Source organism: Ruegeria sp. AO1 (assembly GCF_056535985.1).
Genome location: NZ_JBQFJC010000001.1, coordinates 2313442 through 2424590, shown reverse-complemented (window position 1 = coordinate 2424590; position 111149 = coordinate 2313442). Strand labels below are relative to the sequence as shown.

The following is a 111149-nucleotide window of genomic DNA, read 5'->3' as shown; positions in this document are numbered from 1 at the left end:
TGTATATACATTGCATCGCGGAGAGAATCAAGTAGTTTGCGGGATTAAGGCGCGTGGCGAAGAAAGACGGTAAGGGTTCTACCAAGAAAAACAGTCAGTTGGTGTTGCGTCTGGACAAGGACGAACGTGATGCCTTTGTCGAATTGTGCAAAGAGCTGGACACGTCAGCCGCACGCGAAATCCGCCGCTTTATCCGCGGATTCATGAAGGAACACGCAGACGATTAGGCGGGTCGCCGCAGAACAGCCGTTGCCACTCCCATACCGATCAGAGCCAGACCTCCGAACCGTGTCATTGCGTTGATCACACCAGCGCGCCCGATCATGAGCCGCAGTCGATCAGCCAAAAGCGCATAAGCGAGAGCGTTCAGCCAAGCAAGACCCACGAAGGTCGCGATGAGGATCGTGAATTGAGGGCCCAAGGGCTCGGCTGGGCGCAGGAACTGCGGGACGAAGGCGATGAAAAAGGCGATTGATTTCGGGTTCAGGGCGGTAACCGCCGCTGCATGCCCGAAAACTCCACGCGCAGTGACGTCTCGCCCTGTATCGACTGGGTTCAAACCGCCCGATGGTGCGCTGCGCAACAGTTTGATGCCCAGCCAGACCAGATAGGCGGCCCCGATCCATTTTAACACGGAAAACAACGTGGCAGAGGCCAGAACCAAAGCGCCCAGCCCCATCAGAGACGCTGTCATCGCGACAAGATCACCAACGGCGACTCCGGTGGCCGAGGCAACCGCCACGCTGCGCCCTTTTGATAGCGCATAGCTGAGAACCAACAGCACGGTCGGTCCGGGGATCAGAAGCAACGCAGTCGATGCGGCTACAAAAGCCAGCCAGAGTTCTAAAGACATGGGTCATCCTGCTCCTGTTCGCCTCGCAGCAAGCCCTCACACAGGGCAGGCGTCAAGCGGTTTCAGCCTCGCCCAGAAATTCTAAAGGTCGGATTAAGCCTGATACATCTCTCTTGAAACCCCCGCATTGATGCCCAGACTGAAAAGACGGTTGAACGGAGGCCCCGATGGAGCAGACTCAGAAAATGACGCAGGACCACACAGCGCGGCTGAGAAAAGGCGCGTTTGTCCTGATTGCGGTGATCGCGGCGCTCTACGTGTTGGCCGTGGCTTATATGTATGTGAATCAGCGCGCTCTGCTTTTCAAACCATCAGGCGTGTTGCCTGAACCTAGCGCGGTCGGTTTGGCGGACGTCGAGGTCCTATCGCTGCCCATGTCGGATGGCACTGACCTGATGGTCTGGTCCGCGCCTGCAGTGGTTGAGGGTTCACCGACCGTTCTGTTTTTCCACGGGCAAAGCGGCAATCTGGGAGACCGCGCCGACCGGCTGCGTGAAATACTGAACAGCGGCTTCGGTCTGCTCGCGCCAAGTTATCGAGGGTTCCCCGGCAGCGATGGCACTCCGTCCGAGGCCGCTTTCGTCGCTGACGGTCTGGCCCTTTATGACCAGTTAATCGCACAGGGCCAATCGGTTGTGCTCCACGGTCAGAGCCTTGGAACCGGCGTCGCGGCCGCTGTTGCTGCGCAGCGCCCAGATGCGGAACTTCTGGTCTTGGAAGCACCCTTTACCGCAACCGTTGATGTCGCGGCCGAGCGCTACCCTTGGCTGCCCGTCTCACTTCTCATGCACGACAAGTTCGCCACACGCGACATTATCGGCCAGATCGAGGTGCCGACGCTGATCTTCCACGGCACCGAGGACATCGTGGTCCCGCCACATCACGGAACAGCGCTTGCCGAAGGAAGCGAAGCGGAATTGTTCATGATCGAGGGCGGCACCCACAATGATCTCTGGTCGCATGGCTTGTGGCAGACCGTACAGGACAATCTGTTGCCACGGTAAGGCTACAGAACCCGGCCCGCCACCGCGTCCAGCTTAGCCAGCACGGTCAGGTCGCGATCTTCCGGGGCCGTCAGGATCGCGTGGTCCAGGGCTCGGTCGCAGCCATGCGGGCACGGCGTACGGATCGGGCCCAGCAACGCCGGTAGCCCTTTGACCAAGGCCCGGCCCTTTTCTGCATTCCCGGTGAGGGTTGCGATGATCGAGGTCACGTCGACCTCGCCATGATCGGGGTGCCAGCTGTCATAGTCGGTGACCATCGCGACCGAGGCATAGCAAAGCTCAGCTTCGCGTGCGAGTTTCGCTTCTGGCATATTGGTCATGCCGATCACATCGCAGCCCCACTGTTCGCGGTACATCTTGGACTCGGCCAGGGTCGAAAACTGCGGCCCCTCCATCGCCAAATAGGTGCCGCCGTGATGCACGGTTATGCCTGCAGCTATTCCAGCTTCTTCGCAGGCATTCGACAGGCGCGGGCAGGTCGGATGCGCCACGCTGACATGGGCCACGCAGCCGGTTCCGAAGAAGCTTTTCTCGCGTGCGAAGGTCCGGTCGATGAACTGATCCACAATCACGAAATCTCCCGGTGCCATATGCTCGCGGAACGATCCGCAGGCCGAGACCGAGATCACGTCCGTCACACCCAGCCTCTTTAACGCGTCGATATTGGCGCGATAGGGCACTTCGGTCGGTGAATGGATGTGTCCACGCCCATGGCGCGGCAGGAACACCATGTCGACCCCGTCTAATGAGCCAGTCAGAACCTCGTCGGAGGGCGCCCCCCATGGCGTATCGACCCGGACCCACTCCGCATTTTCCAGCCCGTCGATGTCGTAAATGCCTGATCCGCCGATGACGGCGATTTTTGTTTGGGTCACATTGGGTCTCCACTGCTCAATCCATGCGGGAAAACTCTGCGGGTCGCAGGCGAAATTGGCAAGTGGTCTCAGCCATTTGCACCATTTCGTAGCGAGTTGTGTTGTCAAGCTATGCGGTTGACGCATATCAGGGTCCCGCTGGTCGCGGTATCTCTTGGGTGCTTTGACAGGTAAAAGGCCCTCTTTCGCGCGAACATAAAGACCCACAGGACCGTCCCATGCCCCGAGCCATGCTGGCAAGCTTTGCCAACCGTATTGCCAAGCCCGATCTCCGTTGGGTGCCCGATGAGGGCCTGACCGTGTCGCGCCTGCGGATTGAGCTGCTGTCAGGTCTGACCGTCGCTCTGGCTCTGGTGCCCGAGGCCGTTGCCTTTGCCTTTGTCGCGGGCGTACATCCTCTGGTCGGTCTCTACGCGGCCTTCATGGTCGGCCTGATCACTGCGCTGATCGGAGGTCGCCCCGGCATGATTTCGGGCGCAACGGGCGCGTTGGCGGTCGTGATGGTGGCGCTGGTCGCGCAGCACGGGGTCGAGTACTTGTTCGCAACCGTGGTTTTGATGGGAATTTTGCAGGTGATTGCCGGTGCGATGCATTGGGGGCGTTTCATTCGCCTTGTGCCGCATCCGGTGATGCTGGGGTTTGTGAACGGACTGGCGATTGTTATCTTCCTGGCGCAGATGGGCCAGTTCAAAGTCCCCGGAACCATGGAAAACACCGGCCACGGGATGAGCGGGGGCGAGTGGCTCTCGGGCGTACAGCTCTATACCATGTTGGGCCTCGTCGCGCTGACCATGGCGGTTATTTGGGTCATGCCGCGGATCACGCGTATCATTCCGGCCCCTCTGGCGGGTATTCTGGTCGTTGCAGCGCTGGTGATCGGCTTTGGTCTGGATGTGCCGCGTGTCGGTGATCTGGCCTCGATCGAGGGCGGCTTGCCTGCGTTCCACATCCCGATGGTGCCGCTGAACTTCGAAACGCTTGAGATCATCTTGCCCTACGCGGTCATTCTGGCCGCCATTGGCCTGATTGAGTCCCTGCTGACTCTGAACCTCGTGGGTGAGATCACCAACAAACGCGGCGGAGCCTCGCAGGAATGCATCGCGCAGGGTGTCGCGAACGCCGCCACCGGCTTCTTCGGAGGCATGGGTGGCTGCGCCATGATCGGCCAGTCGATGATCAACGTGAAATCTGGCGGTCGTACCCGGATCGCGGGTATCGCGGCTGCCTTGTTCCTGCTGATCTTCATCCTGTTCGCCTCGCCGCTGATCGAGCAAATCCCGCTGGCTGCGCTGGTTGGCGTGATGTTCATGGTGGTGATTGGGACCTTCGCCTGGAACTCATTCAAGATCATGCGCAAGGTGCCTTTGATGGACGCCTTCGTGATTGTTCTGGTGACTGTCGTTACTGTGATGGAAGACCTTGCGGTTGCAGTTGTCGTCGGCGTGATCGTTTCGGCCCTGGCCTACGCCTGGAACAACGCCAAACGTATCCATGCTGTCACCCGCGACTCTGAGACGGAAAAGGGCGCGAAAGTCTATGAAATTCAGGGGCCGTTGTTCTTTGGCTCGTCAGACGGATTTGTCGAACTGTTCGACGTTCCGAACGATCCCGACGTGGTCATTGTGGATTTCGCCGAAAGCCGCGTGGTCGATCAATCCGCCCTGCAGGCCATCGAAAACGTCGCCGCAAAATACGAGGCTGCGGGCAAACGTGTGATGCTGCGCCATCTTAGCCACGACTGCCACAAGCTGCTGAACAAAGCGGGCCACTTGATGGTCGATAGCGACGATGACCCGGATTACGGCTTGGCTGTGGACTACTCGGTCCGTACCGGCATCCTGGGCGGCCACTGAATCATTTGCGAGGCTCTGCCTCGCGCTCCGAGGTATTCTTTGGCCAGATGAATGAAGGATCCCTCTGCTTCATCTGGCTAGAAATATCTCGGGGGAGTCGCCCGCAGGGCGGTGGGGGCAGCGCCCCCTAAGGACAGGCCTCAATCATCAGGCCTATTCAATGAGAACAACTCGGTGACAACTGCATAGTCTCGGTAGCCAAGCCGCGCCAAAGGCTGGAAGGTTGTCACGTCGAATTTGCCATCCTTCAGGCAATCGTCACGCAGATGGACCCCGGTCACTTCGCCAAAGACAACGCGGTTTGCCTCACCGGGTAGGGTCGTGATCTCGGTCAGCTTGCACTCCAGCGCAGCAGGCGCATCTGCAACGCGTGAGCAAGCGATGGTTTCGCACTCGACCGCCGTCAGGCCGGCATGGGCAAATTCGTCGGTTTCCTTTGGCAGTCCGGCTGAACTGGCGTTCATCGCATCCCGGTGGGCAAAGGCTACGATGTTCACGCAGAATACGCCCGTTGCCTCAATATTGGCGATGCTGTCCTTGCCGCCGTCCTGGTCGTGCTTGGTTCCGGTTGTGGCAAACATCACCTGTGGCGGGGTGTAGGCAACCCCGTTGAAGAATGAGTAGGGGGCCAGGTTGTTGATCCCATTTGCGTCGCGCGACGAAATCCATCCGATGGGGCGCGGGGTGATGATGGCGTTGAACGGGTTGTGCGGCAGGCCGTGGCCGTCTTCGGGGCGATAGAACATATGGTCTCCAAGCGTTTGCCCAAGGCGTAACGAAGTGCTAGGGCGATTGCCAGCTAGGAAAAGAGGGCAGGCGTGCAGCACTTCGCGATCAGGCCGGAAGAGCCGCAGGATTGGTGGGAGGTCGAAGCCCTCTATGATCTGTGCTTTGCGCCGGGGCGCGAGGCGCTTTCCTCTTACCGTTTGCGCGATGATGTGCCGCCAGTGGCGGGTTTGTCTTTGGTTGCACGCGATGGGCAGGAAATTCTGGCCGGAGCGATCCGGTTCTGGCCGATCCACGTTGGCGATCATGACGCCTTGCTGTTGGGACCTGTCGCGGTTCATCCAACGCATCAAGGCGAGGGGCTTGGCGGTTACCTCATCCATTCCGGCGTTGAAACGGGGCGGGAAATGGGTTGGGATCGTGTCATGCTGGTCGGCGACGCGCCATATTACGCCCGGTTCGGTTTCACGCCATTGACGGGGGTTGAGATGCCTCCGCCAACCAACCCAGAGCGTGTTTTGGGCATGGCTCTGAGCCCCGGAAAGTGGGACAATATTACCGGAGCCGTAACCCGCTGGACGCGCTGAGCTATTGAAACACCGCGCTGAAATACCGATCTTTTGAGGAACGGAGGGTTCGGATGCAGGATGTTATACTGATCGACAGTGTCGACGCGGACGCGGAATTGGATCGCTTGGCGAAACACTACCGCTCGGCCGGTGGGGCGGGTGTCAAACTGCTCAACGCTTTGGGCGGGTCGGCGGAATCCGTGCTGGACCAACTGCCCGAACCCCTGCGCGACGGCTTGACCGGAGCAACCGAAAAAGCCCTTTGGATGGCGATGCAGGCAGCACAAGGATCACGGCAGGTCATGCCGGACCAGGCTCCTTGGGTGAACACTGCCGTGACAACGGCGATGGGCGCTGCGGGCGGATTGGGTGGCCTGTCTACCGCCTTGGTCGAGTTGCCGGCGACCACGGCCATGCTGTTGCGCTCAATCCAGGGCGCGGCAGCACGCGAAGGCTTTGATCCGGCTGAAGAAAACGTGAAATTCGACTGTGTTCGGGTGTTGGCTGCTGCGGGTCCCTTGTCACACGATGACGGAGCGGACTTGGGGTTCTTTTCCGTGCGACTGACGCTGACAGGCCCTGCGATGCACAAACTGATTGCGGCTGTGGCGCCAAAGCTCTCGGTTGTGTTGGGGCAGAAACTGGCGGCGCAATCCGTACCGGTTCTGGGAGCGCTTGCGGGGGGTGGGACGAACTACATCTACACCCGGTATTACCAGCAGATCGCGCATGTTCACTTTGGTTTGCGCCGGTTGGCGATGGACGCGGATATCTCGCACGATGTTCTGGTTCGCAGGCTCAGCGCGCGTATGTAGCGGTTAAATTTGGTCGCTGCCGCATCATGTGGTATACTAAGTTTAACAGGCCGCGATATAAAGGCTTAACAGAAGACGCGGTATACAGGCACTGATCTGATGCGAAAGTGAGTGCGGCGCGATGAAAGTTTCTCGGGCGTCCAGTCTAGACCTCGATGTGGGGCAGGTGCCGGTCCTGCCTCAGGCAGCCGCGTTGTGCTATCGGCTGGCGCGGGGTCGTCCTGAGGTTCTGTTGATCACCTCCCGTAGGGCGCAGCGCTGGATCATCCCGAAAGGGTGGCTGATTGATGGGTTAAGCGCCTCGGAAACCGCGGCTCAGGAGGCGTGGGAAGAGGCGGGCGTGATTGGCACATGTGTGCCGGTCAAGTTTGGCGAGTTCTCGATGGCCAAAACCTGCGCCAAGCGTGGACCGGTTCTTTGCGTGGTGGACGTCTACCCGCTGCACGTGGATCAGGTTCAGAATCAGTTTCCCGAGACAGGGCAGCGGAAACGCAAATGGTGTACGCTTCAAAAGGCCGCATCGAAAGTCAACTCGCCCGATCTTGCCGCTATTTTGCGCAAGTTTGCGGCCCGGATACACTAAACTTAATACTGAGAGACTTGATATTGGAGTTTCGGTCGGTATCTATTCTCCAACCGACATTTTGGAAGGACCATGATTCAATACGCGTTGAAGTGCAGCAAGGGCCATAGTTTCGACAGCTGGTTCCAATCTGCCGAAGCCTACGACAAGCTGGCAGCCTCGGGCATGGTGACATGCGCGGTATGTGGATGTGCGCATGTTGAAAAGGCAATCATGACTCCGCGTGTCCGGCCTGCGCGGGATGCTCAGAAGACGGCGCAAATGCCAAAACCGTCGTCGGATGATATCAACGTGACCAGCACCCCTACTGAAGTTGAACGTGTCTTGGCCGAACTGCGCCGCAAGGTCGAAGAAAACTCGGACTATGTGGGCCATGACTTCGCCTCGGAGGCGCGCAAGATGCATCTGGGCGAGGCACCCGAGCGCTCGATCTATGGCGAAGTGAAACCGGATGAGGCGAAATCCCTGATCGAAGACGGGGTGCCGGTTGCGCCACTGCCCTTTATTCCCAGCAGAAAGACAAACTGACCTATGCATATCGTGATTACCGGAGCCAATCGGGGAATTGGATGGGCTCTGGCGGAGCGATATCGCGCGCAGGGTCATGGCGTCACGGGAACTGCGCGTGATGGCAGCGCCGAGGTTCAGTTGGACGTAGCCGATCCGGCGCATCAAGCGGCCATGGCTGACCAGCTAAAAGGGCAGCCCGTCGACCTATTGATTTGCAATGCAGGCGTTTATTTGGACAAAGGTCACAGCATTGATGACTACCCCGCCGAGATGTGGGCGCAGAGTTTTGCGGCCAATGTAACTGGCGTTTTCCTGACTGTGCAGTCATTGCTGCCCAATCTGCGCGCGGCTGGCGGACGGATTGCGATCATGTCGTCTCAGATGGCCTCGCACACCCGCGCGCCGGGCGGCAGCTACATCTACCGCGCCTCCAAGGCGGCGGCGTTGAATTTGGGGCGTAATCTGGCGGCCGACTTAAAGGCGGATGGGATTGCAGTGGGCATTTATCACCCCGGTTGGGTGAAGACCGACATGGGTGGCTCAGCGGCTGACATCCATGTGGATCAGGCAGTCGCCGGCCTGATGGAGCGTTTCGATGCGCTGTCGCTGGACAACACAGGTTGTTTCGAAACCTACGACGGGAAGCCTCACGCCTACTGAGTGTTCAGCGCGGCCTTGGGCAGTTCATACACTTCGCCGGGTTCGATGAAAATCACCATGATGTCGCCCCGAACTTCATGGTTGATCGGTGAGGGCGAGCTGCTGGAATCCGGAATGCCATCGGTAAAATAGATGCGTCTAACGTCACCGCCCGGCAGCATCACGGCCAGTGTTGCGGTGCCATCATCGCGGCGACGCAGCTCGGCGTTGCAGCTTTGCAGCGGATCACCGGCTTTGCCGGCGCAGGGAACAGTACCCAGCGCGTTCTGTCCATCGGTGCCAGCCACGCTGGCCTGCTGGGACAGAGCTGGGGATGCGATCACGGCAAGGACGGTTGCGAAACGAAGCATGAATAACCTCTTGGAATTGCTTTAGCGCTAGGCTGACATTGCGTTTTCGGAAAGTAAAGCGGCCCCTTGACGCAATATCTGTTATGCAGCGCCCCTTGCTCTTGGTGTCCCCCTCGCATATGAGGCTCGGGACTTTAAATCCAAGGCGCGGAGACACTTGCCCCCATGCCCGTACTCGTGATGAAATTCGGTGGCACATCGGTTGCCAATCTTGACCGCATCCGCCGCGCGGCGAAACGTATCGGCGTTGAGGTGGCAAAGGGCTATGACGTCATCGTCATCGTTTCGGCCATGTCCGGCAAAACCAACGAATTGGTGGGGTGGGTGAACGAGACCTCGCCACTGTTCGACGCCCGCGAATACGATGCTGTGGTGTCATCGGGCGAAAACGTCACCGCAGGTCTGATGGCGCTGACGTTGCAGGAGATGGAAATTCCGGCGCGCAGCTGGCAGGGCTGGCAAGTGCCTCTACTGACCAATGGTGCACATTCCTCGGCCCGGATCGAGGAAATTCCGACGGACAACCTGAACCAAAAGTTCGGCGAAGGCATGAGAGTGGCCGTGGTTGCCGGTTTCCAGGGCATCAGCCCCGAAGGCCGGATCACGACGCTGGGCCGTGGCGGTTCGGACACGACTGCTGTGGCCTTTGCTGCCGCGTTCGAGGCCGAGCGCTGTGATATCTACACTGATGTCGATGGCGTCTACACGACCGACCCGCGTATCTGCGAAAAGGCACGCAAGCTGGATCGGATTTCGTTCGAGGAAATGCTCGAACTGGCGTCGCTAGGCGCGAAAGTGCTGCAAACCCGCTCGGTCGAGCTGGCGATGCGCTATAAGGTGAAACTGCGCGTTCTTTCAAGTTTCGAAGAACAATCCGACGAGGCCGGTACGCTGGTCTGCGACGAGGAGGATATCATGGAATCCAATGTTGTGGCCGGTGTGGCCTATTCCCGTGACGAAGCCAAGATGACCGTCGTTTCCGTGGCCGACCGCCCCGGCATCGCCTCGATCATCTTCACCGCGCTCAGCGATGAGGGCGTGAATGTGGATATGATCGTCCAGAACATCTCGGATGAGGGGCGCACGGATATGACCTTCTCGTGCCCAACCGATCAGGTTGCGCGCGCCGAAAAAGCGCTGCTGGCGATCAAGGATGCGGGTGAGCTGAACTATGCCGAGCTGGTGGCCGACGAAGACGTCTGCAAGGTTTCGGTTGTGGGCATCGGCATGCGCTCGCAATCGGGTGTTGCGGCCAAGATGTTCAAGGTTCTCTCGGATGAGGGGATCAACATCAAGGTCATTACAACCTCCGAGATCAAAATTTCCGTCCTTGTCGACAGGAAATACATGGAACTTGCTGTTCAGGCACTGCATGATGCCTTTGAACTGGACAAGGCGGCCTAAGCTCATCGGCCAAAGGTTTCGCCTGACGCACTAATTGGGTTGGGCCATGGCGGACGGTACGGAAACAGAATCCCGCAAGCTGCTGGTTCGGCTGCGCGAGGAAATGGCGAGCGAGGCGGCCGGTCAGGAGCGTCTCGACCGCATCACGCAGCTGATTGCGGACAGCATTCGCTGCGAGGTCTGCTCGATCTATCTGTTCCGTGACGAAGAAACCCTTGAGCTTTGCGCGACTGAAGGTCTCTCGCCCGAGGCGGTTCACCAGACCCGGATGCGTCTGGGCGAAGGTCTTGTGGGCCGCGTGGCCAAATCTGGCAAGGTCGTGAATACGGCGGATGCGCCCGCAGCCAAAGGGTTCCGGTTCATGCCGGAAACGGGCGAAGAGCGTTTTTCCTCATTCCTCGGCGTGCCGGTACAGCGGCTCGGTCAGAAACTGGGCGTTCTGGTGGTGCAGTCCCGTGACGCGCGTGAATTCTCCGCCGATGAGATCTATGCGCTGGAAGTGGTGGCGATGGTTCTGGCTGAGATGGCCGAACTGGGTGCCTTTGTCGGTGAAGGCGCGGCCCTGTCTCCCTTGCACCAGCAATCTGTGCAATTGACCGGCGGTCCGGCGCAGGAAGGGTCTGCCGAAGGGCATGTCTGGCTGCACGAGCCGCGCGTTGTCGTGACCAACCCGATTGCCGAAGACCCGCACCGCGAAAGCGAGCGGTTGAATGAGGCGGTCGAGGAGCTGCGTGTCGGCGTCGACAAGATGCTCGAAATCTCACAGAACGGTGACAAAGAGCAACTAAAAGTTCTGGAAGCTTACCGTATGTTCGCCAATTCCAAGGGCTGGATGCGGAGGATGGAGGAAGACATCGCCCTCGGTCTCAGCGCCGAGGCCGCGGTGGAGAAAGAGCAGTCGCAAGCACGCGCCCGTATGGGGCAGGTGACCGATCCCTATTTGCGGGAACGGCTAGCGGATCTGGATGACCTCAGCAATCGCTTGCTGCGTATCCTGACGGGTCAGGGCAAGACCGACAGTGCCGATCTACCACCTGATCCGATCCTCATCGCCCGCAACATCGGCCCCGGAGACCTTTTGGAATATGGCCGGTCCCTGAAGGGGATCGTGCTCGAGGAGGGCTCGGTCGGCAGCCACGCCACGATTGTTGCCCGCGCATTGGCGATCCCTTTGGTCGTGCATGTCGGGCGGATCACGACCGAGGCTCTGAATGGCGACCACATTCTGGTCGATGGGGATAACGGCGTTGTCCATCTGCGTCCCGAAGACTCGGTGGTCAGCGCGTTTCGCGACAAGATCGCGATGCAGGCCAAGGCGCAGGAACGCTATGCCTCGATCCGGGAGACGCCAACGGTTACGCAGGATGGCGCGCGGATCAACATGGCGATGAACGCAGGCCTGATGGCCGATCTGCCCTCGCTCGGGAACTCGGGCGCGGAAGGGGTTGGTTTGTTCCGGACCGAGCTGCAATTCCTGATCCGTAACCAGATGCCGAAACGGTCTGAGCTGGTGACCCAATACCAGCGGGTTCTGGACGCGGCCGGAGAAAAACGCGTTGTGTTCCGGACCCTCGATATCGGGTCGGACAAGGTTCTGCCCTACATGAAGCACGTGGCCGAACCGAACCCTGCGCTGGGCTGGCGTGCGATCCGTGTTGGTCTGGACAAGCGCGGCGTAATGCGGATGCAGCTGCAGGCCCTGTTGCGCGCCGCCAATGGCCGCCCACTGACCATCATGTTCCCCTTCGTTGCGCAGGCCGAGGAGTTCCGCGAGGCCCGATGGGAGGTCAACAAAACCATCGAGCGTGAAAAGCGTCTTGGCCATATCCTGCCGGAAACGCTCGAAGTGGGGGCGATGCTGGAAACGCCGTCGCTGGCGTTCTCACCGCAAAAGTTCTTTGACGAGGTGGATTTCATCTCGATCGGTGGCAACGACCTGAAACAGTTCTTCTTTGCCGCCGACCGTGAAAACGAGCTGGTGCGCCGCCGATATGACACGTTGAACGTCAGTTTCCTCAGCTTCATTGAGCGGATCGTGGAACGCTGCAGTATCTCGGATACACCGCTGAGTTTCTGTGGCGAAGATGCCGGTCGCCCGGTTGAGGCGCTGTGTCTTGCGGCGATGGGTATCCGCACCTTGTCCATGCGTCCGGCTTCGATCGGACCGGTCAAAAGCCTTTTGCTGAGATCGAACCTGCAGGAAGTCCGCAAGATCATCGCGGATGCGCGTCATCGTGGTGAGCAATCCGTGCGCCCGGCGGTAATGGAGTGGTTGCGGTCGCAATCGTGACCCATCAGTCGGCCTATTGGGGATTCCGGGCTTGATTTTTATTTCAAGGTTCCGTATCCAACCGTGGAAATGTTAGCGATAACATTCAGGGCCGCACCAGCGACCCCCATCGCGACTGAGGTTCTGCTTCTTGAGGCAGGAAGCATAAAAGGAAGCTGATCATGGTTTCACGCGTCATCCCGGTAGACCCGTTCGACCTCGTGCTGTTTGGCGCGACGGGCGATCTGGCACAGCGCAAGATCTTGCCGGGGCTGTATCACCGGTTTGAAATGGGTCAGATGCCGGAAGGCGCGCGGATCATCGGGACCGCCCGATCCGACATGGAAAGTGACGGGTTTCGTGACCAGTTGCGCGCGTCGATGGACAAGTTCGCGCCGAGCTACGACAAGGACACTCTGGATCGCTTCCTGACCCACGTTGACTATGTGCCGGTGGATGCGCTGGGCGATGCGGGCTGGTCCGATCTGGCCAAAGCCTTGCGCTCGGATGTGGTGCGGGCTTTCTATCTATCTGTCGGGCCCAGCTTGTTCTCGGGGATTGCGCAGCGTCTGAATGATCACGGGCTTGCCACACCCGAAAGCCGGATCGTGGTAGAAAAACCCTTCGGCCACGATCTGGCCTCGGCCAAGGCGCTAAACGAGGGGCTACGCGCCTGTTTCGAAGAGCATCAAATCTACCGGATCGACCATTATCTGGGCAAGGAAACCGTGCAGAACCTGATGGCGCTGCGCTTTGCCAATTCCCTTTTCGAGCCGCTGTGGAACGCGACCCATGTCGATCACGTGCAAATCACCGTGGCCGAGACTGTCGGTGTCGAGGGGCGCGGTGCTTACTACGACCAATCCGGCGCGATGCGGGATATGATCCAGAACCATCTGGTGCAGCTTCTCTGTCTGACCGCGATGGAGCCGCCCTCGAAATTCGCGCCTAACGCGGTGCGCGATGAAAAGGTTAAGGTGATCGAAGCGCTCGAACCTGTCGAGCCGAAGGATATCGCGCGTGGTCAGTATCGCACAGATAAGGGCGGCGACGGTTATCTCGATCATGTCGGCGATCCCGCCAGCCGCACCGAAAGTTTCATAGCTTTGAAGGCGCATATCGGTAACTGGCGCTGGGCGGGTGTGCCCTTCTACCTGCGCACCGGCAAACGCCTAAGGGCGCGCGAGTCCGAAATTGCGGTGTTCTTCCGCGACCCGCCGCATACGATTTTTCCCAATGTGGGGCCTCTGCACGGCAATGTGCTGGTGATCCGTCTGCAGCCGGACGAGGGCATCACTCTGCGCACTACGATCAAGGAACCGGGGCAGGGCGGGTTCCGTCTGTCCGACGTCGCGCTCGATATGAGCTTTGCCGATGCGCTGGGCGATGCCGCGCAATCGCCCGACGCCTATGAACGCCTCATCATGGATGTGATCCGCGGCGACCAAACCCTGTTCATGCGCGGCGATGAAGCCGAGGCCGCCTGGGCCTGGGTTGATCCCATCATTCGTGGCTGGGAAGAGCGTGGCGACAAGCCCGCAAAATACGATCAGGGCAGTTCAGGGCCCGAAGAAGCATTGATGCTGATGCATCGCGATGGACGCCGCTGGCGTCAGATCGGAGGGTAATCATGGTCAATACAGTTATTTCGGACGTCACTAAACGCATCATTGAACGCAGCGCCGACCTGCGCGGCCCGCATCTTGAGCGGATGGAACAGGCCAAATCCAAAGGCCCCGCCCGTGCGCATCTGTCCTGTAGCGGTCAGGCGCATGCCTATGCCGGTGCGGGCGAGGATCAGAACTCGATGGCAACCGGGACGGCTGGAAACCTTGGTATCGTCACCGCCTATAACGATATGCTCTCGGCCCACCAACCGTTCGAGCGGTATCCCGAGTTGATCCGCCAAGCGATCCGCGCGGCAGGCGGCACAGCGCAGGTCGCAGGCGGGGTTCCCGCCATGTGCGACGGCGTAACCCAAGGTGAGGCGGGGATGGAATTGTCTCTGTTTTCGCGCGATGTCATTGCACTGGCGACGGGCGTGGCTCTCAGCCACAACACCTATGACGCGGCGGTGTTTCTGGGGGTCTGCGACAAGATCGTGCCCGGCCTGGTCATCGGCGCGCAGGCCTTTGGCCATCTGCCGGCTGTCTTCCTGCCGGCTGGTCCGATGACCAGCGGTTTGCCCAACGATGAAAAAGCCAAGGTCCGCCAGCAATTCGCTGCCGGAGAAGTAGGTCGCGACGCCTTGATGAAGGCTGAAATGGCCGCCTATCACGGCCCCGGTACCTGTACCTTCTACGGCACCGCGAACACCAACCAAATGCTGATGGAGTTCATGGGCCTGCACCTGCCGGGCTCCAGCTTCGTCAATCCCAACACGCCTCTGCGCGATGCGTTGACCGAGGAAGGCGCGCGCCGCGCCCTGTCTCTCAGCGCGTTGGGCAATCACTACACGCCGGTTTGTCAGATCCTTGATGAACGCGCCTTCGTCAATGGTATCGTTGGCCTGATGGCCACAGGCGGCTCGACCAACCTGCTGATCCACCTGATCGCCATGGCGCGCGCGGGTGGTATCGTTCTGGATTGGGAGGATTTTTCCGACATCTCCGCCGTGGTTCCTCTGGTCGCGCGGGTCTATCCAAACGGCCTGGCCGATGTGAACCACTTCCACGCCGCCGGGGGCTTGGGCTTTACCATCAGCACACTATTGGACGACGGGCTGTTACACCCCGACACGCTAACTGTCGCGGGGCAGGGGCTTCACAACTATACCAAGGAACCCAAGCTGAAAGAAGGCGAGTTGGTCTGGGAAGATGGTGCGGGTCACAGCCTGAATGAAAAGATCGTACGTCCGGCCAAGGACCCGTTCCAGCCCACCGGTGGCCTCTCGCGCCTGACCGGAAATCTGGGCACGGGCGTCATGAAGGTCTCGGCCGTGGCCCCCGAACACCAAGTGGTCGAAGCGCCCGTCCGTGTGTTTCACGACCAGAACGATGTCAAAGCCGCCTTCAAGGCCGGAGAATTCACCGATGATGTCATCGTCGTTGTTCGGTTCCAGGGTCCGAAGGCTAACGGTATGCCCGAACTGCATTCGCTGACGCCAATACTATCGATCCTTCAGGGCAGAGGCCAAAAAGTCGCTCTGGTCACCGATGGCCGCATGTCTGGTGCGTCGGGCAAGGTTCCCGCCGCCATCCATGTCTGCCCCGAGGCGCTGGACGGTGGTGCCATCGGCTATCTGCAAGACGGTGATCTGCTGCGCGTCGATGCCGTAAAGGGTGAGCTGGAAATCCTCACCCCTGGCGTCCTCGACCGCAGCCCAGCGACTGCTGATCTGTCTGCCAACCAGCACGGCGTTGGTCGCGACCTCTTCGGCTCGTTCCGCCAGAATGTCGGGTCCGCCGACACAGGTGCCAGTATTTTCGGAGTTTAACCCATGTCCAAAACCCAACGCACCCGCGAGATCTGCGCGCTGGCCCCAATCGTTCCGGTACTGGTCGTGGATGACGCCGCCCACGCCCGCCCCTTGGCCGAGGCGCTGGTCGCAGGTGGTCTTCCTGCGCTCGAAGTCACCCTGCGCACCCCTGCCGCGCTGGACGTGATCCGCGCCATGGCCGCTGTGCCCGGAGGCGTCGTGGGCGCAGGCACGCTGGTCACCCCCGAAGACGTCCGCGCCGCCAAGGAAGCTGGCGCGCAGTTTGGCGTCTCACCCGGCGCAACCGATACCCTGATCGCCGCCTGTGAAGCTGAAGGCCTGCCCCTTCTACCTGGCGCGGCTACCGCGAGTGAGGCCATGGCCCTGCTAGAAAAGGGCTATGACATGCTGAAATTTTTCCCTGCCGAGGCCTCGGGCGGTGCGCCGGCCCTCAAAGCGATAGGGGCACCTCTGCCGCAGATCACCTTCTGCCCCACAGGCGGAGTATCGCCCTCAAATGCCCGCGACTACCTTTCGCTGTCCAACGTGGTCTGCGCCGGTGGAAGCTGGGTCGCGCCAAAGCAGATGGTTCAAGAGGGCGACTGGTCCGGGATCGAAGCGCTTGCGCGTGAGGCGACCCACCTGACGGATTGACGCCGCAAGGCGAAACGCTAGGGTAGGCCACAAGTTAAGCAGGTTACCCTCATGACAAACCAAACCTCCCTCGTGCATGGGCGCGAGTATCTGGCCATTCCGGGCCCTTCGGTTATGCCCGACGCGGTGTTGCAGGCCATGCATCGCCCTTCGCCCAATATCTACGATGGCGCGTTGATCGAGATGATGCCCGCGCTGACGCAGGACCTGAAGCGCGTGGCCGGAACCCAGCACAACGTCGCCATCTATATCGCCAACGGCCACGGCACGTGGGAGGCCGCGCTTTCGAATGTGATCGCCCCCGGAGAAACCGTTCTGGCCCCAGCCTCGGGTCGTTTTACCCATGGCTGGGCCGAGATGGCTGAGGGGATCGGCGCAAAGATCGACCTGATAGACTTCGGCTTGTCTTCACCCTGGGATCTCGACCGTATCGCCGAGGCTCTGAACGCCGACAATGAGCACAAAATCAAAGCTGTGCTTGCCGTCCACGTGGATACCTCCACCTCGATCCGAAATGACATTCCAGCCCTGCGCGCCCTGCTGGATGACTTGAACCACCCAGCGTTGCTAATGGCCGACTGTATCGCCTCAATGGGTTGCGACCGGTTCGAGATGGACGCTTGGGGAGTCGATGTCACCGTGACAGCCTGCCAGAAGGGCCTGATGACCCCGGCGGGCACCGGCTTTGTCTTCTTCAACGACAAATCGCAGGCGAAACGCGCTGCAATGCCCCGTGTTTCGCAATATTGGGACTGGCAACCGCGCGCCAACCCCGAGCTGTTCTATCAGTATTTCAACGGCACCGCGCCCACCCATCACCTCTACGGCCTGCGAGCTGCGCTGGACTTGATCCATGGCGAGGGTCTTGAAAACGTCTGGGCCCGGCACGAACGCCTCGCCAAGGCTATCTGGGCCGCCTGTGATGTCTGGGCGCAAGGCGGAGCGCTTCATTTCAACGTCACCGACCCGACCCATCGCAGCCACGCGGTCACCGCCCTACGCCTGACCGAGGGGCGCGGCACACCGCTGCGCAACTACACCGAAAACCAGCTTGGCCTGACGCTCGGCATCGGCTTGGGGATGGAGGACTGGGACGGTTGCTTCCGTCTGGGCCATATGGGGCACGTCAACGCGCAGATGATCATGGCGATGCTGGGTGGCATGGAAACCGCCATGGCGGCACTTGATATCCCCCGCGGCCAAGGCGCGCTGGAAGCAGCCGCCGCGACATTGGCCATATAGCGCCAATCCGCCCCTTCATCTGGCCGAAAATATCCTCGGGGGGAATCGCGCCTTGGCGCGATGGGGGGCAGACAGCCCCCCTATACCGCGCGAGCTTGCGCCAAGGCCAAAGGCAGGGCCGCTTCAAAAGCCGCCATCTCTGCCTCTGCACCACAACTCACCCGGATGCAGCGGTTCTGCGGCGCCGCAAATGGCATCCGCACAAACACACCCTGTTCGACCAGCGAGTCCAGAACAGCCTTCGCAAACACCCCGTCACGCCCGCAGTCAATCGCAACGAAATTCGTGGCCGAAGGCAACGGGATCAAACCGTTGGCCTGCGCAATGCGTCCGATACGATCCCGAGCTTCAGTGATCCGGGCCTGCACCTCTGACAGCCAGTCGCCATCCTCAAGTGCCGCCAGCGCGCCGGCTTGCGCAGCCCGGTTCATGCCGAAATGGTTGCGTACCTTGTTGAACGCCGCAATCAATTCGGGGGCACCGATGGCATAGCCCACCCGCGCGCCTGCCATCCCGTACACCTTGGAGAACGTCCGCATCCGGATCACACGGGGATCATCGGCGACAACAGGCGCAGCAGTGCCGTCAGGCGCACATTCGACATAGGCCTCGTCCAGAACCAGCAGGCATCCTGAGGGCAGAGCCTCCATCGCGACCACGATATCGGCGCCCGAACGCCAGCTTCCCATCGGATTGTCGGGGTTTGCCAGATAGACCAGCTTGGCATCCACCTCTGCGGCCTTGGCAAACAAAGCGGCAGGGTCTTCGTGATCGTCGCGATAGGGAACCTTGTGCAAAACGCCTCCAAAGCCCGCCACATGGTAGTTGAATGTGGGATAGGCCCCGTCTGAAGTCACCACCGCATCGCCCGGCCCGATCAATAGTCGCACCAAGTAGCCCAACAGCCCGTCAATGCCTTCGCCCACCACGATATTTTCGGGGGTAACTCTGTGATGCGCAGCCAACGCATGGCGCAGATCGTGATTCTCGGGATCACCATACATCCAGATCTCACTGGCGGCCCGTTGCATCGCTTCAATTGCTCGAGGCGAGGGGCCAAACACGCTTTCATTCGCACCAAGCCGTGCCTTGAAGGGGGCACCGCGTTGGCGCTCCTGCGTTTCCGGCCCCACAAACGGGACGGTTGCGGGCAGGGATTGGGCGAGCGATGTGTAGCGAGGTTTGGTCATAGGCGCAGATAAGCCCACCGTGCGGGTTGCTGCAAGCCCGAGCCTCGACATGCCTCAACGTCGCGGTGGAACTGCACTCGCATTCGGGGCAGTCTTACTAAGACTGCAAAACAAGGAGGTCCGGAATGGCGCGCGTATCTGTCGAGTACAAGGATCACATCGCTCATGTCACGCTGACGCGCGGCGACAAGATGAATGCTCTGGACGAGGCGATGATCAAGGCGCTGCTGGCCGCTGGGCAAGAGGTTGCGGCCTCAGACGCCCGCGCCGTGGTCCTCTCGGGTGAGGGCAAAAGCTTCTGCGCCGGTCTCGACATGGCGAGTTTCGCGAAAATGGCCCATATGGACCCGACCGAATGGCTGATGACCCGCAGCCATGAAGACGCCAACGAGATGCAGGAACTGGCCCTGATCTGGCGGCGCATCCCCGTTCCTGTCATCTGCGCTATCCAAGGAGCGGCTTATGGGGGCGGCCTGCAGATCGCTCTGGGCGCGGATATCCGCATCGCCCACCCCGAGGCGAAGCTAGCGGTGATGGAGATGAAATGGGGTATCATTCCCGATATGGGGGGCATGGTTCTGCTTCCGAAATTGGTCCGCTCGGATGTTTTGAGGCTGCTGACCTATACCGCGCGTCCCATTGGGGCTGCACAGGCGGCCGAGTGGGGCCTGGTCACCAAGCTGTCCGATGATCCACAGACCGAAGCACTTGCATTGGCTGAAAACATCGCCTCGCAAAGCCCCTCAGCCATCCGCGCCGCTAAGCGCCTCATAGACTTTGCCGAAACCAATCCGCGCGCCGATGTGTTGCTGGCCGAGTCCTCGGAACAGGTGGATCTGATTGGAAAGCCTGACCAGATGGAGGTTGTGATGGCACAGATGCAGGGCCGAAAGCCCGAGTTCAAGTGATCACCGCATGAAGGCACGCCGCGCGTCTCGGGCCATGTTGTAGCGCATTTCGAGATCGGCGATCTTAGACATCGTGGCTTTGCGGGCCTCGGGATCGGTCAGTCCGGCATATTCCTTGCGGGCCTCGTCCAACTGTTTTTTGATGCCGAACTCCTCGGGCAGTACCCCGGCTTGCGCCATGATCCGATGACCGGCCGAAATGGCGGGATCGCTTTGCGCTTCGCCAGAGCGATCAGGCAGAGGCGCACCTTCGCCCTCAAGACCCTGCAATTGACCTTCAGCCTGGGCCTTCTTGATCTGGCGTTCAACCAGTTTTCCAAGTGATCCGAACATGGGCGCAGGATAACTTTTTCAGGCGTGGGGAGAAAGGGATCATCGCAGTTTGGTGGTCAAGATGTAGGCGACGCCCCCAGCCATCAAGCCCCAGACCGCAGCGCCCAGACCGAACACCGTGATCCCAGAGGCGGTGATGGCGAAGGTCAGGATCGCGGCTTCGCGTTCAGCGGGTAATTCCAGTGCTGCGAAGGTGGCGTTGGCCATAACGCCAATCAGGGCCACGCCAGTCAGCGTACCCATCAGAAGCGGGTCGGCATGGGCGGCAAAGCCGGTGATCGCCACGGCGAAGATACCGAAGACGCAGTAGAAAACGCCCGCCATGACTGCCGACCAATAGCGCAAACTACGGTCCGGGTGGCTGTCTTCGTTCGAACACATCGCGGCAGTGATGGCCGCCAGACAGGTGGCGGGAGCTCCAAATGGGGCCGACAACATACTTGCCCCGCCGACGGAGGAGAACAGCTTGCCAGGTGCGGGTGTGTAGCCAAAGCTGCGCATCACGGCGATGCCGGGGATGTTTTGGGTTGCCATTGTGACGACGAACAGCGGCAGGCCGATGCCGATAGCTGACGCAAGTGAGAATGAGGGCATCGTCCAGACAGGCGCGGCCAGATAAGCCTCGGGCCGGACGGATGCACCATCGGCGCTGAACACAACCACCAGCGCTGCTGCGACGACGGCTGCCGGAACAGCAAACAGCCGGTTAAGACGTCCAGCGATGAACCATGTCAGGATCACGGGCAGGGCCTGCCAGGGTAGCTCAACAGCTGCTTTGAACGGCACAATGCACAGTGGCAACAGCACTCCGCCGAGCATTGCCTGTGCCAGAGTGGTCGGGATCGCAGCGGCCAGACGTCCCAGGGGTTTCCAAAGCCCGGCCAAAATCGTCAAGGCTCCGGCGCAGAGGAAGGCTCCAATTGCGCCTGAGAAGCCTGCGACTGGGGTGGCTGAAACCGCCAGCAACGCCGCTCCGGGGGTAGACCAGGCCACGCTGATTGGTTGCCGGTAACGCAGGCTGAGAACAATCGCCGCCAGCCCCATTGCAATTGCAGCACTCATCAGGCCTGAGGCTGCTTGGGCAGCTGTTGCGCCCATTGCAGCCAGCCCTTGCAGCACGATGGGAAACGAACTGAAGAACCCGACAATGGCGACTACCAGTCCGGTTGAGACGGTCTGCATCGGAGGGAAAGGTCGTGCCATAGGGGCCTCGGAGGGTTGTTGCTCCGAAGTGCTAACAAGCGCAGGCTGGCGCGAACAAGGGGAAAGCTCTGAAGGTAAAGAAAAAACCTCACCACCGGCTCGGGTGGTGAGGTTTAGATATCCCTATTTGGAACGAAAAGGAGATCAGGCGAGTTCGGCCAGACGAGCGAGAGCTTCGTTCAGCTTGGCCTCTTCTTCTTCGCGCGCAGTGAGGTTTGCTTTGGCTTCCTCAACCACCTCCTCCGGGGCCGAGGCCACGAATTTGGGGTTGTTCAGGCGTCCGCGCAGACCGCCGAGTTCCTTGGCCAGTTTGCCCTTGGCTTTCTCCAACCGTTCCTTTTCGGCGCCGATGTCGATGATATCGGCCAGCGGCAGGCCGAAGCTCGCGCCCGGAGCGGCAATCGAGATCGTGCCTTTTGGCAGCTCGTCGGCCTTGGTCAGACTATCGATCCGCGCCAGGCGCTTGATCAAGGCTTCGTTGCGGTCCCATGCGGCTTGGCCGTGATTGTCGATCTCGGTCACCAGCATCGGCACGTAGAGACCAGCAGGAACTCGCATCTGCGCGCGGGCCGAGCGGGTGTTTTCGATCACCGAGATCACCCAGTTCATTTCGCGATCCGCGTCGGCGTCGATCAAGTCGGCAGCGGCGTAGGTCGGCCAGTTGGCGTGGACAACCATCTTGGGCCGCGTGCCGGTCAGCGCCCAAAGCTCTTCGGTGATGAAGGGCATGATCGGGTGCAGCAGGACCATGCACTGATCCAAAACCCAGCGCATGGTGGCGCGGGTCTCGGCCTGGGCCTCGGTGTCGCCTTGCAGCAGCGGTTTTGACAGCTCCACATACCAATCGCAGACTTTGCCCCAGACAAAGGCATAAAGCCCATTCGCAGCATCGTTGAAACGATAGCTTTCTAGCGCAGCGTCGACCTCTTCCCGCACGCGGGCGGTTTCGCCGATGATCCAGCGGTTCACGGCCGCCTTGGGCTTCAGTTCGGCCACGTCCAGTTGCGGGACGGCGTCTGTGAAGACCTCGTTCATCTCAGCAAAGCGGACGGCGTTCCACAGCTTGGTGCCAAAGTTCCGGTAGCCGGTGATGCGTTCGCGGGAAAGTTTCAGCACGCCGCCAATCGCCGCCATCGAGGCGTTGGTAAAGCGCAGCGCGTCGGCGCCGAATTCGTCCACGATCTCCAGCGGGTCAATGACGTTGCCGGTGGTCTTGGACATCTTCTTGCCCTTCTCGTCACGGACGAGCTGGTGCAGGTAGACGGTGTGGAACGGGATCTGATCGACGACGGCCAGTTGCATCATCATCATCCGGGCGACCCAGAAGAACAGGATGTCGAAACCGGTAACCAGAACGTCCGTCGGGAAGTAGCGCTCCAGTTCTTCGGTCTGTTCAGGCCAGCCTAGCGTACCGATGGGCCAGAGGCCGGAGGAGAACCAAGTGTCGAGCACGTCCGGATCGCGCCAAACCGGGTAGACCAGCTTGGTCGGGTCTTGATCGACCGCGTATTGAGCAAGGCTTTCAGCGAACTGATGGATCGCTTCCTGCTTGTCGGCGACTTCGACAACCGTCGCATGGCTCAGCGGGCTGGGGATGTTTGCGTTGTCATCGAGGAATTTCTCGGTGACAGCTTCAAGGCTCGCAGCACATTCCATGACATTGCCACGGTGCAACATGCCGCCTTCGTTCAGCAAACGGCCCAATTCGACCAGATCAAGGTCGCCGTCGTTTTCGTCGTCCTTGAAGTTCTCAGCCGAGAGATCGAGGCCATACCAAACCGGAATCTGATGCCCCCACCACAGCTGGCGCGAAATGCACCAGGGCTCGATGTTTTCCAGCCAGTGGTAATAGGTTTTCTCGCCCGACTCGGGGATGATCTTGACTGTACCGTCCTTGACCGCATCCAGCGCGGGGCCGACGACTTTGGCCGCGTCGACAAACCACTGGTCAGTAAACATCGGCTCGATGACGACTTTAGAGCGGTCGCCAAACGGTTGCATGATCGGTTTGTTCTCGACCAGCGGGACCAGTTTGTCCGCGCCTTCATGATCGGGCTTCAGAGCGGTTGAACCCAGACGCGGATCATCCGCGCGGGTCATTACGGCTAGACCGTCGGCTGTGATCTCTTCAACCACCTTCGCGCGCGCTTCGAACCGGTCGAGGCCGCGCAGGTGGTCGGGGATCAGGTTGATCGCGTCGATTTCGTTCTCGGTGAACTCACGTCCGCGCGCGTATTCCTGCGCCTTGTCCGCTTCTTCCGCGTAAGGCGCACCATCGGCCCGCATCGCGCCTTTGGTGTCCATCAGGCGGTACATCGGGATGCCGCCGCGCTTGGCGACCATATTGTCGTTGAAGTCATGCGCGCCAGTGATCTTCACCGCGCCCGAGCCGAAATCGGGGTCCGGATACTCATCGGTGATGATCGGGATCTGACGGCGATGTTCTTTCGGACCAACCGGGATTTCGCAGAGCTTGCCGACGATGGGCGCATAGCGCTCATCCGAGGGATGAACTGCAACCGCGCCGTCGCCCAGCATGGTCTCGGGTCGGGTCGTGGCGATTGAGATATAGTCGCGCTCTTCCTCGAGCACGATATTCCCGTCCTCGTCTTTCTCGACATAGGTGTAGGTCTCGCCCCCGGCCAGCGGGTATTTGAAGTGCCACATGTGGCCCGCGACTTCGATATTCTCGACTTCGAGGTCCGAGATCGCGGTTTCAAAATGCGGGTCCCAGTTGACTAAGCGCTTGCCGCGATAGATCAGGCCCTTTTCGTACATGTCGACGAAAACCTTGATCACGGCATCGTGGAAATTGGCCGAGTTCTCATGGCCAGTGCGCGGATCGCCTGCCGCACCCGCCATAGTAAACGCGTTGCGCGACCAGTCGCAGGAGGAGCCGAGGCGCTTCAGTTGCTCGATGATCGTGCCACCGTATTCGCCTTTCCACTCCCAAACTTTCTCAAGGAATTTCTCGCGACCCAGTTCGCGCCGACCCGGCTGCTGCGTGGCGGCAAGCATCTTTTCAACCTGCATCTGCGTGGCGATGCCCGCGTGGTCCTGGCCGGGTTGCCAGAGAGTGTCGAAGCCACGCATCCGGTGCCAACGGATAAGGATGTCCTGCAGCGTGTTGTTGAACGCGTGGCCCACGTGCAAAGCACCTGTCACGTTGGGCGGCGGGATCATGATGGTAAAGCTCTCGTCACGCGATTTGTTCGCGCCTGCCTTGAAGGCTCCGGCCTGTTCCCAGGCCTCGTAGATGCGGGCCTCGGCCTCGGCCGCGTTGAATGTCTTTTCCATCGCCATGGGGTGCGTCCTGCGTCATCAATCTTGGGTTAGTGCGTGCAATAGCGAATGGATGGCAAAAGGGGAAGGCTTTGCGCTCAAATCCACAAGGCATTCGGCCCGCCGGGATAGTGAACCACGCCACAGACGGCCGCTGGGTTGTTCAGCTACACTTGTAATGGGCAGTCACGAGACGGTGCGACCCGGTAAGTTGCGGCTTCACTGCTCATTTCGTGATCTGTCGTCAGACGGTTTCGGGAATTTTGCAATGCGTTTGAGCTTTCGAAATATATTCAGACATATGGTGGCTGTAACGATGAGGTCACGCATGCTGAACGCGTTAGTCATGATGATGCCCAAGTGCCCGCTTAGGCTTGCGACTATACTTCAAGGTCTCACGGTTTCGTTGGATCTCTTGTCCGGCATGCGGATGATACCCATCCTTGAGTGTATCTCGCCTCTACCGACACGCGGGCAAGTGATGGGCTGGCGGTTGAGCGGTGGCGGGATATGGGCGCATAGGCGTCAGTTGCCGATGCACCTTGAAGGCCAGGGCGGCGCGATGTTGAGACGCACCCTCGCAGAGTACAGGAGTGGCTGAGATATGATTCTGTCACGGTTAAGCAGAAAGCTACTTGGATGGCTCGGGCGGCCCTTACGCTCAGAGCATTCCGCCGAGGCGCTGCACCGTGAGCCGATCAGCCATGTTGTCATTCTGGACGGAACAATGTCGACGCTGGAACCCGGCTTTGAGACCCATGCCGGGCAGACGTTTCGCCTGTGTCAGGAAATGGGGCCTCAGGTTTCCGTGTTTTATGAGGCGGGCGTCCAGTGGGAAAGCTGGAAGTCTTCACTGGACGTGATGATGGGGCGGGGGATCAATCGGCAGATCCGTCGGGCCTATGGCTATCTGGCCTCGCGTTACAAACCCGGAGACCGGATTTACTTCATAGGGTATTCGCGTGGGGCCTACGGTGTTCGTAGCCTTGCGGGCGTGATCGACATGATCGGCCTGCTGAAGGCGGAACACGCGACCGAGCGGAACATCAAACAGGCCTACCGCCACTATGAATGCAACCCGAGTGGCACGGCGGCCCGCGATTTCCGCCGCAAATTTTGCCATGAGGGTGTGGCGATTGAGATGGTCGGGGTGTGGGACACGGTCAAAGCGCTGGGTCTGCGCCTGCCGCTGCTTTGGCGTTGGGCCGAGGAAAAGCACGCGTTCCACAATCATCAACTGGGCCGGGCGATCCGCCACGGATATCACGCGATGGCCCTGAACGAGACCCGCGAGGTCTATGAGCCTGTCTTGTGGAAATGCACGCCCGAGTTCAAAGGTCATGTCGAACAGGTTTGGTTTCGGGGCACCCATGGCGATGTGGGTGGTCAGTTGAACGGCTATGAAGAAGCACGCGCCCTCAGCAACATCTCTCTCATCTGGATGCTGGACAAGGCCGAGCGGCATGGGCTGCCGCTGCCGGAGGGATGGCGCGCGCGTTTTCCGACCAATGTTCAGGGGGCTTCGGTTGGGACGTGGCGCGGGTGGGGCAAGATTTTTCTTCTGCGCAAAAGACGGATAGTGGGCAAGGACCAGTCCGAACACCTCCACGCCTCGGTCGCGCCGGAGGATGTGCCTGGGTGGCAACCTGAACCAGACCTACCATCCCATCCGGCGCAGTAAAATGCCGATCATGTGCCCGCGGCTCCAAGATCACCGCCATCTCAATGTCAGGTTCGAGCCCAATGCAGCAACCGAAATTTAATGAAAGCCCTACCCTAAATCCGCCGATTTCTTGAAGCCTTGCCAGACGCATTCAAAATCTGCAATCTTATTATGAGTCGGCTTCAAACTATTGAAAATTCCCGGTGGTCCTAATCGGAGGCAATTGCAATGGCTTTTTCCGCCCAAAACAGAAACTGTATTTTGGCGTTAATATCTTAGTTTTTTTTGGCCTCGGCGAATACTTTAGGCGCGCAAAGTAATGATCCAACCGAGTGGTCTAGGACGGAACCGTTTCCTAACCAAACTGTTTATTATCCAGGAACCGAGGCTCTGGGTCCTGACGAAATGCGAGTTGTCGCCTGTGGCACCGGTATGCCTCAGCCGCGTCTGAAACAAGCTGCGGCATGTTTCTTAGTTGAATTGGGAAATGGCGAAAAGTTTATCTTCGATATGGGAGAGGGATCCTATGAAAGGATCATGGCGCTTGGGATTCCACTGGATCAGCTGGATAAAGTCTTCTTGGGTCACCTGCACCTAGATCATGCTGGCGATTTTCCAGCCTTTTACTTCACCGGTCCCGTAAACAACCGTCTAACGCCTGTTCGCCTTTGGGGGCCCGAAGGCATCAAGCCTGAGTGGGGAACAAAGTCTTGGGCAGATCACATGAAGAAAATGTGGGCATGGGAAGAAGCGACTCGTGGGGCGGCGGTCGACCCCAGAGGGCTGCAACTTGAGGTTAACGAATTCGATTGGAAAATCGTAAATAACGTCATTTTTGACGAAAACGGCGTTCAGGTCAGAACCCTGCCAGCCATACATGGTGAACAATCAGTTAGTTTTCTACTTGAATGGAACGGTCTGAAGTTTGCTTTTTCATCCGACACGCTACCTACGCGATGGTGGAGAGAGCATGCGGTAGGTGCGGACCTTGCAATTCATGAATGCTTTACCCCTCCAGATTTCATGATCGAGAAATATGGTTTTGCCCCTTCCGAAGCAATTTTTGTTGGTTCTCAAGGGCACACTTCCGCGCAAGCATTCGGCAAGATTATGTCCGAAACGGAACCAAGATTGGCGGTTTGCTACCACTTCCAAAATGATCATGACATTGCGCTGGCCGTCTATTCAGCAATCCGAGAAACATATGATGGGCCATTGGACTTGGCGGCTGATTTCATGACCTGGAATGTAACCAAAGATAGTATTCGTACTCGTCAAGGAGTGCCCAATGAAGAGTCTTTCCCGGCACCAGTACAAATGCCCAAGCAACCGCCTGACTCAGCTGCAGAGTTCCCGTTCTCCGAATTTGATCTCGAGAGCATGGATATCGGAGCAGCTGAAGCTACAAACGAAATGATCAGGGCATTCAACGAACGCACAGGAAATGACGAAGTCGGAGCTTATACAAGCATTCCCTTCCAAGAGTGAAAAAGGCGTCGGAGCACCCCATAGAATTGGAAGTTCTGAGGTCGGCTTTGTCCGCACATCCGACGCCCCAATCTAAAACACCTTTGCAGAAAGTTGCGAGGGTGTTTTTGAAAGCGCCTGATACGCATAGGGTTGTTTTGACTTCGCAACACTTCCGAAACGAGGCTCGGAGAAACTCCGCACCCTTTCCACATCCTAGAATAGAATTATGGTTCTGGCGTTCCAAATCACCGACGGCGGTCGCGGCGCGAGCTCATGGGTTGGAATGCCACGCCGACATGCGCCTCGCAGTAGGGCTTGCCCGCTTCAACCGGCAGGCCGCAGAACCAGAAATCCTCGGTCGCGGGGTCGCCGACGGGCCATTTGCAGGTCTTTTCGGTCAGCTCCATCAGCGTCAGCTTTTTGGCTTTCTTCTCAACCTCGTTGACCTTGGCCAACGCCTCGGGGCTGATCTCATTCGCCGAAGGTTGCGGCGGCAGAGGTTGACCCGCCGGGATAATCTGACGACGGGCGGGAACCGCGGGCTTCGTCTCCGCTGCCGGGGCAGGGGCCGGACGCGCGGGTTCGGTCTTGGGGGCGGGCTTTGGTTTCGCCTCGGCCTTGGGCGCGGGTGCCGGTTTTTCTTTTGGCTCAGCCTTGGGGGGCGTTGCTCCGGTTGCGCGGTTGGACAGGCCCAGACGGTGGACCTTGCCGATCACCGCGTTGCGGGTCACGCCGCCCAGTTCCTTGGCGATCTGGCTGGCCGACTGGCCCTCGCCCCACATTTTCTTCAGCAGTTCTACGCGCTCGTCAGTCCAGGACATCGGTTGCCTTTCAAAAGCGGAAAGCGGCCCCGGATTCGGGCCGCCTTGGGAATTCATTTCAGCGCCCTATTCTAATCACTGCGGGCCGAGTTACAAGCGGTCTTCGAATCAGCTAAGAGGCTCTCATGCAGAATCTTATGGATCAGGACGCGCGCCGGTTTGGCGCGGTCAATTGGATGGGCCTCTACACGCTGGCCAAACGCGAAACCCTGCGCTTTATGGCGGTGTGGACCCAGACCTTACTGGCCCCGCTGGTGACGGCTGGATTGTTCCTGTTGATCTTCACCATAGCCATCGGCCCAAGCCGGCCTGACGTGATGGGTGTTCCGTTCCTGATCTTTTTGGCGCCTGGTATCATGATGATGACGGTGATCCAGAATGCTTTCGCCAATACCTCGTCTTCGATGGTGATCTCGAAAGTGCAGGGGAACATCGTGGATACCCTGATGCCGCCGCTGTCCCCTCTGGAGATCTTACTGGGCTATCTTGCAGGCGGCATCGCGCGCGGCGTTCTGATCGCCTGTGTCGTGGCCCTCGCGTTTCTGGTGTTTCTATCGATTGCGCCGCAGAACCTGTTCATCACCCTGATATTCGTCATCTTGGGCGGTGCTTTCATGGGCGCCTTGGGCCTATTCGCCGGTATTTTTGCCAATAAATTCGACCAGATGGCCGCGATCACCAACTTCATCGTCACGCCTTTGGCCTTCCTGTCGGGGACCTTCTACTCGGTCGAGGCGCTGCCACCTGTGCTGAACAAGCTCAGCCACTTGAACCCGGTTTTCTATCTGATCGATGGTCTGCGCTATGGGATGATCGGAGTGTCCGACAGCTCACCTTGGCTTGGGATGGCAGTGTGCACCGGGGCGACGCTGTTCGTTGGTGCCGTGACCTGGCAGATGTTGCGCACAGGCTACCGGCTCAAGGCCTGACGGTGAATGGTTTCGCGCCAGACCAGAATCAGCGCGCCTGTCAGAATGATGGATGAGCCGATGATGCTGATCCGATCCGGGATCACGTTAAAGATCACAAAGTCGTAGAACGCCGCGAAGATCAATGTGGCATAGCTGATGGGCGCAACGAACGAGGCATCGGCGCGGGCCATTCCGTTGACGAAACAGGCCTGCGCGCAGGCCATCAACCCCCCGATTCCGGCCAAAGCTGCCCATTGTGCAGGGGTCGGCGCCTGCCATACTGCAATCACCGCGACCGAGGCGATGGATAGACCCAATCCGTTGTTCACCAACAGAATCTGGATCGGCATCTCGCGACCTGAGAGTTTTTTGATGAAAATCAGCTCCATCCCGATCACCGCGGCCGCCGTCAGGGCCAATAAGGCGGCTGGTTGGAAACTGGCAGGCGTCGGGCGCAAGAGAATCAGTGCCCCGGTCAAAGCCACCGCTGCGGCCAGCCAACGCCAAGGGCCGACACCTTCTTTTAGCAGCGGGATGGCCAGAACCATCGCAAAAACCGGGTTCAGGAAGGAAATCGCCGTGGCGTCCGCGATCGGGATATAAGCGACGGATGCAAACATCAGCGTGATCCCCAGCCATCCGAAACTGGTGCGGCCGATATGCAGCCCCCAATGAGGGCGCCTCAGCGCCGGGCGCAGAACAACTGTGGCGGTCACGATCACCACAAAGGCAAACAGAAACCGCCCGTGGCTGATCTGCATCGGATGCAGCGCAGGGCCAAGCGTGTCTGTCCCCAACGCTTTGGCCAGCAATGTTGTACCTGCCAGCAGGGCGCTGGCGGCAAAGATCAAAAGGGCCGCAAGGGGCGGATTCTGAGGTGTAGGCGTCATGGCCAAGCGGTGCGCCACCCGAATTGAAATAGCAAGCGTGAAATGGCGGCTTCTCATCTCATTATGAAAATTCAGGGCTTTCCAATTATTGGTCTTCCCAGACAGATCGAACCTCGCTATACGAGCCGCCATGATCAAAACCGCACATATCCTGCGCCTCCGACGCCGACGCCTGACCGCGTAACCGGCCCGTTTGATCTATTTGCGCTGTCCAAATCCGCGCATTCTCCACCAAATCAGTTGACGACCATGGCCCCGGTGTATCACTCACAGGGCTTAAGCTATCTTAAAAGGATGATCCGATGATCCCGTCCGTTCTGCCGACCTATAACCGTGCGCCCCTGACTTTCGTGAAGGGCGAAGGCGCCTGGCTGACCGAGGCGGATGGCCGACGTTTTCTGGACCTCGGAGCGGGCATCGCGGTGAACGCGCTGGGCCACGCGCATCCAGCGCTTGTGAACGCGCTGACCGAGCAGGCGCATGCGCTGTGGCATGTCTCGAACCTTTACCACATTCCGCAGCAGCAGGCGCTGGCCGACAAGCTGGTGGAGCATACCTTCGCCGACACGGTGTTTTTCACCAACTCGGGCACCGAGTCCTGCGAACTGGCTGTGAAAATGGCCCGCAAGTATTTTTATGACAAAGGTCAACCCGAGAAGGTCGAGATCATCACCTTCGATGGCTCATTCCACGGCCGCTCCTCGGCTGGTATCGCTGCCGCCGGGTCGGAGAAGATGACCAAAGGCTTCGGCCCCTTGCTGCCGGGCTTCGTGCATCTCACGTTCGGAGATCTCGATGGCGTCACAAACGCGATTTCCGAAAAAACAGCGGCAATCATGATCGAGCCGGTTCAAGGCGAAGGCGGCATCCGCCCCGTTCACGACGCCGAACTCAAAGCCCTGCGTCAGATCTGTGACGAAAACGGCCTTCTGCTGATCCTCGATGAAGTCCAGTGTGGCGTGGGCCGGACCGGTAAGCTCTTTGCCCACGAATGGGCGGGTATCACGCCCGATATCATGATGGTCGCCAAAGGCATCGGCGGAGGCTTCCCTCTGGGCGCGGTGCTGGCCACGGAAGAGGCCGCCAGCGGCATGACCGCAGGCACCCATGGCTCGACCTACGGGGGGAACCCGCTAGGCTGCGCGGTGGGCTGCGCCGTGATCGACCAGGTCGCCACGCCTGCCTTTCTCGAAGGTGTCAACCGTAAGGCTGGCTTGCTGCGCCAGAAACTCGAAGGCCTAGTCGCCGATCACCCTGAGGTTTTCGAAGAGGTGCGCGGCGCCGGCCTAATGCTGGGCCTGAAGTGCAAAGCAACCAATATCGACGTCGTCAATGCGGGCTATGACAACGAGGTCATCACGGTTCCCGCAGCTGACAACGTCATTCGCCTGCTGCCGCCACTGACCCTGACCGAGGACGATATTGCCCAGGCGATGATCCGCCTCGACAAGGCCGCAGCGCAAATCGAAGCCAACCTGGCCACCGCCTGATCCTTCTTCTGTTCACAAATACCTCGGGGGTGTGGGGGCTGGCCCCCACGCACTACAGCCAAAAGCGAAACGATATGAACCATTTCCTTGATATCCACAAAACCGGCGCAGCCGACCTGCGCAACATGATTGATCAAGCGGGTGCGATGAAAAAGGCCCGCCTTGGACGGCCAAAAGCCGCGCTGGATGATGAACAGCCGCTCAAAGACCATATGGTCGCGCTGATCTTCGAAAAACCCTCGACCCGGACGCGCGTGTCCTTTGATGTCGGCGTACGTCAGATGGGCGGTCAGACCATGGTCCTGTCCGGCAAGGACATGCAACTTGGCCATGGCGAAACCATCGCCGACACGGCCCGTGTCCTGTCACGCTATGTGGACATGATCATGATCCGCACCTTTGACGAGACCGTCTTGACCGAGATGGCCGAATACTCGGACGTGCCCGTGATTAACGGCCTGACCGACCGCACCCATCCCTGTCAGATCATGGCCGATATCCTGACCTACGAAGAACACCGTGGCCCTATTGCGGGTAAAAAAGTGGTCTGGACCGGCGACGGCAACAACGTTTGCGCCTCGTTCCTTCACGCGGCAGGGCAGTTCGGCTTTGACCTGACGTTCACCGGCCCGGCACAGTTTGACCCCGAGGAAGAGTTCATGGGTTTTGCCCGTCAGAAGGGCTCGCAAATCGTCGTTGAACGTGATCCTTACAAGGCCGTTGAGGGCGCAGATCTGGTGGTTGCCGACACCTGGGTCTCGATGCATGACAGCCAATCCGCGAAAGAGCGTCGCCACAACATGCTGCGCCCGTATCAGGTCAATACCGAGTTGATGTCCCATGCCAAGCCGGACGCGCTGTTCATGCATTGCCTGCCCGCCCACCGCGAGGAAGAGGCGACCTCCGAGGTGATGGACGGCCCGAACTCGGTCATCTTTGATGAGGCCGAGAACCGCCTTCACGCCCAGAAAGCAGTGATGCGGTGGTGTCTGGGCGTCTAAGCCCGCTTCCTCACGTCCCAAACACGCAGCTTGGCGAGCGCCCGCCCGCTCGCCAATAGCACCAAAACGCAGAGGGCAGTCTTGGTCATGATCTCCATCGTGCCCTCGATCAGCATAGCGTGCACAACGCTTCCGATGATCGTCACAGAAGCCAGCGTCGTATGCGTTAGCCGCCAGACGCGAAACCGCAAGGCCAAGCGCTGTCGGTAAATACCGAGAAACGCCGCAAAAAAAGCCGCCCACATCGCGATCACTCCCCAAGCGGAAAATGGGGTCGCTGAGACGAAGAGCAACGCATCCACCACATCCGGAGGGCTGGTAATCCAAAGGCCGCCAACATGGACAAAGATCGCCACGATCAACGCAATACCAACCCATCTGTGCGCGCGACGGCTGGTCATTGGGGCAAGTCCCGGCAAGATTCTGGCCGCCAATAGAGGTTGCAGCAATAGCAACCCCAGGCTCAGAACCCCGGCAAACCCTGCTAGGATGTAGATGGGGTCACGCCAAGCCAGATATGGGCTGGTCGCAGCCGCGATCAATGGAGCAAGCAACGCCGCCCCAATCCCCAGCCAAATCAGAGCGCTGCGGATCACGTGGCTCAGGCAGGTTGCAGCACGAAATGTGCGGCAAGCGTTTTGTCTTTCGCGCTGGACATCACAGGCCGCAAGAACACCGTCTGAAACTCACCGCTGTCATAGGCCAAATGGCCATGCGGTTGCCCGAAGGCAGGCACGATCTGCGGCATCTCCAGCCGAAACTCGCCATTGGCGTCGGTCAAGGTCGCTCCGTGACTGTGAGGATCGCGCTCGTGCCCTTCGGTCGTGTGCGCCCAGATCTGGATGCGTTGACCGGGCAGGGGCGCTCCGTCCCCGGCGCGCCGCACGGTGCCTGTCATCCAGAACCCTCCGCCACCGATCCTGTCGACGATCGGCGCGCCGGGGCGATAGTTGTTGGACCCACCGCGCATCGAAGGGGTCGCAGCGAGCCCGCTGGCATGCGCTCCCCCGGATAAACCCGTAGCGAGGGTGCCAATGCCGGCAACTAGAAGAGACCGGCGGGTTATCTGAAGGCGCGTCATGGAAACTCTCCTGTCATGTGGCCCACATTCTAGCCCGACCTGACTGGCCGGGTTCGCCTATCCCAAAATATAGCACGCTTGATTGGAAAACCGAGCGCGCGCCGTCCAAGCGTGGACGATTTAATGTTCACGGCTATGTGAGGGCGCATGGTCCACCGAGCTTCAACGAACCAGACGCCGCACCAAGTATGTGCATGGTTGCGCGATACATGTCGTGAAATCTGCGCTACAGTGCATTCAGGAACGTTAGAAAGTTAGCCCGTCCGACCAAAGGAGATCAGGCATGAGCTGGAACCCGACTCACACCCCCGACTGCGTCACGGAAAACCCGGCGCTTGAGACGTTGATCATCCCGCGTGCCCGCGATCTGGGCGGGTTCGAAGTGCGCCGGGCGCTGCCATCGGTCGAACGCCAACTGGTCGGGCCGTTCATCTTCTTCGATCAGATGGGTCCAGCCGAGTTCATCACCGAAGGCGGCATCGACGTCCGCCCGCATCCTCATATCGGGCTGGGGACGGTGACCTATCTGTATCAGGGCGAGTTCGAACATCGGGATAGTCTGGGCACCCACCAAATGATCTATCCCGGTGAGGTCAACTGGATGGTCGCCGGTCGCGGCGTGACCCACTCTGAACGCACAAGTGCCGAGACGCGCGCCCGCGAAAACAAGCTATTCGGGATCCAGACCTGGATCGCCTTGCCTGAAGCGCATGAGGATATGGCACCGGATTTTGAGCATCACAAACAAGGCGCGCTGCCCCATATCCAGGACAAAGGCGTCAGCGCCCGCCTGATCCTCGGCTCGGCCTATGGTGAGACAAGCCCGGTTACTATGCTGTCCGAGACCTTCTATCTGGATGTCCAACTGGACTCTGGTGCCTCGTTCCCGCTGCCGGACGATCATGAGGATCGGGGCGTCTATGTCACCGAAGGCTCGGTCGAGATTGCGGGCGACAAATTCGAGGCAGGGCGCATGATGGTTTTCCGTCCGGGCGACAAGCTCTCGGTCACGGCCGGGCCGATGGGCGCGCGGCTTATGTTGCTCGGCGGCGCGACCCTCAACGAAGAGCGCTATATCTGGTGGAATTTCGTATCCTCGTCGAAGGAAAAGATCGAACACGCAACACGCGAATGGAAGAACGCGGACTGGGCGAACGGAGCTTTCCACCTACCCCCCGGCGATGATAAAGAGTTCATTCCAATCTCGCCGGAACTGGAGAGCACCAAACCCAGACTGGCCCGCTGAACGCCACGTTACCCCGCTCTGGGCTTGCCCCGACACGCCAACCCGGTGATCCTTCCCGCAACGGAGGGATCGCCATGAATATCGTCATTGCAGGAGCGGGCAGTATCGGTTGCTATTGCGGCGCGTTGCTGGCTGATGCCGGGCATACGGTCACTCTGCTCGGCCGCACCCGCGTCTTGGACCCGATCCGAGAGCAGGGGCTGACGGTCACCGATTTCTCGGGTCTTAACCGCACGGTTCCGGCGACGTTGCTTAAGCTCAGCACAGATCCCACCTGTCTGGCCAAAGCCGATCTGATCATCGTCACAGTGAAATCCGGCGCGACTGAGGACATGGCGGCGCTGATTGCTTCGCATGCGCCGCAGTCGACCCCGGTCCTTTCCTGGCAAAACGGGATGGAGAACGCCCGAACCCTGCGCGCCGCATTGCCTAAACACGATGTTCGCGCGGGGATGGTGCCTTTCAACGTGGTTCCAAACCGACCGGCCACCTATCACCGCGCCACGTCCGGGCATATCGTCATCCAAGCGGGCCCCGGGTCCGTGGCAGAACACCTGACCAGCGCCCGGCTTCCAATCACCGAGAGCGACCAGATCGAGGCCGTTCAATGGGGCAAGCTTGTCATCAACCTCAACAACGCGCTGAACGCGTTATCGGGTCTCACGCTGGTCGATCAACTGACGGACCGCGATTGGCGTCGCCTAATGGCAGATCAGATGGCCGAGGCGCTTTCGATTCTGAAAGCTGCCGGTCACCCTGTCGCCTCGACCACGCCGCTGCCTGCATGGATGACGCCGCATATCCTGCGCCTGCCAACACCTCTGTTCAAACGCATCGCCGCAAAAATGCTGACCATCGACCCCAGCGCACGAACCTCGATGGCCTATGATCTCAGCGCTGGCCGCTCTACGGAAATCGACAGCCTGCAAGGCGAGATCATCTGCCTAGGCGAGTCCCTAAACAGACCAACCCCAATTAACAGCCGGGTTGCCGAATTGATCCGCGCAACCCCAACAGAACCCATGCGACCTGCCCAGATCAGACCCTGATCCGCTCTTCATCTGGCTAAATATACCTCGGAGCGCGAGGCAGAGCCTCGCAAATCCCCAGCTTATCCAAATGCAGTCAGCATCCAGAAAATCACAGCGGACAACACAGCCGCTGCCGGAACGGTCACCACCCAAGCGGCCACGATCGTCATGAAATGCGACCGACGAACCAGCTTGCGCCGCTGATGCTCTTCCCGCGCCAGTCGCTGCTCGGGAGGGCGTTGGCGGTTAGATTGCGCCCAGCGTCGATCAGAATGCCATTCACGGTAGAAACCCACGCCAAAAACGGCGCCCACGGTAATGTGGGTCGAACTGACCGGTAGTCCCAACCAACTGGCCAGGATCACGGTGATGGCCGCAGACAGCGCGACGCAAAAGGCGCGCATCGGGTTCAGCTTGGTGATCTGACTGCCCACCATTCGGATCAGTTTCGGCCCGAACAGGAACAGACCGAACGAAATCCCAAAGGCTCCGATCACCATGACCCATGTGGGAATAGTGACTTTGGCGGCAAAATCTCCGAACTCGGCTGCGTGCACGATAGCGGCGAGCGGTCCGACCGCATTCGCCACGTCATTGGCCCCATGCGCAAAGCTGAGGAAGGTCGCAGAAATCACCAGAGGCAGCCCGAAAAGGGTTTTCAACGACCGCGTGCGGTTCTCTAGCCCTTGTGAGCGGCGGCGCACCCAAGGCACCGTCACGGCCCATGCCAGCAGACCAGCACCCAGACCGATGAGAACAGCTGTGTTCAGATCAATCGCAACGATTTTCTTCAGCCCCTTCACCGCCAGATAGGTGGCGAACGCACCGGCCATCAGCCCCACGAGGATGGGCACCCAGCGCTGCGCGGCTGCAATCTTGTCGTCCTGATACTGGATTTTGGCCTTGATAAGCGCCAGAAACACAGCTGCAATCACGCCTCCCAGAACCGGCGAGATCACCCAGCTGGCCGCGATCGCCCCCATGGTGCCCCAACTGACCGCACTCAGCCCTGCCGCGGCAACGCCAGCACCCATGACTCCGCCCACGACGGAATGCGTGGTCGAAACAGGCGCGCCCAGCCAGGTCGCAAGGTTGACCCACATGGCCGAGGAGATCAGCGCCGCCATCATCGCCCAGATGAACACATTGCTGTTCTGGACCGAGGCCGGATCAATGATCCCCTTGGAGATGGTTGAGACCACATCTCCACCCGCCAGCAACGCGCCTGCGCTTTCGGCAATGGCCGCGATGGCAATCGCGCCGCCCATGGTCAGGGCATTTGCACCCACGGCCGGGCCCATGTTGTTGGCCACGTCATTGGCGCCGATATTGATTGCCATATAGGCCCCGAACGCAGCCGCTGCGACGACGATCACGCCACCATCCGCCTGCCCAAACAGAACCGCCGCCGTCAACCCGGCCAGTGCCATGAAGGCCAGCGCGATGCCCGGCGCCAGCAAGGGGCGGGCGACATGTGCATTTGCCGTCTCGACCCGAGAGATCCGATGCAGGTCGCTATCCAGCGCCTTCCAGCGCGGTTTGGAGTTCGTGCTCGACATGGGTGTGATAAGGTCCAAAAAGATTGACGCCGGTCCCTACAGGTTTCACGACCTGAGGGCAACCATGACGCCACTTGACCTTTAGAGATGCCTGAGCAGGGCCTTGAGTTCAGGCTCATCCACACGTTCAGCTGCTATCTTCGGTGTTACCCAGCTCCGCTGCCGCTGATCAACTTCGGGGTAGTCATCCAGCAGTTTCGTCACGCGCAGATGGTAGACGCTGGTCAACACTGCCTCGACCGAGCCGTCTTTGAGAACCTTGTCATAGGTGAAGTGACCCACCGGCTCTTTTTTGGCTTTGGCCTCGCGAACGCCAGCCTCTTCCCAAGCTTCTTGCAGGGCAGTTCCGGCGCCGTCCAGTCCGTCGATCGGCCAGCCTTTGGGAATGATCCAGCGCCCGGTATCGCGGCTGGTCACCAAAAGAACCTCGTGGCCGGATTTGGTCTGACGCGTACAAAGGGCGGCCACCTGCACGCGCTTGGGTCGCTGTATCATAGGTCGTCCGACCTCATCCCAGATTCTCTGCAACTGCGCTTTCATTCTTCTGCCGCTCGGAAAACATCTTACCTCAATGCATGTTCAGATAGTCGTCGGAATTGATGAATGCAACGTAACCTCGGAAAAACGGCTTTTCTTGGGGGTTTGGCGGCAATTTTGTCGCAATTTGGGGGGAATTCGGCAAAATTCGGTGCTTGGTGATGCCTCAGCCGGGCCTTCGTTTGGCCCGCAATGTCGGATCGGCCTGCGTTGGATCTTCGGGCCAAGGGTGTTTGGGGTATTGCGCGCGCATGTCCTTGCGTACATCCGCGTAAGAGCCAGCCCAGAACCCCGGCAGGTCGCGGGTGATCTGGATCGGGCGTTGTGCGGGAGACAGCAGGGTGATCTTCAGCGGTGTGCCTCCGACCACCGGATGGCGCGTGACACCGAATAGCTCTTGCAGACGCACCGAGATTTCGGGCGCGTCGCCGCCATAGTCGATGGGAACCTTGCGGCCCAGTGGGGTAACGAAGGATCCCGGAGCACAGCGGTCCAGCTCTTGCGTCTGCGCCCAGTCCAGACGGGCCCGCAGTGCGGGCAGCAGGTCAAAGCGCTTCCAGTCCTCTGCGCTGCGCACGCCCGAGAGCATGGGAAGCAGCCAATCTTCCACCGTGTCGATCAGCCCTTGGCCCGAGAAGTCGGGCAGGTCGACCCCATCGGCGCGCACCAGTTCGACCCGTGCGGCCAGCCGGGCGGCTGCGCCCTCCAACCGCAGCCCCAGATCGCGAACCCCATCCAACATGGCACGGGCGATCGCGTCTTCGGGGACGTCTTTCCAGATCCGGTCCTCTAACGTGATTGCGCCGAGGCGTTCTTGTCGCCGTGCTATGACCCGTCGGTCGCGTTTTGACCAGACGCAGCTGGTCTCCCATCCGATCTGATCTGCAAACAGGTCTCGGATTTCGCCGTCGCTGATTCGTACAGCCATGCGCGCCTTTGCCTCGCGCGGATTGCCGTCCGTATCTATGACCACCAAATAGGGCGCGCCAGCCAGCGTATCGCCATTGTCCAGAACAACGCCCTTGCCGCCGGACAGCACATAGCGCGGTGCCTCGCCCTTGCGCCTTTGGCCAATGCGGTCTGGGTAGGCCAGTGCCGCCATTGACGCGGGGCTAAGGTTTTCAGCCTCGGATCCGGCCTGTGCCCGCAGCCGTTTGGCCTCGGTCTTGACCCGGTCCAACAAGCCCATATTGACCTGCCAGACGCGATTGCGCTGAAACGCACGGGCGTCGCGCAGTGCCTCAAGCCGCAAGGACAGGTCAACCGGAGCGCCCTTCAGCGGATCACGTTCCGCCATCAGCGCGGCCAGAGGGGCTGCCTGCGCCCCCGCCGTAACCAGCATATGACCCAAGCGGGGATGTAGGGGCAGGGCAGCCAGCGCGCGTCCATGATCCGTGATCCGCCCCTTGCCATCCAGAGCGCCCAATAGGGTCAGCAGCGCCTGCGCCTCGGCCAGAGCGCCCTCGGGCGGAGCCGTCAGAAATGCCAGATCGCTGGCCTCAGCGCCCCATAGCGCCAGCTCCAGCGCAAGCCCGGTTAGGTCGGCGGCCTCGATCTCGGCAGGCGGGTAGGCGGCCAATGCCCCCTCTTCGCCTTTCGACCACAGCCGATAGCACAGCCCGTCTGAAACCCGGCCCGCCCGGCCTGCGCGCTGGGTTGCCTCGGCCCGCGTCACCCGTTCCGTCACCAGCCGCGACATGCCCGAGCCGGGATCGAACCGCGCCCGCCGTGCCTGTCCCATATCAACTACGACGCGTATATCGGGGATCGTCAGCGAGGTTTCGGCAATCGAGGTTGCCAGCACCACCTTCCGTCCGCTCTCAACCGGCGCAATGGCCGCGCGCTGGGCGGCAAAGGGCATGGCCCCAAAGAGAGGGCGCACAACGCAATCCTGTGGCAGTCGCCCGGACAGTGCGCTTTCTGCGCGGCGGATCTCACCCTCGCCCGGGAGGAACACGAGGATACCGCCACCGATGGCGCGGCTGTCCCGCTCGGCCTTTACGACGAGATCAATCAATGCATCCAACCGCCGGGCCTGCGCACCCAGTGGTTTCTCCAACCATGGCGTTTCAACCGGATAGCTGCGGCCTTCCGAGGTCACCAGCGGCGCCTCCATCAACCTCCCAACAGGGTCTGCATCCAGCGTTGCCGACATGGCCAGAAGGATCAGATCATCGCGCAGGGCTCCGATTACCTCAAGACACAGGGCCAGCCCCAGATCGGCGTTTAGAGAGCGTTCGTGGAACTCATCGAAAATCACCGCACCGACCCCGGGCAGGTCCGGCTCAGATTGCAGCATGCGGGTCAGGATGCCTTCGGTGACCACCTCGATCCGGGTGGATTTCGACACTTTGGCATCGCCCCGGACGCGGTATCCGACCGTTTGCCCGGCGCGTTCACCCAGCGTCTCGGCCATCCGTTCGGCTGCGGCGTGGGCAGCCAGCCGCCGGGGCTCCAACATCACAATCCGACCGGCGCATAATCCGGCCTCTAGCATGGCCAAGGGCACGCGCGTCGTCTTGCCCGCACCCGGCGGAGCCTGCAACACGGCACGGCCATGGGTTCTCAGGGCCTCCAGCAAGTCCGGAAGGGCGTCATCTATCGGCAAACGGCTCATGCGGCCTTATCGCCAAAGCGGGACCCGACGTCCAGAAGCAGCGCAGTTAATCCCGCTGGGCCTCTGGACAAACCACGCGTCGCACATTCATCTAGGGCGGATTCTAAAGGGACCGGACGGATGGACATAGCTGACTTGGGCGACAGGATATTGCAGGGTGAGCGTCGGGCCTTGGCGCGTGCGATTACCTTGGTCGAAAGCCAGCGCGAAGATCACCGGGCGCAAGCGACTGAGTTGCTTTCCCATTTAGCGCAGTCCGGGCGGCAATCCCTGCGGATCGGCCTGTCAGGAACGCCGGGTGTCGGCAAGTCTACATTTATCGAAAGCTTTGGTATGATGCTGATCGGGCAGGGGCTGCGCGTTGCGGTTCTGGCTGTTGATCCAAGTTCGGCCCGCTCGGGTGGGTCCATTCTGGGTGACAAAACCCGGATGGAGCGTTTGAGCCGCGAGAAAAACGCCTTTATCCGGCCATCTCCCAGCCAGAGCCACCTTGGCGGCGTAGCCCGCCGCACCCGCGAGGCCATCGCCCTGTGCGAGGCAGCGGGCTACGACGTCGTCCTGATCGAAACCGTGGGCGTCGGTCAGTCCGAAACCGTGGTTTCGGAGTTGTCGGACCTGTTCCTGCTGCTGCTGGCCCCGGCAGGTGGGGATGAGTTGCAAGGCGTGAAGCGCGGTATCATGGAGATGGCCGACATCATCCTGATCAACAAGGCCGACGGAGACCTGAAAGCGACCGCAACCCGCACTTGCGCCGACTACGCCGGTGCCCTGCGCCTGTTGCGCAAGCGGCCTCAGGACCCCGAAGGTTTCCCGAAGGCCATGGCTGTCTCAGCGGTTGAGGAACATGGGCTGGACAAAGCATGGGCTGAAATTCAGAGCCTGACCGATTGGCGGCGCGAAGCAGGGCACTGGCAATCCAACCGTGCCGCACAAGCCCGCTATTGGTTCGATCAGGAGGTGCGGCATTCGCTGCTTGCGCGCCTCGAAACAGCCCAAGCGAAGGCGCAGATGGCGCAGCTTGATGCGGAAGTGTCTCAAGGTCGCCTCAGCCCCGCCGCTGCCGCCGAGAAAATGCTGGCGAGTCTGGTCTGATGGTGCTTTCACCTTATCCACAATACGCGCGTCGCAGGTGTGGCTCGGGGGCCCTTTCCCTAGCAAACGGTTTTGGAAAAGAATCCGTCCGCCGTGTCTTGACCCTTCCAGCGATTCCCACTACACGCATCCAACCAGTTTTCGGGCGCGACTTCGGGTTGTGCCCCTTGTGATTTGGCCGCAGGCGTTTTGCCGGGCCTCCAGAAACAAAGGAAGAAACCATGTCGCGCCGTTGCGAACTGACCGGAAAAGGCCCGATGACTGGCAACAATGTCAGCCACGCCAAAAACAGAACTCGTCGTCGTTTTCTGCCGAATCTGAACGACGTTACCCTGCAGTCCGAGACCCTGGGTCGCGGCGTTAAGCTGCGCATCTCGGCAGCTGCCCTGCGCTCGGTCGACCACCGTGGTGGTCTGGACGCGTTCCTGGCGAAAGCCAAGGACGAAGAGCTGTCGGCAAACGCTCTGAAAGTGAAAAAGGAAATCGCCAAGGCACAAGCCGCGGCCTAAGTCCTTACACTTACTAAAATTTCAAAGCCTCGAACCTTAGTGGTTCGGGGCTTTTTGTTTGGAAACGATTGGTGGGAACTGGGAAGATTTAGGAAACAAAGTCCTCTTGAGTGATCTTGTTCACAGACTAGGTCGCCCTATTTTTGACATTATTGGTTCATCAACAACGAGTGTTGTCCAATGTCATTTAAGAGTTTTTATTTCTTTCTTTTGCTGAGTAAGCTGGCAAGTAAGACAATTTCCGCATGTTCCCGGATGCAACGCCGGGTGAACCGGTCCCATACCAGCCTCACAAAGGGAACCGTAAAGCGGCGCGGCCTGGAATACTGAAGCGATTTCGGGCGCGACGGTTTGGCGCTTGAAGCCTGTTTGCTCAGCGGCCTATATCGAGGCCGAATGAAACGTTTCGTGCCTCGAATCCTCCCTGTTGTGATGTGCCTGTTGGTTGTTCTGACAGGGCAGGGGTTGGCCGTTTCGCGCGGAGTTGACCGCGCCGTCGGGCAGATGGTGCTGTGTACGGGCACAGGACCCGTTGTCGTCTATATGGATGCGGATGGGCAGCCGACAGCGCCTCCGCACTATTGTCCTGACTATGCTTTGGCTCTGCTGGGGGCGGTTCATCCGTATCCTCCGGTCGTACCGGATGCTCCGCTGATGGGTGGTGTTCAGCCGCTCAGCCGCGATGAAAGCCTGATCGCGCTGCCGTTGCCACGGAAACCGGCGCGGGCCCCTCCGGTGAAGGTCTGATTCCCTTTCGATACAAATCAGACCAAAAGAAATAGGAGAGGCGCGATGTCCCTCAAATCCACTCTGTTCGCAACACTGGCCGGTTGTGTGTTGGCCGTTCCAGCCTTTGCCGCCGATATCATCGTTGTAGACGACGCATACGCTCGGTCGTCTGGTAAGGCAGCCAAGGCGGGTGCGGCCTTTATGGTGATACAGAACACCAGTGATACCGATGATCGCCTGATCAGCGCGGCTTCGGACGTATCGGCCCGGGTCGAGCTGCACACCCATATGATTGACGATGCGGGCGTGGCCAAGATGGTTCATGTCGAGGAAGGCTTTGTGATTCCAGCGGGTGAGAGCTTTGCGCTCAAGCGCGGGGGCGCCCATGTGATGTTCATGGGTCTGAAGGACCCGTTTGAACAAGGCGAGATGCTGCCGGTTACGCTGGTTTTTGAGAATGCAGGTGAGGTCGTGATTGAGATTCCGGTTGATCTGGAACGTCAGGACAAGCACGGTCATGATAACCACGGGTCGCACTCGAACTAGGTGAACGCCTGTCTTCGGGCCGCGTTGAGGCCGTCATCCATGCGCAAGGTCGGGCACAGAGCCCGGCCTTTTGCGTCCCTAGGCTGGTGTTGGCACTTTAGCGATTGATGGTTTTCATGCCGACCCGGTCGCTCGCGTTGTGCAGACGGGTGGCCAGCCAGAACATCACGGCTGCGATCGCGAGGGCTGAAAAGGCGATGGCCCAACCAAGTGCGATCAATGCAACGGCTGGCCATATCATCAACACCAGCCCGATGATCAATGCTGCGATCCCCGATCCACGCATCGAGCCGCGTTGAGGGTCGCGTTCATTCATTTGTTGTGAAGCTGCGAGTGAGCCGATGCCGATGATCAATGCCCAGGCGCCGAGCAGGAAGAAGGCCAGCTTGACGGTGCCTTCCGGCCAAATAAGCAGGACCAGGCCGATAAGAACAGCGCCGATGGCCGCCCCGCCCAACAGCCCGCGACGACCAACCCCCAACAGGGTCAACCCGCCGTCGATGATCAACAGTGCCCCAACCAGCCGTAGCAACAGCGCGATGCTGCCCGAGGGCCAGAACAGCGCAGCGATACCAACCGCACCCGCCAGCACCCCACGTATCAGGAACGTCCACCACAGGCTTGAGAGTTGCGCGCTCAGTCTGTCACGCTCGGTCATGCTGTCATCGTCCAGGATCTCACCGGATTGGGGGTTTGGGTCGGTCATTTTGTGGCCTCTTGAAAAACCTTGTTGAAATAGAGCGGGATAGTCCCGCTATGTCGTTCGCACTAGGTTTGGATCTGTAGTAAGCGATCAACCCATTTTGGCACAGTTTCGGACGCTTTGCCCAGAAGATGGTCGTCGAAGCCACCGCCTGTCGGCTCCAGATTGATTTCAACTGTCCGCGCCCCAACCGCTTGAGCTTCGTGGACAAAAGCTGCCGCCGGATAGACCTGGCCTGATGTGCCTATCGCAGCGAAGATCGTGGCAAAGGCAAGTTGATCGAAAATCTCCTCCATATGATAGGGCATTTCTCCGAACCAGACCACGTCAGGGCGTGCGGTGGGGGCGTTGCAGGCCGGGCAGGGCTCGCCCACCTCCATCTCAGGCGGTGCTGTCCAGCGGTGGCCACAGGATGCGCAGAGCGCGCCGGATAGTTTCCCGTGCATGTGGATCACATCCTGCGCGCCGCCGGCCTCGTGCAGCCCGTCTACATTCTGCGTGACGATCACAACGTCCCCCGGAAAGTCCCGTTGCAGCTTGGCCAGCGCCTTATGCGCCGCGTTGGGTTCCACCTTGGCGGCCTGCACGCGGCGGGCGTTGTAGAACCCCTGAACCAAGGCGGGGTCGCGGGCGAAACCATCGGGCGTTGCCACATCCTCGATCCGGTGTTGCGCCCATAGGCCGCCCTCATCGCGAAAGGTGCTGAGGCCGCTTTCGGCGGAAATCCCGGCCCCGGTCAGAATGACGATCTTTTCCATATGCCCCTCACGCGCTACAGATTGGCCCATGACACATCGTATCCTCTTTGTTTGCCTGGGCAATATCTGTCGGTCTCCTGCGGCCGAGGGTGCCTTTCGCGCTCGTGCGCCCCATCACGCAACCGACAGCGCCGGGACGGCAGGCTGGCATATCGGCAAGCCGCCTTATGGCCCGATGCAATCCGCGGCAAAAGCGCGGGATATCAAGCTGGACGATCTGCGGGCCCGGCAATTCGTGGTTGAGGATTTCGAGCGGTTCGACCTGATTGTTGGAATGGACGCCGAGAACATCGCGAATATTGAGGCCCTGCGCCCGGTCGGCAATCAGACCCAAGTGCGTCTATTGACTGATTTTGCGCCTCATGCCGGCGCGGATCACGTACCTGACCCGTACTTCACGCGGGATTTCGACGGCGCGCTGGATCTGATCGAAACCGCAGTTGAAGGGCTTGCCTTGCATCTTGAGGGCTAGCTGTCCATCACCTTCAATTGCCCGCTGAGCCAGGGCAGCTTGGCAATGGCTGGATCGATCATCTGGCTTTGCATCAGCCGTCGCATCATGCCCGAAACCTCTTGCGGAACCTGATCGGACCAGTCGGTGCGGGTGAACAGCGATATCGTGCGCGAAAACGCGCCAAGCGGGCAGGGATGGGCCTGCAGGTCCTCGTGGAATCTGGCCGCACGCATGTATCCCAGCGGTGTGGTGATCGCCCAGCCCAAGCCCCGCGCCACCATCGCCATCAGGGCCAGGTGTGAGCCGATCTCGAACCGCTCTTCGAACTCGATCTGTTGTCGGGCGATATGGGCTTCGATCTGACGGCTGATCAGCTGCTCGCGCGCATATCTCAGGAAGGGCAGTTTCTCGACGGCCTCGGTTCCATTGCTGACGCTGCTCGGCGCGACTAAAATGAAGGGGTCCTGCACCAGAGGGTACTCGACAACCCCCTCCAGCACCTCGCCGCTATGGGCCGAAACGGCCATGTGAAGGCGCTGTGCTTCAAGCTCGCTGAACAGGTCAAGGCTGGGTAGGGTGATCAACTTGAATTTCGAGCGCGTCAGGCTGTCGGCCAGAAGGGTCGCAAGCCGCGGCGTCAGATCGTTGTCGAAATCGTCGATCAACCCGATGGACAGAGTGGTGAGATGGCCAAGATCCATCACAGTCAGCTCGCTCTGGGCCATCTGTAGCTCGGAAAGAACCGCCTGCGCGCGGGTCAGAAAACTACGCCCGGCCTGCGTCAGCCGCATCGGCCTGCGCCCGTGGTCCACCAGATCGGTGCCGATGGCCTTTTCCAGATTGCGCAATTGCTGAGAAACCGAGGGCTGGCTGAGCCCGGTGATCTCGGCCGCTTGCGCCACCGATCCTGTCCGGGCCAGCGCCTCAAACACCTCAAGGCCCCGCAGGGTCAGCCCTTTCATCACCATAAGATACACCTTTCGCTGCGCCTTTTCTGAGGCGCAGCGGGCATCAGGTCAAGGTTTTAGAACGGCTTAGCTGCAGATCGCCTGCGCCATCTGGCCAAAGTTCTGATACCGATCCCACAGTGCGTCATCGCGCGCCGTCTGAGACATCTTCAATTGTTGCGCCTGATGGGGGTCCGTGAACCATTTCGAGACGGTCTTCTGATCACTGCGCGTCAACGCTTGATCTGCCACGCGCTGGATACAAGAACACCGCGCCCGCGTCGCTGCCTGACGGTCCGACGCCAAACACGCCCGCTTGATCTGCGATGCGTCCGCAATTGGAGCCACTGTCGTCAGCGACGCCGCACAAAATGCGATTAGGAGGAACTGTTTCATGCTCATGCCTCGTTTTTGCCTGCTTGGAGGGATCTTGCGCCCCTCTCAATCTGCGCGGGAGTATGAATCAAACATGGCTTGGGATCAATACGTAGGACTTCACAAAGCAAGACCGTGGCTTCACGACGTCTTAGTGGCATTCGCGCGATCTGCATCGGCCCGGCCATTAGGGGCGTGATATTCTGAAAAAACAAAGCGTCTGGCTCTGCGTCCCGAGGCGCTTTCGCAACAAACATGCTTTCTGACTCAATCCCGTTGGCTTTTAGGATGCTATGCCGATCAAGCAAGATGTGATGATAGCAGACGGCGCGTGCATTGGCGAAGTGGGCAAAGCCAACATCAACAAGGCTGATTGCAGGAACAAACACTTCCGGCGACCCAAACATTAGCTCAGCCGCAGGATGCGTGATCAGCAGGCGATGTTGCTGTGAAATGCTGAGTGCAATTGGATTTTGCAATGGGCCGGGGGGAATTTCGACAGGTCTAAAACTCCCGCTCGCGATCACATCTTGTGATCCGACCCAAGTGATTGGCAGGTGCCCGTCATCTTTCGTCCAGACCAAGTCGCCCACCTGAAGCTTCTCAATCGGGGTATCACCCTCTGGGGTCTCTATGAGTGTTCCACGGCAATAGCAGATTGGGCTCACATAATCTGAGGATTCAAAGCTCGGACCCTCTTGTGTGCTGACGATGGTCAGTGGGACACCTGACGGAGGAAACTCGCCCGGGCCGCCGATGAAAGCTATCCCTTCAACTGTACCAAAGGCGGGGGAGGAGTTATTCACATTGAAGGCAACAGCCTGGTAGGTATTGGTTCCATCCGTCAGGGTAATTCCATATTCGGCCTCAACCCGCGTACCACTGGAAAACAGGGTCCCATCAATTGTTTGGTCTCCGTCCAAGCGCTGATTGCCATCATTGTCTGCAAAGCTCGTGTCTGAACCTGCGTCCGTGATGAAGACTTCTGTAACAGCTAGAGTGTCGAACGTAATTGTTTCACCAATCAGATGGATGCCGGTACCCTGGGTGAGGCCGTCCAGCCCTTGCGCGACCGAAATCGTTAGCTGGCTTTCGCCTAAAACGAAGATAGAGTAATCGGCCACCTGATAGCTGCTTTCTGGTTCTTATTCGGCTCAGTCGCTTTAAGCATTCTACCCATTGGCTAGAATCCAGTAAATGCTACTGCTCAGAAAGCTGCGAGAATGGCCTTTTTTGCAACGCTTCAGCGCTTGACGAGACCACAAACTCCGGACATATCCCAATTCATGACAGACCTCGCTCATATCCGCAATTTCTCCATCGTCGCGCATATCGACCATGGCAAATCCACCCTTGCTGACCGGCTCATTCAAGAGACCGGAACGGTCAAGGATCGCGACATGAAGGAACAGCTGCTCGACAGCATGGATATCGAGCGGGAACGTGGTATCACCATCAAGGCCAACACGGTCCGCATCGACTATACCGCCGATAATGGCGAGGCATATGTGCTGAACCTGATCGACACCCCCGGCCACGTGGACTTTGCCTATGAGGTAAGCCGGTCCATGCGCGCGGTTGAGGGCTCTCTGCTGGTTGTGGACTCGACCCAAGGGGTTGAAGCGCAGACGCTGGCGAATGTCTATCAGGCCATCGACGCCGATCACGAGATCGTGCCGGTGCTGAACAAGATCGACCTGCCCGCCTCCGACTGTGACCGCGTGGCCGAACAGATCGAGGATGTGATCGGCATCGACGCGACAGACGCCATTCAGGTCAGCGCCAAGACGGGGCAGGGCATCCATGAGACACTGGAAGCCATCGTGCAGCAACTGCCCGCACCGCAGGGCAATCTGGACGCGCCGCTCAAGGCGATGCTGGTGGATTCGTGGTACGACGCCTATCTCGGCGTCATCGTTCTGGTCCGCATCATGGACGGTACGCTGAAAAAGGGGATGCGGGTCAAGTTCATGTCGAACAACACTCTGCACCATGTCGACCGCGTCGGCGTCTTCCGTCCCGAGATGGAGATGGTCGATAGCCTTGGCCCCGGTGAGATCGGCTTCCTGACCGCCTCGATCAAACAGGTCCGCGACACCCGCGTCGGTGACACCATCACCAATGACCGCAACGGCACCGAAGAGGCTCTGACAGGCTTCAAACCCGCGCAACCGGTGGTGTTCTGTGGCCTCTTCCCCGTCGACAGTTCCGAATTCGAAGACCTGCGGGATGCGATCGACAAACTGGCATTGAACGACGCCTCGTTTAGCTTTGAAATGGAAACCTCGGCAGCCCTTGGCTTTGGCTTCCGCTGCGGCTTCCTCGGCCTTTTGCACCTTGAGGTCATCCGCGACCGGATCGAACGCGAATATGATATCGAGCTCATCACCACCGCGCCGTCGGTGATCTATCACGTCTATATGAAAGACGGTGAGATGATCGAGCTACACAACCCCGCTGATATGCCGGACCCCTCCAAGGTCGACCATATCGAGGAGCCGCGCATCAAGGCGACCATTCTGGTGCCCGACGAATACCTCGGCGACGTGTTGAAACTCTGCCAGGACCGCCGCGGCATCCAGCTGGACCTGACCTATGCGGGCACCCGCGCCATGGTCGTCTATGACCTGCCGCTGAACGAGGTCGTCTTTGACTTCTACGACCGCCTGAAATCGGTGACCAAGGGCTATGCCTCGTTCGACTATCAGATGACCGGCTATACTGAGGATAATCTGGTCAAGATGTCGGTGCTGGTGAATGATGAACCGGTTGATGCGCTGTCGACCATGGTTCACCGCGACCGGGCCGAGATGCGGGGCCGGGCGATGTGCGAAAAGCTCAAGGACCTGATCCCGCGCCACATGTTCAAAATCCCGATCCAGGCCGCCATCGGAGGCAAGGTCATCGCCCGCGAGACCCTCTCGGCCCTGCGCAAGGACGTGACCGCCAAATGCTACGGAGGCGACGCCACGCGGAAGCGCAAACTGCTGGACAAGCAGAAGGCGGGTAAGAAAAAGATGCGCCAGTTCGGGAAGGTTGATATACCTCAAGAGGCATTCATCTCTGCGTTGAAGATGGACTCATAGCCTAGTACTGTCCAGAAACTGTTCCGAAGCTCGGTTGCTTCAAAGACTGGAATTCTTGGATGTACCCTGATGAAGCGGACTAAGACGTTTATTGTTGGCGCGGGCGCGAGCGCAGAGTTTGGCCTACCAACAGGAAGCGAGCTTGTTAAAAAGATTGAGCAGGTCTGTAGAGTAGAAGTTGATAGCTTCGATGAGTTGAGATCGGGTGACAAGACATTTTGTCATGGTTTCAGTTACTTGCCGAGGACAAGAGAACAACGTTGGAACAGACAGTTTTTTGCATCCATTGCGAAGAATATTCGTCAAATTATGGGGCTCGCTCCATCGATCGATAATTTCCTTGATACTCATCAGGCGAAAGACGGATGGGTGGAGGTTGGAAAACTGGCCATCGCCAGAACTGTTCTGGAAGCAGAAGCGCGTTCCAAGCTTTGGTTCGATATCGGGAATACATACAATCAACCTTCATTTGCACAACTACCAAACAATTGGCTTTCGGAGTTGTTCAGAATACTGGTCACTCAAAAAGGAGAAAGCGAGTTTTGCGCGGCACTTTCTTCATGTCGGTTTATTACCTTCAATTATGATCGTGTTATCGAACAGTTTTTTCATCAAGCAATTAAGTCTTACTTTGATGTGAGCAATGAAACTGCGAATACCATTTGTGCCAATTCACTCAATATCGTGCATGTCTACGGTAGCTTAGGAAAGGTCAATTGTTCCTTTCCCAATTCATTCGGCAACTGGAAAGACCCTAGATATCTCGCCGAAGCTGCGATGGGTTTGAGGACTTTTACGGAAGGCGCGTCCGAACTAAGTGAAATTGAGCGTGCTAAAAGCTGGTTGGACTCTTCAGATCTAGTCTGTTTTTTGGGTTTTGGGTTTCTTCCGCTCAATCTCCGAGCTTTGGCAACACGAGAGCATGGTCGATATCTGCACAGTGTGCGTTTAGGAACGGTCAAGGGCATCCCACCGTCAAACTTGGAGATCGCCTTAAACGTACTGAGAAAGCAATGGTATGATAAGCGCGATTACGCAATGCCGTTCGAAGACGTTAGTGCCAACGAACTGATTTGGAGGAATTCACTTCTGCTCTCAGAGGAAGACTTGTAAATCGGATTTTGCAAAATCTCTTTTGCTTGCGGCTAAGTAGTATTTTTTTGCCGTCACCTACCCACCCGCCCGGCGGCACCGCCGGGCCGCGCCGACCCGCCCCCATGGGGCGGCGCGTTTGCGCCTCCCCTCGGGCCGGCGCTGCCCTCCGTTCTACTGATCAACCGTTGCGAGCGCTTTAGCGCTCTGGGGCTCAGCGTTTGCGGCTGAGTTCGTCCACTGGACGGCTTCCGGGACGCCGCTCATCCGTTTGGATTGGTCGCGGTTCTTGCCGCTTCCAGTCAGCCGCTCCACGCGTTTCCTCGAACGGATACCCACTGGGCGTCGCAAGTGGTCTGTGACCCCCAAAACCTCTGACCCAGATCAAGGATCGAATTCGATCAAAGCGCTAGTGTTCGCGAACAGGTAAATACTTGAATGAGGTCGCAATGCTCCCCCTGATGTTGATCGTTCATATCTTCCTTGGATCTACCCTCGCAGGTACAGCGGTTATTGCTGTTCTGGTGATGGGATACACCGCAGTCCTCCCAATCGTGCTGGCGGCGGCGGTGGGGTTTGTGGCGGCCTTTCCGGCTTCATATCTGGTGGCGCGCAAGCTGGAGGGGTGACGCTCGGCCATCGCCTGCGCGTTGCAGGGGCCGCCCCGCATATTTCGGAAACAAAAAAAACCTGCCAAGATCGGGTCTTGGCAGGTTTGAATCGTTTCTGCAGTGGGGGAGAGGTTTACTCTCGGTTCCCCAGCAGCTGCAGCAGGAACATGAACATGTTGATGAAGTCCAGGTACAGGCTCAGCGCGCCCATGATGGCAGCTTTGCCCAGCCACTCCTGATCACCGGCATGTGCCATCTGCAGGTAGGTATTCTTGATCTGCTGCGTGTCATAGGCGGTCAGGCCGGCGAAGATCAGAACGCCGATGACCGAGATCGCGAAGGCCATGGCCGACGAGGCCAGGAAGATGTTGACCACCATTGCGACGATCAGGCCGATAACGCCCATGATCAGGAAGGTTCCCATACCCGACAGGTCTTTCTTGGTCGTGTAGCCGTAGAGCGACAGACCCGCGAAGGCGATCGAGGTGATCAGGAAGACCTGAATGATCGACTGACCGGTGAACGCGATGAAGATCCAGCTGATCGACAGGCCCATCACGGCGGCGAACGAGTAGAACACCAGCTGTGCAGCCGCAGCCGACATGCGGTTGATCATGGCGCTGAAGCCGAACACAAAGGCCAGCGGTGCGAACATGATCACCCATTTCAGCGGCGAGACATAGATCGAATGACCCAGCGCGGTCAGGTAAGTGTTCGCGTTCAGCTGCGCCACGGCCGCCGACGGATCGGTGGTGATCGACAGACCCGAGATCGCCCAGGCTGCGAGGAATGTAATGAACATACCCACGGACATCGTGCCGTAGACTTTGTTCATGTGGGCGCGAAGGCCCTCATCAATCTCGGCGGCGCGTGCGCCTGCGGCCGTCCGAATCGTATCGAATTGTGCCATTTACAAAGGTCTCCCTAAACGTATCTGTGTGCGGCCCGTACGTAGTGGCCACTTTCCTGCTGAATATCGGCAACTAAAGGCTGTGTTTCAAGAGTTTCTGCGGTATTTCCGCCTAAAATACGCAACAAAAACGGCGACCTGCTGTCGCAGATCGCCTATCGCTGAAAAAACATGAGTATCAAAGACAGCTTTTCCAGAACTGCGGGGCATCCCAGATGGGGCGGCGGGCCTCGGCGTCGGCCTCGGCTCGGGTGATGCCGATGTCGTTCAGGGCGCGGGCATCCAGCTGAGCCAGTTGTTGACGTTGACGTCTTACGGACAGGACGGACCGTATGCGCGCAAACAGGGATTGTTTGTGTTGGGGGCAGGGTCGGTTCAGGGCGATCGAGTTCATGGTCTATCCTTTCGTTTTTCAGATGGTTTAAATCGGTCTCATCAACTTCCTTGATTTATATGGCGAGTTAGGGCACATTTTAAAAACGAATATTTTTGATTGGATGCATAAGGATTCGTGAACATGAGAAATCTGGACATCACCACATTGCGATCCTTTGTGGCCGTGGCCGATCAGGGTGGCGTCACACGCGCGGCGGGTTTTCTGCATCTGACGCAATCAGCCGTCTCCATGCAGCTGAAACGCCTGGAAGAGCTTTTGGATCTGGAGCTTCTGGACAGAAGTGGTCGGACCATAGCGCTGACCGCCTCGGGCGAGCAGTTGCTTGCCTATGCGCGTCGCATGATCGCTTTGAATGATGAGGTGATCTCGAAACTCACGGATCAGGCCTTTGAAGGAGAGGTGGTTCTGGGTGTCCCTCATGACATTGTCTATCCGGCGATCCCGCGTGTTCTTCAGCGGTTCAACGCCGATTTCCCACGTGTGCGCGTGCAGTTGATCTCGTCCTATTCGCTGCAGCTTAAGGATATGTTCAAGCGCGGGGAATGTGATCTGATCCTGACGACCGAACCCTCGTCATCCGACGGGTCTGAGACCATTGCAGAACTCCCGCTGCGCTGGATCGGGGCACCGGGTGGGTCCGCCTGGCGCAAGAATCCGTTGCCGATTGCGCTGGGGCGGCGCTGCATGTTCCGTCCACAGGTTATCGCGGCGCTGGATGCCGCGGGTATTCCGTGGGAGCTTTCCGTCGAAACCGAGAATGACCGCACCATCGAAGCCACGGTCAGCGCCGATCTGGCGATTCACGCGATGCTGGACGGCACCGAGGCTGCACACCTTGAACAGATCGACTCGGGTGGTGTTTTGCCCGAGCTGCCAGCGCATATGATCAATCTCTACGGAGGAGAGCCGGGGCGCGATGCAATCATCGAAGCATTGGCGCAACTCGTGCGCCAAAACTTCCGCATGTTGGGCGGCACACCCCTTCGGGCAGTGGTGGGCTAGGGCGTAATCACGATCTTGCCGGTGGATTTGCGCTCTTTCAACAGGCGGAGGCCGTGTTCGACTTCGTTCAACGGCAGGGTGTGGCTGATATGAGGCGTGATCTTCCCTTCGGCATGCCACTGGAGCAACGTCTGAAAACTGTTTCGCACGATGTCGGGGCGGAACCTCAGATAGCCGCCGATATAGAACCCAATCACCGTCAGGTTCTTGACCAGAAGGTGATTGGCCGGGATGTGAGGGACATCGCCACCGGCGAAGCCGATGGGCAGTAGACGACCTTCGGGGTTGGTGGCACGGAAGGCGGCTTTGAACACGTCGCCGCCAATAGCGTCATAGACGACATCAGCGCCTCCCAACTCTTTTACGCGGGCGCGCAGGTCTTCGGAGGCGTCGATCAGGTGATCCGCCCCGGCGGCCTGTGCAACGGCCAGCTTTTCCGCACCGCGCGCTTGGGCAATCACGGTCGCGCCCATAAGTTTGCCGATTTCCACCGCGGTCAGTCCGACGCCACCTGCAGCTCCGGTAACGAGCAGGGTTTCACCTGGCTGCAACCGGGCGCGATGGTCCAGGGCTAGGTGACTGGTCCCGTAGGCGATCTGAATGGCGGCAGCCTCTTCAAAACTAGTCTCATTCGGGATGGGGATGGCTCGATCCGCGTCGAACACGCCGTACTCGGCCAACCCGTCCTGACCCGAGTACACGGCGACACGGTCTCCAATCTCCAAGCCAGAGACTGCTGGCCCCAGTTCGACGACAACGCCGGCGATTTCCATACCTAAAGTGAACGGAGGGTTAGGCGTATCCTGATATGTGCCCTTCTGCATCAGCAAATCAGCGAAATTCAGGCCGCATGCTTTGATGGCGATTCTGACCTGTCCCTCGGCAGGTGTCGGCGTGGGTACTTCGACAATTAGCGCGTCGGCGCCTTTGGATTCAATGCGATATGCAAGCATGATGGTCTATCTCGGTTTTCAGGGAATAGGTCGCAGTAAGAGCGAAATTGTCAATGCGTTCAGCTTATTGAGCGCGCTAACGAAGACAGTTTGGTCCGGCCGCGACGCCAAAATCACAGAGATGCACAACCATAAACCAATGTACAGAGATTCCAATTCAACCAACTTGAAAAAAAAGTCAAAAGCGGCAATATTGGACGGCAGTGCTGTATCGGGGGATCGCACATGTCTGGTTGGGGGATGCTTATGGGGACTTCTCTAACTTCTGTTTATGTGAACGGCGCGAAGTCCCGCAACAGATGTGTGTGTAGTAGAGGAGAATACCAATGACTCATCACGTCGATGTCCATGTGGGCAAGCGTGTCCGACATCGCCGCTGGCTGATTGGCATGACCCAACAGCAGTTGGCGCAGCAGGTTGGTATCAAGTTTCAGCAAATTCAGAAATACGAAACCGGCGCGAACCGAATCAGTGCCTCCCGCCTGTGGGACATTGCAGATGCGCTGGACGTACCGGTCAGCTTTTTCTTTGAAGGTCTTGAAGAAGGCCAAAAAGAGAAATCCGACAAGAGCGCGCTTCCTGCTGACCTGATGGGGGACAAGGAAGCCTTGGATCTGGTGCGCTCTTACTACGCGATTCCGGAAAACCAGCGTCGCCGTCTGTTTGAACTGGCACGCGTTCTTAGCGACGTTGCCTGATCACCACGGCTTGACACCGGCCTGTGTTCGCAGCACCTGTGCTGCATGAGCCAGACCGACCTAACCGACCTTGAAGTTGCCGAAGAAATGGCTGACGCCGCGCGCGCAGCCATCCTTCCGTATTTCAGACAGACCAATCTCGAAACCGATAACAAGCTGGCTGGCGGGTATGACCCCGTCACTGTTGCTGATCGCGCGGCGGAACAAGCCATGCGAGCGGTTCTGGCACAGCGTCGACCAGATGACGGTATTCTAGGTGAAGAATTCGGTCAGGTTGAGGGCTCCTCGGGCCGGATCTGGGTGCTTGATCCGATCGACGGCACCCGAGGGTTCGTCAGCGGTACACCGACCTGGGGCGTTCTCATCGCTCTGTCAACGCAGGACGGCCCAATCATGGGCGTGGTGGATCAGCCCTATATCGGTGAGCGTTTTGTTGGCGGATCAGGCATCGCTCAACTGACTGGGCCTTTGGGCACAAGTCCGTTGAAAACGCGTGACACACAGGTGTTGGAGCAGGCAACCCTGTTCACGACTTTCCCTGAGGTTGGCACGTCCGAGGATCGTGCAGGTTTTCAAGCCGTAGCTGAGCAAGTTCAACTGACCCGCTATGGCATGGATTGCTATGCCTACGCCCTGCTTTCTGCCGGTCAGGCAGATCTGGTGATCGAGGCCGGGTTGAACGCCTATGACATTCAGGCGCCGATTGCAGTGATTGAAGCCGCAGGCGGTATCGTCACCGATTGGCAGGGTGGCCCGGCCCACAAAGGCGGAAGGGCATTGGCAGCCGCCAACGCTGAAATTCACGCCGCGGCGTTGGAAATTCTGCGTAACTATTGAATGCCATTGCCGCAATGGCCGCGCGTGAGTAAACTGGACTCAGCCGGTTCTTGCGCCCGTTTTCCGCTGGCTGATGCACTCCTTGCTTGAGACGGGCAGAAGCAGGAGCGTGAAATGCCCGAAATACTGATCAAAAACGCCGACACCATCCTGACAATGGATGATGATCGCCAAGAGCTGAACGGCGCGGATATCCTGATCCGGGACGGCCAGATTGCCGAAATTGGCCAGGATCTGACCACAAACGGAGAGGTCCACGATTCCTCGGGCTGCGTCATCACACCCGGGTTGGTGAATACGCATCACCACCTTTACCAAACGCTGACACGGGCGGTTCCGGGCGGGCAGGACGCTTTGCTGTTCGGCTGGCTGCAGACGCTCTACCCGATCTGGGCGCGGTTCGGACCGGATGAGATGTTCACTTCGGCGCAGATCGGTCTGGCCGAACTTGCCTTGTCGGGCTGCACACTCAGTTCCGATCACCTGTATCTCTATCCGAATGGGGCTAGGCTTGAGGACACGATTGCCGCCGCTTCAGAATTGGGGATTCGCTTTCATCCCACGCGCGGGGCGATGAGTATCGGTGAAAGTGACGGAGGCCTGCCGCCCGACAGTCTGGTCGAGCGTGAGCAGGACATTCTCAACGACATGATCCGCGTGGTGGATACGTTTCACGATCCTTCCGAGGGCTCTATGTGCCGGGTGGGCCTTGCCCCCTGTTCGCCCTTTTCCGTCAGCCGCGACCTGATGCGAGACGCAGCACTACTGGCGCGCGACAAGGGGGTGATGCTGCATACGCATCTGGCCGAGAATGACGAAGATATCGCCTATTCCGAAGCCCAATTCGGCTGTCGTCCCGGCCAATACGCCGAGGAGCTGGGCTGGACCGGTGCGGATGTCTGGCATGCCCATTGCGTGAAACTGGATGGGGTCGAGATCGACCTGTTCGCAAGGACGGGAACCGGCGTGGCCCATTGCCCTTGCTCGAACTGTCGTCTTGGGTCTGGCATCGCACCAGTAAGGACCATGCGGGATCAGGGTGTGAAGGTGGGGTTGGGCGCGGACGGGTCGGCCAGCAATGACAACGGCAACCTGATGCTCGAGGCGCGGCAAGCGATGTTGCTGCAACGCGTGGTGAATGGCGCAGACGCAATGTCCGCTCGCGAAGCGCTTGAGATCGCGACACGGGGCGGAGCCGACGTGCTTGGGCGCCCCGATTGCGGCCGACTGATGCCGGGCAAACGGGCCGATATTGCCGTCTGGGATACTCGTACAAACCTCGAAAGCGCGGGCAGTTGGGACCCGGCGGCCTTGCTTCTGGCGGGTCCAATGCAGGTCAAACATTTGTTTGTTGAAGGCCGCCAGATCGTTCGCGACGGTCAGATCACGACGATCGACCTGCCGCGCGTCATCGAGACCCAAAACCGTCTGGCCCGCGCGCTTGCCCAATAGCGGGATCCGCGCTTCATCTGGCTAAAAATATCCCCGCCGGAGGCATGCGCCGAAGGCGCATTCAAAGGGCGACCTGCGCCCCTCCGATCCAGACATCGGCAATAGCGCGGTCGTCACCCATCATGATGGTGGGGAACACGGCTTCCCACAGATCATCGGCATGGGCCTCGCGCTGGGCGATAGCTGGGGTCGAGGCGAGGTCAATCACCACCAGATCGGCCTCCATCCCCGGAGCGACATTCCCGATACAATCGTCCATCCGCAGCGTTCGAGCCGACCCGACTGTACCCAGCCACAGCAATTGCGCCGGGTGCAGGGGGCGGCCACGCAGCTGGCCGATCTCATACGCGGCAGCCATCGTGCGCAGCATCGAAAAGCTGGACCCGCCACCGGTATCGGTGGCCAGGCCAACGCGGTGGCCATCTCGGATCAACCCATTCATGTCGAACAGGCCCGACCCGATGAAGGTGTTCGAGGTCGGGCAATGCACCAAGCCGGCGTCCACCTCGCGCAGCCGATCCCGCTCACGGTCTTCCAGATGGATGACATGACCATAGAGGCCGTTCTGACCCAGCAGGCCGAACTTCTCATAGGTATCCAGATAGTCGCGCGCGTCCGGGAACAGGGACCGGACCCATTCGATCTCATCAGTTTGCTCGCTCAGATGGGTTTGCATCAGACAATGCGGATGCTCTGCCCAGAGCGCGCCCAAAGCCTCAAGCTGTTCGGGCGTCGAGGTGGGCGAGAACCGTGGGGTGATCGCATAAGACAGACGATCCACGCGGTGCCATTTCTCCAGCAGGGCCTGAGACTGATCATAGGCCGTTTGCGCCGTATCCCGCAGCCCTTCGGGTGCGTTGCGGTCCATGCAGGTCTTGCCTGCAACAACCCGCTGGCCGCGCTGTTGCGCAGCCGAGAAAAAGGCATCGACGCTTTCGGGATGGATTGTGCAGAAACTGCACATGGTCGTCGTTCCATGCGCGGTTGTCAGGTCGAGGTACCGGTTGGCGATCTCGGTGGCGTAGTCGATGTCGCCGAACTTCATCTCTTCGGGGAAGGTATAGGTGTTCAGCCAGTCGATCAGCCGCTTGCCCCAGCTCGCGATCATGGCGGTCTGAGGGAAATGCACATGCGGGTCGACGAACCCGGCCATGATCAGGTGCTTGCCGTAGTCCGTAACCTCAGCATCCGGATGAGCGGCACGCAAGCGATCCAGCGCACCAACGGCCTGAACACGCCCATCCTCGATCACGACCGCTTCATCGAGTTTGGTGCAATCCGTTGGCTCTCCCTCAAAAGGGGAGCCGTCAAAACTCAGAACGCGCCCTTTCAAAAGCGTCTTTTGCGCCATTCGCCTTGTTCCTTAGCTGTTTGAGCCCGTTCATCAGCATATGCGTGCGAAAGATGAGGGTAAATCGGCGCATTGTCATTGTTTTCCGGTAGCTGCTTCTTCTAATTAGGGGCCAATGGCATGACTAAGAACGGGAGCAGCACATGACCACAGGCATTGATGATCCCGTAGCCGAGTCCGCTGACGAAGACGTCTACGCGCTGGACCGCCGCACCGTTGCAGCGATCCTGTTTGCCGTTGACGTGGACGATCGCGACAAGCTGGTCGAGTTGATGGAGCCGCTGCATGCAGCCGACATCGCCGACCTTCTGGAACAGATCAATCCCTATGACCGTGCGCGCCTGATCCGTCTCTATGACAAAGAGTTCGATGGCGACATCCTTTCGGAGCTGGACGAGGCCGTCCGGGAAGAGGTTATCGGTGTCCTGAAACCCGACGTTCTGGCCGAAGCCGTGCGGGACATGGACAGCGACGATGTCGTTGATCTACTGGAGGATCTGGAAGAGCCGCAACAGGAGACGATCCTGGACGCGCTTGAGGATTCCGAGCGGGTCGCGGCAGAGCAGGCGCTGTCCTACCCCGAAAACTCGGCTGGTCGTTTGATGCAGCGCGAGGTCGTCATGGCGCCCGAGCATTGGACGGTGGGGCAGGCCATTGATTTCATGCGCGCCAATGATGATCTGCCGGAACAGTTCTATCACGTCGTGCTCGTTGATCCGCGTCTGAAACCGGTGGCGCAGATCACCTTGGGTAAGCTGATGGCCGCGCGGCGCGAAGTACCGCTGCGGGATCTGGCGGAAGAGGAATTCCACATCATCCCCGTCGATCAGGACGAAGAGGATGTGGCCTATGCTTTCAACCAGTACCACCTGATCTCGGCGCCAGTGGTCGATGCCGATGGCCGTTTGGTCGGTGTCATCACCATCGATGACGCCATGGTGGTGCTTGATGAAGAACATGAGGAAGACATTCTGCGCTTGGCGGGGGTGAGCGACGAAAGCTCGATCTCGGACAGTGTCGCCGCAACAAGCCGTCGGCGTTTACCTTGGCTTGCAGTGAACTTGTGTACGGCGATTTGTGCCTCTCTGGTGATTTCGCAATTCGAGGCTGCGATTGATCAGCTGGTGGCGCTGGCGATCCTGATGCCGATTGTCGCCTCGATGGGTGGCAATGCGGGAACGCAGTCGCTGACGGTCGCGGTGCGGGCATTGGCCACGCGCGACCTGACTGCCTCGAACGTCATGCGCGTGATCCGACGAGAGCTGTTGGTCGGCATGCTGAACGGCCTGTGTTTTGCGATCGTTCTGGGCACGGTGGGGATGCTTTGGTTCGATTCGCCTCTGCTCGGGGTCGTGATCGGGTCTGCTTTGGTCGTGAACATGATCATCGCGGGCTTTGCAGGTACGGTAGTACCGGTCTTGCTGGACCGAATGGGCATTGACCCGGCGCTGGCATCTGGGACGTTTGTGACAACCACAACGGATGTCATGGGCTTCTTCATCTTCTTGGGACTTGCCAGCGTGGTGCTTCTGTGACCGATCTGACTGAAATCAAAGCGATGGCGCGCAAGGCCGCGTTTGCCCGTCGCAAAGCGGCGTTTGACGCCTCTGTGCCGGGCGCTGCGGGCCGTTTGTCCGAGATATTGGCAGGCCATCGAGGCGTGCCCATGTCGGGCTACATGCCAATCCGGACAGAGATCGACCCGCTGCCCGCAATGGCCGAGGCTACGGCCTACGGCCCCGTCGGCGTGCCGGTGATTCAGGCCGCGGGGCAGCCGCTGAAATTTTCGCGTTGGACGCCTGAGGGCGCTTTGAAGGATGGACCGTTCGGGGCGAAAGTGCCCGAGATCGACGATTACTTCGACCCCGAAATCCTGATTGTTCCGTTGGTGGCTTTTGACGCCAAGGGCGGCCGTCTGGGCTATGGCGGCGGGTTCTACGACCGCACCCTGGAAGGGCTACGCGCCAAACGCCCAACCCTGGCGATCGGCTTTGCCTTCGATGGGCAAGAGGCCGAAGGGCTGCCGTTGGAGCCAACCGATCAGCCGTTGGATATGGTTGTCACGGAAAGCCGTGTTTTGACGTTCTAAGACTGCCTCGTTAGATCGAGTGGTTCTCACGGAAGTATTCCCAAGCGTCTACCTCGCGGCCGCTGGCCAATATGCAAACGCCGGTTTGCCCGTCGGCACCGTCGCGGATTTCATATTTGCCACCGCTTTCCACGCAGAATGTAGCCGCAGGGTTGGCAATCTGGGTGTTGGAAACGCTCGTTCCCGCCTGGTCACAAGCGGCTAGCGCAGTGAGGCCAAGGGCAGACAATAAGATACGCGACATCAAGTTTCTCCGATCTAAAGGGCTTTGACGGTTTATTACGGCAGCATAACCACTTGTGCTTCGCGTTGACCAGACTTACGACCGATGGGATGAGGATACTTTTTCTGGGTGACGTCATGGGCCGCGCGGGACGCACGGCCATCCAACAGCATCTGCCGCGTCTGCGCGACGAATGGCGGTTGGATTTTGTTGTGGTCAATGGCGAGAACGCCTCGAACGGGATGGGGCTGTCTGGGGACCATGCCAAGCTGCTGCTCGATGCGGGCGCGGATTGCGTGACGCTGGGCGATCATGCCTTCGACCAGAAAGACATGCTGCAACACATCGAGAAAGAGGCGCGCATCGTGCGCCCGGTGAACTTTGCCAAAGGCGCGCCAGGGCGCGGCCACCGCCTTTTCAACGCACCTGGAGGGCGCAAGGTTTTGGTGGTTCAGGTTCTGGGCCAGGTTTTCATGAAGCGGCCTTTTGATGATCCGTTCTCGGCGGTCGAGCCGATCCTGAAGTCCCATCCACGCGGTGGACAGGCAAATGCCATCATCGTCGATATGCATTGCGAGGCGACATCCGAGAAAATGGCGATGGGCCACTATTGTGACAAGCGTGCGAGCCTTGTTGTGGGCACGCATACGCACGTTCCTACGGCGGATTCGCAGATTCTGCCCGGCGGCACCGCATATCTGACGGATGCGGGGATGTGCGGTGACTATGACTCGGTCATCGGTATGGACAAGGTCGAGCCGATGCGGCGGTTCATCACTGGTATGCCCAAGGCACGCTTTTCTCCGGCCAATGGCGAAGCAACCCTCAGCGGAGTGTTCGTCGAGACCAATGATCAGGATGGCAGCGCAAAATCAGTGCGCATGGTGCGCGTGGGCGGTCGGTTGGAGCAGGCCGGGCCGTAAATGCTTGCCCTGATCCGCGCAATGCGGGAAACTGGAAGTCAGGCGCTTGGGCCTAGGGTTCGGACTGAAAACCACGAATGCAATTCCTCTCACTGACAGACACGGGCAGCGCGATACTGGCGCTTTTGGTGGTCGCAGGCATGTTTGTGATGTTCCTACGCGAGGTCTACCCGACTGAGGTCGTGGCCATTGGTGGCGTCGCATTGATGCTGGTGACGGGCATTCTGCCCTATCAAAGCGCGCTGGCCGTACTGTCGAACCCCGCGCCTTGGACGATTGCCGCGATGTTCATCATCATGGGGGCGTTGGTGCGGACCGGAGCGCTGGATGCGTTCACCTCAACGGCCCAAAAGCAGGCGCAAGTGAACCCGCGTATAGCGATTGCCTTGCTGATGGGGTTTGTGGTGGTGGCGTCCGCGGTGGTGTCGAACACTCCGGTGGTCGTCGTGATGATCCCGGTCTTTGTTCAGATTGCGCGAACGCTGAACGTACCTGCCTCGAAGCTACTGATCCCGCTCAGCTATGCGGCCATCCTCGGCGGAACGCTGACCCTGATCGGAACCTCGACCAACCTGCTGGTGGACGGTGTGGCCAGGGCGCAGGGCATGCAAGCGTTCACGATTTTCGAAGTCACGCCGCTGGGTATCGTGCTGGTGATCTATGGCATGGTCTACCTGCGCTTCATCGCGCCGCGCCTTTTGCCGGAACGGGACAGCATGGCCTCGATGCTGAGCGACCGGTCTAAGATGAAATTCTTTACCGAGGCCGTCATTCCCCCGGAAAGTAACCTGATCGGGCGTGAGGTTACCGGCGTGCAGCTGTTCAAGCGCCCCGGTGTGCGCCTGATCGACGTGCTGCGCGGCGACGACTCGTTGCGGCGCAACCTCAAAGGGGTGACGTTGAATGTCGGCGACCGAGTGGTTCTGCGCACCGAAATGACCGAGCTTTTGAGCCTGCAGAGCAACAAGGAGCTCAAGCGGGTTGATCAGCTTTCGGCTGTTGAGACCAAAACGGTCGAGGTTCTGATCACTCCGGGCTGTCGTATGGTGGGGCGTGCGCTGGGAACAATGCGTCTGCGCCGCCGCTATGGTGTCTATGTTCTGGCAGTGCATCGGCGGAACCAGAATATCGGATTGCAGCTCGATGAACTTGTGGTGCGGGTGGGGGATACTCTGCTGCTCGAAGGGTCGCCGGCTGACATTCAGAAGCTGGCCGCCGATATGGACATGGTCGATGTCACCCAACCGTCAGCGCGGGCCTTCCGACGAAGTCATGCGCCGATTGCGATTGGTTCTCTGGTCGGGATCGTGGTTCTGGCGGCTCTCGGCATTGCGCCGATCTTGCTGCTGTCCATCCTAGCTGTCGCTGCAGTCCTTCTGGCGCGCTGCATCGACGCGGATGAAGCGTTTTCCTTTGTCGAGGGTCGCCTGCTGGCGCTGATCTTTGCCATGCTGGCCATCGGGGCCGCCTTGGACGCGTCGGGTGCGGTGTCCCTGATTGTCGAAGCGGTCGCGCCGTCGCTGAGTGTTTTGCCTCCGTTCCTGATCATCTGGGCGGTGTACCTGCTGACCTCGGTTCTGACCGAGCTGGTCTCAAACAACGCGGTCGCCGTAGTTGTCACGCCGATTGCAATTGGTCTGGCGCAAGCCGTTGGGATAGACCCGCGTCCACTTGTGGTTGCTGTCATGGTTGCGGCTTCGGCTTCTTTCGCGACGCCGATCGGGTATCAGACAAACATGATGGTATATGGCCCCGGCGGCTATCGGTTCACTGATTTCATGAAGGTGGGTATTCCGTTGAACCTGACCGTTGGGCTGTTGGCATCACTTCTCATTCCGCTGTTCTGGCCACTGTAGGATCGGCTCTGACCCGCCGTCATTTTGCGGTGCCTCTTGCAAATCTTGGCCGATACACAAAGCTCTATGAATGTATTTTGCGACAAGAGGATTGGATCATGCCTGCAAAAGGAACCGCAATTGCCGCGATTGCCTGTGCGATGATGGCGAGCACTGGCTTTGCCGGAACAGTCGAAGGCTCGGCCAGTTATCGCGAAAGGATCGCCGTTCCGCCGGATGCGACCCTGTTTGTTGAGCTTCAGGATGTCTCGCTTGCCGACGCGCCGGCCGTGACGCTGGCGGCGCAGCGCTACGCTCTGTCTGCCGTTCCGGCCTCGTTTCAGCTGAGCTATGACGACGCCCTGATCAAGGATGGGCACCGCTATTCTGTGAGGGCGACGATTACTCAAGGGCAAAAGCTGCTGTTCACCACTGACACGGTCTATCCGGTAATTTCTGATGAGGCGGGCAATTCCGTCGATCTGATGCTCGTGCAAGTTCAGGCGCAGGGGGCGACAATGCTGGAGAATTCGGACTGGATCGCCGCATCGCTAAACGGTGAGCCCATCGAAACGGAAAGACGACCGGAGCTGATCTTTGGCCAAGGCGGCGCGTTCTCGGGCACCGGCGGGTGCAATCGGTTCACTGGTCAGGCCGAGATATCAGGCAACCGCATCGAGTTTCCTGATAATATGGCGGCCACCCTCATGGCTTGCCCGCCACCCTTGGATGAGATCGAACGCGCCTTCCTGAAAACAATGCAGAGCGTCACAACCTTCGCTGTGCAGGGCGACGCGTTGGCCCTTTTGGATGAGGCGGGCGAACCCGTCATCAAACTGGTCCGCAAGCAGTGACGCGTCAGGCCACAGCGCGGGATCGCCCTGCGTTGCGGCCTGAGAAGATGCAGCCGCCAAGGAAGGTGCCCTCAAGCGCGTTGTAGCCATGATAGCCTCCGCCGCCGAAACCGGCGACCTCGCCGGCAGCAAACAGGCCGGGCACCACTTGCCCGTCCGCTCCGATCATCTGACTGTCCAGATTGGTCTGCAGCCCGCCAAGTGTCTTGCGGGTCAGCACGTGCAGTTTGACCGCAATCAACGGGCCGTTTGAGGGATCTAGGAACTTGTGCGGCTTGGCCGTCCGTATCAGCTTGTCACCGCGATAGTTGCGTGCCGCCAGAATCGCCATCATCTGAGCGTCTTTCGAGAACGGATTGTCGACCTGGGAATCCCGCGCCTCGATCTGCGCCCTCAGATGGGCCTCATCAATAAGACCTCCGCCCAACTGGTTCATGCCGCTGACCAGCTCGGTCAGAGTGTTCGCGACGATGAAATCCTCGCCCTTTTCCTTGAACGCCTCAACCGGGGCTGTGGCTTTGCTGCCCGACAGGATGCGCTGGCGGATCACCTCTTTCCAACTGCCCGAGGTGAAATCGGGGTTCTGTTCCGACCCCGACAGGGCGAATTCCTTTTTGATGATCTTCTGGGTCAGAACGAACCAGCTGTATTCGTGTCCTGTTTTCAGAATTTCGCTTAGCGTCCCCAGCGTGTCGAACCCCGGCAGGCAGGGCGGTTGCAGCCGATTACCCTTGGCATCGAACCACATCGAGCTTGGACCGGGCAGAATGCGAATTCCGTGTGCGGGCCAGATCGGATCCCAGTTTCGGACGCCTTCCGTATAATGCCACATGCGGTCGCCATTGATCACATGGCCGCCCGCCTTTTCGCTGATCGCGATCATGCGCCCATCGACGTGAAACGGGACACCTGCAACCATGTCTTGCGGAGGCTCGCCCAGACGGTCGCGGGGCCAGTTCTTTCGAACCATCTCAAAATTCCCGCCGATCCCGCCCGAGGTGACGATGACCGAAGGAGCGTAATATTCGAACTCGCCCAGCTCTTCGCGGTTGGTTTTGGCTCCGCGCTGGGCTGTATCCTCGGCCAGAACTTCGCCCGAGACACCTTTGGCGCAGCCGTTTTGCATGATGATGTGGCTGACCTGATGGCGAAACTTCAGCTGGATCAACCCGGCGTTAACATGTTCTTTCACGCGGCGGATGAAATGCTCCAGCACGCCGGGGCCGGTGCCCCAAGTGATGTGAAACCGCGGCACCGAGTTGCCATGCCCGCTCGCATAGGAGCCTCCACGCTCGGCCCAACCGACCACCGGGAACCAGCGCAGACCCATGTCATGCAGCCATGGGCGCATTTCCCCTGCGGCGAACTCGACATAGGCCTCGGCCCATTTACGAGGCCACAGATCGTCGTCGCGATCAAACTGCGCGCTGCCCATCCAATCCCGCAGGGCCAGGTCGTGGCTGTCCTTGATGCCCATCCGGCGTTGCTCGGGCGTGTCGATCATGAACAGGCCGCCGAGGCTCCAGAACGCTTGTCCGCCCAGGAAGCTCTCGGGTTCCTGATCCACAACGATCACTGTCTTGCCCCGGTCACCCAGCTCGGCCGCAGCCGCCAGCCCGGCCAGTCCGCCTCCGACAACGATCGCATCTGCCGTGTTGTTGGCCATGTCAGGTCCTTTCAGCGTTTGCGAAACCAAAGGAGGAAGGGGAACACAACGACATACATAGTGACGCCATAAACCGCCGAGGGCAAAGCCAGAGTGCTGAACCCGGTCTCGGTTCCTGTGATCAATGCCGCCAAGGTCAGCCCAAGGGTTGAGTTCTGGATGCCGGTGTCAATCGAGATGCTTTTGCACTCGGCCCAGGACAGGTTCGCGGCGCGCGAGACACTCAGACCGATCAGAAGCAGGGCGATATTCAAAGACACCAACCCGGTGCCCATGATGCCAAGGTTCTCAATAAAGAGCTGCCAGTTCCCGGCCACGGCGGCGATGACGATCAGCAGGAACAGAGCGCCAGCCAGTTTGGACAACCCGCCCTCGATACGGTTTGCAAACCCCGTTGCAAACCTGCGAACCGTTATACCAATGGCGACGGGCAGGGTCGTGATCAGGAACATGGCGATCGCCAGCCCGGTGATCGACACCTCGGGCGCGTTCTCGCCCATGAAATGCGCGATGGTCCAGGCCGCCAGGATCGGCACAGTCAGGATCGAAAGGATGCTGATCACCGCCGTCAGGCTGACCGAAAGCGCCACATCACCCTTGGCAAATTTCGTCAGAATGTTGCTGGTCACCCCACCCGGACAAAAGCTGAGGAGCATGAAACCGACGGCAATCTCGGGCGGCAGACCTAGCAGTTTGACGGTTGCAAACGCGGTGATTGGCAGCAGCACGACCTGACACAGCGCACCGATTGCAAACGGGTATTTGCGGGTCAGGACGCGTCGGAAATCGGCGATCTCAAGCCCGATACCCAAAGACAGCATGATGATAGCCAGCGAAACAGGCAGGCCGACATTGATTAGAAAATCCAAGAACAACTCCTCCCAAAGTCGTTTCAATGCAGACTAAGCGAGGGGGAAACCGTCAGGCAACCGCGTCGTTAGGTCATCTATAGCGTTCTACAAACCGGCGCAGGATTTCGCCCGGCTGTGTGACGTCTGCCGCGTTGCAGATATCGATCAGGCGCTGGGCGTCCTCGGGAGGGAAATATCCGTGGTGTTTGTAAATGTTGATGCGTTGCTCAAAGTCTTTGGCATCGGCTTCCGGATGGAACTGAGTGGCATAGACGTTCTGCCCCCAGCGGATCATCTGAAACGGGCAGGGGTCCGAGGCGACAAGATGCACGCATCCTTCGGGCAGGGTCTGGACGGCCTCTTTGTGGCCGACGAAGGCATCGAAGTTGGGCGAAAGGCCCGCAGTCAAGGGATCAGCGGCGCCGTCTTCGGTCAGACGGCAGGCTGAGGGGCCGACCGGTTCGCCGAAATGGGCTTTGCTGACGTCGCCACCTAAATGCGCGGCAAGAACGCCTAACCCATAGCAGCAACCCATGAAGGGATGATCCTGCGCGGTGATCTGCGGCATCAGCCCCATGACCGCGTTTTCGATCTTTGCGTCCAAATCGGATTTCGTTGCTGGATCGTCGCTGACGCAGCCCGGACCTCCACCAACGATCACGCCCGCATAGTCGGCGACATTCATGCCTTTGGGCAGGTCCTCGCAATCCAGCCTGATGCGGTGGATTTGCTCGGGCGTCAGGCCGGTTTTGTCGAGGATGGAGGCATATTCGGCGTCCGATGCATCAGCCTCGGGGCGCAATTGGAGGATCAGAAAGCGTTTCATAGTCGGGCTTTACCTATCAAAGCGGCCAGAAGACAAGGATCGCCGGGATCGAAACTGCGATGATCAGGATCTCAAGCGGCAGACCCATTCGCCAATAGTCACCGAACCGATAGCCTCCGGGGCCCAAAACCAGCGTGTTGTTTTTGTGCCCGATTGGCGTGAGGAACGCGGCCGAGGCCGCAACGGCAACCGTCATCAGGAACGGATCGGGCGAGACCTCGAGCGTGCGGGCCATCTGGATGCCTACCGGAGCGGCAACAATAGCCGTGGCCGTGTTGTTCAAGACGTCCGACAGCGTCATCGTCACGACCATGAGTACGGTCAGGATGGCCCAGGCGGGCAGTCCATTGGTCAACTGGATCAGGGCATTGGCGATCAATTCGGTGCCGCCTGAGGTCTCTAGCGCGCTGCCCAGTGGAATCATCGAGCCGAGCAGCACCACAACGGGCCATTCGATATGATTGTAGATGTCACTGATCGGCATGATCTTGGTGAGAACGTAGGCTACGACAACAAAACCCAGCGCGATGGGCAGGTAGATCAACCCTATGCTGGCCGCCAGAACCGCAGCGGCGAAGAGGCCGATGGCGAGCCACGCCTTTTCGTTCGCCGTCACGTTCAGCCCCCGCTGCGCCAGTGGCAGACAGCCCAGCCATTCTGTCACGTCGGCACCCCGGTCGCGGGGGCAGAGCAGCAGCAGGATATCGCCGGCCTCGACCTCGGTCTTGCGGACCTGTTCAGTGATGCGGCGACCCTGGCGCGAGATGCCCATCAGAACCGTGCTTTGCCGCCACGCCAGACCCAACCCCTGCGCGGTACGGCCGGTAATGCGCGCGCTTTCAGTGGCGACAACTTCGATCACCTCGAGCCCGTCGCCTTCTGCCGTCAGCACCTCTTGTCGGCGGGTGTCCGAGAAATCCAGCTTGAGCGCCGCGCGGAACTCATCCAGCGCTTCGGGCCGTGCCTCCAGCACCAGCGCGTCGCCTTCTTTCAGCGTGGCGTGGGCGGACCGACCATAGCGCCGTTTGCCGTCTCGGATCAGGCCGATGATCGCTACGTCGGACTTTTCGGCATCCTCGTACAGCTCGCTAACACGCTTGCCGATATGAGGCGACTCGGGGGGTAGGGTGAGTTCGGCGATGTATTCGGCCAGCGCTTCGGTTGCTTCTTCCTGCGCGCCTCGGTTCGGGATCAGCCGCCAGCCGATGAGGGATACAAAAGCCAATCCGGCGATGGCCGCAATCCCGCCAACGGGCGCGAAGTCGAACATCTTGAACGGCTCGCCCAAGGTCTCGGCCCGGATCGAGGCGATGATGATGTTTGGCGGTGTCCCGATCAGGGTCGCCATGCCACCCAGGATCGTCGCAAAGCTGAGCGGCATGAGCGTCAGTCCCACCGCGCGCCCCGCTTTGCGCGCGGTTTGTATGTCTACCGGCATCAGAAGGGCCAGCGCGGCCACGTTGTTCATGAAGGCTGACAGAACTGCGCCGATCCCACCCATCAGTGCGATATGGGCGCCAAGCCCGCGCGAGGCATCCACGAGGGTGCGCGTGATCAGGAACACGGCCCCGGATCGGACAAGCCCGGCCGAGACCACCAGCACCAAGGCGACGATGATCGTTGCGGGATGTCCGAAACCAGCAAAGGCGTTGTCGACTGGCACAACACCCAGAGTCACCCCGATCATCAGGGCGGTGAAGGCCACAAGGTCATACCGGAAACGGCCCCAAAGGAGCATTCCAAAGACTGTAATGAAAAGCGCAAACAGAATGATTTGATCGGTCGTCATGCGGCCACCTTACCCTCAGATGGGCGTCCCGCAAGCCGCTCTCTTGATCCTTTGCCCTGCAAACGTCTATATGAGCGCCGAATACGCTAACATGATGACGAGGACGCACCATGGCAGGCCACTCCAAATGGGCCAATATCCAGCACCGCAAGGGACGTCAGGACGCCGCGCGGTCCAAACTGTTTTCCAAACTGTCGAAAGAGATCACCGTGGCCGCCAAGATGGGCGACCCCGATCCCGACAAGAACCCGCGCCTGCGTCTGGCGGTGAAAGAGGCCAAGTCAAACTCGGTCCCCAAGGACGTGATCGACCGCGCGATCAAGAAATCGGTTGCAGGCGAAGGCGACGAATACGAAGAAATCCGGTACGAGGGCTACGGCCCCAACGGTGTGGCCGTGATTGTCGAGACCATGACGGATAACCGCAACCGGACGGCCTCGACCGTGCGTTCGACCTTTTCCAAGAATGGTGGAAATCTGGGCGAAACCGGCTCGGTCGGGTTCATGTTCGACCGCAAGGGTGAGGTGGTCTATCAGGCGGATGCAGGTGACGCGGATACTATCTTTGAAGCCGCGATCGAGGCAGGGGCCGAGGATGTCGAAAGCTCGGAAGATGGTCACATCATCTGGTGCGCCGATACCGATCTGAACGATGTATCGAATGCGCTGGAAGAGGCGTTGGGCGAATCCGAATCCACCAAGCTCGTCTGGAAGCCCACCACGACCACTGAGCTGGGTCTGGAAGACATGCAGAAGCTGATGAAGCTGGTCGATGCGCTGGAAGATGACGATGACGTTCAGCGTGTGACAACCAATTTCGAAGCGACTGATGAGGTCATGGCGCAGCTCTGATCGCACTCGACAACTGGTACCTGAAAGCCCGGCCCGTTTGGTCGGGCTTTTGGTTTTGCAGCTTCCGAAGTGTTGCTTGGCTGATCAGGCTCAAGCGACTACTCTTTGAAATGTGGGCGAGAAAACAAAAGGGCTGGCTTCGCTGCCAGAGTGATACATGGCGCGTGACCCGTCAGATCTGGCAAAACGCAATGTCCCGGTTCTCGCCGGGCAGAGCATTCTGTCTCAGGTCGCTTGGACGCTAGGAAGCCCGTCGGTGGTTTTGCCGTTTCTGGCAGTCTCATTCGAGTTGCCGATGTTCATCGCGGGGGCGTTGGTCTCGGTACGCATGGTCGGCAGCATGATCGCAGATTTCTTTCTGGCGCGTTCGATTGCCGCGCGGCCCGAGAAGAAACGCGGGATTGCGATGACCGAGATTGCAATCGGAACCTGCCTTTTGGTCGCCATGGGGGTAGCCGCCACAGGCATCGTGCCGCTGATCGCCATTGCCTTCATCGCAGTCTTTTTCCTGATCGGGCTTATCGATGAGGTGCAGAACCTCATGTTAACCGATCTACTGGGCGATCATGTGCATTCGAAATCCCGAATGATGATGCAATATTTGCAACTGGGGGCCGGAGGGCTGGGTGCCATAGGGTTGGCGCTTTTGTTGCATGAGTTGACCAAGGACAATCCGCCATTTTCGCGCCACTCGGTCGTCATCGCGGTGTCCGCCACGTTCTTTCTACTATCTGCCCTGTCGATCCTTGCGATGTTTGAGATCCGCAAGACCAACAGTTCAGAATCCAATGAAGCCAAACACTTGGGCCTGTCTTTGAAAGCCAATATCAAGTCCATCTTCAGCATGTTCGAACGTGCTTGGTTTCGCCGCTACCTGGTCATGCGCATGCCGCTTGTCGTGGTGTCCTTGTCCGTGCCGTTTTTCGCTCTGATTGCGGCCGAGGCGCATCACAGCTCGGCCAAGGGACTGACCGCGATGATTGTGTCTTCGGCGTCTGGCTATCTTGTCTCGGCCCCGCTTTGGCAGCTGTTGAACATGAAATCCCATCGTACCGTCATGGTCGCAGGGACTTTGATGGTGGCGATCACTGGGATCGTCCTTTTGGCGTTTCACTATCTGGGCATCGACCACGAAGTGCACCTGCATGCGATTGCCCTGTTCATCGCAACGGTTGCCGTCACGGGGATCAGCAGCGCGCGCAAACTCTACTTTCTGGACGTCGCCCCCAAAGAGCAGCGGGTTCAGGCCTCTGCCGCGATCAAAAGCATCGCACGCCTGACCGCCGTTGCCATGTCAGCCGCTTTGGCAGCGGTCGCGCATATGCATGAGGTTTCGCTGGCGGTTGCGTTTATCGTCCTGTGCAGTCTGGTCGCAGCCGCCGCCTGTTATCTGGTCGTCTTACCCAAGCCTGCGACACCTGATCTGCAGGGCGGCTAACGTCGTTAGAGTTCCAATCAGAAGAACGACGAAATCTTGTCCAGAGGTTTCTTCATCTTGGCAACGGAGGGGACAGTCGCGGCCTCTGATGGGTGACCAACGGCGATAATCATTGTGGGCTTTTCCGATGCCGGCCGTCCCAGCGCGTCATTCAGGAACTTCATCGGGTTCGGCGTGTGTGTCAGTGTCGAAAGCCCGGCGTGATGAAGGGCAGCCAAAAGAAAGCCCGTTGCGATGTTGACGCTTTCGGGGACGTAGTAGTTTTTGTACCGCGTGCCATCTTCGAACTCACCCCAGCGCTGGGCGAAAACCACGATCAGCCAAGGGGCAATGGTCAGGTGTTCTTTGACTGCGTTGGTTCCGATGGGCTCAAGCGCTTTGATCCACTCGTCCCCTGCGCCGCCAGCATAGAAGCGACGCTCTTCTTCCTCGGCCTCTTCCCGGATGCGCTGTTTCAAAGCCGGGTCAGCGATGGCGGCAAAATGCCATGGCTGGTGGTTGGCCCCGGATGGCGCGGTGCCTGCGGTCCGCAAGCAGGCCTCAATCACTTGGCGATCAACGGGGCGGTCGATGAAATCTCGGACGGTATGGCGCTGGCGCATCTTGTCGTAGAATGCCTGAGCGGCCTGCTGCATCTCGGCATCGCTCATCTCGCTTCGATGGGGCAGGGGTATCGGATCATAGCTGAGCGCATCGCGTGAGAGCATTGTCTTACTCCGGATTTTTATTCTTTATCTGGTGGTCGGCATCCGGGATCAAGGCCTTTGCAGCGCCCCGTTTTACGGCTTTGGTCAAGGGGGTCAGAGCCGAGGCCAACACGCGACCAACCTGCCAATTGAGGGGCACGTCCAAAGGCGCATCGGGCGCGACTTCGCAAAGCCTTCCGTCCCGCAACGCTTCGCGCACCAAGGGCTCGGGATTCATGCCCCAACCCAATCCTGCAATAGCGGCGTCGACAAACCCATGGGAAGAAGGGATGAAATGCGAAGGTGGCGACAGTCGCTGCCTGGTTTGATTGGATATCCAGACCCGCTGAAGGCTGTCCTTGCGGTTGAATACAAGGCAGGGCGCTTTTGCCAGCGTCCGTGCGGTCAATCCCTCACTGAACCAGCGCTTGGTGAATTCCGGGCTTGCCGTCGCGAGATACCGCATCGCGCCAAGGGCATGCGTATCACATCCGGTGACCGGTTGCCCTCCGACGGTGATTGCGGCGCTGACCTCGCCCCGGCGCAGCCAGTCTGCCGAATGCTCCTGATCGTCGATCACCAGATCGAACAACAGGTCCGGCACCTGCGTCATCACATCGATGAACCACGCGGCCAGAACATCGGCCGGAAGGGCGATGCGCACCCGCGCCGGACCGGGGCCGTTCTCCAAGGTCAGTTCGCGGGCAAGTTGGGACTCCAGCAGCCCGATATCCTCGGCATGTTTGGCAATCCGCAGCCCTGCAGGCGTGGCGGTGCAGGGGGAGCCGCGATTGATCAGGCTGGTGCCGATGCGATCCTCCAACGCTTTGATCCGCTGGGATATTGCCGAGGGCGTGACGGACAGCTCGGAGGCCGCCGCGTCAAAGCTGCCGTGCCGCAGAATCGCGGCCAGCGCGTTCAAGTGATGTGGATCTATCAGCATTAGCCAGACTTAATCCTAATCAGTATCTTTAATTTGATAGGCCGAGATGAAGTCGGTAGTCAAACCTTCAAACGACAGGAGGTTTCATGTCCGCCCCCCTCATCGCTGGTTTTGTCCTGAGCTTCAGTCTGATTCTGGCCATTGGTGCACAGAACGCGTTCATCCTACGGCAGGGTCTGCGGCGCGAGCATGTGTTTATCTTGTGCCTGACCTGCGCTGTTTCGGATGCGATCCTAATTACCGCCGGGATCGCCGGGTTTGGCACTCTGGCACAGGCCGCGCCATGGTTCGAGACGGTGATGCGCTTTGGCGGCGCCGCGTTTCTAACATGGTACGGGCTGCGCAGCCTGCGGTCGGCCTGGCAGGGCGGGGCGGCAATGGAACTGGGCGAGAGCCAACGCACGAGCCTGCGGTCGGCGATGCTGACGGTACTGGCCTTTACCTGGCTGAACCCACATGTCTATCTGGATACCGTGGTGCTAATCGGCTCGATCTCGGCCCAGTATGACGACCGGTTCAGCTTTGCCATTGGGGCCGTGACCTCAAGCTTTGTTTTCTTCTTCACGCTGGGCTACGGAGCCAGGATACTATCGCCGTTTTTCGCGCGCCCACGCGCATGGCAGGTGCTGGACGCTTTGATCGGGATTGTGATGCTGGGAATTGCGTGGAAGTTACTTGTCATGTGAAGGGTTGTTCTGCCGGTGAATTCGGTGTTCAACCGGGAACATGACAATAGCTTCCGCCCCTTCGCGCCCCGTATTGGGAATGTTCTGGATGTTCGCTGCGGGTCTGGCCTTTGTGGTGATGACGGCGCTGGTGAAATCGCTGGGCTCGACCATGGACCCGATTCAGGCCGCGTTTTTGCGCTACGTCCTTGGGTTGGTGTTTCTGTTGCCTGCTCTGCGGTCGATCCTGGCAACGCGGTTGAGCAAGCGCGATCTCTCACTATTCGGGCTAAGAGGGGTCATTCACGGGGTGGCGGTCATGCTGTGGTTTTACGCGATGACTCGCATTCCTTTGGCCGAGGTGACGGCCATGAACTACATGACCCCGGTTTACGTCACACTTGGCGCGGCCCTGTTTCTGGGTGAGAAGCTGGCCTTTCGCCGATTGGCCGCCATTCTGGTCGCCCTGATCGGCGTGCTGATCATTCTGCGCCCCGGCTTTCGCGAAGTCTCTAGCGGGCATCTCGCCATGTTGGGAACGGCGCTGACGCTGGGTGGCTCCTACCTGCTGGCCAAACTGCTGGTGCGGGATATCCCGCCCTCGGTCGTGGTGGCCCATCTTTCGATCTGGGTGACATTAGCATTGATCCCCTTTGCAATCGCTGTCTGGTCGCCGCCCACTCTGCGGGACATCGGGGTGCTGTTTCTGGTCGCAAGTTTTGCAACGGCAGGGCATTATTTCATGACATTGGCGCTGCAGGCCGCGCCGGTTGCGGTGACGCAGCCGGTCACCTTCTTGCAGCTTATCTGGGCGACGATTGTCGGTGCCTTGGTGTTTCACGAAAGCGTTGACATCTGGGTCGTGGCTGGCGGTACGCTGATCCTGACCGCCGTCAGCTTTATTTCCTGGCGCGAAGCCATGCTGAACAAGCGCGATGTGACACCATCGGCTTTTGCGCCCAAAGCATGAAAACACCCGTCCGAAAACGAGATTGATTGACGAGTCAATAAAAAGCGCCTAGCGTCGTCGGGAAATCCTGTTGCCCAGGGGGACGCGATGCCAAAAGTCGGAATGGAGCCTATACGCCGTGATGCGATCGTACGTGCGACGATTGCCGAATTGGGCGTGCAGAAATCTCTGGACGTGACCGTCAGCCAGATTGCCAAACGCGCAGGCATGTCCAGCGCGCTGGCGCACCATTATTTTGGCGGCAAGGATCAGATCTTTCTGGCCGCCATGCGGCAAATCCTGACGGATTTCGGAAAGGAAGCCCGGACCGAGCTGGCCGCCGCAGCCCCGGACCAACGGGCGCAGGCCATCATCCGCGCCTGTTTCGCGCATTCGTGTTTCACCCCGGACGTGATTGCGGCGTGGATGACCTTCTATGTCCTTGCGCAAACCAATGATGACGCGCTGCGGCTGTGGAAGGTCTATCAGGCGCGCATCCGCTCGAACCTGATCCATGCGCTGCGCCCCCAAATTGCCGAACCGGTCAACGCGGCCGAGACCATGATTGCCTTGATCGACGGGCTGTATATCCACTCCGCGCTGAGCGCCCCTGAAGAGCCTCAGCTGGCTGCCAATCACGCCTTGCGCGTCCTGAATACTCTGCTCGAGGGCGAAAAATGACAAAACCTAACATTCTGATCCTGATGGTGGATCAGCTGAACGGCACCTTGTTTCCCGATGGTCCGGCCGACTGGTTGCACGCGCCGAACCTGAAGAAACTGGCCGAACGCTCGACCCGTTTTGCCAATACTTACACGGCCTCACCGCTTTGCGCGCCGGGACGGGCGAGCTTCATGTCGGGTCAGTTACCCTCACGCACGGGCGTTTACGACAACGCAGCCGAGTTCCGCAGCGACATCCCGACCTATGCCCACCACCTGCGCCGCGCGGGGTACTACACCTGTCTGTCGGGCAAGATGCATTTTGTTGGTCCCGACCAGTTGCACGGGTTCGAGGACCGCCTGACCACCGATATCTACCCCGCTGATTTCGGTTGGACCCCGGATTACCGCAAACCGGGTGAGCGGATCGACTGGTGGTATCACAACATGGGCTCGGTCACCGGCGCGGGTGTGGCCGAAATCTCGAACCAAATGGAGTATGACGACGAGGTCGCTTACCACGCCAAGGCCAAGCTCTATGATCTGGCGCGCGGTAAGGACGACCGTCCGTGGGCTATGACCGTCAGCTTCACGCACCCTCATGACCCCTATGTTGCGCGCCGCAAGTATTGGGATCTTTATGAGGATTGCGAGCATCTGCTGCCTGAGGTCTCTGACCTTGGCTATGACAACCAGGACCCGCATTCCAAGCGTATTTTCGACGCCAACGACTGGCGCAGCTTCGACATCACCGAGGAAGATATCCGCAAGTCACGCCGCGCGTATTTCGCCAATATCTCATACCTTGATGACAAGATTGGCGAGATCCTCGAAGTGCTTGAGACGACGCGCCAAGAGGCGATCATCATGTTTGTCTCGGATCATGGCGACATGCTGGGCGAACGCGGGTTGTGGTTCAAGATGACGTTCTTCGAGGGCTCGTCGCGAGTGCCACTGATGATCTCGGCACCGGATTTACCTGCCGGACTGATTGAAACGCCTGTGTCCACCATCGACGTGACCCCGACTCTGGGCGCGCTAGCCGGTGTTGATATGGCCGAGATTGCCCCATGGACGGATGGCGAAGACCTCCTGCCTCTGGCCAAAGGGCAGGAGCGGACAGCCCCTGTGGCGATGGAATACGCGGCCGAGGCCTCCTATGCGCCACTGGTCTCGTTGCGCTACGGCAAGTGGAAATACAATCGTTGCGCTCTGGACCCCGATCAGCTGTTTGATCTTGAGGCCGACCCGCATGAACAGAACAACCTCGCCGATGATCCCGTGCATGCCGGAACCTTGCAAATCCTGCGCGCCAAGTCCGAGGCGCGCTGGGACCTGGACCGGTTTGATGCGGATGTCCGCGCCAGCCAGGCGCGCCGCTGGGTTGTCTACGAGGCGTTGCGGCAGGGTGGGTACTACCCGTGGGACTACCAGCCGCTGCAAAAGGCATCCGAGCGCTACATGCGCAACCACATGGACCTGAATATCGTCGAGGAAAGCCAGCGGTTCCCGCGCGGCGAGTGACCTCTTCTTCTTTTTGAAAATACGCCCGCCGGAGGCAGAGCAGGTTTCGAAACCTCTCACGGCGGATCTATGGAGACGTGAAATGGAAGCAGATTTTGTCATTGTGGGTGCTGGCTCTGCCGGCTGTGCGATGGCCTATCGCCTGAGTGAGGCCGGGGCCTCGGTTCTGGTGATCGAACATGGGGGCACGGATGCCGGGCCATTTATTCAGATGCCCGCGGCGCTGAGTTACCCGATGAACATGTCGCTTTATGACTGGGGATTCAGCTCGGAACCCGAACCCAACATGAACAACCGCCGGATGGCCTGTCCGCGTGGCAAGGTGATCGGTGGGTCTTCCTCGATCAATGGGATGGTTTATGTGCGCGGCCACGCGCGGGATTTTGACACTTGGGCGGATATGGGGGCGGATGGCTGGTCCTATGCGGATGTGCTGCCTTACTACAAACGCATGGAAAACTGGCATGATGGCGGCCATGGCGGTGACCCGGAATGGCGGGGCAAGGATGGTCCACTGCATGTGTCACGCGGTCCGCGCAAAAACCCGTTGTTCCAAGCCTTCGTCGATGCTGGTCAGCAAGCGGGCTATGAAGTCACGGGCGACTATAACGGCGAAAAGCAGGAAGGCTTCGGCCCGATGGAACAGACCGTCTGGAAAGGACGGCGCTGGTCGGCTGCAAATGCTTATCTGCGACCTGCTCTGAAACGTCCCAACTGCGACCTCGTCAAGGGTTTGGCATCGCGCGTTGTGATGGAAGAGGGTCGCGCAGTCGGCGTCGAACTGGTGCGTGGCGGCAAGAAAGAGGTCATTCGTGCCCGGCGTGAGGTTATTCTGGCGGCCTCGTCGATCAACTCGCCCAAACTGCTGATGCTCTCGGGTATTGGGTCGGCGTCGCATCTGGCGGAGCATGGCATCGACGTGATCGCCGACCGCCCCGGCGTGGGCGCAAACCTGCAGGACCATCTGGAGCTGTATATCCAGCAAGCCTCGTTGCAGCCGATCACGCTGTACAAGCATTGGAACCTGTTCAGCAAAGGTCTGATCGGCGCGCAGTGGCTGTTCACCAAAACCGGTCTTGGGGCCTCGAACCAGTTCGAGAGCGCGGCGTTCATCCGGTCGAACCCGGGCGTGGAATACCCCGACATCCAGTACCACTTCCTGCCGATTGCAGTGCGCTACGACGGTCAGGCCGCCGCCGAGGGGCACGGGTTCCAGGCACATGTGGGGCCGATGCGGTCTCCGTCGCGTGGGGCTGTGACTTTGCGGTCGAACAAGGCTGAAGACGCGCCGGTGATCCGGTTCAACTACATGAGCCACGAAAAAGACTGGGAAGACTTCCGCAAATGTATCCGCCTCACCCGTGAGATCTTTGGTCAGGACGCCTTCAAATCCTATGCAGGCAAGGAGATTCAGCCTGGCGCCTCGGTGCAGACGGATGAGGAGTTGAATGCCTTCATCGCTGAGCATGCCGAGAGCGCCTATCACCCCTGTGGCACCTGCCGGATGGGGCGCGCGGATGACAAAAATGCCGTGGTCGACCCCGAAGGTCGTGTCATCGGTGTGGATGGTTTGCGCGTGGCTGACAGCTCAATCTTCCCGCAGATCACCAATGGCAACCTCAACGCGCCGTCGATCATGGTGGGTGAGAAGATGTCGGACCACCTGCTGGGCAAGGATGCGCTGCCGAAGGCCAATGACCGACCGTGGATTCACCCGCAATGGGAGGTGGCGCAGCGCTGATTTGATCCGCGTCAAAGTGGGGTGAGGCGACATCCGATAAACCTGAATCGCAACGACATTTATTCAGGAGCCAACAGGAATGTCCCACACCCCGCATGAACTGGCCGAAGAGTTTCCGGACAAGGTTGAGGTGATGAGCCAGCTCAAGCAGACGGACGCTCATTTTGCGCGGCTGGCTGACGAGTATCACGAAATCAACCGCCGTGTTCACCGTGCAGAAACCAATATCGAGCCGGTAGAAGAGCTGGCCGAGGGCGAGATGCGCAAGAAACGCGCCGCGCTTAAGGATGAGATCTGGGCGATCGTGTCCAAGGCTTAATGCCAACAGCGGGGGGCTCTGCCCCCGCACCCCCGGGATATTTTTGGCCAGATGAAGATTAAGTGACCTCGTATGGCAATGTGCCTCGGGTATGAGTGTCGATAGCCAAGCGCCGTTCCAGTGGCGGAACCGAGCGTTGGTGGCAATTTGCGCGCTCACAGATGCGGCAGGATATGCCGATCGGTTCGTAGGCGCTGGCGTTGTTGATATCCAGATTGTCTGCATAGACCAATGCTTCGGCGTGGCGGGTTTCGCAGCCCAATGCGATGGCATAGCGGCGCACCGGCGCACCGAATGAGCCACCGGGTTTCGAAACATCCCTAGCCAGCGAGATATAGCGGACACCATCGGGTGTTTCCGCCAGCTGCCTTAGGAAATGCCCCGGTGTTTCGAACGCGCGGTGGACGTTCCACAAGGGGCAGGCGCCGCCGAAGCGGGCAAATTGCAGCCGCGTGGCCGAGTGGCGCTTGGTAATCGTTCCGGCCTGATCCACGCGGACGAAGAAAAACGGGATGCCTTTTGCGCCGGGACGCTGCAATGTGGACAGGCGGTGCGCGACCTGTTCGATCGAGGCACCAAAACGGTTGCTGAGCATTTCCAGATCATGCCGATCCTCTTGCGCGGCGGCCAGAAACGCGCTGTAGGGCATCAGGGACGCGCCGGCGAAGTAGTTGGCAAGGCCGATTTTGGCGATGGCGCGAGCCTCTTCGCTCTGGAATTTTGCGAAATCGAGCGTGGCCTCTAGCAGCTTGTCCTGGCTGATCAGGGCAACCTGAAGCAGCAGCTGAAAGACCTGCGTTTGCGGTGCAGCACGTGAGGACAGGCGCAGGGTTCTGCTTTCCTTGTCGTAGCTGCGCAGCGGGTTGATGTCTGAGAAGATCACTTGAATGCCGCGCTCTTCCAGGCTTTGCAGGGCGGCCTGACGGATACCGCCCGGGCCGTCGGCGCGTTTGGCGAACAGTTCGGCTGCGCGGTCAACCGCGTCGATATAGTTGTCGCAATAGTGGAAGAAGTCGCGAACTTCCTCCCATGGGCTGGCTTGGGTGCGGGAGTCTTCGCGGCCTAGCGCTTCGTCTAGCGAGGCGAGGCGTTCGTGGGTTTGGCGATAGCTTCGGTGCAACTCGATAAAAGCACGGGCAAGAGCTGGGGCGTTTGAGGCGGTCAGGCGCAGATCAGCTAGTGGGGGGATATCGTCGGCAAAGACCGGATCGGCCAGCGCCTCACGCATATCCGAGACCAGTCGCTCACTGTCGCCCGTGCTCAGCTCGGTCACGTCCATGCCGAACTCCTGCGCCAACGCCAGAACAACGGTGGTCGAGATCGGCCGGTTGTTGTTTTCCATCTGGTTCAGGTAGGGCAGGGAAACACCCAGTTTTGTGGCAAATTCCTTCTGGGTCAGCGTCAAGCGCGTGCGCATTTCGCGCAGTTTGGCGCCGGCATAGAGTTTTTGGGTGGCCATGGGCGTGCCTTTGCAACTTTTCTATTCCGGCACGTTAACTTTGCAAACCCTCTTGGGCAAGGCGTCTTAGAGGCCCAATTGCCGTTCGCGCCAAATGACCGAGCAGATCGCTGCGATGGCAAGGATCGCCGTGACCAGCATGAGCCAGAGCAGGGGCATTGCGCCTGTTTCGACGGTCAGTAGCGCCCCTGCCAGTGCGCTCAGGCCTGCTCCTCCGCCCAGCATGATTGCGCCGCTGAGGCCCGAGGCGGTGGCGGCCAGATGCGGACGCACAGACAGGGCACCGGATGTTGCGTTTGGGATCGTCATCCCATTGCCCAATCCGACGAACGTCATGAAGCCGAAAAAGCTGAGCGCTGTTCCGAAGCCTGTCAGGAACAAAGCGGCAGACAGGGCGACGCCGGCGGCGTTCAGCCAGGTTCCCCAAAGTACCATGCGGTTGATGCCGAACCTGACCGAATACCGCCCGCTGAAGAAGTTGCCCAGAAAATAGCCCAATGCAGGCGCGCCAAAATAAATCCCGACTTCGGCGGCGCTCATCCCGAAGACTTCGGTTCCGATGAAGGGCGCTCCGCCCAGATAGGCAAAGAACGCGCCCGACGAGCAGGCCGAGGACAGCGAATAGCCCCAGAACCGAGGAGACATCAGCAGCTCGGGGTATTCCCGAAATTGCTGTAGCAGGGTTTTGCCGCTTTTGGCTGAAGTTTCCCCGAAATCGACATAGGTCAGGGCAAGGGTTAGGGCGCCCAAAGCGAAGGGCAGCCAGAAATTCGCTTTCCAGCCAAAGCTCTCTTCCAGCAACCCGCCTATGGCCGGGCCAATCATCGGGACAACAGCCATTCCCATGGTGACATAGCCGATCATCGAGGCCGCCTGATCCTGATCATACATGTCCCGAACCGCGGCCCGACTGAGGACCATCCCGACCACCACGACCGCCTGACACATGCGGAAAAGTAGGAACACCTCGGCCGTCGGTGCGTAGATGCAGCCGAGTGTCGCCAGTAGAAAGAGTGCCAGTCCCCAAAGCAGAACCGGGCGTCGTCCCGCCTTGTCTGCAATTGGTCCGATGATGATCTGCAGGACCGCGTTTACCAGCAGGTAAAGGGCGATCGACAGTTGCATGACCTTGTAATGCGTGTCGAAATGCAGGGCCATATTCGGCAGGCTTGGCAGAAATAGATTCATGCTCAGCGCCGACAGTCCCGAGAGAAGAACCAAAGTGCCGATTGTGGGTGGTGTGCGAAAAGCCGACGACGTTCTGAACTGCATGGTTCGCTTGTATAGCTGTTGAGTGGGCAAAGGCCAGACGCTTGATGCTGCTGGTAAAAATTCGCAAATTTACAGTTTGAGCAAATGTGATTTTCAAAACTTTGCAAATTTGCCGAAAATATCTTTGGCTGAAGGGTAGCTCACTGTAGGGTCCGGTCAGATTTCACAGGGGACTATCGCCATGAAAGACATCCTTTCCGAGCTTGAAGAACGCCGCAACGCGGCCCGTCTGGGTGGTGGGCAAAAACGGATCGACGCGCAGCATGGGCGGGGCAAGCTGACCGCGCGCGAGCGGATCGAGCTGCTGCTGGACGAAGGCAGTTTTGAAGAATTCGACATGTTTGTCAGCCACCGTTGCACCGAATTCGGGATGGAAAAACAAAAGCCTGCCGGGGATGGTGTGGTCACCGGCTGGGGCACGATCAATGGCCGTATGGTCTATGTGTTCAGCCAGGATTTCACCGTGTTTGGTGGCTCGCTGTCGGAAACGCACGCGCAGAAGATCTGCAAGATCATGGATATGGCCGTGCAGAACGGCGCGCCTATCATTGGGATCAACGACTCGGGTGGTGCGCGAATCCAGGAAGGCGTCGCCTCGCTCGCGGGCTATGCCGAAGTGTTCCAGCGCAACATTACTGCATCGGGCGTGGTGCCTCAGATCAGCGTGATCATGGGCCCCTGTGCGGGTGGCGCGGTATACAGCCCGGCGATGACGGACTTTATCTTCATGGTGAAGGACTCGTCTTACATGTTCGTTACTGGCCCTGACGTGGTGAAGACCGTGACGAATGAGGTCGTTACAGCTGAGGAACTGGGTGGAGCTTCTACGCATACCAAAAAGTCTTCGGTCGCGGATGGCGCTTTTGAAAACGATGTCGAAGCTTTGGCCGAGGTGCGCCGACTGGTCGACTTCCTGCCGCTCAACAACCAGGAAAAACCTCCGGTGCGGCCTTTCTTTGACGATCCCAACCGTGTCGAAACCTCATTGGATACATTGGTACCGGACAATCCAAACACACCGTACGACATGAAGGAACTGATCACGAAGATTGCGGATGAAGGCGATTTCTACGAGATTCAGGAAGACTTCGCCAAGAACATCGTCACTGGCTTCATCCGTCTGGAAGGACAGACTGTGGGTGTTGTGGCGAACCAGCCCATGGTTCTGGCTGGGTGTCTGGATATCGACAGCTCACGCAAGGCGGCGCGTTTCGTGCGCTTCTGCGACTGTTTCGAGATCCCGATTCTGACGCTGGTGGACGTGCCCGGCTTCTTGCCTGGGACGCAGCAGGAATATAGCGGTGTGATCAAGCATGGTGCCAAGTTGCTTTATGCATACGGTGAAGCGACCGTGCCGAAAGTGACGGTTATCACCCGTAAGGCCTATGGTGGTGCTTATGTTGTGATGGCATCGAAGCACCTGCGTGGCGATTTCAACTATGCGTGGCCCACCGCCGAGATCGCGGTGATGGGTGCGAAAGGCGCGACCGAGATCATCCACCGCGCTGACCTCGGCGACGCTGAAAAGACCGCGCAGCATGTCTCCGACTACGAAGACCGTTTCGCCAACCCATTTGTGGCGGCTGAACGCGGCTTTGTGGACGAGGTGATCATGCCGCAATCAACGCGCCGTCGTGTCTCGCGGGCTTTTGCCAGCTTGCGCGGCAAGCAGTTGAAAAACCCGTGGAAAAAGCACGACAACATCCCTCTCTGAGCGTGCGGGGTGGGGCGACCCACCCAAATCCGCCGAAAATTGCGGTACTCCTCCGCAATTTGCCCGAAATCAAGGCAGAATTGACAACGAACGAAAAATCGTCGAATGATCCGATCCATCAGACATAGAACCGCGCGGGCACATAGCACTGCGCGCGCGATCCCGGAAGGAGGAGCCTGCCATTGGCGGGTCCGGGGTCGCGCCTTGGGTCTGATGTTCAGCATTCTGTCTTTGCCAAGCATTTCAGTGGCCGAAACTTCTCTGCCCGTGCCCTCTGGCCAACCCGTGCATCTGAGCGACGTTTTGTTGGACAACAACCCCGGTGAACTGTGGGTGCGGTTCCGGTTCATCGCCCCGAAGATCGGCGCGACGGTTGGGCGGATCGGCTATGACGTAGCGTCGAACGATATGGAGCATCTGTGCCAGACGCTGGCGGTTGCCTATGTCGCCCAACATGATTTGGACCCGGCCTTGGTGGTGATTTCACTGTCCGACCGTCCGATCCAATTCGGCGATGCCGCCCCCGATGCAACTCAGTTTTTCGAAGCCTACCGGCTGGAGCAGTCCCGGTGTATCTGGGAGGGGCTCTGACCATGATCTGTCGTCATGAAAGCAGAGCATCTCAGACAACGGATGCGGCTTTGGAGGTGCGCGCTATGACTTTTCCCCCTTTCGGGTGCGAATTCTTATTCCCGATGACAGCAGTCAACGAGGTGCCAGGATGTTGAAGCATCGGGGTTTTCCGGGCCGTCTGCCGGGTACGGATTTTCAATTCACCATCCGCCGCGCCAACCCCAAGGGCGTGACGCCGATCACCAGGCGTGAGCGGTTCCGCGACCGCAAGCCTGCGGACCGTCGCGCAGACGTCGCCTTTATGGAGGCGCTTTGGCAGAACTTCGGGGATCAGCCCTTTGAACGCGGCAATCTGGATGCAGGGCGGCTGAGCTGGCTGTTTGAGCGTGAGGTCGTGCCAGCCGAAGATCCTTTCGACCCGGCTAGCTATGATGCGTTGTTGGTCATTGATCTGGACGCGGCACGTGCGTCTTTTCCCGAAGTTTTCGGAGCGGGCTGAGCGGTGATCCACCCTGTGCCTCATATCCTTGCCCGCATGGGTAAAACCCTGCCCGAAGACGGGCAGGGCAGGTATGTGGCGTCAGAAGTTCAGCTGCGCGGCGACCTGAACGCGGCTACCGTCGAAGGCGTCACCGGTCGTGGCATCGTTGCGCTCACCATAGATATACTCGGCGCTCAGCGTCAGACTGTCGGTCGCCTGATAGAAGGCGTTGACGTGGATTGTCTCCAACTCGGTGAAGTTGAGGGATCCGCTGCCATCCGAGAAGCTGTTGGTCGCCAGGTCATAGTCTTCCCGACCATAGGCGATGCCGACATTCCATTTCTCACCCAGATCCTGACGGAGCTCGATCGTGTAGCCGTCGACGTCATTGGCCTCACCGTTGACGATGGCATTGCCAAGGCCGATCAGGTAGGGGCCGATCGCCTGACCAGTCACGTAGTTGACCTGGAACAGACCGCCTTCCCATGGGCGAACCGATCCCGACAGGGTCACGCCCCACTGGTCCACTTCGGTGGCACCATCGCTGGTTTCGGCTTTACCGTAGAGGCCCGAGATACGCGCGACGTATGTACCGTCGTTATATTCGGCCGCCGCGGTCAGAACCGGGTCGTTCGAGTTCGAGCCGCTGACGTTTTCCTCGAGCGAAACGCTGAACTCAGTGTTCGTGCCGAAGCTGTTGGTATAGCGGATTTGCGGCTGACGGGCGAAGGCGATGCCGACCGGGCCGTTGAATTCAACCGACGTAGGGTAGGTGTCCAGCGGCTGGAAGTTGGTCCAGTACTGACCGATCAGCCAATTGTCACCAATGGTAATGTTGGCGTGACGCAGTCGCAGTTCGGCCGTGCCGTTGGAGGCAAACAGGTCCAGCTCCAACTGACCGCCGATGTCACCCAGGGCACTGGGCGTGCTGGTGCGCAGGCCGATGCGCGACTGGCGTACGGTGCTGCCGAAGGTTCCGCTGGTTGCGGTCGAAGGCTCGCCGATGACGTTCACGAACGCGGTGTCGCCCTGGTCGAAGTCGAAGTCATAAAAGAAGTCGGCCTTGATGTAGCCGTAAAGGTCCAGGCTGGTGTTCCCAAGGCGGAAATCGCCATTAGCGGGACCGGCGCTAGAGGCCTCGAGGGCTTCGACCCGAGCGCGCAGAGCGTCAAGCTCGGCCTGAGTTTGAGCGTCCTGAGCAAAGGCAAGCGTGCTGGTCACACTAAACGCAGTGGCAGCAAGCAGGATTGCCTTTTTTCTCTTTGTAAACATGTGGGTGTTTCCTTGTTTGCGAGTGTGCGTGGCCAAAGTTCCACGCGCCCAGCGATCAGGGAAATCACGAAAGAGGGACTGAAAACGCGTTTTTGCTCAAGTATTTGTGCTGAAAATAAGGTCGTGATTCACGGCAAGGTGAACAGATCGGTTAACCCACAGCATATGCGCAAAAATAATCTGCGAACGGGAGTGATCGCCCGTGATATTGCGGGTGCAGAAATCAGGCCAGCGGCAGGGAAGTGTAACGAAACTGTGACGGTTTGGGCGGGGTCGACGCAGCAAAATCGCACAACTCTGGTCGGCATGAATTTGCGCGGAGTTTCGCCTGTTGGGCAGATTCTGGCCGGAATCTTAGGTGGAAACAATAACTTGTTTGCAGACAAGATTGTGCAGTGCATTTTGATCCAGCCGTGCGACACTACTTTGCCTGCGTCGCACATGCACCTACTATTCCGTACCCCTTCCTTGCGCGGGCAGGCTTGTGTTCCCCACATCGTCCTGTCCGCGTTTTTCTTTGCACAAAAAACTGGCCTGAATGGGCATAAACCTGCGCAAAATGCGGATTTTACCCCGTTGTTATTGAATAACGGTGCCGAGTTCCTGCATCTGCCTCTAAGAGCAATACAAAAAACTACGAGGCAGACATCATGCGTATCTCAAAAGTGTTCCTTGCACTGGCAACCTGTGCGGGCCTCGCGGCCTGCGGCGATACTCTCGGCGAACAGGCCATCCTGGGCGGCGGAGCGGGCGCTGTCGGGGCAGCCGTTCTCAGTGCCGATCCGTTGGTCGGTGCGGCCGTCGGGGCCGCAGGCAACGTGCTGTACTGTAAGACGCAGAACACCTGTAACTAACGCGAATTTTCGGGGCGCAAGCCGCCCCGTCCGTCGTCACGCATTGCGCCGACGTGGGGATGCCCTCCCTGCGGCGGCTTTTTGCGTTTCCAGAACACCAAGCCAAAGGACGTTCCATGTTCAATAAGATCCTGATCGCCAACCGGGGCGAGATCGCCTGCCGGGTTATAAAGACCGCCCGCAAAATGGGTATCGGCACCGTTGCCATCTATTCGGACGCGGACAAGAACGCTCTGCACGTGTCGATGGCGGATGAGGCTGTCCATATCGGCCCACCGCCTGCCAACCAGTCCTATATCGTGATCGACAAGGTCATGGACGCCATCCGCCAGAGTGGCGCACAAGCTGTTCACCCCGGCTATGGCTTCCTGTCGGAGAATGCCAAATTCGCCGAGGCGCTGGACGCGGAAGGCGTGGCATTCGTCGGCCCCCCGGTTGGTGCGATTGAAAGCATGGGTGACAAGATCACCTCGAAAAAGATCGCGCAGGAGGCCGGTGTTTCCACCGTACCCGGCTATATGGGCCTGATCGAAGACGCCGATGAGGCGGTCAAGATCTCGAACGACATCGGTTACCCCGTCATGATCAAAGCCAGCGCCGGCGGCGGTGGCAAGGGCATGCGGATCGCTTGGAATGACGAAGAGGCCCGCGAGGGGTTCCAATCGTCCAAGAACGAGGCTGCGAACTCGTTTGGCGATGACCGGATTTTTATCGAGAAATTTGTGACCCAACCGCGTCACATCGAAATTCAGGTTCTCTGCGATAGCCATGGCAACGGCATCTATCTGGGCGAACGCGAATGCTCGATCCAGCGTCGAAACCAAAAAGTGGTGGAAGAGGCCCCGTCGCCCTTCTTGGATCCTGAGACCCGCAAAGCCATGGGCGAACAGGCCGTCGCACTGGCCAAGGCCGTGGGCTATTCCAGCGCGGGTACGGTGGAATTCATCGTCGATGGCGAAAAGAACTTCTACTTTCTTGAGATGAACACTCGTCTTCAGGTGGAACACCCTGTCACGGAACTGATAACCGGTGTCGATCTGGTGGAACAGATGATCCGTGTGGCGAATGGCGAAAAGCTGACCATCACGCAGGATGACGTAACGCTGACGGGTTGGGCGATTGAAAACCGTCTGTACGCGGAAGATCCCTATCGCAACTTCTTGCCCTCAATCGGTCGTCTTACCCGCTATCGCCCGCCGCAGGAAACCGCTGCCGGTCCGATGCTGGTCAATGGCAAATGGCAAGGCGACGCGCCGGAGGGTGAGGCTGCCGTGCGCAATGATACTGGCGTCTATGAGGGCGGCGAAATCAGCATGTACTACGACCCGATGATCGCCAAGCTTTGCACATGGGCTCCGACCCGCGAAGCCGCGATTGAGGCGATGCGCGTGGCGCTGGACAGTTTCGAGGTTGAAGGGATTGGCCACAACCTGCCGTTCCTGTCGGCGGTGATGGATCACCCGAAATTCGTCAGCGGTGACATGACCACCGCCTTTATCGCCGAGGAATACCCGGACGGGTTCGAAGGCGTGACGCTGCCCGAAGACGACCTGCGTCGGATAGCGGCCTCTTGCGCGGCAATGCACCGGGTTGCTGAGATTCGCCGTACTCGTGTTTCGGGTCGGATGGACAACCACGAACGCAAGGTCGGCAAGCGCTGGGTCGTTTCGTTGGAGGGCCACGAGCTGGCCGTTCAGGTCAACGCAGACAAGGAAGGCGCGACCGTCAAGTTCGAGGACGGCTCGACCGTTCGCGTCGCATCTGACTGGACACCGGGCGATCAACTGGCTGTGCTGGATGTGGATGGAAGCCCTCTGGTTCTGAAGGTCGGCAAGGTCTCGGGTGGGTTCCGCATTCGCAACCGGGGTGCGGATCTGAAGGTCCATGTGCGCCGTCCGCGTCAGGCCGAGCTGGCTAAGCTGATGCCGGAGAAACTGCCGCCGGATACGTCGAAAATGCTGCTCTGCCCGATGCCGGGTCTGGTCGTGAAGATCGATGTGGAAGTCGGTCAGGAGGTCCAGGAAGGTCAGGCGCTGTGCACAATCGAGGCGATGAAGATGGAAAACATCCTGCGTGCCGAGAAGAAGGGCACCGTTGCCAAAATCAACGCAGGCCCGGGCGACAGTCTCGCCGTGGACGAAGTGATCATCGAGTTCGAATGATCATGACCGCGCTTTTGGCATATCCTCAGGTCTCACCGGCGTTCTGCGCCGGTGGCTTGAGGCGTGGCAAAAGCGTTCAGCCACCCTCGCGCCGTTCGCGGATTTCGCGTTCGCGCAGGGGGGTTTTGTCGATTGAGCGGCCGATCTCGCGCACGCTCCATGGGGACGGTTTGCGCAGTTTGACCACGCCGTCCTTGTCGACAAAGACCATCTGGAACCCGCGCGGGCGCAGCTTGGACCGGATCGCGGATCGTGCGGACGGATCCGTATCCGTTAGCACCACGACATCCCGATCCCGCATCGCATCCTCACCTTCCAGCAACATGTCGATCTGCTGCTGGAACCGGGGATCGGCGGGAGTATCGGCGAAGACGACAATGGGCCGGTGGGTCCACATGAAATCGCTCAACTCACTGTCGCCAACCGGGCGAACATATTCATCATCAGCAGGTGCTGTTCCGTCGGCGGCCATGGCAGCCAGCGGGATAAGTGCCGAAAAAACAAGGGCAAGCGTTTTGTTCATGGGGCCTCCTGTCCCGTTGAATATAGCCTCTGCGCGCGCGAATGCGACCGGCGATTTGCACAAGACGCTCAATTTGTCGCGCGCGGGCCATGCCCGGCATCTGCTGAACCACGATACGCACGGATTGCAGGCTGCTGCAGGCCGAACTGACAAGAGGACACCTCGATGACCGACAAGAACGACTGGCGCGCGCTGGCCGAGAAAGAATTGCGCGGACGGCCACTGGACGATCTGACCAAGGAAACGCTGGAAGGCATCAGCGTCAAACCGCTTTATACGCAGGACGACACCGCCGATTTGCCGCATATGGGCACTCTGCCAGGGTTTGGCCCGTTCACGCGCGGTGTGAAGGCGACGATGTATGCCGGGCGGCCTTGGACCATCCGCCAATACGCCGGGTTCTCGACCGCCGAGGAATCGAACGCTTTCTACCGGCGGAATCTGGCTGCGGGTCAGCAGGGTGTCTCGGTCGCCTTCGATCTGGCGACGCACCGCGGTTATGACAGTGACCACCCGCGCGTTGTCGGCGATGTCGGTAAGGCCGGTGTCGCGATTGACAGCGTTGAGGATATGAAAATCCTGTTCGATGGCATCCCGCTGGATAAGGTCTCGGTCTCGATGACCATGAACGGCGCGGTGATCCCGGTTCTGGCCAGCTTCATCGTGGCGGGCGAAGAGCAGGGACACGACAAATCGGTCCTGTCCGGCACCATTCAGAATGACATTCTGAAAGAGTTTATGGTGCGCAACACCTATATCTACCCGCCTGAACCGTCGATGAAGATCATCTCGGACATTATCGAGTACACCTCGAACGAGATGCCCAAGTTCAACTCGATCTCGATTTCGGGCTATCACATGCAAGAGGCCGGCGCGAACCTTGTCCAGGAGCTAGCCTATACGATCGCAGACGGACGCGAATATGTGCGGGCTGCGCTGGATGCGGGCATGGATGTGGACAAGTTCGCAGGCCGTTTGTCGTTCTTCTTTGCCATTGGCATGAATTTCTTCATGGAGATTGCGAAACTGCGCGCTGCGCGGACCCTGTGGCATCGCGTGATGACCGAGTTCGGGGCGAAGTCCGAACGCTCCAAGATGCTGCGGACCCACTGCCAGACTTCGGGCGTGTCGCTGCAGGAGCAGGACCCATATAACAATGTGATCCGCACCGCGTATGAGGCGATGAGCGCGGTTCTGGGCGGCACCCAGTCACTGCACACCAACGCTCTGGACGAGGCGATTGCCCTGCCCACCGATTTCTCGGCCCGCATCGCGCGGAACACGCAGTTGGTCTTGCAGGAAGAGACCGGTGTGACCGATGTGGTCGATCCGCTGGCGGGCTCCTATTACGTGGAAAGCCTGACCAATGATCTGATCGAGAAAGCCTGGGCCCTGATGGAAGAGGTCGAGGAAATGGGCGGCATGACCAAAGCCGTGGCCTCGGGCATGCCCAAGCTGCGGATCGAGGAAAGCGCCGCGCGGCGTCAGGCGATGATCGACCGTGGCGACGAGGTGATCGTTGGGGTCAACAAATACCGTAAGGAACAGGAAGACCCGATCGACATTCTGGACGTCGACAACGTGGCCGTGCGCGAATCTCAGGTGGCGCGGCTGGAAGAGATCCGCGCCACCCGTGACGAGGCCGCTTGTCAGGCCGCGTTGGACGCGCTGACCAAGGCCGCTCAAGAAGGCGGAAACCTGCTGGCTGCTGCGGTCGAGGCCGCCCGCGCCCGCGCATCGGTAGGAGAGATCAGTATGGCAATGGAGAAAGAGTTTGGCCGCCACCGCGCCGAGGTGAAGACCCTGGCGGGCGTTTATGGCGCTGCGTACGAGGGTGACGAGGGCTTTGCCGCAATCCAGAAATCCATCGAAGACTTTGCCGAGGTCGAGGGGCGTCGCCCCCGTCTGTTGGTGGTCAAGATGGGACAGGACGGTCACGACCGGGGCGCCAAGGTGATCGCAACCGCCTTTGCTGATATCGGGTTTGACGTGGACGTTGGCCCTCTGTTCCAAACCCCAGCCGAGGCCGCGCAGGACGCCGTGGACAATGACGTGCATGTGGTGGGTATCTCGTCTCAGGCGGCAGGCCACAAGACGCTGGCACCGCAGCTTGTTGAGGAACTCAAGAAAGCCGGGGCTGAGGACATCATCGTAATTTGCGGTGGGGTGATCCCGCAGCAGGACTATCAGTTTCTATATGATAATGGGGTCAAGGCGATCTTTGGGCCGGGGACAAATATTCCCGATGCCGCACAGGACATCTTGCGCCTGATCCGCGACGCACGGGACTGAGGCGGGGCAGGGGGCTGTCTGGACCCTCTTTGCCTGACGGCAAATTCACCCCCGAAGGTATTTTCAAACAGAAGAAGGGCGCGGGTTTGGCTTGCGCCCTATTGTTCTGTGCGTAGGGTGTCATCGTGGAGGGCGCGATGGAGTTGGATCATATTGCGGTGGCGGGTGCCACGTTGGAAGAGGCCACGGCGCATGTGGAAGATGCGCTGGGTGTCAGTCTTCAGGCCGGTGGCAAGCATGAGGCATTTGGCACGCATAATCGGTTGCTTGGCCTGAAGGACGGGCTGTATCTGGAGGCGATTGCCATCGACCCGGATGCACCTCGGCCTGACAGGACGCGTTGGTTCGATCTGGACCGGTTCGAGGGTGCGCCACGTCTGACCAACTGGATTTGTCGCGTACCCGATATCGAGGCTTTTCTTTCCTTGTTTCCCGATGGTGTCGGGACGCCGATTGATTTGGCCCGAGGGGCCTTGCGGTGGCGGATGGCGGTTCCGCCAAATGGGCGATTGCCCTTTGACAACTTGTTTCCGGCGCTGATCCAGTGGCAGGGAGATCTTCACCCCGCGCGTATGTTGGAGGATCATGGGTGCCGCTTGAAACGTCTGGTTGTCTATCACCCGGATGCGCTGCGCTTGGCAGAACAACTGGGTCCGCTTGATCCGGTTGTTTTTGACACGGGACCAGCGTCAATGCAGGCCGAGATCGAAACGCCTCATGGGGTACGCATTTTGCGATGAGGGTCCGTCAGGCCCAACCAGCGGATGCAGCAGAGATCGCTTTGATCACCAACGCGACTATTCGCGACACATTGGTGACCTTCACGACCGATGAACGCAGTGCCGAATCGATTGTCGATGATATCCGGGCGCGCGGAGCGGCGTTTCTCGTGGCTGAGGATCAAGGGCGGGTCATTGGTTTCGCAACCTATGCCCCGTTCCGATCCGGGCCGGGCTATGCCAAGTGCCGCGAGCATTCGATCCAGCTGGCGGACGATGCGCGAGGCCGTGGCGTTGGGCGCGCTCTTATGGAGCGGTTGCAGCAAGTAGCCCGCAGCAAAGGGGTGCATGTTCTGGTCGCCGGGATCTCGTCAGCCAATCCGGGGGCGGTTGCCTTTCATTTGGCGTTGGGGTTTTCTGAGGTGGGGCTCATGCCCGAGGTTGGGCACAAATGGGGTCAGTATCTGGACCTTGTGCTGATGCAGAAAATTCTTTCGCCCGAATGATCTATCGCACCTGACAGTCCAGCAATGGGACGCTAGTGTACGCCCATGTCGATCTGGACCCGCATATCCGACGCGCTGAGCGCTCTTGCCCAAGGTGAGAGCCTGACGGCTGTTTTCGAAAAGCTACGCTCGCCGCCTGAACGCTCGGTCGCGTTTACAATTGCCGTGATCGCGCTGGGGGCCAAGATGGCCAAGGCCGATGGGCAGGTGACGCGGGATGAGGTGACGGCCTTCCGCGACGTGTTCCAGATTGCGCGCGACGATGAAGAGGGCGCGGCCCGTGTCTTCAACATGGCTCGCACCGATGTGGCAGGTTATCAGGACTATGCCCGGAAGATCGCGCGTATGTTCTCGGAAGACAGCACCACCCTGTGTGACCTGATGGAGGGGCTGTTCCATATCGCCATGGCCGACGGGTTCTATCACCCGAACGAGAACGAGTTTCTGGAAGAGGTCAGCCGCATTTTCGGACAGACGGATGCTCAGTTTCTGGCCCTGCGTGCGCGGTTCGTGCCAGATGCGCCGAACGACCCTTATGTGGTTCTGGGCGTCTCGCGCGATATGCCGATCGCTGAGATCCGCAAGGTTTGGCGCAAGCTCGTGCGCGAAACCCATCCCGATGCGATGATGTCGCGTGGTGTTCCGGAAGAGGCGATCCGCCTGGCCGAGAAGAAGATGATCGATATCAACCGCGCCTGGGATGAGATCAACGGCGCGACGGTTTAGGTGATGCGTCTGGCGACCTACAATATCGAATGGTTTGCCAACCTGTTTGATCGCAATGACAGACTGATCGTCGACGACAGCTGGTCAGGTCGGCATGACGTGACCAAGGCCCAGCAGGTCGAGGCGATCGCCAAGGTTCTCACCGCGATTGACGCGGATGCGGTTCTGGTCGTCGAAGCGCCGAATACGGGCAAACGGCAGAACACGGTGCGCGCGTTGCAGGCATTTGCCGAGGTTTTTGACCTTCGCACCTCGCAGGCGATCATGGGATTTCCCAATGACACGCATCAGGAACTCGCGCTTCTCTACGACCCGGAGGTTCTGTCGGTTCGCCATGACCCAAGGGCGGCAGATGACGCCCCGCGCTTTGACGCGGAGTTTCGCATAGATCTGGACGTGGATGCGACGCAAGACGTGGTAGAGTTTTCCAAGCCGCCAATGGAGCTGTCGGTCCAGACCAAAGCGGGGTTTGAGTTCCGCCTGATCGGCGCGCACCTGAAATCCAAGGCTCCGCATGGGGCAGGGTCACGGGATGAGGCGATCCGTATCTCGATCGCCAACCGCCGCAAGCAGTTGGCACAGGCGATCTGGTTGTCCCGTCGGGTCGCACATCACTTGACTGAGGATGATCCAGTGATCCTGTTGGGTGACTTAAATGACGGCCCCGGTCTGGATGAGTTTGAACATCTCTTCGGGCGCTCCTCGGTCGAGATTCTGTTGCAGGCGGGTCTCTTTGATCCCCATGCGGCTACGGCGTATGGGCCGCGTCCCGGATCGGTGCCCGCGACGGCGCGGTTTGCGCGACCCGAGAACGGCACGTTCCTTGAGGCGTTGCTGGACTACATCATGATCAGCGAGGATTTGCAGTCTCAGCGACCTGTCTGGCGCATCTGGCATCCGTTTCGAGATGCTGCCTGCTGGGCCAAACCTGACCTACGAGAGGCCCTTTTGACCGCGTCGGATCACTTTCCGGTCACGTTGGATTTTGAGCTGTGACCTTTCAACTGGGCGCGGAAAGGCTTACATTCAGCATATGAAACATATTCTGATGATCGGCGCGATGGTAGCCGCTTTTGCGCTGCCTGCAGCGGCCGAGGAAGAAGATGCCCCAACGCTGATGGAGCAGGGGGCCGAGTTGTTTTTCGAGGGCCTGCGACGCGAGATGGAGCCGGCTTTGGATGAATTGCTTGGCCTTGCAGATCAATTTGGCCCCGCAATGCAATCCTTCATGCAGGAGATGGGACCCGCGCTGGCAGAACTCGCCGCCGAGGTAAAGGATTGGAGCGTCTACGAGATGCCCGAAATCCTACCCAATGGCGACATCATCATCCGCAAGAAACAGACCGAAGATGCGCCTGAAACACCCGAAGCTCTGCCGGAGGCCCCGGACGGAGCCACGGACATCTAGGGGCAGCTCAGCCCTTGATGACCACACGCACTTCGGATTTCAGGGCATTTGCCAGTGAATTCAGGCGGGACTCGGCGACTTCGTTGAACAGGGGCTGCACGGATTTGGGCAGCACCAGATCAAGCTCACGCTTTTTGGGATAAAAGCGTAGCTTGCCCACATGTGCATCGCTGTCCATGCACAACATGGCCCCGAACCGCATAGCCTTGCCCAGAATCTCGGCCTGTTTTTGGTCCTTTTCATCCAGCAGCTCGTAGAGCGGCGCAAATCGGTTGCCCTCGCGTTTGTTGCGATAGCGATGTTGCAGCGCAAGGCCGATGAATACGCGTTCGGAGTGTTTCAGCCCCCCGAGATTGGCGCGGGTGACATAGTCGAAACAGACCTCGGCCCGGTAATCAGGATGCGCGCGCCAGCTGACATCATGCAAAAGGCAGGCGGCCTTGATCAGACGGACCTGCGTCGCAGGCGCAGATTTGAACAGAGGCATCACAAAATCAAAGAGCGTGCGGCCCATACCGGGCAGGCGGGCGTCTTTCGCCTCGGAAAACCGGCTGGCCTCGATCAGGGGGTCGCGGTCGCGCTGTTCCTGCGACATCTGCTCATACAGCAGCCCTTCTCGGATGCCATAGCTTGAGATCGCGATATCCTTAGGCTTGAAGGTGCGGATCAGCCGCGCAAGCACGTCCATCGCATAAGGGATCAGCGCCATACGAGAGCTTGAAACCCCGGCCTGACTGCGCAGTTTGTCATGATCGTTCGTGTCGATGAACTTGATCGTCTCGCGCACTTGCTTGGTGGTCATGCGGTATTCGTGCAGGACGTTCAGCGGATAGCCCCGCCGCAGCATGTCCAGTCGTGCAAAGGCACGCCAGCTGCCGCCCACCAGAAACAGCCGGTCGCGCTGCTGACCCATCTGGCTGTGCAGCTCTTCCATTGTGGATTTTATATGGGCCTTGCGCGCCCGCCGCCCGCCCTTGATGTCGCGCAGCTTCAGCGGACCAAGGGCCGAGGTCACGCGACGGCCGACATCGCCGCCTCCGATCTCGGCCAATTCCATCGACGAGCCGCCTATGTCGCAGATCAAACCGTAGGCACCGGGCCAGCCCAGCATAACGCCTTGGGCTGACAGGCGCGCCTCTTCCTGACCGTCGATCACAGCCACATGCAGGCCGGTTTTGGATTTCACGTCCTGACAGAATTCGGGCCCGTCTTTCGCCTCACGTACGGCGGCGGTGGCTACGACATGCAGCCCCGGCAGGCCGAGGTCCTCTGCGATCCGCTGAAAGCGCTGCAGGGCGGCCATCGCCCTCTCACGCCCACGGGGGTTCAAGTGGCCGGTTTCGGACAGTCCCGCGCCTAGCTCGCACATGACCTTTTCGTTGTAGAAATAGGCTGGTGACCGCGCCGCGCCATCAAAGACCACCATTCGGACTGAGTTCGACCCGACATCGACCACGCCTACACGTGACAGCGCCCTTGTGCCGGGGTCGTCGAACAGAGGTCTTCCGAAAGGCCCCCAATCAGGAATGTCGGTTTCGACGGTCTGGTCCATGTCTTACCCAGAAATTTCGCTGTCAGAATGCGCAATTGGCGCGCTTGGGTCAATCATTCGGTTCGCCATCGTCAGGGTCCATTTTCAAGACTTGGATCGCCAAGGCACGCGTGATATCCCGTTTCTCGGACAGCGCGAAATCGTCCAGCTGTGCGACCACATCGGCGGCGGTTTCAAAGCGTCGATCCATATGCTTGACCAGATAGGCAATCACCTCGGGGCCGGGGTTCAGCTGCCGGTCGACAAACAGTTTCGCAAGCACCGCGCAGAGTAGCGCATCATCCGGTGGATCAAGCGCCACGTGATGCGCGCCCTCGACCCGGCTTTGTAGATCCGCCAGCGGCATTTGCCAAAATTTCGGCGCCAGACGACCCGTCATCAGCAGGGCGTGACCCTCGGCCAGAACAAGGTTGTGCAGGTGAAACAGCACTTTCTGCTGCTCGATATCACCTGCGATCATCGGAACGTCTTCAACCGCAATCGGGCTACGCGCCAGATCGGGCACGTCCTCGTAGCGCAGCCCCTGGGCTTTGATGATGCGCCCGCCGGTTTCGGCGGCCCAGACATGAGCCAGGTGGGTCTTTCCCGCGCCCGCCGGGCCGCTCAGCACCAGTTTGTTGCCGGGCCATGAGGTGGCCGAGATCATCGCAACCGCAAGCGCATTCGCCGGAGAGACAAAGAAATCTTCTCGCCCCAGCGCGGTTATGGCGGGCAAATCGAAGCTTAATTGTCGAGCCATTTACGCGTTGTCCTGATCCTGGCTTTCGAGGCCGGTATATAGGCGGCTATCCAGATAAACCGACGTCCCGAACCGCGCCAGCACACCCAAAGCTGCCGCGACTGGAACGGCGACCAGCATTCCTACAAAGCCGAAAAGTGCACCAAAGACCGACAAGGCCAGCAACAGCCAGACCGGGTGTAGGCCGACCGAGTCGCCGACTAGCTTAGGCGTAAGGAAGTTGCCCTCTGTCACCTGTCCCAGCGCAAAGATACCTGCGACTAGCCCGATATGCGCCCAATCCCCCCAGAACTGGAACAGCGCCAGCCCAATGGCCAAAGTGCCGCCGATCAACGCGCCGAGATAGGGTATGAAGGTCACCAGCCCGGCGATGAAGCCGACGATCAGGCCGAATTGTAGCCCGACAAGCATCAGGGCGACCGCGTAGTAAGTGCCAAGGATCAGACAGACTGTGCCCATGCCCCGAACGAATGAGGCCAGCACGTTGTCGATCTCACCGGCAAGACGTTTGATGGTAGGGGCGTGGTCGCGGGGCAGCAGCTCTCCAATCCGGGCGACCATGCGGTCCCAATCCAGCAGCAGGTAGACCGAGACGACAGGCACGATGACAAGCAGCACCACCACGTTGATTGCCGAGCCAAGCGAGGCCACAACGGATTCCAGCACATCCCCAGTCTTGGATTTCAGCGTCTCACCCAGCCCGACGAGGAACTGGTGCGAGCTGGATTCGCGGTCTAGAATCGACGGGAATTGCTTCTCGATGAAGGCGCGCAGCTCCTGGAACAGGCTGGGCACTATGTCGACCAGGTCGATCAACTGCGTGACCAGAGCTGGCACAACCATCAGAATCGCAAGCACAAATCCAAGGACGCCGACCACGGTGATGATCCCGGTGGCAGCCATCCGCGACAACCCCAGCTTTTCCAGCCGATCGGCGACGGGGTCGAGGAAATAGGCGATTGCGCCGCCGATCACGAAGGGCAGAAGCACGTCGCCCAAGGCCCACAGGATCACGACAAAGACAACCGTGGCGATGCCCCAGTATCTCAGCTGATCCTTAACCGGCAAAGCCATGGCGCATCCCTTTGTTGCACAGCGTTGCCATGTTCTTGGCCCATGACGCGCGGCGATGCAAGCGGTTCATGGGCCTCGGTTTCTGCGGGTCAGTCGGTCAGCGTGCCAAGTTCCGGAGTATCCCCTGTCGCGGTCTCGTCCGGCCAGTTGGTGCGCCAGATTTCAGCGGACCAATGGCCGCAATGCACGGCGGGGCGGTCAAAGCCGGGCAGGGCGGGTAGTAGAGGCTCAACAACCACATCATGACGCGGAACGGCGAAATAGGGGAACGAGTACCGCTCGCGCCCTGATCGGTTGACGACGCGGTGCGGCGTGGATTTCAATCGACCGCCCGACCAAAGTTCCAGCATGTCGCCGATATTGACGACAAAGCCGCCCGGCGGGCAGTCGGGCGTGATCCAGTCTCCGGTGCGGGTTTGTACCTCGAGCCCTCCGACGGGATCGGGGGCGATGATGGTCAGCGCGTCCGTGTCCTTGTGCGGATGAATGCCATAGCCGCCCTCATCTGGCGCCTGCGGAGGGTAGTGGAGCAGGGTCATGTTGGTCATCGGGTCGCGGAACGCGTCGCGCAATTGGCGTTCCGGCAAACCCAGTCCGGTTTCGAGCGCTGCGAGCAGAAGGTCTGCCACGTCATCCAGCATCGACCAGTAGGTCAGGATGACATCGCGTGACCCCGGCACTTCGACCGGCCAGATGTTTGGGCCATACAGCCCGCAATCTTCACGGATTGCAGCATCAGCGTCGACTTCGTGATGCAGCTTGTAGCCTTCGTATTTGTCGGCTTTGCCCGAGCCGTCATTTGGCGTGAAGAACCCCATCGGGATAAACCCGCGATAGTTCTCGCGGGTGATGGCTTGTTTCCATTTTGAGGCCTCTTCGACCGCAAAGATCGCGCGCGCCGTGTCGCGCACCTTATCAACAGTAGCCTCGGGAACGCCAGTGCCCGTGATCGATAGGAAACCGATCTCAGTGCAGGCTTCCATGATCTGCTGCACGGTTTGGTCCCGGTCGGCATGCGTGGCGTCGCGAAGTGGGTTGAGGTCGATTGTCGGAACGTAGTCCATCAGTGAATCCTGACGCCTTGACGGTCCAGTTCAGCGTGAACAGGGGTAAGGTTCATGCTGTGCAGCTCCTGGTTGCTTTTCAGTGACAAGGCTGCCGCGATGCCGGCCCCTTGTCCCATGACCGCGCAGCACGCCATGTTGCGCGTTGCCGCATGGGCCACTTTGTCGGCCCCGTGTGAGCGTCCGGCAACCAAAAGCCCCTTGATCCCTTTGGGAAGCATCGAGCGATAGGGCACTTGCATATAGCGGCCGGTGGTCGGCAGGATCAGGATGCCGTAGCCGTCGATGAACTCGGGATAGATGCCAATCGTATCCTCAAACCGGCCCTGATGGCGCGTGTCATTTTCGGTCATATTGTAGACTGCGTCGATCTTTCGAGTGTCGCGGATGCCGATGGTCATCCCGAAATTCCGCAGCCGAGCGTTTTCGCAACCGGGCATGAAGCGACGCAGCGCCTCGATGGCGAGCATGGATTGACGCCGGCCTTCGATCTCACCCTTTGTGAGGCTGTCGGGGTCGGTGCCGTCGATTTCAGCCAGATGGATGAGGTTCATATAGGTCAGCTCACCCGTGTCGTGCATCGCGCCCCAGGTGCCTGCGATGGTGTTCAGATGAGGCGGGATCAACCCCTCATCAATTGCCTGCTGGAAAGGCTTGTGAACGAAGGGAGAGAACATGTCGTCCTCTTTGCCCGAGGTTTCGATGTTCCATTCGCCACCACCGCCCCAGTCTTTATAGGTCTGGGGGTCGGCCTTGACGCCTTCCATAAAGGCGCGTTTGTCTACACCGGCGAGATGGAACATGACCGAAGCGGCCATCATATCCTCTCTCGCGGTTTTGTGTGTGGGGGCACCGGCGCGATGGGCGACATCTGCGTCGCCGGTCGCGTCGATCACGACCTTGGCCAGAACCGCCTCGCGCCCGGCTTTGGATTCGGTGATGATGCCGGTGATCCGGTCACCCTCCATGATGGGGGCGACGAACTGACGGTGCAGCATCGGATGCACACCCGCTTCTTCGACCAACTTGTCGGCCACCAGCTTGAACCCTTCGCTGTCCAGCTCATAGCTGAGCGACTGACTTTCCGGCACTGCGGCGCCCATGTCTTTGGCGCGGGTCTCGAACTCCATGCCGATGCCCCCGGCCTCGACTGTTTGTTCGTGGCGGTACCAGGCGAATCCTTCGACCCCCACGGCGGTGATATTACCGCCCATGCAGCCGAAACGATCGACCAGCGACACTTCGGCCCCTGCGCGTGCGGCAGCCAAGGCGGCGGCCAGACCAGCGGGGCCGGAGCCGACGACCAGAACATCCGTTTGGTGAACAACGGGGATTTGACGGGCGGGTTCCGAGATTGTCTGCATCGGGGCCTCATGATTTTAAATTTCCGTCACATTTGAAGTTCCTGATTGGCGGGTCAATAAAAAATGCGACGGACCTGAGGTCGCAAAATCACCAATGGCCGATTGCCCCCGGCGGGGGTTTGGCATAATCACCTTGAAAAGCTCAAATCCACCTTTGAAGGTCACCCAATGCGCCTTAGCCGTTACTTTCTGCCCGTTCTCAAGGAAAACCCCTCCGAGGCCCAGATCGTCAGCCACCGGCTGATGTTGCGCGCCGGGATGATAAAGCAGGCTGCTGCCGGCATCTATTCCTGGCTGCCGTTGGGCTTCAAAGTCCTGCGCAAGCTGGAAAGCATTGTACATGAGGAACAGGCGCGGGCAGGCCATATCGCGATCCAGATGCCAATCTTGCAATCGGCGGACCTGTGGCGCGAGTCTGGCCGCTATGATGACTACGGGCAAGAGATGTTGCGGATGCAGGACCGCCATGGTCGCGACATGCTGTATACGCCCACGGCCGAGGAACTGGTGACCGACATCTTCCGCGGCCATGTCAGCAGCTACAAGGACCTGCCGCTGACCCTCTACCAAATCCAGTGGAAGTTCCGCGATGAAATCCGCCCGCGTTTCGGTGTGATGCGGGGGCGCGAATTCTACATGAAGGACGGTTACAATTTCGACCTGACCAAGGAAGACGCGCTGCACGCCTACAACCGCCATCTGGTGAGCTACCTGCGCACTTACGAACGTATGGGCCTGCAGGCGATCCCGATGCGCGCCGATTCCGGCCCCATCGGCGGCGATGACACCCACGAGTTCCTGGTTCTGGCCGACACTGGTGAATCCGAGGTCTTCTATGACAGCGCCGTCACTGATCTGACCTTTGGCGACCGTCAGATCGACTATGATGACCGCGCGCAATGTCAGGCGATTTTGGAAGAGTTCACCTCAAAATACGCGCGCACGGACGAAACCCATGATGAGGCGCTTTTCAACCAGATCCCTGAAGAGCGCCGCCGCGTGGCGCGCGGGATCGAAGTGGGGCAGATCTTTTACTTCGGCACCAAGTACTCGGAAGCCATGGGCGCGACCGTTCAAGGCCCCGATGGCAAGCCAGTTCCGGTTCACATGGGTAGCCATGGTATCGGCGTCAGCCGACTGATCGGCGCGATCATCGAGGCCAGCCACGATGACAAAGGTATCATCTGGCCCGAGGGCGTGACGCCGTTCCATTGCGGCATCGTCAATCTGAAACAGGGCGATGAAGAGGCGGATGCGGCCTGTGACAAGCTCTATGGTGCTCTGACCGCTCTGGGCCTTGAGCCCCTCTACGACGACCGCAACGAGCGGGCAGGGGGCAAGTTCGCCACCATGGACCTGATCGGTCTGCCATGGCGCATCACCGTCGGACCGCGCGGCCTGAAAAACGGTGTGGTCGAACTGACCTGCCGCCGCACAGGCGAAAGCGAAGAGTTGAGCCCCGAAGCCGCCGTAACCAAAATCGCCGGGATTTATGAGCAGATCGCCTGATCCGCTCATCTCGGTCATCACCGCGACCTACAACCTGCTGTCCCAGGGGCGGCAGGACAGTTTCAAAGGCGTTGTCGATTGCATGCAGCGTCAGAATTGCGCACGGGCCGAGCACATAATTCAAGACGGTGCCTCAACCGACGGCACCGTTGCTCTATTGCACGAGTTGACCGAAGGGATGCCGCGCACGACCGTGATCAGTGAACCGGATGGCGGTTTGTATGACGCGATGAACAAGGGCGCGCAGGCAGCAAAGGGTGAGTACCTTTTGTTCCTGAACTCAGACGACTCGCTGGCCTCGGATGATATTCTCAACCAAGCCGCAGAGCGGCTGGAGGCGACCAAGCCTGACTTCCTATATGGCTCAACGCTGCGCCGGTATGAGGATGGTGGTGAGACGATGGAAAAGCGCATGTCGCTGAAAGCCATCCTGCAGCGTATGCCATTCTGCCACAACTCGGTCTTCATTCGTATTGATGTGTTTCAGGCGCTGGGCGGGCACGATAGCCAATTCCGTATTGCTGCCGACTATGACCTGATGCTGCGCCTGATTGGCTCGGGCTATCAGGGTGAGCGTATGGATGAGCCGATCTCACTGTTCTGGGATCGTGGCGCGACCAGTGATCAGGACGCGACCGGCAAGGATTACGCTCGGGTCTGGATGAACTACTACGCGGGATTCAAAGCCGCGACAGCCCTGAGTCTGGATGATTTCGCCGGGTTCTATCGACGTGGCCACATGCCGGCTCGTCTGATCTGGGAGCTCTTACGGCGACCCGACACACCCGAGCCGATCAAGATCGCCGCGCGCCACAGTCTGGCAAAAACCCTGCGCCGATCCGTTCAGTTCTGGCGCAGCTACTAGGCCCGTACGATCGGACGAGTAGTCAGAATGTCGCCGTCTGCGTCGTTCCCGCGGGCCACAACGATCGGACGCCCCATGCGGCGCACCAGCTCGCGAAGCTCAAAGCCCAGAAACCGGATCCCACAGACGCGTGCGCCGGTGTCGCGATCAGTGACGCACAGGCGCCCTTCGCGAAAGGCAAGGCGATAGCCTTTGTCCCTTAGGACCTCGGCCAAATTGTTCCAGCTAACTGCGCTTGCAAAGATCGGACGGATCGCAGCACGAAGCAGTGCCGCAGTTTCACAATCCAAATCTGATGAAGGTTTGTGGGCCAAAATCGGGCCCGTCCCAAGTGTTGTATTTTGAATATTCATGAGCGACCCCCGCTCTTTCAAATGTGTTCCCCCAAAGTCAGGGTGACAAAGTTTCTGATATTAAGCAAAAAGCGAAATAAAATTACTCAATTGTTGTGGCATTTTGAGTTCAGTGCCTCACGCAATGCCGATATTGACTTCATAGCTGAAACAATAGCGGCCTGTCTGTGAAGGTCGTCACAACCTCTGGTGTAACCAATTGGCGGGCAAGACTACTTTTACCCTGCCAAAGGACCGGCAAGTGATTCGTTTCGATCTTGAGGCAGTGCAATTTGACCTCGGCGGATTTGCTGATAGACGAGGGCACGCCCCAGAGAAAGGCCGCAGGTTCGTGCTGAGTTTCGCCACTATCGTCTATTCTAAGGATTATCCGCTGCTGCGGCTTCAGGCGTTGTCTATGGCCCGGTTTGTTGCGCCGGATCAGGTGGCCTCGATCCATGTTATTCTGAACGATGTAGATGAGGTCGGATTGGCAGCGAAGATCGAACCGATCCTGAAGCACTACGGCCCGCTGCGCCCTAAGGTGCGGATTTTGAAGGGCGAAGAGGTGTTGCTGGGCGAGGGGCACACTTCTCGACGACCGCTAAATGATCGGATATTGATCGAAAACCGCTATCGCCTGCCGCTGATCCGCAAAGGCGGATGGAGGGGCAACAATGGCTACCGCATGCAACAGGTGCTGAAACTGGGCGCGGCGCGGGTGGCAGAGGCCGAGAACATCGTCATTCTCGACACCAAGAACCTATTCCTGCGATCGTTCGAAGAAGGCGAGTTCTTCTCCCCCCAAGGACCAGCCCGCATTCAGTTCATGCCAGTACACAGCGACTATCACCGCAATTGGTTGCTCCAGAGCCTTGAAGCTTTGGGTGTTGAACAAACGCTGACGGACGACCTGCGTACCACGACGTTTTCAACGCCCTTTCCGGTACGCCGGACGCTGATCCTTTCGCTGCTTGATGAGATCAATACACGCTACGGCTCGGTTCAGGCGCTGTTTGCGTCTAAGCGGCGGCCATCGGAGTTCATGTTGATGAACGCCTTTTGTCTGAAGTCACCTGATGGCTATGCGCCCTGGTTCGAACCCGCTGACCCTGCGCATATTGGGATGTGGCCGACTTATTCCACGGATGAACTGGCTAAGCTGGTCGCGCGGCTGCAGGACGACAGATCGCTGACCCTCGGGCTGCACAACAGGGCGGTTGCAAACTTGCCAGAGGATTTGCGCGGGCAAGTCTATGCGGCCCTTGAAACGCGTGGCATATGCGATCGCCACGTGACCGAAGAGGTTCTGCAGCAAACTTCCGCGCTTTCGAGCTGACCCATAAGGACAAGCGGCTTGACCCTCGGGCGAAATGCCGAAAGGGTCGCGCCAAACCAGAAAATAACCCGGAGCAGGCATGGCCAAAACACCCCCGCCTTTCGCCCCTTTTGAATGGAAGATCGCCTGGCGCTACCTACGTGCGCGTCGGGCCGAGGGCGGCGTCAGCGTGATGACCTGGATCTCGCTGATCGGGATCACGCTGGCTGTTTTTGCCCTGATTGCGACCCTAGCGGTGCGCTCGGGGTTCCGGGCTGAATTCGTTGGCACCATTCTGGGGGCTAACGCACATGTGACCGTCTATTCCTCGGGTGAGATCGACGCGCAAGGACGGGTTGACCGGACCATTGCGGATTTTGAGGATCGTACGGCGCGTCTGGCGCAGGTGCCCGGCGTTGAGAGGGTTGCGCCCTTGGTCAAAGGGCAGGTGCTGATCACCAACCGCGACCGCAGCAGTGGGGTTCAGGTCTTTGGGATGCGACCGGACGATCTGCGCGACTTGCCGGGGATTGCGGAAAGCGAAGAAACGGTTGGCGATCTGTCCCAGTTCCAGACGGGCGAAGACGTTATAGCCATCGGTTCAGGCGTGGCCCGTAGCATTGGTGCCACCGTTGGCGATACCGTCAAACTGACTTCGCCCAACGGTGTCAAAACCGCCTTTGGAACGTCGCCACGGGTGAATGCATATCGCGTTGTCTACGTGTTCTCGGCCGGGCGCTACGATATCGACCGCACGCGGGTTTACATGCCGTTCTCGCAGGCGCAGAGTTTCTTCAATCGTGAGGGCGTCGCCGACGAGATCGAGGTCATGGTCGAACGCCCCGAAGACCTCAATCCGATCCTGATCCCCATCCTTGAAGCCGCAGGCGAGCGCAGCCAGATCTGGACGTGGCAGGACGCCTCGGGCGGGTTCCTGAGGGCACTGGAGGTCGAGGACAACGTGATGTTCATCATCCTGTCGATCCTTGTTTTGATTGCGGCAATGAATATCGTCTCGGGCCTTATTATGTTGGTTAAAAACAAGGGCCGGGACATCGGAATCCTGCGCACTATTGGTCTCAGCGAGGGCTCTGTCCTGCGGGTGTTTTTCATCTGCGGCGCCTTCACGGGCATCATCGGCACGGTCATGGGGGTGATCCTGGGCTGCCTCTTCGCGCTCTATATCGACCCGATCTTTTCGTTTGTAAACTTCGCCATGGGCGGTGGTGTCTGGGATCCATCCATTCGTGGAATCTACGCTTTGCCCGCCGAACTTCACCTCAGTGACGTTCTCAAGGCGATTGGCCTGTCTCTGGGCCTGTCTTTTCTTGTCACCTATTTCCCCGCCCGCCGCGCCGCGCGGCTGAACCCGGTTGAGGCGCTGCGTTATGAATGATGTGAGCTTGCGGCTGAACGGCCTGACGAAAACCTACCTGCAGGGCACTCCGGGTGAGGTGCAGGTTTTGCGCGGGATTGATCTGGAGTTGCAGGCGGGTGAGGCTGTCGCGCTTGTTGCGCCATCGGGTGCGGGCAAGTCGACCCTTTTGCATATCGCCGGGCTGCTGGACACACCGGACAGTGGCAACGTTGAGATTGCGGGTCAGGATCTTGCAGGAAAAGGCGACCGCACACGCACGGCTGTGCGGCGTCAGGATGTCGGGTTCGTCTACCAGTTCCACCATCTGCTGCCCGAATTCACAGCGCTGGAGAACGTCACCCTGCCACAACTCGCCAACGGTGTGTCCGAGCGGGACGCGCAGGGCAGGGCGATGTCCCTGTTGGACCGCGTCGGAGTCGCCCAACGCGCCGATCACCGACCGGCGGCGCTGTCCGGGGGTGAACAGCAGAGGGTCGCGTTCTGTCGCGCTCTGGCCAACGCGCCGCGCGTTTTGCTGGCGGATGAGCCGACGGGCAACCTTGATCCGGATACGTCGGATCAGGTGTTTGAGGCCCTGATGACCTTGGTTCGCGACCAGGGCCTGTCTGCTCTGATCGCGACGCATAATCTGGACCTGGCTGCACGGATGGACCGGATCGTCAGGCTGGAAGGTGGGGTGCTCAAGCCAGTTGAGTGATCGCCACTCCGATTGCCATCACCGCAATACCTCCTGCGCGCATCAGGGTAAGTGGCGTGACCTGCGCGCCAAACAGGCCGAAATGGTCGATGGCGGCCGTGCTGATCAATTGTCCCAATAGGACAAAGAACACGGCATTGCCGACGCCGAAATGCGGCGCGACATGGGTGATCGACAGGACGTAGAAAGCGATCAGAACGCCCGCGAGCAACAGGTGTTTTGGCGCGTGCGACAATTTTGACAGCGCCTCAAAACCGGGAAAGACCACCATCACCAGTGCGGAAGACCCGAAGGCGATGGCAAACAGGATCACAGCCGCTGTGGTTGGCGAGCCAATGAGCTTGCCAAGCGCCGCGTTCAAAGCGGCTAGGATTGGGACTCCGATCCCGGCGGCCAACATGATGGCTGCGTATTGTGTCATGGCCCGAACCCTCTTTACCCGTATTCGTTGATCTGGATCATTGCGCCAAGCCGCGCAGCGGGCAACCCTGTTGACAGCAGTTGTGGTAGGAGGATGCGATGATCACAAAGCTATGTTTTGCAACGGCGTCAGCTCTGATTGCCATGTCTGTCCCCCTCTGGGCGCAGGATGCAGAGAAAGGCGCTGAGCTTTACCAGCACTATTGCGCCACCTGCCATGGGATTGATGCGACCGGCCATGGGCCGATGGCGGGTGTGCTTGTCATTCAGCCGACCAACCTGAAGACACTGGCAAATGCAGACGGTGTTTTCCCTACGGCCCGCGTGGTGGGGCGGATTGACGGGCGTGATCCGTTGGTGAGCCATGGCAGTCCGATGCCAGTTTATGGCCCGTATTTCGAAGGGCAGGACACGGCGATCAAAACGCCCGATGGGCAGCCGATCCTCACCAGCCAGCCCATCGTGGATCTGGTGGAGTATCTGAAAACCCTGCAGGACAGCTAAGCCTTAGCTGCAGATGCCTTCGATCTTTGCCTCACTCCAAGGGATTGCAATGTCCCGCTCACGGCCGGTCTGTGGCAGCGGGGACAGATCGAAGTGCTCCCCCAGCATATCGTGCAACCTTTTGGTGCGCTGCGCCTGAGGGTCCAGTGCACGACAGCAGACATATTCCTCGACAATCGCGCCCTGCTGTTCGAACCCGTAGGACAGGAAGTCGGGTGAGGTTTCCAGATCGAACAGATACGGATCCTTGCGCCCTCCATGTTCCGCTGCGGCGCGCAGGGGGTGATAGCCCGTGGTCTCGCGATTCTGCCATTGCCAGATATGGGTCAGTTCGTGCGCCAGCAGCATCGCGGCGATCAGGTTCATCTCTTCAGGGTAGTCGGACATGTAATCCTCAAGATACCAATCGCGCACGAAATAGACCTTGTTGAAAAGGGCAACGGCGGCCGGTTTTCCGGTGACTACCCCAGCCTCAACAGGGGGCAGGATGCGTTCCCGGCAGGCCTCACGCGGGCGGGCTTCGCGGAAATAGGTGACCGGCACGACAGGGGCTCCTTTGACCAGCCGGACGCTATCCAGATCCAGCGTCGTGCCTTGCACCGCGCTTGCAAAGCCGCGCTCCTGCTCGGTCAGGGGACGCCCGCAGGAAGACAGAAGCAAAAGGAGCAAAAACAGAATGCGCAAGGCCATGAGGTCAACCCTAGTGCGTCACTTGCGTTGCGCAAGGCGATTTCACGTAGACGTGGCCGTGCCGCCGCCGGTACTTGATTTGGCACAAGACCAAATCGGCACGATACCGCTACACGGGTCTAAACAACTATCAGAGAGTCCATGTCCAGTTGGGTGCCATTCATATCGGCTTTGACTGCGTTTTTCCTAAGCCACGCCATCCCCGCGCGGGCGCTGGTGAGGGCCAGGCTGATCACGGTTCTGGGGCACAAAGGGTATCTGCTGGCGTATTCGCTATTGTCCCTCGTCGTCCTTGCATGGCTGATCGTGGCCGCGGCGAACGCGCCCTATGTCGAGGTGATCCCTCCATGGCCGGTGCTGCGCTGGGTGCCGTTGGTCGTGATGCCGGTTGTATGCTGGCTCGCCGTGGCCGGACTGACCATCAGTAACCCGTTTTCCTTTGGTGGGCTGGGGAAGGCGGGCTTTGATCCGGACCGCCCCGGTATTCTGCGCACCACCCGCCATCCGCTTCTGGCGGCGCTGATGCTATGGGCAGGGGCGCATCTTCTGGCAAATGGCAGTTTGTCTCATGTGATCCTGTTTGGCCTGTTCGCCGGTTTTGCCGCGCTGGGCATGACGCTGATCGACCGCCGCACAGCCCGTACTTTGGGCAAGGACTGGCCTCGCCTGTCGCGCAACACGGCGCGGTTTTCGCTACGCGCGCCCTCACCTTGGCCGCCCATGCGCGTGTGGCTTGCCGCGCTTGCCGTATTTGCCGTTCTGATCGCCTTGCACGGTGCTGTGATCGGCGTCTCGCCACTTCCCTGACGCAAGGAGTGGTCGACCCGCGTGTCCCGTGCTATCTGGTATGCCGAAGTCTGACTTACGAGGTCCAAAAATGCATCTGGCCTATGTTACCACCACCGATCGCGGCGCGACCGACCGCTTGTTAAGCGCCGTGGCCGCACAACTGCTGGCGCGTGGTGCCAAACTGGCGGGGGTCGTGCAGACCAACACGGAATGCACCGATAGCAGCAAATGCGATATGGATGTGCAGGTTCTGCCCGATGGCGAGACCATCCGTATCTCGCAATCCCTGGGCGAGCACGCGCGTGGCTGCCGTCTGGACCCGGCGGCGCTCGAGCAGGCTGTAGGACAGGTCATGGCAACGCTAGCCGATGACCCGCAGCTGATGATCATCAACAAGTTCGGTAAACACGAGGCCGACGGTCGCGGTTTCCGCTCCGTCATCGCCGAGGCGCTGGCGCAGGACATTCCTGTTCTGCTGGGCGTGAACGGGTTGAATGATGAGAAGTTTCAGGCCTTCACGGGCGGGGCGGCAGAGCAGC

Annotated in this window: 109 protein-coding genes (1 of these 109 running past the window's edge); 66 read left to right on the top strand and 43 right to left on the bottom strand. The window is 59.3% G+C overall.

Annotated features, from left to right (window positions below; translation table 11 throughout):
- The first annotated feature begins 53 nt into the window (after positions 1 to 53).
- On the top strand, positions 54 to 227 hold the full coding sequence (locus ACR3FB_RS11975) for a hypothetical protein (RefSeq protein WP_170377890.1): 174 nt from the start codon (positions 54 to 56) through the stop codon (positions 225 to 227).
- Here the strand turns inward: ACR3FB_RS11975 and ACR3FB_RS11970 are convergent.
- The gene (locus ACR3FB_RS11970; protein WP_480563586.1) at positions 224 to 853 is read right to left on the bottom strand and encodes a LysE family translocator; all 630 of its coding nucleotides are present in this window, start codon (positions 851 to 853) and stop codon (positions 224 to 226) included. The genes ACR3FB_RS11975 and ACR3FB_RS11970 overlap by 4 nt on opposite strands.
- Before the next feature lie 167 nt (positions 854 to 1020).
- Here ACR3FB_RS11970 and ACR3FB_RS11965 point away from each other — a divergent pair, with 167 nt between their 5' ends.
- Positions 1021 to 1857 (top strand): alpha/beta hydrolase, encoded by an 837-nt coding sequence (locus tag ACR3FB_RS11965; RefSeq protein ID WP_480563588.1) that lies wholly within the window; start codon positions 1021 to 1023, stop codon positions 1855 to 1857.
- A gap of 2 nt (positions 1858 to 1859) precedes the next feature.
- Here ACR3FB_RS11965 and ACR3FB_RS11960 read toward each other — a convergent pair whose 3' ends face one another.
- The gene (locus tag ACR3FB_RS11960) at positions 1860 to 2732 is read right to left on the bottom strand and encodes an S-methyl-5'-thioadenosine phosphorylase (protein WP_419740939.1); all 873 of its coding nucleotides are present in this window, start codon (positions 2730 to 2732) and stop codon (positions 1860 to 1862) included.
- A 218-nt stretch (positions 2733 to 2950) separates the two neighbouring features.
- Here ACR3FB_RS11960 and ACR3FB_RS11955 point away from each other — a divergent pair, with 218 nt between their 5' ends.
- On the top strand, positions 2951 to 4585 hold the full coding sequence (locus ACR3FB_RS11955) for a SulP family inorganic anion transporter (RefSeq protein ID WP_480563590.1): 1635 nt from the start codon (positions 2951 to 2953) through the stop codon (positions 4583 to 4585).
- A gap of 140 nt (positions 4586 to 4725) precedes the next feature.
- On the opposite strand, the gene ACR3FB_RS11950 is transcribed toward ACR3FB_RS11955, so the two are convergent.
- Positions 4726 to 5331 carry a flavin reductase family protein gene (locus tag ACR3FB_RS11950; protein WP_170377900.1) on the bottom strand — a complete coding sequence of 202 codons (606 nt, stop codon included), beginning with the start codon at positions 5329 to 5331 and terminating at the stop codon, positions 4726 to 4728.
- Between the two features lie 72 nt (positions 5332 to 5403).
- On the opposite strand from ACR3FB_RS11950, the gene ACR3FB_RS11945 reads away from it, so the two are divergent.
- From ACR3FB_RS11945 to ACR3FB_RS11925, 5 genes are all read left to right on the top strand, one after another.
- Entirely contained in the window at positions 5404 to 5898 is a 495-nt protein-coding gene (locus tag ACR3FB_RS11945) for a GNAT family N-acetyltransferase (protein WP_480563593.1), read from the top strand.
- Between the two features lie 53 nt (positions 5899 to 5951).
- A complete protein-coding gene (locus ACR3FB_RS11940; protein ID WP_425083848.1) occupies positions 5952 to 6695 on the top strand; it encodes an EcsC family protein in 744 nt (247 codons plus the stop codon).
- Between the two features lie 121 nt (positions 6696 to 6816).
- Positions 6817 to 7278, top strand: coding sequence for an NUDIX hydrolase (locus tag ACR3FB_RS11935; RefSeq protein ID WP_480563596.1), 462 nt, complete (start codon positions 6817 to 6819; stop codon positions 7276 to 7278).
- A 72-nt stretch (positions 7279 to 7350) separates the two neighbouring features.
- The gene (locus ACR3FB_RS11930) at positions 7351 to 7806 is read left to right on the top strand and encodes a DUF1178 family protein (RefSeq protein WP_170471911.1); all 456 of its coding nucleotides are present in this window, start codon (positions 7351 to 7353) and stop codon (positions 7804 to 7806) included.
- Between the two features lie 3 nt (positions 7807 to 7809).
- Positions 7810 to 8448 carry an SDR family NAD(P)-dependent oxidoreductase gene (locus tag ACR3FB_RS11925; RefSeq protein ID WP_170554629.1) on the top strand — a complete coding sequence of 213 codons (639 nt, stop codon included), beginning with the start codon at positions 7810 to 7812 and terminating at the stop codon, positions 8446 to 8448.
- On the opposite strand, the gene ACR3FB_RS11920 is transcribed toward ACR3FB_RS11925, so the two are convergent.
- A complete protein-coding gene (locus ACR3FB_RS11920) occupies positions 8442 to 8798 on the bottom strand; it encodes a hypothetical protein (protein ID WP_170554628.1) in 357 nt (118 codons plus the stop codon). The two genes, ACR3FB_RS11925 and ACR3FB_RS11920, sit on opposite strands and share 7 nt — an antisense overlap.
- A gap of 165 nt (positions 8799 to 8963) precedes the next feature.
- On the opposite strand from ACR3FB_RS11920, the gene ACR3FB_RS11915 reads away from it, so the two are divergent.
- The 6 genes from ACR3FB_RS11915 to ACR3FB_RS11890 all read left to right on the top strand — a co-directional run bounded on the left by ACR3FB_RS11915 (position 8964) and on the right by ACR3FB_RS11890 (position 17785).
- Positions 8964 to 10202, top strand: coding sequence for an aspartate kinase (locus ACR3FB_RS11915; RefSeq protein ID WP_170377908.1), 1239 nt, complete (start codon positions 8964 to 8966; stop codon positions 10200 to 10202).
- 46 nt (positions 10203 to 10248) lie between these two features.
- Complete coding sequence (gene ptsP, locus ACR3FB_RS11910) at positions 10249 to 12492, top strand: phosphoenolpyruvate--protein phosphotransferase (RefSeq protein WP_480563598.1); 2244 nt, start codon at positions 10249 to 10251, stop codon at positions 12490 to 12492.
- Positions 12493 to 12653: 161 nt separating this feature from the next.
- Positions 12654 to 14099, top strand: a complete 1446-nt coding sequence (gene zwf, locus ACR3FB_RS11905) for a glucose-6-phosphate dehydrogenase (RefSeq protein WP_480563601.1) — start codon at positions 12654 to 12656, stop codon at positions 14097 to 14099.
- A 2-nt stretch (positions 14100 to 14101) separates the two neighbouring features.
- Complete coding sequence (gene edd / locus ACR3FB_RS11900; RefSeq protein ID WP_480563604.1) at positions 14102 to 15907, top strand: phosphogluconate dehydratase; 1806 nt, start codon at positions 14102 to 14104, stop codon at positions 15905 to 15907.
- Between the two features lie 3 nt (positions 15908 to 15910).
- Entirely contained in the window at positions 15911 to 16543 is a 633-nt protein-coding gene (locus ACR3FB_RS11895) for a bifunctional 4-hydroxy-2-oxoglutarate aldolase/2-dehydro-3-deoxy-phosphogluconate aldolase (RefSeq protein WP_425083844.1), read from the top strand.
- Positions 16544 to 16594: 51 nt separating this feature from the next.
- Entirely contained in the window at positions 16595 to 17785 is a 1191-nt protein-coding gene (locus tag ACR3FB_RS11890) for a pyridoxal-phosphate-dependent aminotransferase family protein (protein ID WP_480563607.1), read from the top strand.
- 80 nt (positions 17786 to 17865) lie between these two features.
- On the opposite strand, the gene ACR3FB_RS11885 is transcribed toward ACR3FB_RS11890, so the two are convergent.
- Entirely contained in the window at positions 17866 to 18975 is a 1110-nt protein-coding gene (locus tag ACR3FB_RS11885) for a pyridoxal phosphate-dependent aminotransferase (protein ID WP_480563609.1), read from the bottom strand.
- A gap of 125 nt (positions 18976 to 19100) precedes the next feature.
- Here ACR3FB_RS11885 and ACR3FB_RS11880 point away from each other — a divergent pair, with 125 nt between their 5' ends.
- Entirely contained in the window at positions 19101 to 19883 is a 783-nt protein-coding gene (locus tag ACR3FB_RS11880; protein WP_170377914.1) for a crotonase/enoyl-CoA hydratase family protein, read from the top strand.
- Here ACR3FB_RS11880 and ACR3FB_RS11875 read toward each other — a convergent pair whose 3' ends face one another.
- The 3 genes from ACR3FB_RS11875 to ACR3FB_RS11865 form a co-directional block, all read right to left on the bottom strand.
- Positions 19884 to 20216: a DnaJ family domain-containing protein gene (locus ACR3FB_RS11875; protein ID WP_480563611.1), complete on the bottom strand. Its 333-nt coding sequence runs from the start codon at positions 20214 to 20216 to the stop codon at positions 19884 to 19886.
- A gap of 39 nt (positions 20217 to 20255) precedes the next feature.
- Positions 20256 to 21419 carry a benzoate/H(+) symporter BenE family transporter gene (locus ACR3FB_RS11870; protein WP_480563613.1) on the bottom strand — a complete coding sequence of 388 codons (1164 nt, stop codon included), beginning with the start codon at positions 21417 to 21419 and terminating at the stop codon, positions 20256 to 20258.
- A 144-nt stretch (positions 21420 to 21563) separates the two neighbouring features.
- Entirely contained in the window at positions 21564 to 24722 is a 3159-nt protein-coding gene (locus ACR3FB_RS11865) for a valine--tRNA ligase (protein WP_480563615.1), read from the bottom strand.
- Between the two features lie 583 nt (positions 24723 to 25305).
- Here ACR3FB_RS11865 and ACR3FB_RS11860 point away from each other — a divergent pair.
- Together ACR3FB_RS11860 and gntH are read left to right on the top strand one after the other, a co-directional pair.
- Positions 25306 to 26382 (top strand): DUF2235 domain-containing protein, encoded by a 1077-nt coding sequence (locus ACR3FB_RS11860; RefSeq protein WP_480563617.1) that lies wholly within the window; start codon positions 25306 to 25308, stop codon positions 26380 to 26382.
- Between the two features lie 267 nt (positions 26383 to 26649).
- The gene (gene gntH, locus ACR3FB_RS11855) at positions 26650 to 27852 is read left to right on the top strand and encodes a guanitoxin biosynthesis MBL fold metallo-hydrolase GntH (protein WP_480563619.1); all 1203 of its coding nucleotides are present in this window, start codon (positions 26650 to 26652) and stop codon (positions 27850 to 27852) included.
- Positions 27853 to 28079: 227 nt separating this feature from the next.
- Here gntH and ACR3FB_RS11850 read toward each other — a convergent pair whose 3' ends face one another.
- Positions 28080 to 28655: a GcrA family cell cycle regulator gene (locus ACR3FB_RS11850; RefSeq protein ID WP_425083836.1), complete on the bottom strand. Its 576-nt coding sequence runs from the start codon at positions 28653 to 28655 to the stop codon at positions 28080 to 28082.
- 125 nt (positions 28656 to 28780) lie between these two features.
- Between ACR3FB_RS11850 and ACR3FB_RS11845 the strand changes: the two genes are divergently transcribed.
- Positions 28781 to 29584, top strand: a complete 804-nt coding sequence (locus ACR3FB_RS11845; protein ID WP_170554600.1) for an ABC transporter permease — start codon at positions 28781 to 28783, stop codon at positions 29582 to 29584.
- Here ACR3FB_RS11845 and ACR3FB_RS11840 read toward each other — a convergent pair.
- On the bottom strand, positions 29566 to 30456 hold the full coding sequence (locus ACR3FB_RS11840; protein ID WP_480563621.1) for a DMT family transporter: 891 nt from the start codon (positions 30454 to 30456) through the stop codon (positions 29566 to 29568). The genes ACR3FB_RS11845 and ACR3FB_RS11840 overlap by 19 nt on opposite strands.
- 302 nt (positions 30457 to 30758) lie before the next feature.
- Here ACR3FB_RS11840 and ACR3FB_RS11835 point away from each other — a divergent pair, with 302 nt between their 5' ends.
- Positions 30759 to 31946, top strand: coding sequence for an acetylornithine transaminase (locus ACR3FB_RS11835; RefSeq protein ID WP_480563623.1), 1188 nt, complete (start codon positions 30759 to 30761; stop codon positions 31944 to 31946).
- Positions 31947 to 32020: 74 nt separating this feature from the next.
- Positions 32021 to 32947 (top strand): ornithine carbamoyltransferase, encoded by a 927-nt coding sequence (gene argF, locus ACR3FB_RS11830; RefSeq protein ID WP_480563625.1) that lies wholly within the window; start codon positions 32021 to 32023, stop codon positions 32945 to 32947.
- Here argF and ACR3FB_RS11825 read toward each other — a convergent pair.
- Both ACR3FB_RS11825 and ACR3FB_RS11820 read right to left on the bottom strand, forming a co-directional pair.
- Entirely contained in the window at positions 32944 to 33540 is a 597-nt protein-coding gene (locus ACR3FB_RS11825) for a ferric reductase-like transmembrane domain-containing protein (protein WP_480564973.1), read from the bottom strand. The genes argF and ACR3FB_RS11825 overlap by 4 nt on opposite strands.
- An 8-nt stretch (positions 33541 to 33548) precedes the next feature.
- Positions 33549 to 34028, bottom strand: coding sequence for a twin-arginine translocation pathway signal (locus tag ACR3FB_RS11820; RefSeq protein WP_480563627.1), 480 nt, complete (start codon positions 34026 to 34028; stop codon positions 33549 to 33551).
- A gap of 283 nt (positions 34029 to 34311) precedes the next feature.
- Here ACR3FB_RS11820 and ACR3FB_RS11815 point away from each other — a divergent pair, with 283 nt between their 5' ends.
- Entirely contained in the window at positions 34312 to 35274 is a 963-nt protein-coding gene (locus tag ACR3FB_RS11815) for a pirin family protein (RefSeq protein WP_480563629.1), read from the top strand.
- 74 nt (positions 35275 to 35348) lie between these two features.
- Positions 35349 to 36323 (top strand): 2-dehydropantoate 2-reductase, encoded by a 975-nt coding sequence (locus ACR3FB_RS11810; protein WP_480563631.1) that lies wholly within the window; start codon positions 35349 to 35351, stop codon positions 36321 to 36323.
- Between the two features lie 62 nt (positions 36324 to 36385).
- Here the strand turns inward: ACR3FB_RS11810 and ACR3FB_RS11805 are convergent, their stop codons facing one another.
- The 3 genes from ACR3FB_RS11805 to hrpB all read right to left on the bottom strand — a co-directional run bounded on the left by ACR3FB_RS11805 (position 36386) and on the right by hrpB (position 41018).
- The gene (locus tag ACR3FB_RS11805; RefSeq protein WP_480563634.1) at positions 36386 to 37864 is read right to left on the bottom strand and encodes an inorganic phosphate transporter; all 1479 of its coding nucleotides are present in this window, start codon (positions 37862 to 37864) and stop codon (positions 36386 to 36388) included.
- 81 nt (positions 37865 to 37945) lie between these two features.
- Positions 37946 to 38404, bottom strand: coding sequence for an NUDIX hydrolase (locus tag ACR3FB_RS11800; protein ID WP_480563636.1), 459 nt, complete (start codon positions 38402 to 38404; stop codon positions 37946 to 37948).
- 163 nt (positions 38405 to 38567) lie between these two features.
- Positions 38568 to 41018, bottom strand: a complete 2451-nt coding sequence (hrpB, locus tag ACR3FB_RS11795) for an ATP-dependent helicase HrpB (RefSeq protein WP_480563638.1) — start codon at positions 41016 to 41018, stop codon at positions 38568 to 38570.
- Between the two features lie 120 nt (positions 41019 to 41138).
- Between hrpB and meaB the strand changes: the two genes are divergently transcribed.
- The 4 genes from meaB (at position 41139) to ACR3FB_RS11775 (ending at position 43894) form a co-directional block, all read left to right on the top strand.
- Positions 41139 to 42110, top strand: a complete 972-nt coding sequence (meaB, locus tag ACR3FB_RS11790) for a methylmalonyl Co-A mutase-associated GTPase MeaB (protein WP_170489656.1) — start codon at positions 41139 to 41141, stop codon at positions 42108 to 42110.
- 221 nt (positions 42111 to 42331) lie between these two features.
- Positions 42332 to 42619, top strand: a complete 288-nt coding sequence (rpmB, locus tag ACR3FB_RS11785; protein ID WP_085794823.1) for a 50S ribosomal protein L28 — start codon at positions 42332 to 42334, stop codon at positions 42617 to 42619.
- 408 nt (positions 42620 to 43027) lie between these two features.
- Entirely contained in the window at positions 43028 to 43366 is a 339-nt protein-coding gene (locus tag ACR3FB_RS11780) for a hypothetical protein (protein ID WP_480563641.1), read from the top strand.
- 45 nt (positions 43367 to 43411) lie between these two features.
- Positions 43412 to 43894, top strand: a complete 483-nt coding sequence (locus ACR3FB_RS11775) for a copper chaperone PCu(A)C (RefSeq protein ID WP_480563643.1) — start codon at positions 43412 to 43414, stop codon at positions 43892 to 43894.
- A gap of 97 nt (positions 43895 to 43991) precedes the next feature.
- Here ACR3FB_RS11775 and ACR3FB_RS11770 read toward each other — a convergent pair whose 3' ends face one another.
- Both ACR3FB_RS11770 and ACR3FB_RS11765 read right to left on the bottom strand, forming a co-directional pair.
- Positions 43992 to 44600: an HdeD family acid-resistance protein gene (locus ACR3FB_RS11770; protein WP_480563645.1), complete on the bottom strand. Its 609-nt coding sequence runs from the start codon at positions 44598 to 44600 to the stop codon at positions 43992 to 43994.
- A 62-nt stretch (positions 44601 to 44662) separates the two neighbouring features.
- Positions 44663 to 45355, bottom strand: a complete 693-nt coding sequence (locus ACR3FB_RS11765; protein WP_480564976.1) for an NAD-dependent deacylase — start codon at positions 45353 to 45355, stop codon at positions 44663 to 44665.
- Positions 45356 to 45383: 28 nt separating this feature from the next.
- Here ACR3FB_RS11765 and ACR3FB_RS11760 point away from each other — a divergent pair, with 28 nt between their 5' ends.
- Positions 45384 to 45827: a low molecular weight protein-tyrosine-phosphatase gene (locus ACR3FB_RS11760; protein ID WP_480563647.1), complete on the top strand. Its 444-nt coding sequence runs from the start codon at positions 45384 to 45386 to the stop codon at positions 45825 to 45827.
- Here the strand turns inward: ACR3FB_RS11760 and ACR3FB_RS11755 are convergent.
- From ACR3FB_RS11755 to ACR3FB_RS11745, 3 genes are all read right to left on the bottom strand, one after another.
- Positions 45824 to 46777, bottom strand: coding sequence for a LysR family transcriptional regulator (locus ACR3FB_RS11755; protein WP_480563650.1), 954 nt, complete (start codon positions 46775 to 46777; stop codon positions 45824 to 45826). The two genes, ACR3FB_RS11760 and ACR3FB_RS11755, sit on opposite strands and share 4 nt — an antisense overlap.
- Before the next feature lie 66 nt (positions 46778 to 46843).
- On the bottom strand, positions 46844 to 47152 hold the full coding sequence (locus tag ACR3FB_RS11750) for a hypothetical protein (RefSeq protein ID WP_480563652.1): 309 nt from the start codon (positions 47150 to 47152) through the stop codon (positions 46844 to 46846).
- A 2-nt stretch (positions 47153 to 47154) separates the two neighbouring features.
- Positions 47155 to 48255 carry a Hint domain-containing protein gene (locus tag ACR3FB_RS11745; protein WP_480563655.1) on the bottom strand — a complete coding sequence of 367 codons (1101 nt, stop codon included), beginning with the start codon at positions 48253 to 48255 and terminating at the stop codon, positions 47155 to 47157.
- Between the two features lie 162 nt (positions 48256 to 48417).
- Here ACR3FB_RS11745 and lepA point away from each other — a divergent pair, with 162 nt between their 5' ends.
- The 3 genes from lepA to ACR3FB_RS11730 all read left to right on the top strand — a co-directional run bounded on the left by lepA (position 48418) and on the right by ACR3FB_RS11730 (position 51938).
- A complete protein-coding gene (gene lepA, locus ACR3FB_RS11740; RefSeq protein WP_170397199.1) occupies positions 48418 to 50217 on the top strand; it encodes a translation elongation factor 4 in 1800 nt (599 codons plus the stop codon).
- Positions 50218 to 50286: 69 nt separating this feature from the next.
- Positions 50287 to 51330, top strand: coding sequence for a hypothetical protein (locus tag ACR3FB_RS11735; protein ID WP_480563657.1), 1044 nt, complete (start codon positions 50287 to 50289; stop codon positions 51328 to 51330).
- A 428-nt stretch (positions 51331 to 51758) separates the two neighbouring features.
- Positions 51759 to 51938, top strand: a complete 180-nt coding sequence (locus ACR3FB_RS11730; RefSeq protein WP_170377967.1) for a CTP synthetase — start codon at positions 51759 to 51761, stop codon at positions 51936 to 51938.
- Positions 51939 to 52053: 115 nt separating this feature from the next.
- On the opposite strand, the gene ACR3FB_RS11725 is transcribed toward ACR3FB_RS11730, so the two are convergent.
- Both ACR3FB_RS11725 and ACR3FB_RS11720 read right to left on the bottom strand, forming a co-directional pair.
- Positions 52054 to 52830 carry a Bax inhibitor-1/YccA family protein gene (locus ACR3FB_RS11725; RefSeq protein WP_170377970.1) on the bottom strand — a complete coding sequence of 259 codons (777 nt, stop codon included), beginning with the start codon at positions 52828 to 52830 and terminating at the stop codon, positions 52054 to 52056.
- A gap of 178 nt (positions 52831 to 53008) precedes the next feature.
- Positions 53009 to 53224, bottom strand: coding sequence for a DUF1127 domain-containing protein (locus ACR3FB_RS11720; RefSeq protein WP_480563659.1), 216 nt, complete (start codon positions 53222 to 53224; stop codon positions 53009 to 53011).
- Positions 53225 to 53347: 123 nt separating this feature from the next.
- Between ACR3FB_RS11720 and ACR3FB_RS11715 the strand changes: the two genes are divergently transcribed.
- Positions 53348 to 54229 carry a LysR family transcriptional regulator gene (locus ACR3FB_RS11715; RefSeq protein ID WP_480539959.1) on the top strand — a complete coding sequence of 294 codons (882 nt, stop codon included), beginning with the start codon at positions 53348 to 53350 and terminating at the stop codon, positions 54227 to 54229.
- On the opposite strand, the gene ACR3FB_RS11710 is transcribed toward ACR3FB_RS11715, so the two are convergent.
- Positions 54226 to 55182 (bottom strand): NADPH:quinone oxidoreductase family protein, encoded by a 957-nt coding sequence (locus tag ACR3FB_RS11710; protein WP_480563661.1) that lies wholly within the window; start codon positions 55180 to 55182, stop codon positions 54226 to 54228. The genes ACR3FB_RS11715 and ACR3FB_RS11710 overlap by 4 nt on opposite strands.
- A gap of 326 nt (positions 55183 to 55508) precedes the next feature.
- Between ACR3FB_RS11710 and ACR3FB_RS11705 the strand changes: the two genes are divergently transcribed.
- The 3 genes from ACR3FB_RS11705 (at position 55509) to ACR3FB_RS11695 (ending at position 58169) form a co-directional block, all read left to right on the top strand.
- Positions 55509 to 55880: a helix-turn-helix domain-containing protein gene (locus ACR3FB_RS11705; RefSeq protein WP_170377978.1), complete on the top strand. Its 372-nt coding sequence runs from the start codon at positions 55509 to 55511 to the stop codon at positions 55878 to 55880.
- A gap of 45 nt (positions 55881 to 55925) precedes the next feature.
- Positions 55926 to 56717, top strand: a complete 792-nt coding sequence (gene hisN, locus ACR3FB_RS11700; RefSeq protein ID WP_480563664.1) for a histidinol-phosphatase — start codon at positions 55926 to 55928, stop codon at positions 56715 to 56717.
- Between the two features lie 114 nt (positions 56718 to 56831).
- Positions 56832 to 58169, top strand: coding sequence for an 8-oxoguanine deaminase (locus ACR3FB_RS11695; protein WP_480563666.1), 1338 nt, complete (start codon positions 56832 to 56834; stop codon positions 58167 to 58169).
- A gap of 61 nt (positions 58170 to 58230) precedes the next feature.
- Here ACR3FB_RS11695 and guaD read toward each other — a convergent pair whose 3' ends face one another.
- Positions 58231 to 59520: a guanine deaminase gene (gene guaD, locus ACR3FB_RS11690; RefSeq protein WP_480563668.1), complete on the bottom strand. Its 1290-nt coding sequence runs from the start codon at positions 59518 to 59520 to the stop codon at positions 58231 to 58233.
- 143 nt (positions 59521 to 59663) lie between these two features.
- Here guaD and mgtE point away from each other — a divergent pair, with 143 nt between their 5' ends.
- Positions 59664 to 61055, top strand: coding sequence for a magnesium transporter (mgtE, locus tag ACR3FB_RS11685; protein ID WP_170639378.1), 1392 nt, complete (start codon positions 59664 to 59666; stop codon positions 61053 to 61055).
- Positions 61052 to 61609 carry a 5-formyltetrahydrofolate cyclo-ligase gene (locus ACR3FB_RS11680; RefSeq protein ID WP_170660016.1) on the top strand — a complete coding sequence of 186 codons (558 nt, stop codon included), beginning with the start codon at positions 61052 to 61054 and terminating at the stop codon, positions 61607 to 61609. Before mgtE ends, ACR3FB_RS11680 begins: the two co-directional genes overlap by 4 nt.
- A 10-nt stretch (positions 61610 to 61619) precedes the next feature.
- Here ACR3FB_RS11680 and ACR3FB_RS11675 read toward each other — a convergent pair whose 3' ends face one another.
- Positions 61620 to 61853: a putative hemolysin gene (locus ACR3FB_RS11675; protein ID WP_480563671.1), complete on the bottom strand. Its 234-nt coding sequence runs from the start codon at positions 61851 to 61853 to the stop codon at positions 61620 to 61622.
- 89 nt (positions 61854 to 61942) lie between these two features.
- Here ACR3FB_RS11675 and ACR3FB_RS11670 point away from each other — a divergent pair, with 89 nt between their 5' ends.
- From ACR3FB_RS11670 to ACR3FB_RS11660, 3 genes are all read left to right on the top strand, one after another.
- Positions 61943 to 62755, top strand: coding sequence for a TIGR00282 family metallophosphoesterase (locus ACR3FB_RS11670; protein ID WP_170660018.1), 813 nt, complete (start codon positions 61943 to 61945; stop codon positions 62753 to 62755).
- Between the two features lie 77 nt (positions 62756 to 62832).
- Complete coding sequence (locus ACR3FB_RS11665) at positions 62833 to 64611, top strand: SLC13 family permease (protein WP_480563673.1); 1779 nt, start codon at positions 62833 to 62835, stop codon at positions 64609 to 64611.
- A gap of 98 nt (positions 64612 to 64709) precedes the next feature.
- Complete coding sequence (locus tag ACR3FB_RS11660) at positions 64710 to 65444, top strand: YbaY family lipoprotein (protein ID WP_480563675.1); 735 nt, start codon at positions 64710 to 64712, stop codon at positions 65442 to 65444.
- A gap of 4 nt (positions 65445 to 65448) precedes the next feature.
- On the opposite strand, the gene ACR3FB_RS11655 is transcribed toward ACR3FB_RS11660, so the two are convergent.
- The 4 genes from ACR3FB_RS11655 to ACR3FB_RS11640 form a co-directional block, all read right to left on the bottom strand.
- Positions 65449 to 67110 carry an FAD-binding dehydrogenase gene (locus ACR3FB_RS11655; protein WP_480563677.1) on the bottom strand — a complete coding sequence of 554 codons (1662 nt, stop codon included), beginning with the start codon at positions 67108 to 67110 and terminating at the stop codon, positions 65449 to 65451.
- 11 nt (positions 67111 to 67121) lie between these two features.
- Positions 67122 to 67979, bottom strand: coding sequence for a bile acid:sodium symporter family protein (locus ACR3FB_RS11650; protein ID WP_480563679.1), 858 nt, complete (start codon positions 67977 to 67979; stop codon positions 67122 to 67124).
- A gap of 73 nt (positions 67980 to 68052) precedes the next feature.
- Complete coding sequence (locus ACR3FB_RS11645; protein ID WP_480563681.1) at positions 68053 to 68787, bottom strand: glutamine amidotransferase; 735 nt, start codon at positions 68785 to 68787, stop codon at positions 68053 to 68055.
- Positions 68788 to 68803: 16 nt separating this feature from the next.
- Complete coding sequence (locus ACR3FB_RS11640; protein ID WP_480563683.1) at positions 68804 to 70576, bottom strand: SLC13 family permease; 1773 nt, start codon at positions 70574 to 70576, stop codon at positions 68804 to 68806.
- Positions 70577 to 70686: 110 nt separating this feature from the next.
- Here ACR3FB_RS11640 and ACR3FB_RS11635 point away from each other — a divergent pair, with 110 nt between their 5' ends.
- Positions 70687 to 71427 carry a YebC/PmpR family DNA-binding transcriptional regulator gene (locus ACR3FB_RS11635; RefSeq protein ID WP_170352472.1) on the top strand — a complete coding sequence of 247 codons (741 nt, stop codon included), beginning with the start codon at positions 70687 to 70689 and terminating at the stop codon, positions 71425 to 71427.
- Positions 71428 to 71584: 157 nt separating this feature from the next.
- On the top strand, positions 71585 to 72865 hold the full coding sequence (locus tag ACR3FB_RS11630) for an MFS transporter (protein WP_480563685.1): 1281 nt from the start codon (positions 71585 to 71587) through the stop codon (positions 72863 to 72865).
- A gap of 17 nt (positions 72866 to 72882) precedes the next feature.
- Here the strand turns inward: ACR3FB_RS11630 and ACR3FB_RS11625 are convergent, their stop codons facing one another.
- Both ACR3FB_RS11625 and ACR3FB_RS11620 read right to left on the bottom strand, forming a co-directional pair.
- Positions 72883 to 73572, bottom strand: a complete 690-nt coding sequence (locus ACR3FB_RS11625; RefSeq protein ID WP_480563687.1) for a nitroreductase family protein — start codon at positions 73570 to 73572, stop codon at positions 72883 to 72885.
- A gap of 4 nt (positions 73573 to 73576) precedes the next feature.
- Positions 73577 to 74494: an ArgP/LysG family DNA-binding transcriptional regulator gene (locus ACR3FB_RS11620; RefSeq protein WP_480563689.1), complete on the bottom strand. Its 918-nt coding sequence runs from the start codon at positions 74492 to 74494 to the stop codon at positions 73577 to 73579.
- Between the two features lie 86 nt (positions 74495 to 74580).
- Here ACR3FB_RS11620 and ACR3FB_RS11615 point away from each other — a divergent pair, with 86 nt between their 5' ends.
- The 6 genes from ACR3FB_RS11615 (at position 74581) to ACR3FB_RS11590 (ending at position 80354) form a co-directional block, all read left to right on the top strand.
- The gene (locus ACR3FB_RS11615; RefSeq protein WP_480563691.1) at positions 74581 to 75180 is read left to right on the top strand and encodes a LysE/ArgO family amino acid transporter; all 600 of its coding nucleotides are present in this window, start codon (positions 74581 to 74583) and stop codon (positions 75178 to 75180) included.
- A gap of 40 nt (positions 75181 to 75220) precedes the next feature.
- Positions 75221 to 76129, top strand: a complete 909-nt coding sequence (locus ACR3FB_RS11610) for a DMT family transporter (protein ID WP_480563693.1) — start codon at positions 75221 to 75223, stop codon at positions 76127 to 76129.
- Between the two features lie 87 nt (positions 76130 to 76216).
- Positions 76217 to 76789: a choline-binding transcriptional repressor BetI gene (betI, locus tag ACR3FB_RS11605; RefSeq protein ID WP_170462042.1), complete on the top strand. Its 573-nt coding sequence runs from the start codon at positions 76217 to 76219 to the stop codon at positions 76787 to 76789.
- Positions 76786 to 78294 carry a choline-sulfatase gene (gene betC, locus ACR3FB_RS11600; protein WP_480563697.1) on the top strand — a complete coding sequence of 503 codons (1509 nt, stop codon included), beginning with the start codon at positions 76786 to 76788 and terminating at the stop codon, positions 78292 to 78294. The genes betI and betC overlap by 4 nt, the downstream gene beginning before the upstream one ends.
- An 82-nt stretch (positions 78295 to 78376) precedes the next feature.
- Positions 78377 to 80035, top strand: coding sequence for a choline dehydrogenase (gene betA, locus ACR3FB_RS11595; RefSeq protein WP_480563699.1), 1659 nt, complete (start codon positions 78377 to 78379; stop codon positions 80033 to 80035).
- A 79-nt stretch (positions 80036 to 80114) separates the two neighbouring features.
- A complete protein-coding gene (locus tag ACR3FB_RS11590) occupies positions 80115 to 80354 on the top strand; it encodes an HP1242/YdcH family protein (RefSeq protein ID WP_170378021.1) in 240 nt (79 codons plus the stop codon).
- A gap of 58 nt (positions 80355 to 80412) precedes the next feature.
- Here the strand turns inward: ACR3FB_RS11590 and ACR3FB_RS11585 are convergent, their stop codons facing one another.
- Positions 80413 to 81813, bottom strand: coding sequence for a helix-turn-helix domain-containing protein (locus ACR3FB_RS11585; protein ID WP_170378023.1), 1401 nt, complete (start codon positions 81811 to 81813; stop codon positions 80413 to 80415).
- A gap of 66 nt (positions 81814 to 81879) precedes the next feature.
- Positions 81880 to 83085 (bottom strand): multidrug effflux MFS transporter, encoded by a 1206-nt coding sequence (locus ACR3FB_RS11580; RefSeq protein ID WP_480563702.1) that lies wholly within the window; start codon positions 83083 to 83085, stop codon positions 81880 to 81882.
- 181 nt (positions 83086 to 83266) lie between these two features.
- Between ACR3FB_RS11580 and ACR3FB_RS11575 the strand changes: the two genes are divergently transcribed.
- The 3 genes from ACR3FB_RS11575 (at position 83267) to ACR3FB_RS11565 (ending at position 85871) form a co-directional block, all read left to right on the top strand.
- Positions 83267 to 84799 carry an acyl-CoA carboxylase subunit beta gene (locus ACR3FB_RS11575; RefSeq protein ID WP_170471793.1) on the top strand — a complete coding sequence of 511 codons (1533 nt, stop codon included), beginning with the start codon at positions 83267 to 83269 and terminating at the stop codon, positions 84797 to 84799.
- A gap of 105 nt (positions 84800 to 84904) precedes the next feature.
- Positions 84905 to 85390, top strand: coding sequence for a DUF6497 family protein (locus tag ACR3FB_RS11570; protein WP_170471791.1), 486 nt, complete (start codon positions 84905 to 84907; stop codon positions 85388 to 85390).
- Positions 85391 to 85520: 130 nt separating this feature from the next.
- A complete protein-coding gene (locus ACR3FB_RS11565; protein WP_170665570.1) occupies positions 85521 to 85871 on the top strand; it encodes a hypothetical protein in 351 nt (116 codons plus the stop codon).
- Between the two features lie 81 nt (positions 85872 to 85952).
- Here the strand turns inward: ACR3FB_RS11565 and ACR3FB_RS11560 are convergent, their stop codons facing one another.
- Positions 85953 to 87125 (bottom strand): DcaP family trimeric outer membrane transporter, encoded by a 1173-nt coding sequence (locus ACR3FB_RS11560; protein WP_480563705.1) that lies wholly within the window; start codon positions 87123 to 87125, stop codon positions 85953 to 85955.
- Between the two features lie 650 nt (positions 87126 to 87775).
- Between ACR3FB_RS11560 and ACR3FB_RS11555 the strand changes: the two genes are divergently transcribed.
- On the top strand, positions 87776 to 87979 hold the full coding sequence (locus tag ACR3FB_RS11555; protein ID WP_170462027.1) for a hypothetical protein: 204 nt from the start codon (positions 87776 to 87778) through the stop codon (positions 87977 to 87979).
- 116 nt (positions 87980 to 88095) lie between these two features.
- On the top strand, positions 88096 to 90141 hold the full coding sequence (locus ACR3FB_RS11550; RefSeq protein WP_480563708.1) for an acetyl-CoA carboxylase biotin carboxylase subunit: 2046 nt from the start codon (positions 88096 to 88098) through the stop codon (positions 90139 to 90141).
- Between the two features lie 76 nt (positions 90142 to 90217).
- Here ACR3FB_RS11550 and ACR3FB_RS11545 read toward each other — a convergent pair whose 3' ends face one another.
- Positions 90218 to 90664, bottom strand: a complete 447-nt coding sequence (locus ACR3FB_RS11545; RefSeq protein ID WP_170378042.1) for a DUF4174 domain-containing protein — start codon at positions 90662 to 90664, stop codon at positions 90218 to 90220.
- 165 nt (positions 90665 to 90829) lie between these two features.
- Between ACR3FB_RS11545 and scpA the strand changes: the two genes are divergently transcribed.
- The 6 genes from scpA (at position 90830) to ACR3FB_RS11515 (ending at position 96315) form a co-directional block, all read left to right on the top strand.
- Complete coding sequence (gene scpA, locus ACR3FB_RS11540; protein ID WP_170471781.1) at positions 90830 to 92956, top strand: methylmalonyl-CoA mutase; 2127 nt, start codon at positions 90830 to 90832, stop codon at positions 92954 to 92956.
- 137 nt (positions 92957 to 93093) lie between these two features.
- A complete protein-coding gene (locus tag ACR3FB_RS11535; protein ID WP_480563711.1) occupies positions 93094 to 93696 on the top strand; it encodes a VOC family protein in 603 nt (200 codons plus the stop codon).
- The gene (locus ACR3FB_RS11530; RefSeq protein WP_480563714.1) at positions 93693 to 94181 is read left to right on the top strand and encodes an N-acetyltransferase family protein; all 489 of its coding nucleotides are present in this window, start codon (positions 93693 to 93695) and stop codon (positions 94179 to 94181) included. The genes ACR3FB_RS11535 and ACR3FB_RS11530 overlap by 4 nt, the downstream gene beginning before the upstream one ends.
- Positions 94182 to 94226: 45 nt before the next feature.
- Positions 94227 to 94907, top strand: a complete 681-nt coding sequence (locus tag ACR3FB_RS11525; RefSeq protein WP_170471776.1) for a molecular chaperone DjiA — start codon at positions 94227 to 94229, stop codon at positions 94905 to 94907.
- Positions 94908 to 94910: 3 nt separating this feature from the next.
- Positions 94911 to 95903 (top strand): endonuclease/exonuclease/phosphatase family protein, encoded by a 993-nt coding sequence (locus tag ACR3FB_RS11520; protein WP_480563717.1) that lies wholly within the window; start codon positions 94911 to 94913, stop codon positions 95901 to 95903.
- A 37-nt stretch (positions 95904 to 95940) separates the two neighbouring features.
- Positions 95941 to 96315 (top strand): hypothetical protein, encoded by a 375-nt coding sequence (locus tag ACR3FB_RS11515; RefSeq protein ID WP_170639407.1) that lies wholly within the window; start codon positions 95941 to 95943, stop codon positions 96313 to 96315.
- A gap of 7 nt (positions 96316 to 96322) precedes the next feature.
- Here ACR3FB_RS11515 and ACR3FB_RS11510 read toward each other — a convergent pair whose 3' ends face one another.
- The 5 genes from ACR3FB_RS11510 to ACR3FB_RS11490 form a co-directional block, all read right to left on the bottom strand.
- The gene (locus ACR3FB_RS11510) at positions 96323 to 97867 is read right to left on the bottom strand and encodes a Ppx/GppA family phosphatase (protein ID WP_425083792.1); all 1545 of its coding nucleotides are present in this window, start codon (positions 97865 to 97867) and stop codon (positions 96323 to 96325) included.
- A gap of 49 nt (positions 97868 to 97916) precedes the next feature.
- The gene (locus tag ACR3FB_RS11505) at positions 97917 to 98606 is read right to left on the bottom strand and encodes a P-loop NTPase family protein (protein ID WP_425083791.1); all 690 of its coding nucleotides are present in this window, start codon (positions 98604 to 98606) and stop codon (positions 97917 to 97919) included.
- On the bottom strand, positions 98607 to 99680 hold the full coding sequence (locus ACR3FB_RS11500) for an AI-2E family transporter (protein WP_170378059.1): 1074 nt from the start codon (positions 99678 to 99680) through the stop codon (positions 98607 to 98609).
- A gap of 89 nt (positions 99681 to 99769) precedes the next feature.
- A complete protein-coding gene (locus tag ACR3FB_RS11495; RefSeq protein WP_480563720.1) occupies positions 99770 to 100744 on the bottom strand; it encodes an isopenicillin N synthase family dioxygenase in 975 nt (324 codons plus the stop codon).
- Positions 100744 to 102108: an FAD-dependent oxidoreductase gene (locus tag ACR3FB_RS11490; protein ID WP_480563723.1), complete on the bottom strand. Its 1365-nt coding sequence runs from the start codon at positions 102106 to 102108 to the stop codon at positions 100744 to 100746. The genes ACR3FB_RS11495 and ACR3FB_RS11490 overlap by 1 nt, the downstream gene beginning before the upstream one ends.
- Before the next feature lie 168 nt (positions 102109 to 102276).
- Here ACR3FB_RS11490 and proS point away from each other — a divergent pair, with 168 nt between their 5' ends.
- Complete coding sequence (proS, locus tag ACR3FB_RS11485; protein ID WP_480563726.1) at positions 102277 to 103617, top strand: proline--tRNA ligase; 1341 nt, start codon at positions 102277 to 102279, stop codon at positions 103615 to 103617.
- Positions 103601 to 104482: a glycosyltransferase family 2 protein gene (locus ACR3FB_RS11480; RefSeq protein WP_480563729.1), complete on the top strand. Its 882-nt coding sequence runs from the start codon at positions 103601 to 103603 to the stop codon at positions 104480 to 104482. The genes proS and ACR3FB_RS11480 overlap by 17 nt, the downstream gene beginning before the upstream one ends.
- Here ACR3FB_RS11480 and ACR3FB_RS11475 read toward each other — a convergent pair.
- On the bottom strand, positions 104479 to 104835 hold the full coding sequence (locus tag ACR3FB_RS11475; RefSeq protein WP_480563731.1) for a hypothetical protein: 357 nt from the start codon (positions 104833 to 104835) through the stop codon (positions 104479 to 104481). The genes ACR3FB_RS11480 and ACR3FB_RS11475 overlap by 4 nt on opposite strands.
- A gap of 241 nt (positions 104836 to 105076) precedes the next feature.
- On the opposite strand from ACR3FB_RS11475, the gene ACR3FB_RS11470 reads away from it, so the two are divergent.
- The 3 genes from ACR3FB_RS11470 (at position 105077) to ACR3FB_RS11460 (ending at position 108207) form a co-directional block, all read left to right on the top strand.
- Positions 105077 to 106153 carry a DUF6492 family protein gene (locus ACR3FB_RS11470; RefSeq protein WP_480563733.1) on the top strand — a complete coding sequence of 359 codons (1077 nt, stop codon included), beginning with the start codon at positions 105077 to 105079 and terminating at the stop codon, positions 106151 to 106153.
- 79 nt (positions 106154 to 106232) lie between these two features.
- Positions 106233 to 107528, top strand: a complete 1296-nt coding sequence (locus tag ACR3FB_RS11465; RefSeq protein ID WP_480563735.1) for a lipoprotein-releasing ABC transporter permease subunit — start codon at positions 106233 to 106235, stop codon at positions 107526 to 107528.
- Positions 107521 to 108207, top strand: a complete 687-nt coding sequence (locus ACR3FB_RS11460) for an ABC transporter ATP-binding protein (protein WP_480563737.1) — start codon at positions 107521 to 107523, stop codon at positions 108205 to 108207. Before ACR3FB_RS11465 ends, ACR3FB_RS11460 begins: the two co-directional genes overlap by 8 nt.
- On the opposite strand, the gene ACR3FB_RS11455 is transcribed toward ACR3FB_RS11460, so the two are convergent.
- Entirely contained in the window at positions 108191 to 108628 is a 438-nt protein-coding gene (locus ACR3FB_RS11455) for a DMT family transporter (RefSeq protein WP_480563739.1), read from the bottom strand. The genes ACR3FB_RS11460 and ACR3FB_RS11455 overlap by 17 nt on opposite strands.
- 98 nt (positions 108629 to 108726) lie before the next feature.
- Here ACR3FB_RS11455 and ACR3FB_RS11450 point away from each other — a divergent pair, with 98 nt between their 5' ends.
- Positions 108727 to 109131 (top strand): c-type cytochrome, encoded by a 405-nt coding sequence (locus ACR3FB_RS11450; RefSeq protein WP_170461977.1) that lies wholly within the window; start codon positions 108727 to 108729, stop codon positions 109129 to 109131.
- Between the two features lie 3 nt (positions 109132 to 109134).
- Here ACR3FB_RS11450 and ACR3FB_RS11445 read toward each other — a convergent pair whose 3' ends face one another.
- The gene (locus tag ACR3FB_RS11445) at positions 109135 to 109821 is read right to left on the bottom strand and encodes a hypothetical protein (RefSeq protein ID WP_480563741.1); all 687 of its coding nucleotides are present in this window, start codon (positions 109819 to 109821) and stop codon (positions 109135 to 109137) included.
- Between the two features lie 141 nt (positions 109822 to 109962).
- Between ACR3FB_RS11445 and ACR3FB_RS11440 the strand changes: the two genes are divergently transcribed.
- Complete coding sequence (locus ACR3FB_RS11440) at positions 109963 to 110628, top strand: NnrU family protein (protein ID WP_480563743.1); 666 nt, start codon at positions 109963 to 109965, stop codon at positions 110626 to 110628.
- 70 nt (positions 110629 to 110698) lie between these two features.
- Positions 110699 to 111149, top strand: the 5' portion of a protein-coding gene (locus tag ACR3FB_RS11435; RefSeq protein WP_480563745.1) for a DUF2478 domain-containing protein. It continues 71 nt past the right edge of the window; 451 of the gene's 522 nt are visible here — the first part of the coding sequence; the start codon lies at positions 110699 to 110701; its stop codon lies beyond the right edge, outside the window.

Bases quoted from the DNA above. Each gene is read 5' to 3' on its own strand.
- ACR3FB_RS11970 (WP_480563586.1), bottom strand. From the start codon at position 853: ATGTCTTTAGAACTCTGGCTGGCTTTTGTAGCCGCATCGACTGCGTTG.
- ACR3FB_RS11965 (WP_480563588.1), top strand. From the start codon at position 1,021: ATGGAGCAGACTCAGAAAATGACGCAGGACCACACAGCGCGGCTGAGA.
- ACR3FB_RS11955 (WP_480563590.1), top strand. From the start codon at position 2,951: ATGCCCCGAGCCATGCTGGCAAGCTTTGCCAACCGTATTGCCAAGCCC.
- ACR3FB_RS11950 (WP_170377900.1), bottom strand. From the start codon at position 5,331: ATGTTCTATCGCCCCGAAGACGGCCACGGCCTGCCGCACAACCCGTTC.
- ACR3FB_RS11940 (WP_425083848.1), top strand. From the start codon at position 5,952: ATGCAGGATGTTATACTGATCGACAGTGTCGACGCGGACGCGGAATTG.
- ACR3FB_RS11935 (WP_480563596.1), top strand. From the start codon at position 6,817: ATGAAAGTTTCTCGGGCGTCCAGTCTAGACCTCGATGTGGGGCAGGTG.
- ACR3FB_RS11930 (WP_170471911.1), top strand. From the start codon at position 7,351: ATGATTCAATACGCGTTGAAGTGCAGCAAGGGCCATAGTTTCGACAGC.
- ACR3FB_RS11925 (WP_170554629.1), top strand. From the start codon at position 7,810: ATGCATATCGTGATTACCGGAGCCAATCGGGGAATTGGATGGGCTCTG.
- ACR3FB_RS11920 (WP_170554628.1), bottom strand. From the start codon at position 8,798: ATGCTTCGTTTCGCAACCGTCCTTGCCGTGATCGCATCCCCAGCTCTG.
- ACR3FB_RS11915 (WP_170377908.1), top strand. From the start codon at position 8,964: ATGCCCGTACTCGTGATGAAATTCGGTGGCACATCGGTTGCCAATCTT.
- ptsP (WP_480563598.1), top strand. From the start codon at position 10,249: ATGGCGGACGGTACGGAAACAGAATCCCGCAAGCTGCTGGTTCGGCTG.
- zwf (WP_480563601.1), top strand. From the start codon at position 12,654: ATGGTTTCACGCGTCATCCCGGTAGACCCGTTCGACCTCGTGCTGTTT.
- edd (WP_480563604.1), top strand. From the start codon at position 14,102: ATGGTCAATACAGTTATTTCGGACGTCACTAAACGCATCATTGAACGC.
- ACR3FB_RS11895 (WP_425083844.1), top strand. From the start codon at position 15,911: ATGTCCAAAACCCAACGCACCCGCGAGATCTGCGCGCTGGCCCCAATC.
- ACR3FB_RS11890 (WP_480563607.1), top strand. From the start codon at position 16,595: ATGACAAACCAAACCTCCCTCGTGCATGGGCGCGAGTATCTGGCCATT.
- ACR3FB_RS11885 (WP_480563609.1), bottom strand. From the start codon at position 18,975: ATGACCAAACCTCGCTACACATCGCTCGCCCAATCCCTGCCCGCAACC.
- ACR3FB_RS11880 (WP_170377914.1), top strand. From the start codon at position 19,101: ATGGCGCGCGTATCTGTCGAGTACAAGGATCACATCGCTCATGTCACG.
- ACR3FB_RS11875 (WP_480563611.1), bottom strand. From the start codon at position 20,216: ATGTTCGGATCACTTGGAAAACTGGTTGAACGCCAGATCAAGAAGGCC.
- ACR3FB_RS11870 (WP_480563613.1), bottom strand. From the start codon at position 21,419: ATGGCACGACCTTTCCCTCCGATGCAGACCGTCTCAACCGGACTGGTA.
- ACR3FB_RS11865 (WP_480563615.1), bottom strand. From the start codon at position 24,722: ATGGCGATGGAAAAGACATTCAACGCGGCCGAGGCCGAGGCCCGCATC.
- ACR3FB_RS11860 (WP_480563617.1), top strand. From the start codon at position 25,306: ATGATTCTGTCACGGTTAAGCAGAAAGCTACTTGGATGGCTCGGGCGG.
- ACR3FB_RS11850 (WP_425083836.1), bottom strand. From the start codon at position 28,655: ATGTCCTGGACTGACGAGCGCGTAGAACTGCTGAAGAAAATGTGGGGC.
- ACR3FB_RS11845 (WP_170554600.1), top strand. From the start codon at position 28,781: ATGCAGAATCTTATGGATCAGGACGCGCGCCGGTTTGGCGCGGTCAAT.
- ACR3FB_RS11840 (WP_480563621.1), bottom strand. From the start codon at position 30,456: ATGACGCCTACACCTCAGAATCCGCCCCTTGCGGCCCTTTTGATCTTT.
- ACR3FB_RS11835 (WP_480563623.1), top strand. From the start codon at position 30,759: ATGATCCCGTCCGTTCTGCCGACCTATAACCGTGCGCCCCTGACTTTC.
- argF (WP_480563625.1), top strand. From the start codon at position 32,021: ATGAACCATTTCCTTGATATCCACAAAACCGGCGCAGCCGACCTGCGC.
- ACR3FB_RS11820 (WP_480563627.1), bottom strand. From the start codon at position 34,028: ATGACGCGCCTTCAGATAACCCGCCGGTCTCTTCTAGTTGCCGGCATT.
- ACR3FB_RS11815 (WP_480563629.1), top strand. From the start codon at position 34,312: ATGAGCTGGAACCCGACTCACACCCCCGACTGCGTCACGGAAAACCCG.
- ACR3FB_RS11810 (WP_480563631.1), top strand. From the start codon at position 35,349: ATGAATATCGTCATTGCAGGAGCGGGCAGTATCGGTTGCTATTGCGGC.
- ACR3FB_RS11805 (WP_480563634.1), bottom strand. From the start codon at position 37,864: ATGTCGAGCACGAACTCCAAACCGCGCTGGAAGGCGCTGGATAGCGAC.
- ACR3FB_RS11800 (WP_480563636.1), bottom strand. From the start codon at position 38,404: ATGAAAGCGCAGTTGCAGAGAATCTGGGATGAGGTCGGACGACCTATG.
- hrpB (WP_480563638.1), bottom strand. From the start codon at position 41,018: ATGAGCCGTTTGCCGATAGATGACGCCCTTCCGGACTTGCTGGAGGCC.
- meaB (WP_170489656.1), top strand. From the start codon at position 41,139: ATGGACATAGCTGACTTGGGCGACAGGATATTGCAGGGTGAGCGTCGG.
- rpmB (WP_085794823.1), top strand. From the start codon at position 42,332: ATGTCGCGCCGTTGCGAACTGACCGGAAAAGGCCCGATGACTGGCAAC.
- ACR3FB_RS11775 (WP_480563643.1), top strand. From the start codon at position 43,412: ATGTCCCTCAAATCCACTCTGTTCGCAACACTGGCCGGTTGTGTGTTG.
- ACR3FB_RS11770 (WP_480563645.1), bottom strand. From the start codon at position 44,600: ATGACCGACCCAAACCCCCAATCCGGTGAGATCCTGGACGATGACAGC.
- ACR3FB_RS11765 (WP_480564976.1), bottom strand. From the start codon at position 45,355: ATGGAAAAGATCGTCATTCTGACCGGGGCCGGGATTTCCGCCGAAAGC.
- ACR3FB_RS11760 (WP_480563647.1), top strand. From the start codon at position 45,384: ATGACACATCGTATCCTCTTTGTTTGCCTGGGCAATATCTGTCGGTCT.
- ACR3FB_RS11755 (WP_480563650.1), bottom strand. From the start codon at position 46,777: ATGGTGATGAAAGGGCTGACCCTGCGGGGCCTTGAGGTGTTTGAGGCG.
- ACR3FB_RS11750 (WP_480563652.1), bottom strand. From the start codon at position 47,152: ATGAAACAGTTCCTCCTAATCGCATTTTGTGCGGCGTCGCTGACGACA.
- lepA (WP_170397199.1), top strand. From the start codon at position 48,418: ATGACAGACCTCGCTCATATCCGCAATTTCTCCATCGTCGCGCATATC.
- ACR3FB_RS11735 (WP_480563657.1), top strand. From the start codon at position 50,287: ATGAAGCGGACTAAGACGTTTATTGTTGGCGCGGGCGCGAGCGCAGAG.
- ACR3FB_RS11730 (WP_170377967.1), top strand. From the start codon at position 51,759: ATGCTCCCCCTGATGTTGATCGTTCATATCTTCCTTGGATCTACCCTC.
- ACR3FB_RS11725 (WP_170377970.1), bottom strand. From the start codon at position 52,830: ATGGCACAATTCGATACGATTCGGACGGCCGCAGGCGCACGCGCCGCC.
- ACR3FB_RS11720 (WP_480563659.1), bottom strand. From the start codon at position 53,224: ATGAACTCGATCGCCCTGAACCGACCCTGCCCCCAACACAAACAATCC.
- ACR3FB_RS11715 (WP_480539959.1), top strand. From the start codon at position 53,348: ATGAGAAATCTGGACATCACCACATTGCGATCCTTTGTGGCCGTGGCC.
- ACR3FB_RS11710 (WP_480563661.1), bottom strand. From the start codon at position 55,182: ATGCTTGCATATCGCATTGAATCCAAAGGCGCCGACGCGCTAATTGTC.
- ACR3FB_RS11705 (WP_170377978.1), top strand. From the start codon at position 55,509: ATGACTCATCACGTCGATGTCCATGTGGGCAAGCGTGTCCGACATCGC.
- hisN (WP_480563664.1), top strand. From the start codon at position 55,926: ATGAGCCAGACCGACCTAACCGACCTTGAAGTTGCCGAAGAAATGGCT.
- ACR3FB_RS11695 (WP_480563666.1), top strand. From the start codon at position 56,832: ATGCCCGAAATACTGATCAAAAACGCCGACACCATCCTGACAATGGAT.
- guaD (WP_480563668.1), bottom strand. From the start codon at position 59,520: ATGGCGCAAAAGACGCTTTTGAAAGGGCGCGTTCTGAGTTTTGACGGC.
- mgtE (WP_170639378.1), top strand. From the start codon at position 59,664: ATGACCACAGGCATTGATGATCCCGTAGCCGAGTCCGCTGACGAAGAC.
- ACR3FB_RS11675 (WP_480563671.1), bottom strand. From the start codon at position 61,853: ATGTCGCGTATCTTATTGTCTGCCCTTGGCCTCACTGCGCTAGCCGCT.
- ACR3FB_RS11670 (WP_170660018.1), top strand. From the start codon at position 61,943: ATGAGGATACTTTTTCTGGGTGACGTCATGGGCCGCGCGGGACGCACG.
- ACR3FB_RS11665 (WP_480563673.1), top strand. From the start codon at position 62,833: ATGCAATTCCTCTCACTGACAGACACGGGCAGCGCGATACTGGCGCTT.
- ACR3FB_RS11660 (WP_480563675.1), top strand. From the start codon at position 64,710: ATGCCTGCAAAAGGAACCGCAATTGCCGCGATTGCCTGTGCGATGATG.
- ACR3FB_RS11655 (WP_480563677.1), bottom strand. From the start codon at position 67,110: ATGGCCAACAACACGGCAGATGCGATCGTTGTCGGAGGCGGACTGGCC.
- ACR3FB_RS11645 (WP_480563681.1), bottom strand. From the start codon at position 68,787: ATGAAACGCTTTCTGATCCTCCAATTGCGCCCCGAGGCTGATGCATCG.
- ACR3FB_RS11640 (WP_480563683.1), bottom strand. From the start codon at position 70,576: ATGACGACCGATCAAATCATTCTGTTTGCGCTTTTCATTACAGTCTTT.
- ACR3FB_RS11635 (WP_170352472.1), top strand. From the start codon at position 70,687: ATGGCAGGCCACTCCAAATGGGCCAATATCCAGCACCGCAAGGGACGT.
- ACR3FB_RS11630 (WP_480563685.1), top strand. From the start codon at position 71,585: ATGGCGCGTGACCCGTCAGATCTGGCAAAACGCAATGTCCCGGTTCTC.
- ACR3FB_RS11625 (WP_480563687.1), bottom strand. From the start codon at position 73,572: ATGCTCTCACGCGATGCGCTCAGCTATGATCCGATACCCCTGCCCCAT.
- ACR3FB_RS11620 (WP_480563689.1), bottom strand. From the start codon at position 74,494: ATGCTGATAGATCCACATCACTTGAACGCGCTGGCCGCGATTCTGCGG.
- ACR3FB_RS11615 (WP_480563691.1), top strand. From the start codon at position 74,581: ATGTCCGCCCCCCTCATCGCTGGTTTTGTCCTGAGCTTCAGTCTGATT.
- ACR3FB_RS11610 (WP_480563693.1), top strand. From the start codon at position 75,221: ATGACAATAGCTTCCGCCCCTTCGCGCCCCGTATTGGGAATGTTCTGG.
- betI (WP_170462042.1), top strand. From the start codon at position 76,217: ATGCCAAAAGTCGGAATGGAGCCTATACGCCGTGATGCGATCGTACGT.
- betC (WP_480563697.1), top strand. From the start codon at position 76,786: ATGACAAAACCTAACATTCTGATCCTGATGGTGGATCAGCTGAACGGC.
- betA (WP_480563699.1), top strand. From the start codon at position 78,377: ATGGAAGCAGATTTTGTCATTGTGGGTGCTGGCTCTGCCGGCTGTGCG.
- ACR3FB_RS11590 (WP_170378021.1), top strand. From the start codon at position 80,115: ATGTCCCACACCCCGCATGAACTGGCCGAAGAGTTTCCGGACAAGGTT.
- ACR3FB_RS11585 (WP_170378023.1), bottom strand. From the start codon at position 81,813: ATGGCCACCCAAAAACTCTATGCCGGCGCCAAACTGCGCGAAATGCGC.
- ACR3FB_RS11580 (WP_480563702.1), bottom strand. From the start codon at position 83,085: ATGCAGTTCAGAACGTCGTCGGCTTTTCGCACACCACCCACAATCGGC.
- ACR3FB_RS11575 (WP_170471793.1), top strand. From the start codon at position 83,267: ATGAAAGACATCCTTTCCGAGCTTGAAGAACGCCGCAACGCGGCCCGT.
- ACR3FB_RS11570 (WP_170471791.1), top strand. From the start codon at position 84,905: ATGATCCGATCCATCAGACATAGAACCGCGCGGGCACATAGCACTGCG.
- ACR3FB_RS11565 (WP_170665570.1), top strand. From the start codon at position 85,521: ATGTTGAAGCATCGGGGTTTTCCGGGCCGTCTGCCGGGTACGGATTTT.
- ACR3FB_RS11560 (WP_480563705.1), bottom strand. From the start codon at position 87,125: ATGTTTACAAAGAGAAAAAAGGCAATCCTGCTTGCTGCCACTGCGTTT.
- ACR3FB_RS11555 (WP_170462027.1), top strand. From the start codon at position 87,776: ATGCGTATCTCAAAAGTGTTCCTTGCACTGGCAACCTGTGCGGGCCTC.
- ACR3FB_RS11550 (WP_480563708.1), top strand. From the start codon at position 88,096: ATGTTCAATAAGATCCTGATCGCCAACCGGGGCGAGATCGCCTGCCGG.
- ACR3FB_RS11545 (WP_170378042.1), bottom strand. From the start codon at position 90,664: ATGAACAAAACGCTTGCCCTTGTTTTTTCGGCACTTATCCCGCTGGCT.
- scpA (WP_170471781.1), top strand. From the start codon at position 90,830: ATGACCGACAAGAACGACTGGCGCGCGCTGGCCGAGAAAGAATTGCGC.
- ACR3FB_RS11535 (WP_480563711.1), top strand. From the start codon at position 93,094: ATGGAGTTGGATCATATTGCGGTGGCGGGTGCCACGTTGGAAGAGGCC.
- ACR3FB_RS11530 (WP_480563714.1), top strand. From the start codon at position 93,693: ATGAGGGTCCGTCAGGCCCAACCAGCGGATGCAGCAGAGATCGCTTTG.
- ACR3FB_RS11525 (WP_170471776.1), top strand. From the start codon at position 94,227: ATGTCGATCTGGACCCGCATATCCGACGCGCTGAGCGCTCTTGCCCAA.
- ACR3FB_RS11520 (WP_480563717.1), top strand. From the start codon at position 94,911: ATGCGTCTGGCGACCTACAATATCGAATGGTTTGCCAACCTGTTTGAT.
- ACR3FB_RS11515 (WP_170639407.1), top strand. From the start codon at position 95,941: ATGAAACATATTCTGATGATCGGCGCGATGGTAGCCGCTTTTGCGCTG.
- ACR3FB_RS11510 (WP_425083792.1), bottom strand. From the start codon at position 97,867: ATGGACCAGACCGTCGAAACCGACATTCCTGATTGGGGGCCTTTCGGA.
- ACR3FB_RS11505 (WP_425083791.1), bottom strand. From the start codon at position 98,606: ATGGCTCGACAATTAAGCTTCGATTTGCCCGCCATAACCGCGCTGGGG.
- ACR3FB_RS11500 (WP_170378059.1), bottom strand. From the start codon at position 99,680: ATGGCTTTGCCGGTTAAGGATCAGCTGAGATACTGGGGCATCGCCACG.
- ACR3FB_RS11495 (WP_480563720.1), bottom strand. From the start codon at position 100,744: ATGGACTACGTTCCGACAATCGACCTCAACCCACTTCGCGACGCCACG.
- ACR3FB_RS11490 (WP_480563723.1), bottom strand. From the start codon at position 102,108: ATGCAGACAATCTCGGAACCCGCCCGTCAAATCCCCGTTGTTCACCAA.
- proS (WP_480563726.1), top strand. From the start codon at position 102,277: ATGCGCCTTAGCCGTTACTTTCTGCCCGTTCTCAAGGAAAACCCCTCC.
- ACR3FB_RS11480 (WP_480563729.1), top strand. From the start codon at position 103,601: ATGAGCAGATCGCCTGATCCGCTCATCTCGGTCATCACCGCGACCTAC.
- ACR3FB_RS11475 (WP_480563731.1), bottom strand. From the start codon at position 104,835: ATGAATATTCAAAATACAACACTTGGGACGGGCCCGATTTTGGCCCAC.
- ACR3FB_RS11465 (WP_480563735.1), top strand. From the start codon at position 106,233: ATGGCCAAAACACCCCCGCCTTTCGCCCCTTTTGAATGGAAGATCGCC.
- ACR3FB_RS11460 (WP_480563737.1), top strand. From the start codon at position 107,521: ATGAATGATGTGAGCTTGCGGCTGAACGGCCTGACGAAAACCTACCTG.
- ACR3FB_RS11455 (WP_480563739.1), bottom strand. From the start codon at position 108,628: ATGACACAATACGCAGCCATCATGTTGGCCGCCGGGATCGGAGTCCCA.
- ACR3FB_RS11450 (WP_170461977.1), top strand. From the start codon at position 108,727: ATGATCACAAAGCTATGTTTTGCAACGGCGTCAGCTCTGATTGCCATG.
- ACR3FB_RS11445 (WP_480563741.1), bottom strand. From the start codon at position 109,821: ATGGCCTTGCGCATTCTGTTTTTGCTCCTTTTGCTTCTGTCTTCCTGC.
- ACR3FB_RS11440 (WP_480563743.1), top strand. From the start codon at position 109,963: ATGTCCAGTTGGGTGCCATTCATATCGGCTTTGACTGCGTTTTTCCTA.